At 42.8% G+C, this 115,343-nt stretch carries 128 protein-coding genes and 2 other annotated features (2 of these 130 cut by a window edge); of the genes, 107 read left to right on the forward strand and 21 right to left on the reverse strand.

Annotation, left to right across the window (positions count from 1 at the left end; all coding sequences use genetic code 11):
* Positions 1–205: the end of a molybdate ABC transporter substrate-binding protein gene (modA, locus tag GON05_RS03190; protein WP_397370942.1), read on the forward strand. It extends 668 nt beyond the left edge of the window; the window shows 205 of its 873 coding nt (coding positions 669–873); its start codon lies off the left edge, out of view; the stop codon is at positions 203–205.
* Positions 205–876, forward strand: coding sequence for a molybdate ABC transporter permease subunit (gene modB, locus GON05_RS03195; protein WP_157318050.1), 672 nt, complete (start codon positions 205–207; stop codon positions 874–876). The genes modA and modB overlap by 1 nt, the downstream gene beginning before the upstream one ends.
* A 65-nt stretch (positions 877–941) precedes the next feature.
* Here the strand turns inward: modB and GON05_RS03200 are convergent, their stop codons facing one another.
* Entirely contained in the window at positions 942–1,556 is a 615-nt protein-coding gene (locus GON05_RS03200) for a TetR/AcrR family transcriptional regulator (protein WP_157317783.1), read from the reverse strand.
* Between the two features lie 178 nt (positions 1,557–1,734).
* Between GON05_RS03200 and GON05_RS03205 the strand changes: the two genes are divergently transcribed.
* The 3 genes from GON05_RS03205 to GON05_RS03215 all read left to right on the forward strand — a co-directional run bounded on the left by GON05_RS03205 (position 1,735) and on the right by GON05_RS03215 (position 4,406).
* Entirely contained in the window at positions 1,735–2,904 is a 1,170-nt protein-coding gene (locus tag GON05_RS03205; protein ID WP_157317784.1) for a YhgE/Pip domain-containing protein, read from the forward strand.
* Between the two features lie 100 nt (positions 2,905–3,004).
* Positions 3,005–3,949, forward strand: coding sequence for an ATP-dependent DNA ligase (locus GON05_RS03210; protein WP_157318051.1), 945 nt, complete (start codon positions 3,005–3,007; stop codon positions 3,947–3,949).
* An 88-nt stretch (positions 3,950–4,037) separates the two neighbouring features.
* Positions 4,038–4,406 (forward strand): hypothetical protein, encoded by a 369-nt coding sequence (locus GON05_RS03215; protein ID WP_246238782.1) that lies wholly within the window; start codon positions 4,038–4,040, stop codon positions 4,404–4,406.
* A 50-nt stretch (positions 4,407–4,456) separates the two neighbouring features.
* Here the strand turns inward: GON05_RS03215 and ku are convergent, their stop codons facing one another.
* Positions 4,457–5,329 (reverse strand): non-homologous end joining protein Ku, encoded by an 873-nt coding sequence (ku, locus tag GON05_RS03220; protein WP_127453536.1) that lies wholly within the window; start codon positions 5,327–5,329, stop codon positions 4,457–4,459.
* 174 nt (positions 5,330–5,503) lie between these two features.
* Here ku and GON05_RS03225 point away from each other — a divergent pair, with 174 nt between their 5' ends.
* From GON05_RS03225 to GON05_RS03265, 9 genes are all read left to right on the forward strand, one after another.
* The gene (locus GON05_RS03225) at positions 5,504–5,689 is read left to right on the forward strand and encodes a hypothetical protein (RefSeq protein ID WP_127453534.1); all 186 of its coding nucleotides are present in this window, start codon (positions 5,504–5,506) and stop codon (positions 5,687–5,689) included.
* On the forward strand, positions 5,686–5,868 hold the full coding sequence (locus GON05_RS03230) for an H-type small acid-soluble spore protein (protein WP_127453533.1): 183 nt from the start codon (positions 5,686–5,688) through the stop codon (positions 5,866–5,868). Before GON05_RS03225 ends, GON05_RS03230 begins: the two co-directional genes overlap by 4 nt.
* 112 nt (positions 5,869–5,980) lie before the next feature.
* Positions 5,981–6,472 (forward strand): tRNA (adenosine(37)-N6)-threonylcarbamoyltransferase complex ATPase subunit type 1 TsaE, encoded by a 492-nt coding sequence (gene tsaE, locus GON05_RS03235; protein WP_157318052.1) that lies wholly within the window; start codon positions 5,981–5,983, stop codon positions 6,470–6,472.
* On the forward strand, positions 6,469–7,299 hold the full coding sequence (gene tsaB, locus GON05_RS03240; RefSeq protein WP_157317786.1) for a tRNA (adenosine(37)-N6)-threonylcarbamoyltransferase complex dimerization subunit type 1 TsaB: 831 nt from the start codon (positions 6,469–6,471) through the stop codon (positions 7,297–7,299). Before tsaE ends, tsaB begins: the two co-directional genes overlap by 4 nt.
* The gene (gene rimI / locus GON05_RS03245) at positions 7,299–7,805 is read left to right on the forward strand and encodes a ribosomal protein S18-alanine N-acetyltransferase (protein ID WP_157317787.1); all 507 of its coding nucleotides are present in this window, start codon (positions 7,299–7,301) and stop codon (positions 7,803–7,805) included. The genes tsaB and rimI overlap by 1 nt, the downstream gene beginning before the upstream one ends.
* A 30-nt stretch (positions 7,806–7,835) precedes the next feature.
* Positions 7,836–8,897 carry a tRNA (adenosine(37)-N6)-threonylcarbamoyltransferase complex transferase subunit TsaD gene (tsaD, locus tag GON05_RS03250; RefSeq protein WP_157318053.1) on the forward strand — a complete coding sequence of 354 codons (1,062 nt, stop codon included), beginning with the start codon at positions 7,836–7,838 and terminating at the stop codon, positions 8,895–8,897.
* Positions 8,898–8,971: 74 nt separating this feature from the next.
* Positions 8,972–9,222, forward strand: a binding site (T-box leader).
* A gap of 38 nt (positions 9,223–9,260) precedes the next feature.
* Positions 9,261–9,515 (forward strand) — a binding site (T-box leader).
* A 406-nt stretch (positions 9,516–9,921) separates the two neighbouring features.
* Positions 9,922–11,490: a 2-isopropylmalate synthase gene (locus GON05_RS03255; protein ID WP_157317788.1), complete on the forward strand. Its 1,569-nt coding sequence runs from the start codon at positions 9,922–9,924 to the stop codon at positions 11,488–11,490.
* A 162-nt stretch (positions 11,491–11,652) separates the two neighbouring features.
* Positions 11,653–11,859 carry a hypothetical protein gene (locus GON05_RS03260; RefSeq protein WP_157317789.1) on the forward strand — a complete coding sequence of 69 codons (207 nt, stop codon included), beginning with the start codon at positions 11,653–11,655 and terminating at the stop codon, positions 11,857–11,859.
* A complete protein-coding gene (locus GON05_RS03265) occupies positions 11,856–14,225 on the forward strand; it encodes a hypothetical protein (RefSeq protein WP_157317790.1) in 2,370 nt (789 codons plus the stop codon). Before GON05_RS03260 ends, GON05_RS03265 begins: the two co-directional genes overlap by 4 nt.
* Before the next feature lie 28 nt (positions 14,226–14,253).
* On the opposite strand, the gene GON05_RS03270 is transcribed toward GON05_RS03265, so the two are convergent.
* Positions 14,254–16,197: an ABC-F family ATP-binding cassette domain-containing protein gene (locus tag GON05_RS03270; RefSeq protein ID WP_157317791.1), complete on the reverse strand. Its 1,944-nt coding sequence runs from the start codon at positions 16,195–16,197 to the stop codon at positions 14,254–14,256.
* Positions 16,198–16,339: 142 nt separating this feature from the next.
* On the opposite strand from GON05_RS03270, the gene GON05_RS03275 reads away from it, so the two are divergent.
* The 9 genes from GON05_RS03275 to groL all read left to right on the forward strand — a co-directional run bounded on the left by GON05_RS03275 (position 16,340) and on the right by groL (position 23,592).
* On the forward strand, positions 16,340–17,173 hold the full coding sequence (locus tag GON05_RS03275) for an endonuclease/exonuclease/phosphatase family protein (RefSeq protein ID WP_157317792.1): 834 nt from the start codon (positions 16,340–16,342) through the stop codon (positions 17,171–17,173).
* Between the two features lie 63 nt (positions 17,174–17,236).
* Entirely contained in the window at positions 17,237–17,866 is a 630-nt protein-coding gene (locus tag GON05_RS03280; RefSeq protein WP_157317793.1) for a 5-formyltetrahydrofolate cyclo-ligase, read from the forward strand.
* A gap of 16 nt (positions 17,867–17,882) precedes the next feature.
* Complete coding sequence (gene moaC, locus GON05_RS03285) at positions 17,883–18,371, forward strand: cyclic pyranopterin monophosphate synthase MoaC (protein ID WP_258567637.1); 489 nt, start codon at positions 17,883–17,885, stop codon at positions 18,369–18,371.
* A 104-nt stretch (positions 18,372–18,475) separates the two neighbouring features.
* The gene (locus tag GON05_RS03290; RefSeq protein WP_056608535.1) at positions 18,476–18,967 is read left to right on the forward strand and encodes a MogA/MoaB family molybdenum cofactor biosynthesis protein; all 492 of its coding nucleotides are present in this window, start codon (positions 18,476–18,478) and stop codon (positions 18,965–18,967) included.
* Positions 18,964–19,977, forward strand: a complete 1,014-nt coding sequence (locus GON05_RS03295) for a molybdopterin-binding protein (RefSeq protein ID WP_157317795.1) — start codon at positions 18,964–18,966, stop codon at positions 19,975–19,977. The genes GON05_RS03290 and GON05_RS03295 overlap by 4 nt, the downstream gene beginning before the upstream one ends.
* A gap of 12 nt (positions 19,978–19,989) precedes the next feature.
* Positions 19,990–20,526, forward strand: coding sequence for a twin-arginine translocase TatA/TatE family subunit (locus GON05_RS39620; protein WP_157317796.1), 537 nt, complete (start codon positions 19,990–19,992; stop codon positions 20,524–20,526).
* Between the two features lie 72 nt (positions 20,527–20,598).
* Positions 20,599–21,357 (forward strand): twin-arginine translocase subunit TatC, encoded by a 759-nt coding sequence (gene tatC / locus GON05_RS03305; protein WP_157317797.1) that lies wholly within the window; start codon positions 20,599–20,601, stop codon positions 21,355–21,357.
* Positions 21,358–21,588: 231 nt separating this feature from the next.
* Positions 21,589–21,870: a co-chaperone GroES gene (gene groES, locus GON05_RS03310; protein ID WP_028553854.1), complete on the forward strand. Its 282-nt coding sequence runs from the start codon at positions 21,589–21,591 to the stop codon at positions 21,868–21,870.
* A 93-nt stretch (positions 21,871–21,963) separates the two neighbouring features.
* Positions 21,964–23,592: a chaperonin GroEL gene (gene groL / locus GON05_RS03315; RefSeq protein WP_127457281.1), complete on the forward strand. Its 1,629-nt coding sequence runs from the start codon at positions 21,964–21,966 to the stop codon at positions 23,590–23,592.
* 79 nt (positions 23,593–23,671) lie between these two features.
* Here the strand turns inward: groL and GON05_RS03320 are convergent, their stop codons facing one another.
* The 4 genes from GON05_RS03320 to GON05_RS03335 all read right to left on the reverse strand — a co-directional run bounded on the left by GON05_RS03320 (position 23,672) and on the right by GON05_RS03335 (position 26,371).
* Positions 23,672–24,892, reverse strand: coding sequence for a tyrosine-type recombinase/integrase (locus GON05_RS03320; protein ID WP_157317798.1), 1,221 nt, complete (start codon positions 24,890–24,892; stop codon positions 23,672–23,674).
* Between the two features lies 1 nt (position 24,893).
* Positions 24,894–25,289, reverse strand: a complete 396-nt coding sequence (locus GON05_RS03325; RefSeq protein ID WP_157317799.1) for a hypothetical protein — start codon at positions 25,287–25,289, stop codon at positions 24,894–24,896.
* Between the two features lie 2 nt (positions 25,290–25,291).
* Positions 25,292–25,885: an ImmA/IrrE family metallo-endopeptidase gene (locus tag GON05_RS03330; protein ID WP_157317800.1), complete on the reverse strand. Its 594-nt coding sequence runs from the start codon at positions 25,883–25,885 to the stop codon at positions 25,292–25,294.
* Positions 25,886–25,963: 78 nt separating this feature from the next.
* Positions 25,964–26,371 carry a helix-turn-helix domain-containing protein gene (locus GON05_RS03335; protein WP_397370952.1) on the reverse strand — a complete coding sequence of 136 codons (408 nt, stop codon included), beginning with the start codon at positions 26,369–26,371 and terminating at the stop codon, positions 25,964–25,966.
* Between the two features lie 169 nt (positions 26,372–26,540).
* Here GON05_RS03335 and GON05_RS03340 point away from each other — a divergent pair, with 169 nt between their 5' ends.
* The 45 genes from GON05_RS03340 (at position 26,541) to GON05_RS03560 (ending at position 58,390) form a co-directional block, all read left to right on the forward strand.
* Positions 26,541–26,777 (forward strand): helix-turn-helix transcriptional regulator, encoded by a 237-nt coding sequence (locus GON05_RS03340; protein WP_157317802.1) that lies wholly within the window; start codon positions 26,541–26,543, stop codon positions 26,775–26,777.
* A gap of 50 nt (positions 26,778–26,827) precedes the next feature.
* Positions 26,828–27,145, forward strand: a complete 318-nt coding sequence (locus tag GON05_RS03345; protein WP_157317803.1) for a DNA-binding protein — start codon at positions 26,828–26,830, stop codon at positions 27,143–27,145.
* A 161-nt stretch (positions 27,146–27,306) separates the two neighbouring features.
* Positions 27,307–27,570, forward strand: coding sequence for a helix-turn-helix domain-containing protein (locus GON05_RS03350; protein ID WP_246238783.1), 264 nt, complete (start codon positions 27,307–27,309; stop codon positions 27,568–27,570).
* Between the two features lie 16 nt (positions 27,571–27,586).
* Positions 27,587–27,841, forward strand: coding sequence for a hypothetical protein (locus GON05_RS03355; protein WP_157317804.1), 255 nt, complete (start codon positions 27,587–27,589; stop codon positions 27,839–27,841).
* Positions 27,842–27,866: 25 nt separating this feature from the next.
* The gene (locus GON05_RS03360; protein WP_157317805.1) at positions 27,867–28,151 is read left to right on the forward strand and encodes a hypothetical protein; all 285 of its coding nucleotides are present in this window, start codon (positions 27,867–27,869) and stop codon (positions 28,149–28,151) included.
* A 1-nt stretch (position 28,152) separates the two neighbouring features.
* Entirely contained in the window at positions 28,153–28,602 is a 450-nt protein-coding gene (locus tag GON05_RS03365) for a hypothetical protein (protein WP_157317806.1), read from the forward strand.
* An 83-nt stretch (positions 28,603–28,685) separates the two neighbouring features.
* Positions 28,686–29,690 carry a Lin1244/Lin1753 domain-containing protein gene (locus GON05_RS03370; RefSeq protein ID WP_157317807.1) on the forward strand — a complete coding sequence of 335 codons (1,005 nt, stop codon included), beginning with the start codon at positions 28,686–28,688 and terminating at the stop codon, positions 29,688–29,690.
* 56 nt (positions 29,691–29,746) lie between these two features.
* A complete protein-coding gene (locus GON05_RS03375) occupies positions 29,747–29,962 on the forward strand; it encodes a hypothetical protein (protein WP_157317808.1) in 216 nt (71 codons plus the stop codon).
* 27 nt (positions 29,963–29,989) lie between these two features.
* On the forward strand, positions 29,990–30,292 hold the full coding sequence (locus tag GON05_RS03380; protein ID WP_157317809.1) for a hypothetical protein: 303 nt from the start codon (positions 29,990–29,992) through the stop codon (positions 30,290–30,292).
* Entirely contained in the window at positions 30,292–30,576 is a 285-nt protein-coding gene (locus GON05_RS03385) for a hypothetical protein (protein WP_181646626.1), read from the forward strand. The genes GON05_RS03380 and GON05_RS03385 overlap by 1 nt, the downstream gene beginning before the upstream one ends.
* Position 30,577: 1 nt before the next feature.
* The gene (locus GON05_RS03390; protein ID WP_157317811.1) at positions 30,578–30,805 is read left to right on the forward strand and encodes a hypothetical protein; all 228 of its coding nucleotides are present in this window, start codon (positions 30,578–30,580) and stop codon (positions 30,803–30,805) included.
* An 89-nt stretch (positions 30,806–30,894) separates the two neighbouring features.
* A complete protein-coding gene (locus GON05_RS03395; protein ID WP_157317812.1) occupies positions 30,895–31,278 on the forward strand; it encodes a hypothetical protein in 384 nt (127 codons plus the stop codon).
* A 171-nt stretch (positions 31,279–31,449) separates the two neighbouring features.
* Positions 31,450–32,298, forward strand: coding sequence for a DUF4747 family protein (locus GON05_RS03400; RefSeq protein WP_157317813.1), 849 nt, complete (start codon positions 31,450–31,452; stop codon positions 32,296–32,298).
* Between the two features lie 76 nt (positions 32,299–32,374).
* The gene (locus tag GON05_RS03405; protein WP_157317814.1) at positions 32,375–32,842 is read left to right on the forward strand and encodes a hypothetical protein; all 468 of its coding nucleotides are present in this window, start codon (positions 32,375–32,377) and stop codon (positions 32,840–32,842) included.
* Between the two features lie 421 nt (positions 32,843–33,263).
* Positions 33,264–33,821 carry a tyrosine-type recombinase/integrase gene (locus GON05_RS03410; RefSeq protein ID WP_157317815.1) on the forward strand — a complete coding sequence of 186 codons (558 nt, stop codon included), beginning with the start codon at positions 33,264–33,266 and terminating at the stop codon, positions 33,819–33,821.
* Between the two features lie 146 nt (positions 33,822–33,967).
* Entirely contained in the window at positions 33,968–34,213 is a 246-nt protein-coding gene (locus GON05_RS03415; RefSeq protein ID WP_157317816.1) for a hypothetical protein, read from the forward strand.
* A 336-nt stretch (positions 34,214–34,549) separates the two neighbouring features.
* On the forward strand, positions 34,550–35,239 hold the full coding sequence (locus tag GON05_RS03420) for a DNA-methyltransferase (protein WP_181646627.1): 690 nt from the start codon (positions 34,550–34,552) through the stop codon (positions 35,237–35,239).
* Between the two features lie 40 nt (positions 35,240–35,279).
* Positions 35,280–35,813 (forward strand): type IV toxin-antitoxin system AbiEi family antitoxin domain-containing protein, encoded by a 534-nt coding sequence (locus GON05_RS03425; protein ID WP_157317818.1) that lies wholly within the window; start codon positions 35,280–35,282, stop codon positions 35,811–35,813.
* Positions 35,791–37,614 carry a phage terminase large subunit family protein gene (locus GON05_RS03430; protein WP_157318055.1) on the forward strand — a complete coding sequence of 608 codons (1,824 nt, stop codon included), beginning with the start codon at positions 35,791–35,793 and terminating at the stop codon, positions 37,612–37,614. The genes GON05_RS03425 and GON05_RS03430 overlap by 23 nt, the downstream gene beginning before the upstream one ends.
* 21 nt (positions 37,615–37,635) lie before the next feature.
* On the forward strand, positions 37,636–37,860 hold the full coding sequence (locus GON05_RS03435; protein ID WP_157317819.1) for a DUF6148 family protein: 225 nt from the start codon (positions 37,636–37,638) through the stop codon (positions 37,858–37,860).
* Positions 37,857–39,416: a phage portal protein gene (locus GON05_RS03440; protein ID WP_157317820.1), complete on the forward strand. Its 1,560-nt coding sequence runs from the start codon at positions 37,857–37,859 to the stop codon at positions 39,414–39,416. The genes GON05_RS03435 and GON05_RS03440 overlap by 4 nt, the downstream gene beginning before the upstream one ends.
* Positions 39,376–40,482 carry a head maturation protease, ClpP-related gene (locus GON05_RS03445; protein ID WP_157317821.1) on the forward strand — a complete coding sequence of 369 codons (1,107 nt, stop codon included), beginning with the start codon at positions 39,376–39,378 and terminating at the stop codon, positions 40,480–40,482. Before GON05_RS03440 ends, GON05_RS03445 begins: the two co-directional genes overlap by 41 nt.
* On the forward strand, positions 40,482–40,853 hold the full coding sequence (locus GON05_RS03450) for a head decoration protein (protein ID WP_157317822.1): 372 nt from the start codon (positions 40,482–40,484) through the stop codon (positions 40,851–40,853). The genes GON05_RS03445 and GON05_RS03450 overlap by 1 nt, the downstream gene beginning before the upstream one ends.
* 23 nt (positions 40,854–40,876) lie before the next feature.
* Positions 40,877–41,923, forward strand: coding sequence for a major capsid protein (locus GON05_RS03455; protein ID WP_157317823.1), 1,047 nt, complete (start codon positions 40,877–40,879; stop codon positions 41,921–41,923).
* Between the two features lie 14 nt (positions 41,924–41,937).
* Complete coding sequence (locus GON05_RS03460) at positions 41,938–42,234, forward strand: hypothetical protein (protein WP_157317824.1); 297 nt, start codon at positions 41,938–41,940, stop codon at positions 42,232–42,234.
* Positions 42,235–42,236: 2 nt separating this feature from the next.
* The gene (locus GON05_RS03465; RefSeq protein ID WP_157317825.1) at positions 42,237–42,554 is read left to right on the forward strand and encodes a hypothetical protein; all 318 of its coding nucleotides are present in this window, start codon (positions 42,237–42,239) and stop codon (positions 42,552–42,554) included.
* Positions 42,551–43,126, forward strand: a complete 576-nt coding sequence (locus tag GON05_RS03470; RefSeq protein WP_157317826.1) for a phage tail protein — start codon at positions 42,551–42,553, stop codon at positions 43,124–43,126. The genes GON05_RS03465 and GON05_RS03470 overlap by 4 nt, the downstream gene beginning before the upstream one ends.
* Before the next feature lie 35 nt (positions 43,127–43,161).
* A complete protein-coding gene (locus GON05_RS03475) occupies positions 43,162–43,563 on the forward strand; it encodes a hypothetical protein (protein ID WP_157317827.1) in 402 nt (133 codons plus the stop codon).
* On the forward strand, positions 43,560–43,826 hold the full coding sequence (locus GON05_RS03480) for a hypothetical protein (RefSeq protein ID WP_157317828.1): 267 nt from the start codon (positions 43,560–43,562) through the stop codon (positions 43,824–43,826). The genes GON05_RS03475 and GON05_RS03480 overlap by 4 nt, the downstream gene beginning before the upstream one ends.
* Positions 43,826–45,280, forward strand: a complete 1,455-nt coding sequence (locus tag GON05_RS03485; protein WP_157317829.1) for a phage tail sheath family protein — start codon at positions 43,826–43,828, stop codon at positions 45,278–45,280. Before GON05_RS03480 ends, GON05_RS03485 begins: the two co-directional genes overlap by 1 nt.
* Before the next feature lie 21 nt (positions 45,281–45,301).
* A complete protein-coding gene (locus tag GON05_RS03490; protein WP_157317830.1) occupies positions 45,302–45,820 on the forward strand; it encodes a phage major tail tube protein in 519 nt (172 codons plus the stop codon).
* Positions 45,821–45,838: 18 nt separating this feature from the next.
* Positions 45,839–46,156 (forward strand): phage tail assembly protein, encoded by a 318-nt coding sequence (locus GON05_RS03495; protein WP_157317831.1) that lies wholly within the window; start codon positions 45,839–45,841, stop codon positions 46,154–46,156.
* 164 nt (positions 46,157–46,320) lie between these two features.
* Positions 46,321–48,741, forward strand: a complete 2,421-nt coding sequence (locus tag GON05_RS03500) for a phage tail tape measure protein (protein WP_157317832.1) — start codon at positions 46,321–46,323, stop codon at positions 48,739–48,741.
* Positions 48,738–48,947: a tail protein X gene (locus GON05_RS03505; RefSeq protein WP_145656816.1), complete on the forward strand. Its 210-nt coding sequence runs from the start codon at positions 48,738–48,740 to the stop codon at positions 48,945–48,947. Before GON05_RS03500 ends, GON05_RS03505 begins: the two co-directional genes overlap by 4 nt.
* 23 nt (positions 48,948–48,970) lie before the next feature.
* On the forward strand, positions 48,971–49,969 hold the full coding sequence (locus GON05_RS03510; RefSeq protein ID WP_309492588.1) for a phage late control D family protein: 999 nt from the start codon (positions 48,971–48,973) through the stop codon (positions 49,967–49,969).
* A 4-nt stretch (positions 49,970–49,973) separates the two neighbouring features.
* Positions 49,974–50,375 carry a phage baseplate assembly protein V gene (locus tag GON05_RS03515; protein WP_157317834.1) on the forward strand — a complete coding sequence of 134 codons (402 nt, stop codon included), beginning with the start codon at positions 49,974–49,976 and terminating at the stop codon, positions 50,373–50,375.
* A complete protein-coding gene (locus tag GON05_RS03520) occupies positions 50,372–50,770 on the forward strand; it encodes a phage tail protein (RefSeq protein ID WP_157317835.1) in 399 nt (132 codons plus the stop codon). The genes GON05_RS03515 and GON05_RS03520 overlap by 4 nt, the downstream gene beginning before the upstream one ends.
* A complete protein-coding gene (locus GON05_RS03525; protein ID WP_157317836.1) occupies positions 50,767–51,090 on the forward strand; it encodes a GPW/gp25 family protein in 324 nt (107 codons plus the stop codon). The genes GON05_RS03520 and GON05_RS03525 overlap by 4 nt, the downstream gene beginning before the upstream one ends.
* On the forward strand, positions 51,087–52,211 hold the full coding sequence (locus GON05_RS03530; protein WP_157317837.1) for a baseplate assembly protein: 1,125 nt from the start codon (positions 51,087–51,089) through the stop codon (positions 52,209–52,211). Before GON05_RS03525 ends, GON05_RS03530 begins: the two co-directional genes overlap by 4 nt.
* On the forward strand, positions 52,204–52,767 hold the full coding sequence (locus tag GON05_RS03535) for a phage tail protein I (protein ID WP_157317838.1): 564 nt from the start codon (positions 52,204–52,206) through the stop codon (positions 52,765–52,767). Before GON05_RS03530 ends, GON05_RS03535 begins: the two co-directional genes overlap by 8 nt.
* Positions 52,768–53,517: a phage tail-collar fiber domain-containing protein gene (locus GON05_RS03540; protein ID WP_157317839.1), complete on the forward strand. Its 750-nt coding sequence runs from the start codon at positions 52,768–52,770 to the stop codon at positions 53,515–53,517.
* Between the two features lie 42 nt (positions 53,518–53,559).
* Complete coding sequence (locus tag GON05_RS03545; RefSeq protein ID WP_157317840.1) at positions 53,560–56,262, forward strand: DNRLRE domain-containing protein; 2,703 nt, start codon at positions 53,560–53,562, stop codon at positions 56,260–56,262.
* Positions 56,263–56,280: 18 nt separating this feature from the next.
* A complete protein-coding gene (locus tag GON05_RS03550) occupies positions 56,281–57,228 on the forward strand; it encodes a C1 family peptidase (protein WP_157317841.1) in 948 nt (315 codons plus the stop codon).
* Between the two features lie 35 nt (positions 57,229–57,263).
* Positions 57,264–57,722, forward strand: coding sequence for a phage holin family protein (locus GON05_RS03555; protein ID WP_145656807.1), 459 nt, complete (start codon positions 57,264–57,266; stop codon positions 57,720–57,722).
* Positions 57,719–58,390: a glucosaminidase domain-containing protein gene (locus GON05_RS03560; protein ID WP_157317842.1), complete on the forward strand. Its 672-nt coding sequence runs from the start codon at positions 57,719–57,721 to the stop codon at positions 58,388–58,390. The genes GON05_RS03555 and GON05_RS03560 overlap by 4 nt, the downstream gene beginning before the upstream one ends.
* A 45-nt stretch (positions 58,391–58,435) precedes the next feature.
* On the opposite strand, the gene GON05_RS39185 is transcribed toward GON05_RS03560, so the two are convergent.
* Positions 58,436–58,639 carry a hypothetical protein gene (locus GON05_RS39185; RefSeq protein ID WP_145656804.1) on the reverse strand — a complete coding sequence of 68 codons (204 nt, stop codon included), beginning with the start codon at positions 58,637–58,639 and terminating at the stop codon, positions 58,436–58,438.
* 16 nt (positions 58,640–58,655) lie between these two features.
* Positions 58,656–58,994, reverse strand: a complete 339-nt coding sequence (locus GON05_RS03570; RefSeq protein ID WP_157318056.1) for a YjgN family protein — start codon at positions 58,992–58,994, stop codon at positions 58,656–58,658.
* A 712-nt stretch (positions 58,995–59,706) separates the two neighbouring features.
* Here GON05_RS03570 and GON05_RS03575 point away from each other — a divergent pair.
* Positions 59,707–59,955: a GNAT family N-acetyltransferase gene (locus GON05_RS03575; RefSeq protein ID WP_157317843.1), complete on the forward strand. Its 249-nt coding sequence runs from the start codon at positions 59,707–59,709 to the stop codon at positions 59,953–59,955.
* A 388-nt stretch (positions 59,956–60,343) separates the two neighbouring features.
* On the opposite strand, the gene GON05_RS03580 is transcribed toward GON05_RS03575, so the two are convergent.
* From GON05_RS03580 to GON05_RS03590, 3 genes are all read right to left on the reverse strand, one after another.
* Entirely contained in the window at positions 60,344–60,574 is a 231-nt protein-coding gene (locus tag GON05_RS03580) for a cold-shock protein (RefSeq protein ID WP_127458669.1), read from the reverse strand.
* 62 nt (positions 60,575–60,636) lie between these two features.
* Positions 60,637–60,837: a cold-shock protein gene (locus GON05_RS03585; protein WP_157317844.1), complete on the reverse strand. Its 201-nt coding sequence runs from the start codon at positions 60,835–60,837 to the stop codon at positions 60,637–60,639.
* A 354-nt stretch (positions 60,838–61,191) separates the two neighbouring features.
* Entirely contained in the window at positions 61,192–62,196 is a 1,005-nt protein-coding gene (locus tag GON05_RS03590; protein WP_157317845.1) for a DUF3231 family protein, read from the reverse strand.
* Positions 62,197–62,839: 643 nt separating this feature from the next.
* On the opposite strand from GON05_RS03590, the gene GON05_RS03595 reads away from it, so the two are divergent.
* Entirely contained in the window at positions 62,840–63,358 is a 519-nt protein-coding gene (locus GON05_RS03595; protein ID WP_157317846.1) for a DUF3231 family protein, read from the forward strand.
* Positions 63,359–63,488: 130 nt separating this feature from the next.
* Here GON05_RS03595 and GON05_RS03600 read toward each other — a convergent pair whose 3' ends face one another.
* The 3 genes from GON05_RS03600 to GON05_RS03610 form a co-directional block, all read right to left on the reverse strand.
* Positions 63,489–64,043, reverse strand: a complete 555-nt coding sequence (locus GON05_RS03600) for a CBO0543 family protein (RefSeq protein ID WP_157317847.1) — start codon at positions 64,041–64,043, stop codon at positions 63,489–63,491.
* Positions 64,044–64,492: 449 nt separating this feature from the next.
* Positions 64,493–64,648 carry a hypothetical protein gene (locus GON05_RS03605; RefSeq protein ID WP_157317848.1) on the reverse strand — a complete coding sequence of 52 codons (156 nt, stop codon included), beginning with the start codon at positions 64,646–64,648 and terminating at the stop codon, positions 64,493–64,495.
* A gap of 12 nt (positions 64,649–64,660) precedes the next feature.
* Positions 64,661–65,503, reverse strand: a complete 843-nt coding sequence (locus GON05_RS03610; RefSeq protein WP_246238816.1) for an ATP-dependent DNA ligase — start codon at positions 65,501–65,503, stop codon at positions 64,661–64,663.
* 344 nt (positions 65,504–65,847) lie between these two features.
* Between GON05_RS03610 and GON05_RS03615 the strand changes: the two genes are divergently transcribed.
* The 6 genes from GON05_RS03615 (at position 65,848) to GON05_RS03640 (ending at position 70,075) form a co-directional block, all read left to right on the forward strand.
* Positions 65,848–66,216, forward strand: coding sequence for a YhjD family protein (locus tag GON05_RS03615; protein ID WP_157317850.1), 369 nt, complete (start codon positions 65,848–65,850; stop codon positions 66,214–66,216).
* Positions 66,217–66,222: 6 nt separating this feature from the next.
* Positions 66,223–67,494: a DNA polymerase IV gene (locus GON05_RS03620; RefSeq protein ID WP_181646647.1), complete on the forward strand. Its 1,272-nt coding sequence runs from the start codon at positions 66,223–66,225 to the stop codon at positions 67,492–67,494.
* Complete coding sequence (locus GON05_RS03625) at positions 67,491–67,892, forward strand: YolD-like family protein (protein WP_157317852.1); 402 nt, start codon at positions 67,491–67,493, stop codon at positions 67,890–67,892. Before GON05_RS03620 ends, GON05_RS03625 begins: the two co-directional genes overlap by 4 nt.
* A gap of 333 nt (positions 67,893–68,225) precedes the next feature.
* Positions 68,226–68,822, forward strand: a complete 597-nt coding sequence (locus tag GON05_RS03630; protein WP_157317853.1) for a hypothetical protein — start codon at positions 68,226–68,228, stop codon at positions 68,820–68,822.
* A complete protein-coding gene (locus tag GON05_RS03635) occupies positions 68,823–69,434 on the forward strand; it encodes a hypothetical protein (protein WP_157317854.1) in 612 nt (203 codons plus the stop codon). It begins immediately after the preceding gene.
* Complete coding sequence (locus GON05_RS03640; protein WP_157317855.1) at positions 69,434–70,075, forward strand: hypothetical protein; 642 nt, start codon at positions 69,434–69,436, stop codon at positions 70,073–70,075. The genes GON05_RS03635 and GON05_RS03640 overlap by 1 nt, the downstream gene beginning before the upstream one ends.
* 640 nt (positions 70,076–70,715) lie before the next feature.
* Here the strand turns inward: GON05_RS03640 and GON05_RS03645 are convergent.
* Entirely contained in the window at positions 70,716–74,954 is a 4,239-nt protein-coding gene (locus GON05_RS03645) for a GGDEF domain-containing protein (RefSeq protein ID WP_157317856.1), read from the reverse strand.
* Positions 74,955–75,303: 349 nt separating this feature from the next.
* On the opposite strand from GON05_RS03645, the gene GON05_RS03650 reads away from it, so the two are divergent.
* The 3 genes from GON05_RS03650 (at position 75,304) to GON05_RS03660 (ending at position 79,818) form a co-directional block, all read left to right on the forward strand.
* Entirely contained in the window at positions 75,304–75,492 is a 189-nt protein-coding gene (locus GON05_RS03650; RefSeq protein WP_157317857.1) for a hypothetical protein, read from the forward strand.
* A gap of 112 nt (positions 75,493–75,604) precedes the next feature.
* Positions 75,605–76,867 (forward strand): hypothetical protein, encoded by a 1,263-nt coding sequence (locus GON05_RS03655; RefSeq protein ID WP_157317858.1) that lies wholly within the window; start codon positions 75,605–75,607, stop codon positions 76,865–76,867.
* Complete coding sequence (locus GON05_RS03660; protein ID WP_157317859.1) at positions 76,864–79,818, forward strand: DEAD/DEAH box helicase; 2,955 nt, start codon at positions 76,864–76,866, stop codon at positions 79,816–79,818. The genes GON05_RS03655 and GON05_RS03660 overlap by 4 nt, the downstream gene beginning before the upstream one ends.
* Positions 79,819–79,868: 50 nt before the next feature.
* On the opposite strand, the gene GON05_RS03665 is transcribed toward GON05_RS03660, so the two are convergent.
* Positions 79,869–82,379, reverse strand: coding sequence for an O-antigen ligase family protein (locus GON05_RS03665; RefSeq protein WP_157317860.1), 2,511 nt, complete (start codon positions 82,377–82,379; stop codon positions 79,869–79,871).
* Positions 82,380–82,530: 151 nt separating this feature from the next.
* On the opposite strand from GON05_RS03665, the gene GON05_RS03670 reads away from it, so the two are divergent.
* The 22 genes from GON05_RS03670 (at position 82,531) to GON05_RS39625 (ending at position 106,336) form a co-directional block, all read left to right on the forward strand.
* A complete protein-coding gene (locus GON05_RS03670) occupies positions 82,531–83,355 on the forward strand; it encodes an ABC transporter permease (protein WP_157317861.1) in 825 nt (274 codons plus the stop codon).
* A complete protein-coding gene (locus GON05_RS03675; protein ID WP_157317862.1) occupies positions 83,345–84,586 on the forward strand; it encodes an ABC transporter ATP-binding protein in 1,242 nt (413 codons plus the stop codon). Before GON05_RS03670 ends, GON05_RS03675 begins: the two co-directional genes overlap by 11 nt.
* Before the next feature lie 5 nt (positions 84,587–84,591).
* Positions 84,592–85,287, forward strand: coding sequence for a class I SAM-dependent methyltransferase (locus GON05_RS03680; RefSeq protein WP_157317863.1), 696 nt, complete (start codon positions 84,592–84,594; stop codon positions 85,285–85,287).
* Between the two features lie 21 nt (positions 85,288–85,308).
* Positions 85,309–86,640 (forward strand): protein kinase, encoded by a 1,332-nt coding sequence (locus GON05_RS03685; RefSeq protein WP_181646628.1) that lies wholly within the window; start codon positions 85,309–85,311, stop codon positions 86,638–86,640.
* A gap of 202 nt (positions 86,641–86,842) precedes the next feature.
* The gene (locus GON05_RS39190) at positions 86,843–89,248 is read left to right on the forward strand and encodes a glycosyltransferase family 4 protein (protein WP_246238785.1); all 2,406 of its coding nucleotides are present in this window, start codon (positions 86,843–86,845) and stop codon (positions 89,246–89,248) included.
* A 17-nt stretch (positions 89,249–89,265) separates the two neighbouring features.
* The gene (gmd, locus tag GON05_RS03695) at positions 89,266–90,237 is read left to right on the forward strand and encodes a GDP-mannose 4,6-dehydratase (protein ID WP_157318058.1); all 972 of its coding nucleotides are present in this window, start codon (positions 89,266–89,268) and stop codon (positions 90,235–90,237) included.
* Positions 90,238–90,247: 10 nt separating this feature from the next.
* A complete protein-coding gene (locus tag GON05_RS03700) occupies positions 90,248–91,204 on the forward strand; it encodes a GDP-mannose 4,6-dehydratase (protein ID WP_157317865.1) in 957 nt (318 codons plus the stop codon).
* 5 nt (positions 91,205–91,209) lie between these two features.
* Complete coding sequence (locus GON05_RS03705; protein WP_157317866.1) at positions 91,210–92,580, forward strand: sugar phosphate nucleotidyltransferase; 1,371 nt, start codon at positions 91,210–91,212, stop codon at positions 92,578–92,580.
* Between the two features lie 51 nt (positions 92,581–92,631).
* Positions 92,632–94,059: an MBOAT family O-acyltransferase gene (locus tag GON05_RS03710; protein WP_157318059.1), complete on the forward strand. Its 1,428-nt coding sequence runs from the start codon at positions 92,632–92,634 to the stop codon at positions 94,057–94,059.
* 100 nt (positions 94,060–94,159) lie between these two features.
* The gene (locus GON05_RS03715; protein WP_157317867.1) at positions 94,160–95,881 is read left to right on the forward strand and encodes an alginate O-acetyltransferase AlgX-related protein; all 1,722 of its coding nucleotides are present in this window, start codon (positions 94,160–94,162) and stop codon (positions 95,879–95,881) included.
* A 53-nt stretch (positions 95,882–95,934) separates the two neighbouring features.
* Positions 95,935–98,115 carry a hypothetical protein gene (locus GON05_RS03720; RefSeq protein ID WP_157317868.1) on the forward strand — a complete coding sequence of 727 codons (2,181 nt, stop codon included), beginning with the start codon at positions 95,935–95,937 and terminating at the stop codon, positions 98,113–98,115.
* Between the two features lie 42 nt (positions 98,116–98,157).
* Positions 98,158–98,868: a glycosyltransferase family 2 protein gene (locus GON05_RS03725; RefSeq protein ID WP_157317869.1), complete on the forward strand. Its 711-nt coding sequence runs from the start codon at positions 98,158–98,160 to the stop codon at positions 98,866–98,868.
* Positions 98,869–98,871: 3 nt separating this feature from the next.
* A complete protein-coding gene (locus GON05_RS03730) occupies positions 98,872–99,276 on the forward strand; it encodes a DUF2304 domain-containing protein (RefSeq protein WP_157317870.1) in 405 nt (134 codons plus the stop codon).
* A complete protein-coding gene (locus tag GON05_RS03735; RefSeq protein WP_157317871.1) occupies positions 99,269–99,601 on the forward strand; it encodes a DMT family transporter in 333 nt (110 codons plus the stop codon). Before GON05_RS03730 ends, GON05_RS03735 begins: the two co-directional genes overlap by 8 nt.
* A gap of 18 nt (positions 99,602–99,619) precedes the next feature.
* Positions 99,620–100,363, forward strand: a complete 744-nt coding sequence (locus tag GON05_RS03740) for a sugar phosphate nucleotidyltransferase (RefSeq protein ID WP_157317872.1) — start codon at positions 99,620–99,622, stop codon at positions 100,361–100,363.
* A 14-nt stretch (positions 100,364–100,377) separates the two neighbouring features.
* Positions 100,378–100,923 carry a dTDP-4-dehydrorhamnose 3,5-epimerase gene (rfbC, locus tag GON05_RS03745; protein WP_157317873.1) on the forward strand — a complete coding sequence of 182 codons (546 nt, stop codon included), beginning with the start codon at positions 100,378–100,380 and terminating at the stop codon, positions 100,921–100,923.
* Positions 100,924–100,941: 18 nt separating this feature from the next.
* Positions 100,942–101,958: a dTDP-glucose 4,6-dehydratase gene (rfbB, locus tag GON05_RS03750; RefSeq protein WP_157317874.1), complete on the forward strand. Its 1,017-nt coding sequence runs from the start codon at positions 100,942–100,944 to the stop codon at positions 101,956–101,958.
* Positions 101,959–101,960: 2 nt separating this feature from the next.
* A complete protein-coding gene (gene rfbD, locus GON05_RS03755; RefSeq protein ID WP_157317875.1) occupies positions 101,961–102,818 on the forward strand; it encodes a dTDP-4-dehydrorhamnose reductase in 858 nt (285 codons plus the stop codon).
* A complete protein-coding gene (locus tag GON05_RS03760) occupies positions 102,805–103,755 on the forward strand; it encodes a glycosyltransferase family 2 protein (protein WP_157317876.1) in 951 nt (316 codons plus the stop codon). Before rfbD ends, GON05_RS03760 begins: the two co-directional genes overlap by 14 nt.
* A 93-nt stretch (positions 103,756–103,848) precedes the next feature.
* Complete coding sequence (locus GON05_RS03765) at positions 103,849–104,715, forward strand: glycosyltransferase family 2 protein (RefSeq protein WP_157317877.1); 867 nt, start codon at positions 103,849–103,851, stop codon at positions 104,713–104,715.
* A gap of 6 nt (positions 104,716–104,721) precedes the next feature.
* Positions 104,722–106,128 (forward strand): undecaprenyl-phosphate glucose phosphotransferase, encoded by a 1,407-nt coding sequence (locus tag GON05_RS03770; protein WP_157317878.1) that lies wholly within the window; start codon positions 104,722–104,724, stop codon positions 106,126–106,128.
* Between the two features lie 82 nt (positions 106,129–106,210).
* On the forward strand, positions 106,211–106,336 hold the full coding sequence (locus GON05_RS39625) for a hypothetical protein (protein ID WP_258567639.1): 126 nt from the start codon (positions 106,211–106,213) through the stop codon (positions 106,334–106,336).
* A 53-nt stretch (positions 106,337–106,389) separates the two neighbouring features.
* On the opposite strand, the gene GON05_RS03775 is transcribed toward GON05_RS39625, so the two are convergent.
* Positions 106,390–107,469, reverse strand: a complete 1,080-nt coding sequence (locus GON05_RS03775) for an acyltransferase family protein (RefSeq protein ID WP_157317879.1) — start codon at positions 107,467–107,469, stop codon at positions 106,390–106,392.
* A gap of 265 nt (positions 107,470–107,734) precedes the next feature.
* Here GON05_RS03775 and GON05_RS03780 point away from each other — a divergent pair, with 265 nt between their 5' ends.
* From GON05_RS03780 to GON05_RS03800, 5 genes are all read left to right on the forward strand, one after another.
* Positions 107,735–108,892 (forward strand): outer membrane lipoprotein-sorting protein, encoded by a 1,158-nt coding sequence (locus GON05_RS03780; protein ID WP_157317880.1) that lies wholly within the window; start codon positions 107,735–107,737, stop codon positions 108,890–108,892.
* Positions 108,893–109,300: 408 nt separating this feature from the next.
* Positions 109,301–110,473: an alanine racemase gene (alr, locus tag GON05_RS03785; RefSeq protein WP_181646629.1), complete on the forward strand. Its 1,173-nt coding sequence runs from the start codon at positions 109,301–109,303 to the stop codon at positions 110,471–110,473.
* Between the two features lie 217 nt (positions 110,474–110,690).
* The gene (locus GON05_RS03790) at positions 110,691–110,972 is read left to right on the forward strand and encodes a CopG family ribbon-helix-helix protein (RefSeq protein WP_028553892.1); all 282 of its coding nucleotides are present in this window, start codon (positions 110,691–110,693) and stop codon (positions 110,970–110,972) included.
* A 3-nt stretch (positions 110,973–110,975) separates the two neighbouring features.
* Complete coding sequence (locus GON05_RS03795) at positions 110,976–111,326, forward strand: type II toxin-antitoxin system PemK/MazF family toxin (protein ID WP_028553893.1); 351 nt, start codon at positions 110,976–110,978, stop codon at positions 111,324–111,326.
* Positions 111,327–111,435: 109 nt separating this feature from the next.
* Positions 111,436–113,739 carry a Tex family protein gene (locus tag GON05_RS03800; protein ID WP_157318062.1) on the forward strand — a complete coding sequence of 768 codons (2,304 nt, stop codon included), beginning with the start codon at positions 111,436–111,438 and terminating at the stop codon, positions 113,737–113,739.
* Between the two features lie 225 nt (positions 113,740–113,964).
* Here GON05_RS03800 and GON05_RS03805 read toward each other — a convergent pair whose 3' ends face one another.
* From GON05_RS03805 to GON05_RS03815, 3 genes are all read right to left on the reverse strand, one after another.
* Positions 113,965–114,291 (reverse strand): hypothetical protein, encoded by a 327-nt coding sequence (locus GON05_RS03805; RefSeq protein ID WP_157317881.1) that lies wholly within the window; start codon positions 114,289–114,291, stop codon positions 113,965–113,967.
* Between the two features lie 224 nt (positions 114,292–114,515).
* Positions 114,516–114,680 carry a cortex morphogenetic protein CmpA gene (cmpA, locus tag GON05_RS03810; RefSeq protein WP_090818813.1) on the reverse strand — a complete coding sequence of 55 codons (165 nt, stop codon included), beginning with the start codon at positions 114,678–114,680 and terminating at the stop codon, positions 114,516–114,518.
* 74 nt (positions 114,681–114,754) lie between these two features.
* Complete coding sequence (locus tag GON05_RS03815; protein ID WP_157317882.1) at positions 114,755–115,108, reverse strand: hydrolase/acyltransferase; 354 nt, start codon at positions 115,106–115,108, stop codon at positions 114,755–114,757.
* A 151-nt stretch (positions 115,109–115,259) separates the two neighbouring features.
* On the opposite strand from GON05_RS03815, the gene GON05_RS03820 reads away from it, so the two are divergent.
* Positions 115,260–115,343 carry the beginning of a SprT family protein gene (locus GON05_RS03820; RefSeq protein WP_127457251.1) on the forward strand. Its footprint extends 390 nt past the window's final position, so 84 of the gene's 474 nt are visible here — the first part of the coding sequence; it begins with the start codon at positions 115,260–115,262; the stop codon falls past the right edge of the window.

Below are 115,343 nucleotides of genomic sequence, written 5' to 3' on the forward strand. Positions count from 1 at the left end.
CGTCTACAAAACCGATGCGCTGACTTCACAAAAAGTGAAAGTTGCTCTAAGCGTAGACTCCAAAACTTACACGCCGATCGAATACCCGGCTGGTATTGTCAAAGCAACCAAACATAGCAAAGAAGCTGCGGATTTCTATGCTTACCTTCAAACCAAAGAAGCACAGGATGTCTTTGTGAAATACGGTTTCACGATTCCAAAATGATGGAACAAATCGCTTGGCGTGACTTCTTTGATCCCATCCTGCTTTCGCTGAAAGTAGCGGCGGTATCCAGTGTATTCGTTCTTATCCTTGGCGGCTTGGCGGCCTGGGGAATGTCGCGGCGAAGCTTCCGCGGGAAGTCCTTCGTCGAAACGGCGATTCTGCTGCCTCTGGTGCTGCCGCCGACCGTTGTTGGTTTTATCTTGCTGGTGGTTCTCGGCAAAAAGAGCTGGATCGGTGCAGGGATGGAGATGTTATTTAATCAGTCGATTATTTTTACATGGGGTGCTGCCGTCATCGCTTCGATTGTGGTCGCTTTTCCCCTTGTGTATCAAACGATGAAAACAGGCTTTGCCTCTGTTAGCAGAGACGTGGAGGATGCAGGAAGATCATCGGGAGCCAAGGAGTGGCAGGTGCTGCGTTATATCACGCTGCCACTTGCGTGGCGCTCGATAACGGCCGCATACATCCTTGGTTTTGCCCGGGGGTTGGGGGAGTTCGGTGCAACGCTCATGATTGCGGGCAACATCCCGCACAAGACGCAGACGCTGCCGACAGCGATTTATATCGCAGTGGAGTCGGGGAACCAGACCCTCGCGTGGTGCTGGGCAGGGGCGATTATTGTGATCTCCTTTGGGTTGGTTTTGTTCGTTAATCGCAAAAGTGTTAATTAAAGAAACTAAAGCGTGTTATTTCGTCAATTTTGCCGAAGTAATACGCTTTATTTTTTTATTTGCGGTTATTTCGTTGTTGGTGGGAGGAAACCTAGTGCTCGCAGCGGGCCATGGTACATGATATTACACATATATTTTGCTAGCTCAGCCGGGGTTTGCTGCCGGCCGTTTCGGATCCATTCCAGGATGAAGCCGAAGTGGGCGGAAGACACGTAGCCGATCAGGATGTCGGCTGGCACAAGCAAAATGTTGTGGGGCTGAGATTCAATCAGCTTGCGGTACATATGGGAGTGAATCGTTTCCTTCATCAAAATGGAGAAGGACAAATCCCCATTCTGGCCGAGCATGACCTCGAAGAAATCCGCCTGCGAGTCGAAATACTCATAGAGACGAATAAGCCCGTCGTACACTTTACCCTCTAAAGCTTGGTTAAACATATCCCTTGGCTCCAACTGTGCGACGATGCGCAGCAGCCCTTCATGGAATTCAGCTTTGATGTGTTCACGCAAATCCAGTACGTCTCTGTAGTGCAAATAAAACGTACCACGGTTAATATTCGCTTTGCGTGTCAGATCGCTGACGGTGATGGTCTCGAGCCCTTTTTCCTTAATAAGCGCCACTAAGGCGTCGCGAAGCGCTTGTTTCGTCTTCGTTTTCCTTCTGTCTATCTTTTCCAACATGTCCGAACGCCCCCGAAACAATGATTTTATAGCGATAATCAACAGTGTTTTCCGATGGTGTTCATTACACGACAGTTCCTTGAAACATTGCGCATTGATCGTTTATTAAACCTGATTATAATCAACAATGTGGTCATTATTCAACAGTCTGTTGATTATTAATTAGGAGGTTATTCCCATGTCTTTTTTCAAAATGAAGACTGCCCGTATAGGTTTCGTTGTCGTTTTCGTCGTCATCCTGGTCTTCGGGCTTGCTCTAATGGGTTCTGTGCTAAGTGCAAAACCGCAAGATTTGCCTGTGGCGCTCGTCATCCTCGATCAACCTGCTACACTGCCTGATGGCAACGCGTTAGCGGTTGGAGAGATGGTGAAAGAGAAGCTGAAGGGCATCGCAGAACTTCCGGTCAAATGGGTGGAGGTCAGCTCGGAAGCGGAGCTTGCGACCCAGCTTGACGAGCAGAAGGTGTACGGCGCATTGGTGCTCCCCGCAGACATAAGCTCGGGTGTCGCTTCGCTGCAGTCACCTTCTCCGAAGCCGGCGACTGTCCGTATCGTGCTGAACGAAGGGACTAACGCGCAGGCCGTCTCGGCTGTCCGAATGATTCTGCAGCAGGTAACGAATACGATAAGCTCGCAGCTGGCTGGGCAATTGCTTAGCCAAGTCGGACAGCATACACAGCAAATGCCTGTATCTGCGGCAAACGCACTTTTGCATCCGTTCCAATTGACGGAGCAAGTTGTACATCCCGCAGGCTCGAATAATGCAAATGGCAACGCGCCGAACCTGCTTGTGCAAATCATGTGGTTGGCCTGCATGGTGGCATCCGCCTTCCTGTTCGTCACCGCTCGGCAGCATGGCCAAAATAGACGCAGCCTAGCTGGCACGGTTGCCTCTCAGCTCACAGCTGGCGTGCTGCTCGTTACAGTTGCATCGGCGTTCTTGCTGTGGATGGCGCATGCCTGGTATGGCATGGCGATTGCACAGCCGGGGGCTACCTGGCTATACCTCTGGCTCATGGCAGTGGCATTCCTCCTCGTGCAGACGGCGCTGCTCAACTGGATCGGACTGCCGTCGATGCTGCTGCTCGTGCTCATCTTTTTCTTCTCGATGCCGGTTATCGGCATGCCGCAGGAGTTGCTACCGCAAGTAGCGGCCGATTGGCTGTACTCATGGACGCCTTTCCGCTATGCAGCTGTGGGCCTTCGCAGCATCATGTATTTCGATGGCAAAGGGGTGCTGAGCCAAAGCCTGTATGTGCTTGCCGGCATGGCTGCTGCTGGCCTGATCTTGGCCGCGCTAGCCGTGTTTAAGCCTCGCAAGGCGGCGCGTCCTTCGGTTGCGGCTTAAGCAACCCATTCAATTCCACCCACCAGCCTCAGGCTGATGGGTTTTTCTTTTTCAGGGATGGCAATAATAAGGAATACCGATGAAACAAGTGGAGGAATGTATGGAACTAACGCCTGTAATTCCTTTCGAGCCGATTAGCACAGAGGCATTGCCCGAGTCTGGCGATTGGGTGGCGCAAATCAAGTGGGATGGCGTCCGAATGCTGACTTATTTCGATGGCAACGAAGTCCGTCTCATCAACCGGAGATTAAACGATCGGACGATGCAATACCCGGAGATAGCTAATATTTCAACCTACTGCAAAGCCAAATCCGTTATTTTAGACGGGGAAATTATTGCGCTCAAAGACGGGAAACCATCCTTTCATGAAATCATGCGAAGAGACGGTGTAAGGAACTCCAAGAACATTCCGCAGCTCCTAAAAACCGTCCCCGTCGTTTATATGATTTTTGACATCCTGTTTCATGATGGACAATGGGTGGTCGATCAACCACTGCAACAACGGCAGCAGCTTTTATCAAAAGTCGTCTCGACGAGTGAAAGGATCCAGCTTGTTCCTAACCATTCCGATCCTGCCTCGTTATATACCGTGATGGAGCAGCATGACATGGAAGGGATTGTCCTGAAAGATTTAAACAGCAAATACCAACTTAACGGCAAAGATAAGCGATGGATGAAAAAGAAAATTATTCATGATCTTGTCGCTGTCGTAGGCGGGGTTACGAAGAGAGGGAACTTAGTAAATGCTGTTATGTTGGGGCTTTATGACGATGCCGGGCAGCTCTGGTACATAGGCCATGCAGGAACCGGAAGGCTGACGCAAAGCGATTGGAGATCGTTAACTGAAGTCACGGATAAAATGGTTTTGGAGAAAAGGCCGTTTATCAACACGCCTGAAAGGTCCAAAGAAGCCATCTGGATTCAGCCTCTCATTACGGTTAAAATCAATTATATGGCCTGGACGCGAGAAAGAAATTTACGCCAGCCAAGCATTCAAGCTATTGTTTCCGTATCGCCCGAGGAGTGCAGCTTTAAGCGAGTTTAGCCTCTTTAATTTCCACTTATTTACAATTAAATAAGTCCATTCCAAATCTTCCTTTCTAGCATCTACTAACGTATCAACTAGAAAGGAGATGATAGATTTGAAGAAAAGCTCCATGCAAATGATTCGTAAAGCAGAAATTAAGCTTGGTAGAAAATTCTCTAAGCGCAGCATCATTTTTAATGTAAAGAAGGCCGTTCGGGTAACGGAACTTGGTGACGGATTCGCACGTTTTCAATTCTCGGCTGTCACCGTTGCGCCTTTTAGCTTCCTGACTACCACAATTAACGGAAATGGTTACAATCTTATTAGCGGTTCTTGGATTTTTTCAGGTAATCAGCAAGGGTATTTGCTTGATAATTACTCTGCCGCTGAAGACAGATGGTATTTTACCGCCTGGAATCCTACAGCCGTTTCAAGAACAGTCACTTATGCTGTTATTGCCAAAGTAAAACCGTAATGAAAAAACCTGTTCGGTTACCAATTACCGGACAGGTTTTTTTGTGGTTTCTAAGTGACAGGTTCCTTCGCTTTTTTGGCGCGAGGTTTAGCTTTTGGTTTCTTTTCCTCCGTCACGGTCGCATCAGGCTCCAACGTCACTTTGCCGTCATCGGTGGACTTGGTGGCGTCAAGGCTCGCTTGCAGAGCAGCCATAAGGTCGATAACGCTCGTTTTTTGCAGGGCAGGCGCGGCTTGCACTTCTTCTCCCGCAATTTTGTGCTCGATCGCTTCCAGCAATCGTCCCCGATATTCATCTTTATATTTTTCCGGTTCAAAAGGAGAAGACAACTGGCTGATCAGCATTTTGGCCATGTCTAACTCACGCTCGTTCACGGTTACCTTCTCCGGCAAGTTGGGAACTTGCGAGATGGGACGAATTTCGTCGGGGTAGAAAATGGTTTCGAGCGCCAAGCAGTTCTCAATGACACGAATCGCGGCTAGGGAGCTTTTGGAGCGGATCGAAACTTTGGCGATACCGATTTTGCCGGTTTGGCGCATCGAATCGAGCAGCAAATTATAAGCGCCGGCACCCGTATCCCCAGGTCCTAAATAGTACGTTTTTTGAAAATAAACAGGGTCGATATCCGTCAAGTTGACGAAGTCCAAAATTTTGATCTCTTTATTCGCTTCTCCTGAGATCGTTTCCAATTCTTCCTTTTCAAAAAGGACGAAACGCCCTGGTTCATATTCATAACCTTTCGTAATTTCATCCCACTCTACTTCCTTGTCGCAAGTCTGGCATTTGCGAACATAAGCTAGCGGGGTTATGCAGGTTTTATGTATATATCGCATGGAGATGTCTTTATCTTCCGTAGCCGAAAACATTTTCACAGGCACATGTACAAGTCCGAAAGAGATAGCGCCTTTCCAAACCGTATGCATCGCTTGATTCCTCCCCAAATGAGCTTCATTGTACTAGTATTCTCTTGATTTCTTTCCTTTATACGGATGCAATTTGAGAGAATGGTTTGCTCCCGGAGTGGGTACGTTAATGATGCAAGTTTAATGCTAACTAGCTTGTCATAGGCAAAGCTAATGCTAAGGAGGGATTCACGGATGGCACAAGATTCAAATGCAACCCAAGATACAAGTAATCAGGGTCAAGAAGATCATTTTATGGATATTGACCGTATGATTAACGAGGGCTTGGGAGGCGGCAACGTCACCATGCATAACGGATTAATCGAGTCCACGTCAACGGATACGATGGATCATCCAGAATCCGTATTGGATGAGCCATGAACCTTCATCGCGCTCAGGAAATTTTAGCCGCTGATGAAAAGATTACGGTTGAACTTAACGGCGTTCCCGTCTGGATCGACAGTGTCGACTCCAGCAAAGCGCTCGCTAAAGTTCATGCCGAAGAAAACCCGGCCGATTCCCGATTAGTGACCGTTCAAGAGCTTGAAGAGGTTCACTGACGGAAATGGCAAGCCGACCCCGATGCGGGGCCGGCTTTTTTTTCATTTCAGGTTGCTGTCGCCTACTGGCGAAGTCTATAATAGGAGCAGCAAGCGCAATCGGAAGAAAGGGATGAGATCACTGGCTCAATCCACATTTACGTATTATTCCCAACATGAGGATGACACGGATCTACTTGGGAAATTGCTGGCAGCCTGTTTAATCCCCGGCTCCGTCCTAACGTTAGACGGTGATTTGGGTGCAGGCAAAACGAGATTTTCGCAAGGATTTGCAAGGGCGATAGGCATTCAAGAACACGTCAATTCCCCCACGTTTACAATTATTAAAGAATATGAGGGAGCTAAGCTTCCTTTCTACCATATGGATATGTACCGCATTTCCCAAGAGGAGGCGGACGAGCTGGGGCTGGAGGATTACTTCTATGGAACCGGCGTGACCTTGATTGAATGGTCAAGCCTGATTGAAGATCTTCTGCCGCAGGAGCGACTTGCCATTACGATATCCCTTCAAGGGGATCAAACCAGAGTGTTTCACCTGACTCCGCACGGAGATCCGTATGTGAGTTGGTGTGTGCAGATGAAGGAGAACGGACATTTACAATGACAGACCGGACCAATTATTCAGGACGATGCTTAGCCATCGATACCTCATCTTCAGCGATGACCGTTGCGATTCTAGAGAATGGAAAGATGCTGGGCGAGGTAAGTTCACATGCTGAACGGAATCACTCTATCGGATTGCTTCCTCACATCCAGGATTTACTGGCTTCACTGCAGCTGAAACCGAAGGATTTGCAATCTGTTGCAGTGGGACAAGGCCCCGGTTCGTACACAGGGGTGCGTATTGCTGTCTCCGTTGCCAAGACATTTGCCTGGTCGCTGGGACTTGATCTTATCGGCGTATCCAGTTTGGAAGCGATGGCGCTTGGTGGAGCGATGAAGCAGGAAGACAAGAGCAATAAAGGGCTCACGTGGGTCGTGCCGTTATTGGATGGAAGGCGCAAGCAGGCGTTCACTGCCGTTTACGCGTATTCGGGTGTTTCGCCAATGTCGGTGTCGGATCAAGTGGCGCTAGCTGCGGATTGGCATGAAGTGCTGCCGGATGGCATTCGAGTCATTGGACCTTGGCTTGCGCAGCTGCTCGAGCAGGCGGCAAGTGCTGAGCCTGAACAAGTGCCGCATAAGATCCTTTTTGTAGGCGAAACGGAGGGCTTCAGCGAAGAACTTGCACAATTTGCGCAAGATTGGCAAGGGAGCTTCGAGCAGCTTTCCTACGGGATCGAAGCCCAGTATATTGGCGCGCTGGCGTACCCTCGATTAGCGAAGGGTGAGAAGGCGGATGTGCACACGTTTGTGCCAAATTACACAAGACTGCCGGAAGCGGAAGCTAATTTATTGGCCGGCATCCAGGTGAAGAAGGGAGGGAATTGATGGTGGAACAACATCAACCGCAGACAACGGAAGAAACGTTGGTTTTTCGCTCCATGCAGATGGAAGATATTCCCTTTATTTGCGAAATTGAGCAAGAGGCCTTTACGACACCATGGACAAAAGGCGCTTTTGAAAATGAATTAACGAACAATCAGTTCGCTCATTATATGATCATGGATATCGGCGGCGAGGTCGCAGGATACGGCGGCATGTGGCTCATTATGGAAGAGGCGCATGTAACGAATATTGCTGTCCGAGACTCTTACAGAGGCCGTAAGCTCGGCGAGCGTCTTATGCGTGAGTTGATGAAAACAGCCGCTTTTCTCGGGGCGATTCGCATGACGCTTGAAGTGCGGGCATCGAACTACGTGGCGCAAAATTTGTATGAAAAAGTCGGCTTCCGCTCCGTTGGTGTACGCAGAGGTTACTATACCGATAATCGTGAAGATGCGGTCATTATGTGGGCGGATTTGCCTAAGAGAAGAAAGGATAGTCTCGGGGATTGAGGCTTTCGGCAGGTGAAGAATGTGAGTAAATTGGATCAACAACAACGAGAAGTTGCGGAAGCAAATGCAGATAAATCTAGTAAGCCCGTCTATATTTTGGCTATCGAAACAAGCTGTGATGAAACCTCTGTCGCGATTATCGAAAATGGTAAAATCATACGCTCGAATGTGATTTCGAGCCAGATTGAGACACATCAGCGTTTTGGCGGCGTTGTGCCTGAGGTGGCTTCCCGGAAGCACGTGGAGTCGATCACGTGGATGCTGGAGGAAGCCGTCGAAAAAGCCGGGGTATCGCTTCAGGAGCTATCAGCGATTGCCGTCACAGAGGGTCCCGGCTTGATCGGGGCTCTATTGGTTGGCGTCGTTGCAGGCAAGGCGCTTGCCTGCGCACTGGATTTGCCGCTCATCGGTGTCCACCATATTGCGGGACATATTTATGCGAATCAGCTCGTTCATGAGCTGGAATATCCGCTGATCTCCCTCGTCGTATCCGGCGGGCATACCGAGCTCGTGCTGCTTGAGGGGCCGGGCAAATTCCGCATCATTGGGCGAACACGCGATGACGCGGCTGGCGAAGCGTACGATAAAATCGCCAGAGCGATGGGGCTGCCCTACCCTGGCGGGCCCCATGTGGATCGGCTTGCCCAGGAAGCCGAATCCGAGATCAAGCTGCCGCGCTCGTGGCTCGAGGCAGATTCTTACGACTTCAGCTTCAGCGGTTTGAAATCCGCTGTGCTGAACGTCGTCAACCAAAGCAAAATGCGCGGCGAAGCCGTTCAAACCGCGCAAATCGCCAAAGGCTTCCAAGCATCCGTCATCGACGTGCTTGTCGAAAAAGCGGCGCGCGCCGTCCGCGAATACGGCGCTAAGCAGCTCCTGCTCGCGGGCGGAGTCGCCGCGAACAAAGGGCTGCGCAGCGCGCTGGCTGAGCGCTGCGGCCAGTTGGACGTGCCGCTGCTAGTGCCTCCGCACGCCCTATGTACGGACAACGCTGCGATGATAGGCGCAGCCGCTTTTCTGAAGTGGGACAAGCAGGAGTTCGACTCCATGGAGCTCAAAGCGGAGCCGCAGCTTAAGCTTGAAGAATGGTAGTCTGAAAAAAATAAATGTTCAGATAACGGTATTGACTTTGCCAAATGTGCATATTATAATCACAATCAATACTTTAAAACGCATCGAACGGGATTAGTACGGAACCTCAGTTTCGCTCAGAGAGCTGTGCGCTTGGTGAAAGCACAGACGAAACGTGACCAGAACTCGCCCGGGAGCGGTAAGGCTGATATGGATGCCAAGGATCCAGCACCCAAGTAGGTCTTGACGGTTGACCCCCGTGATCGGGTACATGAGTGGTTTCGAGTGTAACAGCTCGGATCAATTAGAGTGGTACCGCGGAAGGTTCAGACCTGTCGTCTCTTATTATAGAGATGGCAGGTCTTTTTGGTTTTCGAATATAGAACAAACGCAATGAACAAGAGTAGTAAGGGCTCACTTCTACGGTACAGAAAGCTGCGGGTTGATGCGACGCAGACCGTGAACGCCCCGAACTCGCTTGGAAGCGGTCATCCTGATCGGCAGTTTCACCTGCTGTTAGGGATGAACGGATGACCTCCGTGATCAGGTGACATAGCAGCCGCTATGTCTGAGGTGGGCTTCGTGATGCGGAGCCAACAAGAGTGGTACCGCGCTGGGTGAAGACCCGTCGTCTCTTATGTGGAGATGACGGGTCTTTTTGTCGTCTCCGTCTCCGGGACGGGGAGGGAACTTCAGGGTGCTATTTCGGCGTAAAAAGCCTCAAAAGCTTGGAGAGGGAACAGTGATCCGCTATTTCACCGTTTTTCGTGAAAATATGGCTCGCGGAGAGAGAATAAGGCCCTGTAGTTCCGCTTTGTGCGTGGAACCTTATCATTCCGTATGAATAGAGGAATGAGGTTCCTTTAAGAACAAGTGAGTTGCGATTTTTGGGGAATAGCAGCAATAGCGGCAACAGTAGCAGTATCAATAGCACCAACAACACAAAAAAACTAATCATCAAGCCGACAACCGGCAAGTATCAAGCACCACCAACAATAAAGCACAGCCAACAAAGATTGGCTCCAATTCAAGGAGGAATTGAACCATGGAAAATAACACAAACCGCCGCATTCGCATTTTTGATACGACACTTAGAGACGGAGAGCAAGCGCCAGGCGCTTCACTGTACCCGGAAGAAAAAATCCGCATCGCAAGACAGCTGGCGAAAATGGGCGTCGATACAATAGAGCCCGGCTTCCCTATATCGAGCCCTGGTGACTTTCATGCGGTGCAGCAAATTTCGCGTGAACTGCAAGGCGTAGAAATTTGCGGATTTGCCCGCGCGATGAAGGCCGATATTGATTCAGCGATCAAAGCTACACAAGACGCAGCGTCGCGCCGTATTCACATGTTCTTGTCCTCCTCGGACATCCACCTGGATTTCCAGCTTCGCAAATCCCGTCAGCAGGTCGTCGAGATGGCTCGATCCATGGTCGCATACGCGAAGCAGTTCGTGAACAATATTGAATTCTCACCGATGGATGCTACACGGACCGGGGATGAATTCCTGTTTGAAGTGCTGGAGGCAGTCATCGCAGAGGGTGCTACGATTCTGAACATTCCGGACACAGTCGGCTATGCGCTGCCGGAAGAATACGGGGCAATGTTCCGCAGAGTGCGCCAAAGTGTAAGAGGCGGCGATACGGTCGAGTACAGCGCGCATTGCCACAACGATCTGGGGCTTGCTGTAGCGAATAGCCTTGCGGCTATTGCAGCTGGGGTTACTCATGTTGAGGTAACGGTGAACGGGGTAGGAGAGCGTGCAGGAAACTGTTCCCTCGAAGAACTCGTGATGGCGATAGAGACACGCAAGCAAACGATGGGCGTGGAAACAGGCATTGTGTCCAGCGAGATTTTTAACACGTCCAAAATGGTCAGCCGTATCATGGGCTTCCCGATTGCTTACAACAAGCCGATTGTTGGAAGAAATGCCTTCCAGCACGAAGCGGGTATTCACCAGGACGGTTTGCTGAAAAACCGCAATACTTATGAAATTATGGACCCGGAAAAGCTGGGTATTCCACGCTCCATGATCATTCTTGGCAAGCATTCCGGAAGACATGCGCTGAAGCATCGCGTAGGCCAATTTGGCATTGAGCTTTCAGGAGAAGAACTAGATACACTGTACACCAAGTTCAAAGAAAAAGCCGATGAGCAGAAAATGGTGACGGATGATCAGCTTCTGGAGCTTGTTGGTTCAACGGTCGATGGGCAAATGGAGCCATTCACACTGACACATATGCAGGTCGTTTCCAGCAGTGATCGCAATCGTGTGGCTTCCGTCTCGGTTCGCAACAATCAAACAGGTGTTGAAAGTGTCTACTCAGGCACTGGCGAAGGTCCAATCGAGGCAATCGTGCAAAGCCTACGTCAAGCCATCCCGATGGATGTGGACTTCTCCGATCTGGAGCTGCATTCCTTGTCCACAGGTGAAAAAGCAACCGGCGAAGCCGAGGTCACGATTACGGTAGAGGGTCAAACCTATAAGAATACAGGTATCGACCAAGATGTGTTGGTAGCTGTTGCAAAAGCCTTTATCTCCGCGTGTAACCAAGCGATTCGCATGCAAGGTCATCCTGCAGCAGATTCTACGGAAGTGACGACAGCTTCTTAATGGGCTGTACTCACCCGAATTGTGAGAAAACTTAGTTATATACACGACTTGTGAACAAAGTTATGCACATGACATGTGGATAATGTGTATAACATCAAAAATTCCCCATAGATCAATGGTTATAAAGGCGGAATTTGTCGAATAACTTTTTCACAAGTTTTTGTGGATAATGTGGATAAGATTGTGGAAAACAGTAGAAAACCTTTAGGAGGGGCGGATTTCGCCCTTCTTTTTTTTGTGGATAACGCTGTGTATGCAGAAAATAGACGTTTGGAGCCTCATTTTAAATTTTCGGAACAATCAAGCAGTGGATACTTTCGCCTATGGATGAAAATGCTAAATGCAAAAACAGCAGGAGAATGTCCATGAAATTTAGAAAAATGGTCCGAACTGTGGGTATCTTAGGTTTTGTTTTGCAGTTGTCCACAATTTGGGGAACCGCAGCGGCTCATGAAGACACAACCATCCACAATGGTGACCGAAATGAAAGAACCGAAGGAGCTAAAAGTGCTAAACATGTGACCGTGGTTTCCATACCGGGCCTTTCTTTTCAGGAGCTTCGACCCGACCAACTGTCGGACTTGCCTTATTTTAAGGAAATGACAGAGTTAGGCGCAGTTGGCGCTATGAATATTCGTACGGCAAATCGCTCAATGCGGGATGTGTATGCCTCGTTAGGAGCAGGCGAACCTGCTGTAAGCAATGTGGAGGCTCTCGCATTTGAAGCGAAAGAGTCCAGACATGGTATACGTGTGTCAGACCTAATGAACCGATATACGGGTCTATTGGAAGGAGAGAAAACCGGACTTTTAAAGGAAGACTCCCTGATTGTTCCTGAGTTGGCCACACTCAAGCGGCTTAACAAGGAGCAAGCCTATGGCGTAGGGGCATTGGGAGACTTGCTGAAAACGTATGGCGTTCATCGTACCGTGCTAGGTAGCAGTGATTTGGGAAGGGGAATGCACCTGGAACAAAAGCAATTACGTCGCTTTGCTCCGCTTATGCTTATGGATTCTAATGGAATTGTGGATAAAGGAACACTTGGTGAGGAGGCGGCGATAGCTGCTGTGGATAGAGCAAGCGGTGTAAGTACCGATTATGCACATCTGATCTCGTTGTGGAAAAGTAGGCAGGGGCCAAGCATCACGCTAATTGAATTAGGTGATTTGTACAGATTGTATAATGAGAAAACGCATTACGATCAGGATCGGTTTAATGAGCTCAAAAAAAGGGTGCTGCGTGACATGGATCAATGGTTAGGGCAATTAATGGAGGCGATGCAGCCTGGCAAAGACAGTCTATGGTTGTTCTCGCCCGAGGTCAATGCGGAAGCAGCCAAAAGCAAATTGTACTTATCCCCAATTCTTCATTACGCAAAAGACGGTGGAGCAGGGATGCTTGTATCGGAATCTACCCGTAGGCAGGGGGTTGTGACTTCGCAAGATTTCACAAGTACGCTGCTGAACGAGTTCAAAATCCCGATTCCTATCGGGTTGATAGGGATCCCTATAGCTTCCACTGAGGTGAGCCACGCACTGGATCAGCTTGTGAAGGATCAAAGCAATATGCAGATGATTTATCGCAGCAGACCGTCGCTGCTGTACCCCTTTGCCACTTTTGAGATGATTGTCCTCCTGATTGCTTTGATCTATATTGTGTGGATAAAAAGAGGTGGGAGAAAAGAGGCAGTTCCTGCTCATGACGTTCTGCGGATCGTACTGCTGTCACTTTTGACTGCACCTGCCATAATGTTGTTACTGGGATGGGTCGCTGCGCCAGCAGTAAAGCAATTTGGGATCGATGGAGCCATCATCGTTCTTGTTTGCAGCTTCATTGTGGGGAGTTTGCTAATGGCCATGATTCTGTCAGCATACAGTGAAATAACAACGATGATTTGGCTAGGTGTAGGAAACGCAGCACTCATCATGCTGGACGCCTGTACAGGGGCGCACGCGATGAAATATTCCGTGCTCGGCTATGATCCGATGATCGGCGCACGCTACTACGGCATCGGCAACGAGTACATGGGCGTCCTGATCGGCGCCCTTGTACTCGGCGTAACGGCGGCTTTGCAGCGCCGTTATGCCGCTCGCGGCACGCGGGCTTCGCGCGCGGCGGCGCTCGCCGCCTGCGCGGCGTTCTTGCTCGTGACGGTGTGCCTGACGGCACCGTCACTTGGCGCGAACGCGGGCGGCGCCCTGAGCGCCGCGGTCGCCTTCGGCGTAGCCGGCGCGCAGTGCTTCGCCGGCGAACGCTGGCGCGAGCTGCGCCTAGGCAGGGCCTCGGCCCTGCTGGCGGCGCTGCTCGCGCTCGGAATTGGGGCGCTGTGGCTGCTCAACAGCGCCGATTCTCCCGCGGCGTTCGCGCGGGAGAGCCATGTCGGGCGCGCGTTCCACGCGCTGCGCGCCGGGCAGTTCGATCAGATTGGGCATCTGATCGTGCGGAAGCTGCGGATGAACGTGCACCTGCTTCGTGCATCCGTTTGGAGCAAAGTGCTCATCACGAGCCTCTTCGTGATGGCTGTGTTAGTGCTTCGCCCTCGCGGCCGCCTAAGCGTATGGCAGCACAAAAACCCGTACTGGATGTACGGGTTCTCTGCGAATATGATCGGAGCCATCGCAGCGCTGCTGCTGAATGACTCCGGCATTGTTGCTGCGGCGACGATGATTGTTTTCGTCGCCGTTCCATTGCTGCTGCTGCGCCTGCGGGAGCTGGCGGCCCAGCCGGACGCTTAACGTGCAGCAAATGTCATCCCGCAACCAATTAAGCGAGCAAAGTTTCCCACTCTTCATAACAAGCCGCAAGCGCGCTCTTCCGTTTGTCGACCTCGGCTGTTTTCTCCTGAACGAGGACGTAGTTGTTGTACACGTCCGGATCGGCAAGCTCCGCCTCTAAGGCGGAGACTTCGTCCTCCAAGCGAGCGATGTCGAGCTCAAGCTGCTCTAGCTTACGCTGGCGGCTGCGTTCTTCGCGCTTAGCCACCTTGTCCGCTTCATACCCGCCGCTGCTGACGGCGGGTTCATTTTTACCTACGCTGCTAGCGGATTTTTTCTCCGCTTCTTTGGCTAGTCGCTTCGCTTCCATTTCGGCAAGCTCCGCTTTTTTCTCCAAATAATCGTCGTAGTTGCCTAGATAAGCGGTGAGCCCGTCCTTTTGCAGATCGAGCATGCTCTCGGCCATTTTATTCAGGAAGTAGCGGTCATGGGAGATGAAAAGGAGGGTACCCTCATAATCCATCAACGCAGATTCCAGCACTTCTTTACTATATAGATCCAAATGGTTGGTAGGCTCATCGAGGATGAGCACATTTGCTTTTTGCAGCATGAGCTTGGCCAAAGCTACACGGGCCTTTTCGCCACCGCTTAAGGCAGAAACTTTCTTGAAGACTTCTTCTCCGCTGAACAAAAAGTTTCCGAGCACGGTGCGAATCCGGGCTTCCTCCAGATGCGGATAGGTGTTCCACACTTCCTCGAGCACGCTGTTGGAGGGAGTTAGGCCCGTCTGCTCTTGATCGTAATAGCCAATTGTGACGCCTGTTCCCCACTTGAAGGTGCCGGCATCTTGCTTGTGCTGACCGATTAATGTCTTGAGCAGCGTCGATTTGCCGACCCCGTTGGGGCCGATAAGAGCAGCAGTTTCCGAGCGGCGCAGCTGGAAGGAGACACCGTCGAGCAAACGATTTTTCCCATCATAGGAAAGTGCCAAACGATCGACCTGAAGGACTTCTTTACCGGATGTCTGCTCGATTTCAAAAGAAAACGAAGCGCGCTTCAAATCGCCCAAAGGCTTATCCAGACGATCCATTTTCTCGAGCTGCTTGCGGCGGCTTTGCGCTCTTTTGGTCGTAGAAGCACGCACGATGTTGCGCTGTACAAAGTCCTCCAGCTTCGCAATCTCTTCCTGCTGCTTTTCGAATTGTTTCATTTCAATTTCATAGTTGGCTTCTTTGATCTCGATAAAACGGGAATAGTTGCCCGTGTACCTCTTGGAAGCATGACGTTCAATTTCATAAATGGACGTAGCTAAAGCATCCAGGAAAAAGCGGTCATGGGATACGACCAGAATCGCACCCGGATAACCCCGCAGGTAGCCTTCCAACCAAGTCAGCGTCTGGATGTCCAAATGGTTCGTAGGCTCATCCAGCATGAGAAGATCGGGTTCTTCGAGCAGCATTTTCGCCAATGCCAATCTTGTTTTCTGGCCCCCGCTTAGCGTTTGAACAAGGGTGTCAGGAGAAAACTGGCCGAAGCCCATCCCGTGAAGGATCCCGCGGATTTTGGCTTCGATCTCATACCCGCCTTGCTCGCGGAAATACTCGGAGCGCCCTGCGTAACGATTCATCGTCGTTTCGTACTTTTTCTCATCCTCGATGAGGGAGGGGTCAGCCATCTGGGCTTCCAGCTCGCGCAGCTCTCTCTCTGTTTCCAACAAGGAACTGAAAACGCTGAGCAGCTCGTTCCAAATGGACTTGTCCGTTTGCAGACCGCTGTTTTGTTTTAAATAGCCGATTTTCGTTTCTTTCGCTTTGAAAAGATCGCCGCTGTCATAAGACATTTCGCCGGCAATAATCTGAAGCAAGGTTGACTTCCCGGCACCGTTGACGCCGACTAGACCAATACGTTCCTTGTCCTCGATTTGAAGCGTTATATTGGAGAGTACAGAACGTACCCCGTAGCTTTTGGAAATGTTAGAAACCTGTAATAACATCTTCTGCTGCCTCCTGCTAATTAATGAAAGAACTGTGCAAGGCGTGAACCGAACTGCCTATAATCCCATCAATTCACTAGTATACACCATGCGTGAGTGCGTCGTATGCTTAATTTTGCATAGAGCCTGAAGGGGATAGGGGATGGCGTACGTGTCTTTGCGGCTTGCCAGATGTATAGTTTTGTTTGCGCTGCTTGTTGTTGTGCTTGGGTCGCCAATCCAGGGCTGGGATAAAGGTTTATTATCCAATATTCCCGTTATGCCTGCCGCTAATATCGAAGCGCCTGCTTCCTTCACAGTTATGTCTTTTAATATGCACCACGGAGAAGGCATGGATGGTAAGGTAGATATCATTCGGATTGCCGAACTTCTGCGGCATGGAAATGCCGATATTATCGCTCTTCAAGAAGTAGACCGTTACCGCTTGCGCAGCGGATTCGTGGATCAGGCCCGAGAGATTTCCGAAATGCTCGGCATGCATATGGTTTATAGTCCTAGTCTAACCTATAAGGTAGGTCAATATGGCATGGCTCTTTTGAGTCGCTATCCGATTATCGACAGCAGTTGGGCGCTTCTTCCCGGAAATCTGGAAACGAGGAGCTTGCTAATGACGACGATACAGATTGGCTCCGAGCCCGTCCATGTTGCCACGACCCATTTGGGACTTTCCGAGGAGGATCGGCGGCTTCAGCTTACGCGCATATCGGAGCTTCTGGCAGATAAACAAGGCCCGCTTGTCGTTGCCGGTGATTTTAATATGGAAGAGGATGCCTTTCCAGTCAAAATGAACAGGATGTCGCTCATGGACGTCCCATTAAGCAAAGCCTCACAGGGCACTTTTGCAGGTTGTCAAAGGATCGATTATGTTTTTGCAAATGTGAAAAATAGCGGTTCCGCTTGGACGGTTCCGACGATATTTTCGGACCATTTTCCTGTTATAGCGCGGTTTATAATGGGGTCTGCAGCACGAGTATAGTTTTTTTCTTTGTTTATGTTAAAATGGGGGAAACCACTCCTTGTTAGGAAGGGCTGAGCCAGTATGAACATTCGTGAACGGAAAATTGAACTACGTAAGGATATGGAAGAACTACGCTCATCCATTACAGCAGAAGAACGGGAAGAGAAGCAGCAGCGCATTCATGAGCGAATGACGAAGCTTTGTTCAGATAGACTTCTTGGTGCTCAGCAGCAGGAGGCGTCCGTTCCCCCTACGATAATGACTTATATGCCATTCCGGTCGGAGCTGGACGTTGCTCCACTAATGGAATGGTGTTGGCAGCAGGGAATTCGTGTGCTTGTGCCGAAGGTTGTAGCAGATACGAAAACAATGAATTTGCATATCATACACGCCTACGACGATCTGGAGAGCGGTGCATGGGGCATTAGAGAGCCTCATTGCAATGTGCCGATCGAGCAAGATTTATCCACCATTTCGATGATCCTGGTGCCAGGGCTTGCCTTTGACATGGATTTCGGAAGGCTGGGGTATGGCGGCGGTTTTTATGACAGATTCATGCAGCTATTTGCTGCGCGGGGTCTGAAGAGACCTTTTGCGGTTGCTGCTGCCTTTGATAAGCAGTTGATTCCTGCAGTTCCCTCCTCCTGGCACGATTTCCGGGTGGATGGCATTGTCACCGAAAGCAAAATGGTTTTCAAAACAGAAACATAAAAGGGAGGTAAGTGATTTGCCCGATTCCTCTCCATTAACCCATTTTAACGAACAGGGACGAGCTCGCATGGTAGACATTTCCGACAAACCGGAGACGAAGCGAACAGCGACAGCCCGTTCGACTTTGCTTATGAAAAGCGAGACACTCTCCCTAATTAAGCAGGGTAAAATGAAAAAAGGCGACGTCCTCGCTGTCGCACAGGTGGCTGGCATCATGGCCGCGAAAAAAACGTCAGATTGGATTCCTATGTGCCACCCGATCGCTTTATCGGGCATAGATATTCAATTTGCCGATAATGGCAGCAACGAACTCTACATAGAAGCAACTGTTCGGACGACGGGACCGACAGGCGTGGAGATGGAGGCTTTAACCGCCGTATCCGCCGCTGCGTTAACCGTCTATGACATGTGCAAAGCCGCAGAGAAAGACATGATCATTAGCTCCACGATGCTAGTCACGAAAACAGGCGGTAAAAATGGGGATTTTCACAGACAAGATAGTTGATTGAGACGCGACTTAGACCACTAGGGTTTGCGCATAGATGAAGTCGACGATCATTCCGTAGTAGGGGTTATCTCATTCAGTTAACAAGGGAGAGGTGACGAAGGATGCACTGGAAAGTTGCGATTTTGACAGCCAGTGACCGCGGTTACCGAGGAGAACGAGAAGACACCAGCGCTCAGGTAATCCGCGAGCTCATTGAAGAAGAGATTCAAGGCGAGATCATCGAGTACCGTGTTGTACCGGACGAGATGGATGAAATTATGGCTTCATTAATAGAAATGACGGACTATTATCAGGCTGATCTGATTTTAACGACAGGCGGGACGGGGCTGGCGCCTCGCGATGTGACGCCGGAAGCAACGCTGAATGTCATTGACCGGGTTGCTCCGGGTTTTGCCGAAGCGATGCGGATGATTTCCATGCAGAAGACGAAGAAAGCGATGCTGTCCAGAGCGGTATCGGGTATTCGCGGCCGTACGCTGATTATTAATTTGCCAGGCAGTCCCAAAGGTGTGCAGGAGAATCTGATGGCGATCATCGATCAACTGCCGCATGCGCTGGGGATTTTGACAGGCAAAGAAGGTGACCACGGATGAGCAGACAGGAGTCCATGCTGCGCGAAGTGAAGGTGGAGGATGCTGTTGGGATGATCCTGCCGCATGATCTTACGCAGATTTTGCCGGGCGAGTTCAAAGGTCGTCTGTTCCGCAAAGGCCACCAGGTGACGGAGGCCGATATTCCTGCACTGCTCAGCATTGGCAAAGAGCATATTTACATGATGGAGCTGCAGCCGGGCTACCTGCATGAGGATGAAGCCGCGCAGCGGATGGCGAGAGCGATAGCGGGCGACGAGCTCATCCTCACGGAGCCGCATGAGGGCAAAGTGAACGTGAAATCGCCGATTCGCGGCTTAGTCCGAATCGATAAAGCTTTCGTCGACAGCGTGAACACGATCGACGAGGTTGTGATGTCGACCATCCGCAGCGGCGTGGTCGTGGAGGCAGGCGCTTCGCTGGTCGGCACGCGGGTGATCCCGCTGATTGTGGACGAAGCGAAGGTCGTGGAGGTCGAGCGGATTGCCGCCGCTCGCCGTGCGGAGGGCTTCACCTTGCTTGAGGTGAAGCCGTTTCGCAAGCTGCGCGTTGGCGTCGTGACGACGGGCAGCGAGGTGTTCAAGGGCCGAATCCAGGATAAATTCGGCCCGGTGGTGAAGGAGAAAGTCGCGCAGCTTGGCTCCGAGGTGGTAGACCAACGCTTCGCGCTCGACGATAGCGAAGCGATTGTTGGTGAGATCCACGCGCTGCTTGCGCAGAACGTGGATCTGGTTTTGGTCACGGGCGGCATGTCCGTGGACCCGGACGACCGCACGCCGGGCGCGATCAAGCAAGCCGGCGCCCGCGTGGTCAGCTACGGCACGCCGATGCTGCCGGGCTCGATGCTGATGATTGCCTATCTGGGCGATGTGCCGATCATGGGCTTGCCGGGTTGCGTGATGCATGACCCGTATACGTCCTTTGATGTTCTGCTGCCGCGGATTTGCGCAGGCGAGACGATTGTGCGCAGCGACATTACGGAGATGGGGTATGGTGGGTTTTATCAGTGTTAGGAGATGAAAGACATGTTCCAAAATATCGGTTTTACCGAGTTATTATTGATTGCGGTTGTTGCGTTAGTGTTGTTCGGGCCTAACAAACTGCCTGAGATTGGCCGTGTGCTGGGACGTACGTTCAGGGATTTCAAGAAGGGTGCTTACGAGCTCATGAACGATGAGCCGAAAGCGGCATCACCTGCACCTGCGGCGGTTCAGCAAGCTCCGCAGGCTAGCGCTGCTGCCGAGGAGCAAGCGCCAGCTGCTGTTGTCGCTTTCGCGAGCGGCTCGGCCTTGGATGAGGCTGATGTATCGCAAGCTCCAGCTGTTGTCGCTTTCGCGACGAGCGCACCAGCCTTGGATAAGGCTGACGCACCGTCTTCGGCGCCTGCAGCCGTGCAGCCTGCCGAGAAGGCAGCTGTGGCGTTTATCTCGAGCACGCCCGGGCCTGAGTTGACTGACTTGGCGGAGGATTCCTCCGCACATCGTGCGACATCTACGCCAGCAGCAACTGCAACGCCGGAGGCGACTGTTCAACCAAGTCATCCGCGCCGCTTACCGGACTAGTTCATTTTTCTTTTAAGCATAACAAGTGGTTCAGTCTTACAGGCTCGATTCACTAGATCAGGTTGGTGAAATATGTCAACGAACGAAGAAATGTCACTCGTGGAGCACCTTGGTGAGCTGCGTAAACGGATCATGTGGATATTAGTTGTGTTGGTTATCGGGATGGTGGCCGGTTTGATTTCCGCCAAACCTGTTATTCGATACCTCAAAAATATTCCACCGGCCGATACGATTAGCTGGAATGTTTTTTCTCCATGGGATGCTTTGCGATTATATATGAATTTTGGCTTAGCCGTAGGGATCCTTATTACCTTGCCGGTTACGCTTTATCATATATGGGCCTTTGTTAAACCGGGGCTGCGCGAGACGGAGCAGAAAGCTTCGATCATTTATATTCCTTATGCATTTGTGCTTTTTCTAGCAGGTCTTTCGTTCGGTTATTGGGTTGTTTTTCCAATGGCTTTTTACTTTACTTCTTCCATTAGCAAAAGTCTCGATATCACCGAGATGTATGGTGCGGCTGAATATTTTGCATTTATGTTCAATATTATTTTGCCATTGGCACTTGTGTTTGAGATGCCGATTGTCGTTATGTTTTTGACCAAAATCAGGCTTCTTAACCCGAAACGGTTACATAAATTCAGACGGTATGCCTACATGCTGCTCGTTATTTTAGCTACAGTCATTACGCCTCCGGATGCTATTTCGGCTATTCTCGTGGCTTTGCCGCTTATCGTTTTATATGAATTCAGCGTATTTATGTCGCGTTTTATTTACCGTAAACAGCTGCTGCAGGATGCAGAATGGGAACGGGAATTCGGTCCCAAATAAGAAAACAGTCTGTCACTTTTGTGCAGGCTGTTTTTCTTTGTGACAGGGAATATTTGTTTTTCATTTGGGTAGAATGAGGGGGGTGTTCGAAAGTACGAAAAATGTGTAAAAGGACTTGCAAATTACTCCCAGAATGAGTATCATAAGAGTTGTTGTTAGCACTAAACACATTCGAGTGCTAATAACCTTGAAACACACCATTACCAATTTTCTAAAGGAGGCTATTTTTCCATGATCAGACCGTTAGGTGATCGAGTTATCATTGAAGCCGTTGCGAAAGAGGAGACTACAGCAAGTGGTATCGTGCTGCCAGATACAGCGAAAGAAAAACCACAAGAAGGTAAAGTTGTAGCCGTAGGCGCAGGCGCGTTGAAAGATGGCGTTCGTGTTCCGCTTGAAGTAAGCGAAGGCGACCGCATCATTTTCTCCAAATACGCAGGAACTGAAGTGAAATACGAAGGCCGCGAACTGTTGATCTTGCGCGAAAGCGACATTCTCGCTGTATTAGCCTAATTTAGCAGGATATAGATCGGCATTACGTTTTACTTAGGTTTTCCGTTTTATTACTTACTATGTATCGTTTAAATAAGAGGAGGTTTCCTATTCATGGCAAAAGATATTAAGTTCAGTGAAGACGCACGCCGCGCGATGCTTCGCGGGGTAGATGCTTTGGCTAACGCTGTAAAAGTAACCCTAGGTCCAAAAGGCCGTAACGTTGTACTTGAGAAAAAATTCGGTAGCCCGTTGATCACGAATGACGGTGTAACGATCGCGAAAGAAATCGAGCTTGAAGATGCTTTCGAAAACATGGGAGCTCAACTTGTTAAAGAAGTTGCTACCAAAACAAACGATGTTGCCGGTGACGGTACAACAACAGCAACGGTTCTTGCTCAAGCTATGATCCGTGAAGGTCTGAAAAACGTTACTGCAGGCGCTAACCCAATGGTTATCCGCAAAGGTATCGAGAAAGCTGTTAAAGCGGCTGTGGAAGAGCTTCAATCCATCGCTAAGCCTATCGAAGGCAAACAATCCATCGCACAAGTTGCGGCAATCTCAGCTGCTGACGAAGAAGTAGGCGAGCTTATCGCTGAAGCTATGGAAAAAGTAGGTAAAGACGGCGTTATCACTGTTGAAGAATCCAAAGGATTCTTGACTGAGCTTGAAGTTGTAGAAGGTATGCAATTCGACCGTGGCTACACTTCCCCTTACATGATCACTGACACGGATAAAATGGAAGCTGTCCTTGACAACCCATACATCCTGATCACTGACAAAAAAATCTCGAACATCCAAGAAATCTTGCCTGTTCTTGAAAAAGTGGTTCAATCCGGTAAACAACTTCTGATCATCGCTGAAGATGTTGAAGGTGAAGCACAAGCAACGCTTGTTGTGAACAGACTTCGTGGAACATTCACTTGCGTAGCTGTTAAGGCTCCTGGTTTCGGTGACCGTCGTAAAGCTATGCTTGGCGATATCGCTGCTTTGACTGGTGGACAAGTGATCACAGAAGAGCTTGGTTTGGATCTGAAATCCACGCGTCCTGAGCAATTGGGTAGCGCGCGTCAAATCCGCGTAACCAAAGAAAACACAATCATCGTTGACGGTGCTGGCGACGCAAAAGACATCGCAGCACGCGTAACACAAATTCGTTCCCAACTGGAAGAAACAACTTCCGATTTCGATAAAGAAAAACTGCAAGAGCGTTTGGCTAAGCTTTCCGGCGGTGTAGCGGTAATCAAAGTTGGCGCAGCGACTGAAACAGAACTGAAAGAGCGCAAACTTCGCATTGAAGATGCTCTGAACGCGACTCGCGCAGCTGTTGAAGAAGGTATCGTTTCCGGTGGTGGTACAGCCCTCGTGAACGTATACAACGCAGTAGCGAAAGTAGTAGCTTCCGGCGACGAGCAAACAGGTGTTAACATCATCCTGCGCTCCCTGGAAGAGCCAGTTCGCACAATCGCAGCTAACGCTGGTCAAGAAGGCTCCGTAATTGTTGAGCGCTTGAAAAACGAAAAAGTAGGCATCGGCTACAACGCAGCATCCGGACAATGGGTAAACATGTTCGAAGCTGGTATCGTTGACCCTGCGAAAGTAACGCGTTCCGCACTTCAAAACGCAGCTTCCGTAGCAGCTATGTTCTTGACTACTGAAGCGGTTATCGCTGACAAACCAGAAAAAGACAAACCAGGCATGCCTGATATGGGCGGCATGGGTGGAATGGGCGGCATGATGTAAGTTGTTCGTCAGAACGCTTATAAATGCTATATTGACAGGCTCCCTTGGGAGCCTGTTTTATTTTTAAATCACATAAAAATCACATTTCTTGCAAACGAAGTGCACCAAGGATGTCTCCAAAATGGATTTTTATCTTCTCATCAGCATCTTTTCTCATTTTCTCTGTAACGTGAGTATAGATTTTCATCGTAGTTTCTGGATCATCATGGCCGACTCGGCGCATGATCGTTTTGAGGTCAACCTCAGCTTCTGATAGCATACTGATGTGGGTGTGCCGGAAGATGTGGGGGGTAGCTTTTTTGGTGATTTTTGTTTTCTTTAAAATACGTTCCATTCTATTGAGAATGGACTTTTGTATGTAGGGATACCCGTTATCCCGGCAAAACACAAAATGCTTATCATGGAAATCCTTGAAGTCCTGGCGATGCTTCATGTTGAACTTAGCCTGCTTCTTTTGATGTGCCTTTAATAGATTAAGGACACTTTCATCAATATTAAAGTTGCGAATTGACCCACTCGTTTTAGGCGGGGTAAGCTCATACTCTTTCATGTTATTTTGAGGATTATATAACGTCTTGGTAACCCGTATCTCGTTCGCCTCGAAATTAATGTCGCTCCATTTTAGCGCACATAGTTCTCCCGAACGCATACCTGAGAAAGCTAGTAGGTAAAAAATCTCTGTATCTTGGGGCAAGCCGTGTTCTCGTGCAGCGGCTAAAAACTCCTTCAACTCAATCCTCTCTAGGTACTTCTCTTCAATGGTGATATTCTCTATTTCTTCTACCGTAAGCATCTTTACAGGGATCACAGCGCCGGTGCACGGATTATCCTTACGTACTTTATTTTTAATGCTGTATTTAAAAATCATATTGGCTGTTGTATGAACACCTTCAATCGTGGTTCGAGCATACCCCTGATTATCAAGGTCATTAAGTATTTTTTGATAGGATTTATGAATTATTTTATCGACGTACGTCTTGGCAATATATCGATTAAGGATGTTTATTTCTTTTTCTCTTACTCGTACAGTGCTCTTCTTCACCTTTCCCTTAGCGTAAGTTTCCAGCCATTCAGCAGAAAGCTTATCAAATGGTTGATTCTTTAGTACAGTGCCTTCAGATCCAAACTCAAGCACCTTTTCCAGAGCCTCTTGAGCGCGTTTCTCAGCATCTTTCTTTGTATCTCCGCGCCTAGATATCTGATTTCTTTTGCCAGTAGCCGGATCCGTAGGGCCATCTATCACGCAGACCCATTTATAACCCTGTTTATTATTAGCACTGACCTTCGTGAAATAAGCCATATCAGAAATCATCCTCATCATATAGGAATTTCATAGGTGACTGCATTGCAGCTTCAATATCATGAACACGGATAATGAATTGCTCGATATCAACTAGTTCATATTTTGCTTTTGTTCGTTTCTTGTCTTTTGCCAGACGTTCAAGAACATGAGGGATATAGATACCGTATTTCTGTTCATATGGATGACGGAACATCTCGCCGGCCAATATTAGAACACTTGTAACATCCGGAAAGTCATCATCTGAAGTCATTTTTTTAAATGAAAACTCGACTGGTAAATAAATTGTCTCTTGGGTCCAATCGACTGCTCCACGTCCAAAGTAGATATACAGTCGAGTCGGAAGTAGGGTTCCATTTATTTCGTGTTCCTCGTAATACACTGAAAAGTTATACATAGTTAATTAAACTCCATTTCTTTTTTGCTACAAATGAATGCATCTAAAAGAGCTTGTACATCATTTTTAGTGACCTTAACCGACCTACTCCAATGTGAGTTTAGTTGGTGGTCTTGCTGACCAATATTAATTCGTCTTTTCACCTGATCAAGGCGAAATTTTACAAAGTCCTCTGGAAGCAAAAATTCTTCAGCCATTATCTTCACTAATAGGGAATGTGGTACATGTGAAAACTCAGATAACATGTAAAAAGGCATAGCAGCGTAGTACTGGAAATGATCAGCTTGCATCTCTTGAAATTCCTTGAGTAATTTTGGCAAGATATTTTGGTTCCCATAGTGCAACAGAAAGTGACCTAATTCATGAAAGAATTCCTTACGCCGCTCCTCAGGAGAAAGTCGGGCATCTATCACAATAAAATAAAAGCCATCATCACAATCAATGAAGGTTTTTCCCTCCCTATAAGAAATGTCGATCAGAAATAAATCAGCAATCATCTCAATTTCTAAGTTAAAGGGATATTGAATTCCTGCTTTTCGATAATGTTTGCAAATCAACTCCTCTAATGCAGTTGGTTTGTAATATGTAAGATCCAAGATGATACCTCCTAGTAATTGGGTGATGAGAGAATGTATGTTCGGTTTAATTTTATAAGAAAAGCCCAGAAACTGGGCTTATTTTTTGTGCTTTTCCAGCTGATCTTTTTTTCTCTTCCTTAGCATCTCAACATAAGCGTCAGCGGCAGCCTTTTCTTCTTCCGTCCAATCATCGCCACCACCTTGGTATGCTCTTAAATGACCGGAATTTCGCTCACCTTCGTTATTTGAGGATTTACCAGCTACTTCATTCCACTTTGCTGCTAATTCTTCCGGAGTTCGATAGTCTGATTTTCCAAGAATGTAATCACTAATCACACCAAAATAATCAGCCATTATCGAAAGAGTTTTAAAATCAGGTTCTCTCTTTCCGCTTTCATAATTCCCATATGCCTGTCTAGTAATACCCAGCAAGTCAGCCATATCTTGATGTGTCTTTTTTTTCTCTATTCGTAATTCAGCAAGTCTTTCATCAAAACTAGCCACATTAGTCATTCTCCCATCTAAAAGCGTTTCTACTGCAATTATAACGCAACTAATTGTTGCGAAAAAACATACGAAACAAAAAGTTGCTTAAATATATTGACAGCAACGAATTGTTGCGTATAATGAGAATTAAGAACGAAACAATTCGTTGCGTTGGAGGTGATAACACATGGTTAGAAAATATCTTGTAAATGCACGCGAGCTTCTTGAAATGAGTCATGAGCATGTAGCAAAAGCAGCTGAAATTAGCAGACAATATTATGGGATGATTGAAAATGGAACTAGAACTCCTGCTGTTCCATTAGCTAAGAAGATTGGTCAAATACTTAAAATTGATTGGACCCTTTTTTTTGAACATCAACGCAACGATTCGTTGCTAAACTCAAGCAAGGCATCAAGTGCATAGCTGGGACCAATTGTGATGAAGGGCAAATTAAATGAGTGGGAGGATTGTGCATGAATAACCCAGTGTTAAAAGTAGAAATCGACACAAGTCATCTCGAAAAAGTAATTGCGGAAGCAGTTGAGCAAGCAATTAAACGTCATTCGATGGTTAACTCCTTACCACCAATGCTCAGCAGAATACAATTATGTGAATTTCTCGGAATTAAAGAAACTAAAGCATCTGAATTAATGAATAGGCAGGACTTCCCTGTAATCCGAGAATTCGGGTACCCGAAGGTGCCTACACACTTATTGTTTAAGTGGATTGACGGCCACACAGAATGGATGCAAAAGAATGCTCAAAATAGTTGGTCAATTAAAGGCGCTTAGAAAAAATGCCCACCGCGAAGCACAGTGGGGATAGGTAGGGGTTGATTATGGTAGCCGACCGAATCAACCGAATATCCTCATATTACCTAAAATATCCCATATTAGCTGTTCCAATGTGGAACATAATTCACATATTCCATTTGAAAGGGTAGGGAAACGATATGAAATTTGATTCAATGAAGTTTGGTGCAATTATGCAAGCATGTAGAGAGAGAGCAGGCTTGAGTCAAGAACAATTGGCAGAGAAATTAAATCGCTCCAGGAGCTGCATAAGTAAATTAGAAAATGATCGCAAGGTGCCTGACGCACCAACCTTGCTTTCATGGGCTGATATCACTAATTCAAAAGACGTTGTTGTCGCTTTCTTTTGCGGGATGGATGGTCTTTCGATCATGCAGAATGTTATGGGGCTGGTAATCGGATAGGGAGGAGATTGTACATATGTTTATTACGATGCTTAAGAACACAGGGTTAAAGTCTGGCGTGGTATATGCAACTGGAATTATGAAGGCAAGAGAAGTCATTAGTATGGTAGCAGATTTCAGATCACAAGAAACGATTAGTGAAATGACACAACGAATTCTTAGGGAAAATAATGTTCCTGTAAATGAAGAAATAGCCACCGCGGCGAACGATGACTATTTCAAGATGATGCATTTAGAAACAAATGTCTACCAAAGTATACCTGATTTGTAACTAGAAGGCAAGGAGGAGCTTTCTCATGTTCACACACATGGATTTTTATAGAATTACTTTTGCATTAAATTCAGTTATTTACGAAAACAAAGCGATGTTTTCGCGCAGCCAAGAGCGGTTGAAGGATGCTACCGCGTTAGCAGACTCAGCGGGAATCGAAAGGGCTATGCGTTCTTTAATACGATGTGAAAAGAATATCGAGGAGAATATAGCACTATTATTCAAAACGGAAGCGATAAGACGGTGGGAAGAGGCCGAAAAGATATTGTTCCCTGAGCGGTTTGTTTCAAACACAAAGGAGGGCTCATAGAATGAAATTTAAGTTTCAATGGACTGATCGAAACGCATGCGTAGCTGAATTAGCGAAGTTCTGCTTGGAGCGCGAGGTTAAATTTGACCAAGCTATCAAAGGCGTCCTACTACATGACTACTGCACAAACATTTCTAGCATGACTCAAAAACACATGGCTGCTCTTAAGAAAGATGTCATGAAACGTGTGAAGGATACGAAGCTTGAGCTAAAGGCTCCAGAGATTGGCGATATTGTCCTTGTTGCGAAACTAATAGCGAACCCGCTATTGGGTGGCTATAGGCAAGATGGTAAGGAACTTGTAGAGGCTGTCGTGGTGAATATGAGAAGAATGTCTTCATGGATTCATTATAAGGTTAGACGTATTCAAGACGGTGAGATTCAAGAAGGAAACGGGCATATGATCAAAAGCATTGTAAGACGTGTTAGTGAAGCTCATAGTGCAGTTTAGCATTTTCTGGGCTAACAATGCTTTCCCTAAGCGAAATAGCAGGCATCGATAGGAACTCTTGTAAGAGAGGAGGTTGAAAAGCGTTGGCAAAAAAAAGTGTATCCTATTTTTCACATGACAGTAATGCTCGTCAGGATCCTAAGATATCCGAAATGCGTAGCGTTTATGGAGCTCAAGGGTATGGATGGTATTGGATTCTCATTGAATTGATGCGTGAGCAAAAAGACTATAAGTTGCAGCTGAGTTCAAAATACGCTTTTAATGCGTTCGCATCACAAATGGGATGCGATAGCGATACAGCAAAGCAGTTTATAGACGATTGTGTACGTGAATTTCATCTCTTTGAATCTGACGATCATAGTTTTTGGAGTAATTCATTACTGCAAAGAATGCTTGAAATGGAAGAAAAATCAGTAAAGGCTAAGAAATCCGCCGAAGCACGTTGGGGTAAGAAAGCCGCGCCAAATGAAGGTTTCGTAGATTCCTCGAACAAAATGCAAAGCGAAAGCGATGCGAACGCATCCAAAGAGGATGCTATAAAAGAAAAGAAATTAAAAGAAATTAAATTAAAAGAAATAAAAGATAGTAATGGTGATAATAGAGTGCAGGATTCTTTACAACTTGAGACTAGTAATCTAACAAAGCCCTTCGAAGAGAATCCAATAATACATAGTCCAACCAATGTGTTTGGCATTTATGAGCGCGAAATAGGAGAACTTTCGCAAATTGTTTGTCAGAAATTAATTTCCCTCGAAGAGGACTTTACCGAAATGTGGTTAAAGAAAGCCATAGAAGTTGCAGTCTTTGCAGGGGAGAAGAAAATGCGTTTCATTGAGGGTGTTCTCCGTAAATGGGAAAAGCTCAAAGTCGATGAACCATGGAATATAGAAATTGTGCCTGAAACAAATCTTCATAGGGCAAGGAGTTCGCCTCCAAGGCAGCATGGATTATCTAGGACCAAAATACAAGGGATTTTGCCTTCTTCAGTTCAAGATAATCGCTTATCAAATGAAGAGCTTGAAAAGGCTCGAGAGCAGGCAAGGAAGCTGGATGAAAGGCTTAATAACAATAAGGTCGTGGTTGGTTGATATTCATATTCAATCACTAGAACCTAAGAATAGAAATATGAGGTGACATATAAATTTTGGAAGAATATAACGAGAAAAATCAGGCAACTATTGATGATTATCTACGGGAGGCAGCACCATTGGAAGCTTTGGTAGTGCACATGGTTCCTTTACTTGATATGAAGGAAGGTGAAGAGAATGTGATACATATTAATGATCGAGCTTTTGTTATTTCACCTGCTACAGATGATGATATCGAACGAATTGGAAAAGGTTACTTTTGTCTGGATTAAGGAGATGAAAAGAGAGGGGAAATGTTTTTGAAAGTACTTATTTCATTTGAGAAAGACGATAATGGAAATTTTATTGTTAATTATAAAAAGCAGAAAATCATATGTCTACCCTTAGCATTTCAGCGCTTGACAGGTGTGAATTATAAAAGTGTCGTTGGCAATTTACATGTGGAATACAATTTACTATCTGAAATTGGCTTTATTAAAGAACCGGTAGTAAGTATTACGCATGAAAAATCGGTTGCTGATATGACTATTAATGAGATTTGCTCTTTTTTAGAACGTGAGGGGATACAAATTCATTCACCGAGCATACAAGAAAATGAGTAATGAGGGACTTGATAAGTATTCAGATCAACTCAAATGCAATAAAGCTTATTGAGAGCACGTTAAAGCCGATGATCGAATATAAGAAAAGAGATATCTCGAAAATGGTCATGAACGTAACGGCATCTTCCCCGTTAGCTCAGCAAGGATTTGTAGAAACAAAATATGGTGTGTTAGTCGTTGTTGCTAATGAGTGGCTTCAGAAAGGGAGTTCTTACATCATAGAAGCAACTAGTAAGGGTAGCGCATTCGGATGGATAACACGAAGAAAAGAAGGAGGTAATTGAAGTGCCAATTAGTGATAATGAGAAACTAAAAGCATATGACCAGTTAAATAGGTTTCTCGCTAAGTCCATGGAGACAAAACCAACCATAGACCAGGCAGAAGATGCGGTTAAATATTTGTTTAGAACGTACGGAGCTGAAAGCGAGGAAGAATTGTTAGAAAAAGCGGAACCAGAACTTATTGATTATTACAAAGAAATAAAAACAGAAATTATTAAAATTGCACAATAGAAAGAATCCTCTGCGTGTAACCTTGGACGGGCTCGCAGAGGATCAAGTTATTCTTACACCAATTATAGCATAAATGGGGTGTGTAGAATATGATGGTAGCCGAAAAAGTAGGGCAATTTAGCATGTTTCCAGAAGCGTCAAAAACAGATATAGCAAGAGTTAAAGTTCATCTAACAGAGTATAAAAAAATGATGAAGGCTTTAGCAGGATTTAAGAAAAATCCACCAACTACAGAGCAAAGCCTGATACTCCAGAAGAAATGGAGTCAAATTTGTCCATTGCTTGAAAGGGCAGTTGAACAAATCTTGGAGTATGACGTTAGAGAAGTAACTGAGTATCGTTTTATTAAAGGGAATTCTAGAGCAGCGACAATCTTACGTTTCAGCAGTTGGAATTACTGTGAAAAGACAATAGATCGGAAAATAAATGACGGAATTGTTAGTATAGCAAATACATTGCTATATATAGAGTGAAAGTAAGGAGACTAGGTCAAAAGATCTAAAATATCTTATCTGCAAACGAAAAATAGGAATAAAGTACGTATGTTCTGATTGAAACCATCTACATTATATGGGAACATGAGAATTATATGGATTTTCATGGGGACTCTTGTTCTTAAATAATAGTGGGTAGGTAAATAATTTATGAGAAGAAAATTTCTTGCAGCTAAAGTGAATATTAATAGTGCAATTTATAGCTCAAACGTTAATGAGTTGATTGAACTTTTACCAATTACAATTTTGAATTATCCTGAATGGAAGATCGGTAAGTCAAAATGGGTATGGAGGTTTAGTGAATTAGGCAAAAATGAAAAAGAGGAAATAGTTTTTGGAGATTTTATTAAAACTAGATATGAGAAGAAGCTTATCTATAATGCAGCTTCAGGAAAAACGGAATGGTTTGCTTTGCCGGAACCTTCCGCTTACAAAAGTTTTTTTGTATATAATTATGTATCGGAAATTTTGGTTTTTGAAGAGAATTCCAATGTTAGCCGCGAAGATTTCATCGAAGCCTTTGAGAATGTAATTTATAATGGCAATATGAATGTTGGGGCAATCTCGGTACAATTATTGTCTATTAAAGAGGTAATCAAAAGTGAAATAGCGAAAATGGAGTATCTAACAAAAATTGAATTTAATTTAATACATCCTAATCCTATTTCTGATGACACATATAAGGACCTGGATGATATTATAACTAAGGAGAAGGCTACAAAATTAAAGACTACATTGGAAAACCCAAATGGTTTGAATAAGGATGGGAAGTTTATTCAGAGTGGTATAGAAATGGTGTCGAAAGGCTATGGAGGCGTTAATGCATATGGATATTCTAGACAAAAAACTTACGGGACAAGGAAAGAAAAAAGGGTCCCGATGAAGTACAAGTCAAGAGACTCAGTTCAAATGACTCACGCTGATAAAGATATTTCACAGGCTGCTTTAACTTCAAAATTAAGGGATTTTGCTGTTGCTGTAAAAAATCTGCTTTTCTAAAGTGAGATGAAAGATATGTTTAGAAGAGAACGAGTTACAACAGATACTACAAGTTTTATATAGTTTACTTAGAATTGTGACTTTAAAGCCTTTCATACGTACGCTTACCTTTTATATTTCTCTGGTACTGTCTGTAGTATTTCTCTGGTTCTTTAAAAATGTTGCTGACTTTTCCGAATTGATTGACTACACATCTGATACCATCGCTTCAATCTCTGCAACTTTAATGGGAATCGTAATAGCAGGCTTAGCAATTCTTATCTCTTTAACTCAGGGAAAGCTTCTAACGATATTTTTACAAAAGAATATCTTACAGAAGTTTCTTTTTCCTTTTTGGGTCATGACATTTTTATGGGGAATCTCATCCTTAATTTGTATATTAATTAAATTACTGCAGTGGATGAGTCCAGTAATTCTATTGTACGTTTTTACAGTAGAAGTTTTTATTTTTGTGTACGCATTATTTGGTACTATCAGTTTAATGGGGCATGCAATCAGATTTGGTTTATATGTAGCTAAAGCGTCTGAAGTATCGGAGGAATAAATAAAATACTTAGTAACTAAGTAGGAATGTCTTTTTATATTTAAGAAATATGTCCATACCATGTCAAAAGCTTGTCGACAAAATGTCTTAATAAACGGGGTACAGTGGAATCACAAAGAGCTTAGTTAAGCTCAGGTGATACCTACTGTACCTTTATCATATGTAGGACTCGGCCATGCTGTGGGAGTCAGCTCCTTAGACGTTTAGCGTCAGGGGTGTGGTGTGAGGTGGGGTTAGATGCCCCAGCTCGTGAGAGCAAAACGAAGTGTGCATCTGAATCAGGTGCCCAGTTCCTTTTGTTCATACGGCTACCATGAACAAGAGAAGAATACTAGATTGCTTACTATATAGTCTGCAGACAGATTAGAGTCCCGGCGCTTCCGGCGGCTCTTTTTTTTATGGGGGAGGGAGATGTAGGTGAATGAACACTGTAGAACCCATACGTGATTTAGATATCGTCGCTAGAATCAAGTGGGACTTAAGAAAAAGTTCTCTACGCAATTACGCATTATTTATTCTTGGCATCAACACAGCTTTGAGAATTTCGGACATATTAAAACTTAAGGTTGGAGACTTGAAACAGAATGAACTATACATTCGTACGACCAAAACAGGTAAAGAAATCAATTTGCCTATCTCCGACTATTTGAGGCGTGAACTACGGCCCGTAATGAATGGTAGAGCAGATCATGAGTACTTGTTTCCTTCACGGCAAAGAAAGAAGATTGATGGGATTCAGAAGTCAATAGACCGTAGCGTAGCCTATCGGATCTTAAAGAAGGCTGGACGCAAATATGGTCTTCACCGTATTGGAACACATACTCTTCGAAAGACATTCGCTTACCATCACTACAAGGATAAAAAGAATGTCGCGGTTCTGATGGATTTGCTCGGTCATCAGGATGAATACATCACACTAAGATACATTGGAATCGCTCAAGATGATATCAATAAATCGGTCAAAGGATGGCATTTATAAGGCAGTACACCACATTTAGTCGATGATGCACTCAGTTTTTTGAACTGTAAAAATCATTGCTGGTTCAACGAAAAATCGTGTTGCGTGAGTACATCAAAATATAAGATATGGTGTACTCAAATGGAATTAAAAGGGAGTGTTAAACAATGAAATGGTTTAATCAAACGGGACATTGGTTCATGGCTCTCATCTCATTCGCATTAGTTGCACTCGACAGCTATGAGTTGGCAATCTTTGTAGTCTTGCATGCTATATTTCTCTTACTTATTGACATAAAAAGGGAGAAAGAAACCAAGCCAACGATGGTCGTCACCTCTAACATTGTTGATGAAGAGGTTGCCCGCAGACTCAGCACAGCACCGATCGGCAGGTCGAATATAAGCAAACATTAACTAGATTTTGGAAAATCAAAGGTACTCCTGGAGCCTTATAAAGGTGAGGGTGCGCGTGAGCCCAAAATCTACCTAGCGATAAAAAAATTTCGTTTTCTTCGCTTCGATATACATATCAACGTATAAAAATACATAACCCAAATGCCCACGTGGTGAAAGGGTTTTTTGTCTTATTTGAGGGCATTAGGAGGTGATTTAACGGAAAATTGATGCTTGTTGAAAACGAAACAAGCGAAATGAAAATTGATGCTAAAAAAGGGTATTCCGAGCCTTAAACAGCAAGACAACAAAAATAATTTGTGTAGGGGGCAAAATGACGAGAGAGGACCGACATCTATGTTTGAACGCAATCATATTTACAACGAAGACTGTATTTTAGGTATGAGAAACAGATTACCAGATGAATCAGTGGACATGATTCTGAGTGATCCGCCTTACCTTATTAACTATCATTCTCAACAAGATAGATTTGAAGGGATTCTGAACGATGGCGGAAATGACGGTGGGTTCATAACTGATTATTTTGAACAATGCTATCGGGTTCTTAAACCTAATTCGTCAGTTTTTATTTTCTGTTCTTGGCACAAAATAGATTTTTTCAAACAACAATTTGAGAAGTTTTTCACAATGAAAAATTTAATTGTTTGGGTCAAAAATGTTCATGGCGCCGGAGACACTAAAGGAAGTTTTGCTCCGAAGCATGAGCTACTCCTTTATGGACATAAGGGTCGATCACATCTTAGAGGGTACCGGTTATCAGATGTAATCCAGTATCCGAAAATACCTGGTTTAAGCCTTGTTCATCCTACTGAGAAACCAGTAGGAATGTTGGAAAAATTAATTACAGCAGGTAGCGACTCGGGGCATTTAATTCTAGACGGTTGCATGGGTTCCGGAGCTACTGCTTCTGCTTGTATTCGAACTAATCGTGATTATGTAGGGTGGGAACTTGATCCAAATCATTACGCTACTTGTATACACCGAACAAATAATTACCAAGAAACACTTTTCTTAGACGGAGAATAACAAAGCATTATTTATTAAACTACACAAAGGAGGGGATTATTTGAGCACAGAAGCGAAAGGTACCACATTTACAACTCACCAAATCGCGAATATTCTCGGATTGAGTCCCCGCCGTGTGCAGCAATTAGCCGAGGAAGGCGTTTTAATTCGAGCATCTAAAGGCAAATATTTAGCGGCAGAATCCGTTCAGAACTTCATTCGATCCCTGCAAACCAAAGAAGGGAAAGCCGAAGTTGATTTTTTTGAAGAACGCGCCAAGCACGAGAAAGCAAAACGGGAAAAAGCGGAGCTGCATTTGGCGGTCATGAAAGGAACGCTGCACCGCGCGGAAGATGTGGAATGGGTCATGGATGACATGATTGCCGCCTTCCGGACGAAAGTTCTCTCGCTGCCTTCTAAATTGGCTCCTCAATTGCTTGGGAAAACGAATCAAGGTGAAATTCTAGGTATGTTAACGCGAGAAGTCAGCGAAGCGCTAACCGAACTTTCTGATTATGATGGATTCTTATTCAATAATAAGAATGAGAACTTCATTGGTGAGGTGGATGCCGATGATGGACACGACAACCAGTGATTTCACCAAAACGTTTGGTTTTTTCAAGAAACTAGCCAAACGTGTCGCGCCGCCGCCGCCGCACACCATTTCTTCATGGGCGGATGCCTACCGCAAGCTTTCGGCGGAAGCGTCATCGGAACCAGGGCAATGGCGGACAGATCGCACGCCATATATGAGGGCGATCATGGATGCCTTTATTGATCCGAATTTGGAACAAGTGGTTGTCCAGTCCTCGGCACAGGTCGGGAAAACGGAACTGCTGCTTAATATCGTTGGCTATTATGTGGACTACGATCCTGCGCCAATGATGTTGATCCAGCCGACTGAAGGGCTAGCGGAAGCCTTTTCGAAAGATCGTCTTGCGCCGATGATTCGGGACACCGAGACACTGGCGGCAAAGATATCCGATGTGAAAAGCCGTGACGGCGAAAACACAATTTTGCACAAAAAGTATCCAGGGGGGCAGATTACGCTTGGTGGCGCGAATGCGCCTGCTTCCCTTGCTTCCCGTCCAATCCGCATTGTGCTTTGTGATGAGGTAGATCGTTATCCAGCGTCTGCCGGCACCGAGGGAGATCCCGTTTCTTTAGCAGTCAAACGGACCACAACCTTTTGGAACCGCAAAATTGCATTAGTCTCCACACCAACCATAAAAGGTGTTTCGCGGATTGAAGCCGCCTATATGGCAAGTACTATGGAACAATGGTGTTTGCCATGTCCAAGCTGCGGCGAACACCAACCGCTATCATGGGAACAGGTTCGTTTTGATGATGCCAGTTTAGCCTGTAAGTACTGCGGAGCCATTCACGGGGAGTTCGATTGGAAAGAAGGGACAGGGAAGTGGATTGCCCGTAAACCGGAATCCAAATCAAGAGGCTTTCACCTAAATGAGCTTGCTTCCCCGTGGAAACGTTGGAGCACGATCATTGAAGAGTTCAAGGAAGCTAAGAAAGATATCGAAACGCTGAAGGTTTGGATTAACACTTCGCTTGGAGAAACGTGGGAAGAGAAAGGCGAACAGCTAGAGGAAGATGACTTGCTAAATCGCCGTGAAGCCTACGACGCGTCTGTACCTGCTCATGTAAAGCTGCTAACGGCAGGCGTTGACGTGCAGAATGACCGACTAGAAATTGAGGTTGTCGGTTGGGGGAAAGGCAAAGAGAGTTGGGGTATTGAATACCGTATTCTGTATGGCGATCCCACAAAGCCGGATGTCTGGAAGGATCTTGATGATTATGTATCCAGAAGCTTTCACAAAAGCGATGGCAGTGGACTAATGGTTGCCTGCACCTGTATCGACTCTGGGAACGGAAACCACTCGACAGAGATTTATCGGTATTGTGTGAAACGTGAACACCGCCGCATATTCGCTATCAAAGGGCAAGGCGGACTTGGTATATCTTTTGTAGGGCGCATGTCGCGAACACCACGCGAGAAATGCGCTCTTTTTATTATCGGTGTCGATGCAGGGAAAGAAAACATCATGACGCGCCTTAAAAACAAATTTGAGGGCACAGACGGCTACTGCCATTTTCCAACCGATGCCACACGCGGTTATGGTGAGGAATACTTCCATGGGTTAACCAGTGAAAAGAAGGTTATTCGCTTCCACAAGGGCCGGCCTCGGATTGAGTGGATTAAAAAGAGCGGTGCCCGAAATGAACCGCTCGATGTTCGGAACTATGCAACAGCTGCCTTGGAAATCTTGAACCCCAATTTGGATAAGGAAATCCCAGTTGCTACTGCATCAAGTAAACCAAACACACAAACGGCAGCACCCCGAAAACGTGGCACGATTTCCAAAGGCATAGGCGGATAAGGAAAGGAGGTGAAAAGGACGATGGCAGTTACACAAGAACAAGCACAAACTCAGCTTGATGCCTGGATGGCTGCGTCACTCGCGGTTTCAACAGGTCAATCGTACAAAATTGGTTCAAGAGAACTGGTTAGAGCCAATATTTCTGAGATTCAAAAGCAAATTATCTTTTGGCAGAATCAAGTCAGCAAAGCGACAAGCGGACGCACAGGAGCACGGGTGATGGCAGCAGTTCCGCGTGACCGATGAAAATACTCGAGCGCATGATTGCATCCGTTGCGCCAAAGGTCGCACTTTCCCGTGCGGTTGCTAAGAAAAAACTAGATGTCCTGAACTCTGGGTATTCCCATCACGGCGCATCGACATCTAAAAAATCCATGATTGGATGGAATTTCGGTGGCGGTGGACCCGATGAGGACATCGTTTTAAACCTGTCCACCCTGCGGCAGCGTTCCCGTGATCTTTATATGGGAGGCGCTGCACTTGCGACAGGAGCCATTAAGACGGCGCGTACGAACATTATTGGTACCGGCCTGAAGCTAAAGCCTGCCATTGATGCCGAATTCTTGGGTCTATCTCCTGATGAGGCAGCCGATCTCAAACGAATTGTGGAACGCGAGTTTTTGCTATGGGCAGAGTCAGTGGAATGCGATGCCAGCAGGCGAGATAACTTTTACGAACTCCAACAATTAGCTTGCTTATCACAACTTATGAGCGGCGACTGTTTAGTGCTTCTGCCGATGGTAAAGCGTGCAGGCAATACCTATGACACACGAATCCGTTTGATTGAGGCAGATCGTTGCTGCGATCCCCCAAATAAAAACGGAAAAGATATTCTTGGTGGAGTTGAGGTTGACGAATATAATGGCGTTTCCGCTTATTGGTTTGTGAATCAGCATCCGCTTGGTAAGCAGGATAAAAAGAAAGAATGGGTGAGAGTTGAAGCCTTTGGCAAGCAGACGGGTCGGCGTAATGTACTTCACTTGATGGAGTCCGAGCGTCCCGAACAGCGACGAGGCGTTCCCATTTTAGCCCCTGTTATTGAATCGCTCAAACAACTTGGGCGTTATACGGAAGCTGAACTCATGGCGGCAGTCGTATCGGGCATGTTCACGGTTTTCATTGAATCGGAAACCTCTGATCAGCCGCTCGGTGTCATGATGGATCAAGAGATTGATCAAGGCGACCCCAATTCTTATGAACTTGGAAACGGAGCAATCGTCGGGCTTTCGCCTGGTGAAAAGATATCCATGGCAAACCCAGGTCGGCCCAATACCGCCTTTGACGGATTTGTTACGTCGATTCTGCGGCAGGTTGGCGCTGCGCTTGAAATCCCATATGAGTTGCTTGTAAAAAACTTTACGTCCTCGTACTCAGCGAGCCGCGCGGCATTACTGGAAGCGTGGAAAATGTTTCGGATGCGTAGATCTTGGGTCGCATCGGATTTTTGTCAGCCGGTATATGAAGAATGGTTTATTGAAGCCGTCGCAAAGGGGCGTATCCCTGCGCCTGGCTTTTTTGACGATCCATTGTATCGCAAAGCTTATCTCAAAGCGGAATGGCATGGACCATCTGCAGGGCAGCTTGATCCTCTGAAAGAGGCAACTGCCGCGAAAATGAGAGTGGAAGAAGGTTTCTCTACCCGTGAGCGTGAGACGGCTGAACTGACTGGCGGCGATTTTGAAATGAATCATCGTCAGCGCGTGCGTGAGGAAACCATGCGACGTGAAGGCGGCTTACTTATTGAAGGAGGTGAAAAGACAAATGACAATCAACAACAACTTTTGGACGATGACAACAAATAAAGCCAAGGACAGTGCTGAAATTTCCATTTACGGAACCATCGGCACAAGTTGGTGGGAAGAATCGGTATCAGCTGCACAGTTTGCCCGTGACCTTCGGGCGTTAGGGTCTGATGTCAAAGACATTACCGTTCGCATTAACTCAGCTGGCGGCAGTGTATTTGACGGACTTGCGATCCGGTCAACCCTAAAGAGCCATGCGGCGAACGTGCATGTGATCGTTGACGGCTTGGCTGCTTCCATTGCCTCTATTATTGCAATGGCAGGGGACAAGATTACGATGGCAGCCGGCTCGATGATGATGATTCATAACCCGATGAGCTCCATACAAATGGGGGACGCATCCGATTTTCGAGAAGCTGCTGATTTCCTAGACAAAGTACGAGATTCACTGGTGTCTGTCTATGCATCACGGACGAACATTTCAGAGAAAGACCTCATTGTCATGATGGATGCTGAAACGTGGATGTCTGCAGAGGAAGCACTCGATCAAGGTTTTATTGATGAAGTTGAGGCAGGCAGCACTGTTACTGCCATGATGCAAGGAACGGTGGCGATGGTCAACGGAGTGAGCATGAACTTTGAACGTTTCATCAATCCACCCCAATTGCCACAAGCCAAAAGCGAACCACGTTTATGGCCGGTATTAAACAACCAATCCCCAGGAGGTGCAAGTCCGTTGAATTTGGAAGAACTGAAAGCCCAACACCCCGCGCTATATACTGAGATTGCAAAAACAGGAGCGGCAGAAGAACGCCTGCGTATCCAAGCCCTTGATAAACTGGCCGCCCCAGGAACGGCCGATCTGGTTGCAAAAGCGAAGTATGAAACCTTCGAAACGGCAGCGAATACGGCACTAGCCATTATTGAACTGCAAAACCAACGTCGCCAACGAGCGGGTCAAGAACGCAACGAGGACGCTGACAGCTCTGGTGTCAACAAAGTAGAGTCCGCGCAAGGCGATGAGGAAGATTTGAACAGTGGGAATGACGATTCCAAGAAACAAATTGAGGCAAAAGGCAGCAAAATTGCAGGTGTAATCAATAAAATACGTGGAGGTGTTAAGTAATGGCAGAAAGTCTTATTCAAACGAATTCCGTTACCTTTGACAATCTAATTGCTGGCCATTCGGAGATCGTGACCGACGGCATTACCTTGAAAGCAGGACAAGCCTACTTAAAAGGGAGTGTAATCGGCTTAACAACAGCCACGCCGAAAGGATCACTGGTGGATTCCACCAAATCCGATGGCACGCAGACTCCTTATGGCATTCTAACCGAAGATGTAGACGCAACAACCGCTGATGCTCCAGGCGTTGTGTACGTACGCGGTGAGTTCAATGAATCTAAGTTGATCTTTGGTGGCACAGACACCATCGCTACACATAAAAAATCTCTTCGTAACGCCGGTATTATTACTCGTAAAACAAAAAAAGCGTAAGTAACTAAGGAGGAACAGCACTCATGGCAAAAAATATTTCGATTTATGATCCCCGCACGATGCTAGCTGCAATTGAAGCGATGATGCCCACGCGTACGTTTCTAAAAGATATGTTTTTCCCAAAACCAGAAACGTTCGTCACGGAAGCTGTTGACGTGGATTATTTCAAAGGGAAAAGAAAGATGGCTCCTTTTGTTTCCCCACGACTACCAGGACAAGTGATGGAACGTGAAGGATTCACAACGCAAACCTACAAACCTGCGCTGATTAAGCCAAAAACGGTTCTAACGGTTGGGGACTTGCAGACACGTTCCATGGGCGAAAACATCTATTCTGGAAAATCTCCAGATGACCGCGCCATTGAACTCTTAGCGAATGATCTCGAAAAACTAGACTCTGCGATCACGCGAAGGGAAGAGTGGCTTGCTGCTCAAATCCTTTTCACAGGAAAGGCTGATATGATCGGGGAAGGCGTCAGCCAGACCATTGACTTTAGTTTCACGAATAAAGTAGTTCTTACGGGGACGGATAAATGGAATGACCCTTCAAGTGATCCGATTGCTAAACTCGAAGCGCTTCGGTTAGAGGTCATTAAGACATCGGGTGTTACGCCTGATATTGCCGTTCTAGCTTCCGATGTTGTCCCTTTCTTCCGTAATAACCCGATTGTCCAAAAGCTGTATGACAATAGAGGATTCAATATCGGCCGTATCGATCCAAAGACACTACCAAATGGCGCGACCTACATTGGAACAATTGTATCGCTTGGTTTGGATCTCTATTCGTACGATGAGTGGTATTTGGATGATGAAACGGACCCGCAAAATCCCGTTGAGAAACCCATGGTACCGTCAGGAACAGTATTGATTGGCTCAACGCGAAGCCGTTCTTCCATGCTGTATGGGGCGATCACGCTTGCCGTTGATAACCAGTTTGTCACTTATGAGGGTCCTCGCATTCCAGACTCTTGGATGCAAAAAGACCCTGCAGCCCGATTTGCCCAATTGCACAGCCGCCCACTTCCTGTGCCACACGAAGTGAATTCCTGGTATATTGCCAAAGTATTTTAAGGAAGGGTGATCTTATGAGCATTATTAGCACATGGCACGTTTCACATAATGGCATTATGTACCCAGCAGGTGTTCCGATTACGGATCTTCCACAAGAAGAGCAAGATCGCTTAGTGGAAGATGGTCTTGCCCGTTACACGGATGAGGAAGAAACCGATTCGAAAAGCACGTTTTTGACGCTTGAGGCATTTACGAACCTTAAAGCTAGTCAACAAAAAGAACAGTTGGTTCTTATTGAGCTAACACCAGGCGCAAATGAGCAAGAACGCATTGATCAATACGCAGCTTGGCTTGAGCAGCAGGACCTTTAAAGATGACAGTGCCCAAATTAAAGGATTACTTTGCCATTGATGTGAGCACCTTCTTAAATCCAGATGAATTCGCTCAAGTATTTAATATCGATGGTGTTGATATTTGGGCTGTTCAGGATATCGATTCAACCAACAAACACCCCTTTGGCTACGCTGATGGGGTTTCGTTATTTCAAATGGCGCTCTACGTTGATAGCACTGAAATCGGGTATAAACCGACTCAAGGTCAAGTCATGATGATAAATGATGAGCGCTACACACTTGAAAGCATCATCGAAGAGGAAGGCCTGTATGTGCTCAAGTTAGAGGCGAACCGATGATTGAGTTTAGCGGTGGCGCACAGGAACTTCGAATGGCAGGGCGCAACTTGCAATCAATTCAGCGCCTGATCCCAAAAGCGTACTCAGCTGCACTAGGTCGGGTATCGCAACGCGTTCGAACTGAAGGCAGCCGGCAAGTGCGCGAAAAGTATCACATCAAAACCAAAGATGTTAACAATAAGGTCCGCGTTAAGCGCCAAACGGGAGCAAACGCCAGTGTTGAACTGAGATGGTCAGGCGGAAACACGCCGATCATTAAGTTTCGCACAACTCCAAGCAAAGTACCTGATAAACGACCTCGTGTGTTAAAAGCTGCTATTAAGAAAAGCGGACTTAAGCCAATTCGAGGTGCATTCGTTGCCAAGGTTGGGCGTGGGGGCCATGTTGGTGTCTTTAAACGCGTTGGCAAAAAGCGGTTTCCGATTCAAGAGGTATTTGGCCCCGCCGTTCCCGTGCTTCTCAACGAGCATGGCATTGTGGAGCATTTAAAACAGGTCGCGCACGATACGATGGAAGACCGGCTCAATCATGAAATCTTACGGGCACTCGAAAAGGCAGGCGAACGACGATAACGACAATTTTACTTCTTCGAGCAATCAAGTCTTTCTTGGAACTTATTTTAAAGGATCGAGTCAGCGGAACACCGCAGGTACATATCGGCTACCTTCCTCAGAAAACAGCAGCCAATGCCCAGAATGGCGACTTCCATTATGTCATTGTCAGAGCTTTAAAAGGGAGCGATGAGGACGAGAAGGGATGCGGTACAACCGTCAAACTTCTTTTTGGCACGCAATCAACGGATGACGATGGATTCATGGATGTTTTAAATGTCATGGAAGATGTCCGCATTGCACTGCTGAAGAAACGGTTGCTTGATCATCGCTATGAAATGCAACTCCCTTATCAATGGCAGCTCTTTGAAGAACAGCCATCGCCTGAATGGATTGGCGAAGCCATGACAACGTGGACACTACCTACGATTTTTCGAGAGGAGATTCCCGATCTATGAGTACAAAAGCAAAAAAGAAGCCCATCACGGCAACCGGCGATTCACTCATTTATGTCGGCCCTACCATTGAACACGGGCGATTATCGCAGTATACCATCCTTAAGAACGGTATCCCTACACATGTACAGGATTTAGTCAGCGGCAATGCTGACATTGCACAACTTATCGTGCCGGTACAGCATTTAACGAGCACCAAACAGGCTGTGCAAAAACAAGGCACGCCTGAAAACGCCGCTTATGCGCGGTTAATTAAAGGAGTCTGATGACAGTGGAAAGACATGGCATCTACACAACCGAAATCCCAACCTCCATTTTATCACCTGCAGCAACGAATCCAACACTTGTCGTTATTGTCGGTACGGCTCCCGTTCATTTAAGCACACGAGCTACGCCTCCAGTCAACGAACCTATTCTTTGCTCTTCTTTTCAAGAAGCGAAAGATGCGTTTGGTTACAGTGAAGACTTCGAATCCTATACGTTATGCGAATTTATGGATGCTTTCTATCGGCTATATGGTCAATCGGCAGCTGTTTTTATTAACGTACTGGATCCTGCTACCCACAAAACGGTAGTCGCACCTGCAGACACAGCTATTTCATCGGGAGTCGCCGTGATCAATGTAGAAGGTGTCTTGAAAAGCAGCGTCATCGTTAAATCGGGTGACGGTGCAACCACCCATATTTTAGGCACTGACTACACGACTGGTTATGACACTGCCGGCCATCTTGTTGTAACTGCCAAATCAGGCGGAGCCATCGCTGGCAATGTAGCCACGTTGAAAATTGGCTATACCAAACTAACATCCGCTGCTGTAGATGAAGCCGATATTATCGGCGGTTTGGATGGTGTGACAGGAAAAGCAGCAGGGCTTGAACTGATTCAGCAAATTTTCCCACGATTTAGCTTGGTTCCTAACTTGATTATCGCGCCAGGATTCTCGCATGAACCCACCGTTGCCGCCATCATGGAAAGCAAGGCATCTCTAATTAACGGTCATTTTTTTGCACAGGCGATTGTAGATTTGCCAACAGAGGACATCGACCTTTACTCGGAGGCTCCTGATTGGAAAGAAGAAAATCATTATACGTCCAAACGACAATTTCCTGTATACCCCAAAATTACATACAGCAAGAAGACGTATCATTTCTCCACACATCTTGCTGCTGTGCTTTGTGCAACAGATGCTAAAAATCGTGGCGTGCCGTTCAAATCTCCTTCGAATCAGCTTTTAAAAGCCGATGGAGCCGTGCAAAAAGGCAGGGCTGATTTATTCCTTGGACCGGATCAAGCCGCTTTCCTAAATGCAAAAGGAATCATAACAGCCCTTAATTTTATTGGAGGATGGAAGGTTTGGGGAAATCGCACCGGCATGTATCCAAGTGATACAGACCCAATCAATACGTTCATCCCAATTCGGCGCATGTTCGACTGGATTGCTAACACAGTCGTCCTCACGTATTGGTCAAAAGTAGACGATACTACCGATCAACGCCTGGTTCAAACCGTTACAGACAGTATCAACGTCTGGTTTAATGGCCTTCAGTCATCGGGTGCCATTTTAGGCGGGCGTGTTGAGTTTCTGAAATCAGAAAACTCTTCAAATGACCTTATGAACGGCAAACTTACCTTTCATATCTTTGTAACACCGCCATCTCCAGCGCAAGAAATTGACTTCCTTATTGAATATGATCCGCAGTATTTGGGTTCCATTTCGTAATTAAGAAAGCGAGGAATATACATGAAGCAAATTCCTGAAAAAGTCACTGGTTACTCTGTTTATCACGAAGGAAGCACATTCCTCGGGGTGGCCGATGTCACTCTTCCTAGCCTGGAGTCTCTATCTGAGACGATCAAAGGGGCAGGCATCGCCGGCGAAGTAGATTCCCCGACCATTGGGCATTTTAGTAGCATGACCTGCACGCTGAACTGGCGGACCATTGACCCTACAGCCATTCGATTGGCAGCGCCTAAAGCCCATGCGCTCGATTTTAGGGCTTCACAGCAGACGTATGACACCCAAACGGGTGCTTATCTTCCGATTGGCGCGAAGGTATCTGTACGAGCCATTCCTAAAAAATTCGATTTTGGAAAGCTAGAGTCCGGCGCAACAACAGATAGTTCGAGCGAATTCGAAGTTATCTACCTGAAAGCAACCGTTGACGGAAAAACTGTGGTGGAAATTGATAAATATAATTACATTTGCATCATCGATGGTGTCGATTACCTTGCTGCTATTCGCCAACAACTAGCACTATAACAAAGGAGACGAATTCACATGAAAGAAAATGAAACTGTAAATGAGGACATCGTGTTCACCTTGAGTAAACCAGTTGTCAGTGGAGATCAAACCATCACCTCGGTTGTGTTAGATTTCGAATCTCTAACTGGCGATGATCTTCTCGCTATTGAAAGGCAATACAATGCGTTATCCGCAAGAACAAGAGATGTAGCGCCGGTCAAAGAAACATCCAAGCAATTTCTTTCCTTTGTCGTCGCAAAAGCAGCAGGGCTGCAAGTCGAAGACCTTCAGCGGTTTTCCGCCAAAGATTTTGCCAAGTTAACATTGAGAGCACAAAATTTTTTGCTCGGATAGGCTTCAAGGATCGGGAATGGAGACAACTGTTGATGGGCGCAGTTGTCTCTCTTTCTATGTCTACCCACACACCAACCGTTCATTGGTTGGCTGTGCCCCTTCTTGAAGTCATGGACTGGATTCGAGCAACAAACGAGCTCTTAGCGAAGCGAGGTGAAAAATAGTTGTCAAGAGAGTATGAAATTGCTTTCCGACTCGGCGCACAACTTCAATCGACTTTTTCCCAATCCTTTACGCAAGCAAACAACTCCATTGCTGAACTTGAAAAACGTATGCAGAAGCTTGAGCAAACGAGCAGCCATAGTTCTTCCAAAAAAGGTGGCGGTTTAGGCGGTGCTTTTGGGGGAATTGGACTTGCTGCTGTAGGTGCAACGGCGGCCATAGGTACGGCGGCGCTTGTGGCAGGAGGAGCCGCTTTTTCAATGGCTGAAAATTATCAGGTCGCCATGGCGCATCTGCAACAAAGCACAGGCGCTTCTGCAGAGCAAATGGGTGAGTTCAAGGACGTTGCAACTTCGATGTATAACATGAATTTGGGCGAGTCGTGGGACGATCTATCGGACGCGATTAGCAAAACGAGTTCAATTACAAAACTGCATGGCAAAGAACTTCAAGAAACAACAACAAAAGCGCTCTACATGCGAGATGTATTCGGGCAAGATATCCCCGAAACTTTAAAAGCTAGTGATACCATGATGCGAAACTTTGGCATTAGCAGTGATCAAGCTTTCAATCTCCTTGCTTCAGGTGCTCAAAAGGGATTAGATAAATCGGGCGAATTACTGGACTCTGCCAACGAATATGCACCCCAGTTTAAAGCACTCGGCTTCTCTGCAGACGAAATGTTCGATACGTTCAGTTCAGGGCTTGATGCCGGTGCATTTAATCTGGATAAAGTCGGTGATGCCGTCAAAGAATTCAACATTCGCGCCAAAGACGGTTCCAAAACTTCGGCGCAGGCGTTCCAAGCACTGGGGCTAAATGCTGAAAAAATGACGCAAACCTTTGCCAAAGGCGGACCCGAAGCTAAGAAATCATTTACGGAAGTGCTGAATTTAATCTCAAACGTCGAAGATCCAGTAAAACGAAATGCCATTGGCGTGTCGCTGCTTGGTACCCAATTTGAGGATCTAGAAGTTAAGGTTATTTCTGCTATGGGGAATACGCAAAAACAGTTTGATAGCACCAAAGATACGATGGGTGAAATCGCCAAGGTAAAATATACCTCTCTGGGAGGAGCAATTAGAGGAATTGGCAGGCAGTTCGAAACCTCTCTTGTCATTCCGTTATCCGATAAACTACTGCCAGTCATGCAAAACATTAGCAACTCGATGTTTGATGTCATGCCAGCTATCAAGAGTTCTCTGGGACAAGTCGGCTCTTTCATCGGTGCCGCCACTAGCGAAATTGCCGCCGATGCTGCTTGGATTTGGGAAAATGGATTTGATAAAGAGATGGAAGGAGTCACGATCAATTACGCGAAAGCACTTGGCCTTAATGACAGCCAGGCAGAAGTTATTGCCTCAAGCATTGCAAATGTCTTTCACAAATTAGGTGATCTTCGGGACAAGTTCCTCACACTGTGGAGTGAAGTCCTTCCTTACATTCAACCCATTTTTAGTTCAGTCGGCAGCATCATGGCCCAGCTCATACCGATCATGGGGGAAATTATGAGCACCATGGTTACGATGGCAAGTAAAATCTATAGTGCTCTAATACCCGTGGCTACCTATTTACTCGGAAAGTTTATGCCTATATTCGCAAACATTGCTTCGTTTATCGCTACCATGGTCGTCCCAAGCATTGCACAAGCAATACATGCCATCATGCCGCATATTCTTTCGCTTACGGATAAATTAACGTCAGCCTTCACCACAGTTTGGAACATTATTCGGCCCATTATTGACGCTCTGGTGGCTGTCTTTAATTACGCTTTTCCCACGATAAAGAGCACCGTAGTGAATGCCATACAAGCCATTTCTGGGGCCATTGGTGGCATTTTCGATATGTTAGGTGGAGTTATCGACTTTGTTACTGGTGTTTTCACGGGAGATTGGGGTAAAGCGTGGCTTGGGGTCAGAGAGATTTTCGGTGGCATTTTCAGCACACTAGGTTCTCTCTTGGCGTTCCCGATCAATAACATCATCGATGCCATAAATCGCGTGATTCAAGGGATGAACAACATTAAATTCGATCTTCCAGAGTGGCTCGGCGGTGGATCTTTTGACCTTAATATACCTGAACTTTCTAAGATTGGCGGGTACGCGGACGGCGGGGTAGTTAATAGCCCGGAACTTGCTTGGGTCGGCGAGGGTGGGGATTCAGAGGTGATCGTTCCCATTAACAATTCAGAACGTTCCCGTAGTCTCTGGCAAACAGCAGGCTCGATGCTCGGCATGACTCCTTCTACGCAGGGTAGCCAAGGCGAAGGCAGCAACATTTCCGTCACCTATGCACCTGTCAATAATTTCTATGGAAATGTGGATCGCGCGCAAGTCGAAGCTGCTCAATCCGACAATAACGATGATTTACAAAAACGCCTGCATGCATTGCAACGGCAGCAAAGGAGGGTGGCATTCGGTTGAGTACGTATATCACGCAATCCGGTGACACATGGGATGTCATTGCTTATAAAGTGTATAAAAAAGAATCACTGATGACATCCCTCCTCGCTGCCAATCCTGATCATGCCAGCACCGTGGTATTCTCGTCTAATGTAAAAATTGAAGTCCCCGATATGCCAGTAAACAGCGCTTCAAGCTTGCCCCCATGGAAAAGGGGGAGATCCTAATCAGTACTGAAGAAGCGAGACGGGTGGAATTCGTAATATCCTACAACGGTGCAGATATCTCAGCATCCCTTAAAGATTTTTTGCTTGATGCTAGTTATACGGACGCATCCGGTCAGCTGGATGATCTTCAAATTACGTTAGAAGATTCACGGGGATTGTGGCAAAACGACTGGATGCCGGCGGAAGGGGACACCATTGAAGCAGCCATTAAGACGATGAATTGGAACGCATCTAATGAAATGGCCACACTGGATTTAGGAACATTTGAAGTGGATGGCATTGACTTTTCGGGTCCGCCCGACATCATTCGAATCAAGGCTATTTCACTTCCAATCGGGACAACTGTAAGACGAGAAAAACGCTCCAAGGCATGGGAGAAGGTAAAATTAACGACAATCGCTGCGGACATTGCAGCGAAGGCCGGTCTTACTCTTTTATTCGAGGGGAAGCACAATCAAGTTTATGATCGTATCGAACAAACCGAACAAAGCGACCTTGCTTTCCTCCAGGATATTGCAGTAAAAGAGGGACTTGCCCTTAAAATCTCGGGTGGCAGTCTTATTTTGTTTGATGAATCCGAATACGAAGCAGCTCCGACTTCGTTGGACATTCGTCGCGGTAAAGATATCTCTTCGTATTCATTTTCATGGAGTACATCCGATGCTGCTTATACATCGTGCAAAGTCGTCTACCACGATGCTAAAAAGGGTATCAACATTCAAGCGACGTTCACACCGCCTAACGCACCTGAAGCCGGTCCTGTATTAATCGTTAATGAAAGTGTAGACTCCCAAGCTGAAGCGCTTCGATTAGCTGAAAAAAAATTGAGAGAAGAAAATAAAAACTATGGCAAAGGTAGTCTTTCAATGCCTGGGAACACAAACCTAGCAACGGGACTTACAGTAAACGTGGTCGGGTGGGGACGATTTGACGGAAAATACATCATAGAAAATGCCAAACATTCGCTGGGCAGCGGCGGCTATAAAACAGATATTGAAATTAGAAAAGTGTTAGGGTGGTGATAGCATGATTAGAGCTGGCAATGTTTCGTCTGTTAATCCTCAAAACGGGACAGTTCGAGTCGCTTTCCCCGATAACAGCAATATGTTGAGCGGCGAGTTGCCTGTGATGATATCCAAATCCAAGTGGGCAAAAACAGCAGAGATGCCCTCCGTTGGCGATCCTGTTTTATGTTTATTTTTGAGCAACGGCATCCAAAATGGTTTTTGCCTTGGCTCTTTTTATAATGATTTAGAAACACCTCCACCAGAATCTGATTCAAAACGGGGAGTTTTTTTTGAAGATGGCAGCTATGCCTTTTATGATCGACAGACAGGCTCCATGCATGTCAAAGCCACTAACGGGCTGATTATTGAAGGTAATGTAACGGTGAATGGCACACTGACGTATGGAGGCGGAGGATCATGATTGGCGCATTAGGTCCCGTGGTGTTTGTAGCTTCTGCCGAAACCCTCCGAACGTTCAGTGACTTTACCCGATCTTCTGCAGGGCGATGGGCTAAACATGATGTGTTCATGCAAAAGCCTAAAACTCAGTTCTTAGGTCCAGGACTGGATACGATCTCGTTCACCATGCAATTCAACGCTTCGCTTGGCATTAATCCACGCAAAGAGTTAGATAAATTGGTAGAACTAGAACGGTCAGGGACAGCCATGGCGCTCACTATTGGCGGCAAAGGATTAGGGGTAGGCTTATGGATTATCACAACACTCTCACAAACGTGGGGCAGCATAGATAACGAAGGCAACGTGCTCACCGCATCGGCAAATCTATCACTTGAAGAATATGTGGTGAGTACATGATTGAAATTAACTTAGCAGCAAACGCCCCTATTGATCTTGGCGCAAAAGGTACGGATGAAATTATCCAGAACATCCGAACGATTGTTACAACCATAAAAGGCTCTGTACCACTCGATAGAGAGTTTGGTGTAGAGCCTTCTTTTATGGACCAGCCTATGCATCTCGCAAAACCGCTATTTACGGCTGAAATTATTATGCAAATTCGTAAATATGAACCTCGCGTTGAGGTCGTGCAAGTCTTGTTTCAGGAAGATGCACAAGCTGGCCGGTTAATTCCTATTATCCGAATTACTCCAAAGGAAGGAGGAACGTCTCTATGAGTTTGGTCAATCTCCCAGAACTCGATCTTGTCAGTGCCGATACGACCCAAACAACGGATGACCTGATTGCCATGTTTGAGGCATTAGACGGAAAACCCCTTTATCCAGGCGATCCGAGGAGGCTCTTCTTCAATACCATTGCTTCACTTCTTGTACAGCAGCGAGCACTCATTAACAAAGTATCGAGAATGAACTATCTTCGGTATGCAAGCGGCACCGCTCTTGATGAAATGGGCGCTTTCACAGAAACCAACCGGCTGCCAGCATCCAAAGCAAAAACAACGATTCGTTTTCAACTTTCAGCTCTGCAGCTATCCGCCATTATTATTCCTTCAGGCACACGCATAAGTACAGAAGGAAATCCAAAAATGTACTTTGCAACAAATGAAACGGTGGAGATTCCGTCGGGTTCACTAACGATTGATGTCGCTTCTTCCTGTGTTGAGCCTGGTATTCTGGGGAATGGTTATCTATCTGGCCAAGTGAAACAAATCGTAGACCCAATTCCTTTTGTGGTGTCTGCCGTAAATATAACGACCAGTGCCGGTGGAGCAGATATTGAGGATAACGATCCATATCGCAATCGGATTCGCGAAGCGCCTGAATCCTTCTCGGTTGCTGGATCAGAAGGAGCTTATAAATTTTGGGCAAAGACAGCAAGCCCCTCCATTATTGACGTGAGTGTGACCTCACCGTCTAATGCCGTTGTTCTCATCATTCCCCTGCTTGAAGGCGGAACGATTCCAAATGAAGATATGTTGACTGCCGTATCTAACGCCTGCAGTTCTAAAAAAGTAAGACCTTTAACCGATCATGTAACCGTCGAAGCACCTACAATATCAAATTATGATATTACGTTTACGTATTGGGTCAGCCGTGATCGTGTCGCTGAAATTACGACGATTCAAACAGCTGTGACAGCTGCCGTTAGCGATTATGTGTTGTGGCAAAAATCCAAATTAGGTCGCGATGTCAATCCTTCCGAACTCATTCGGAGAGTGATGATTGCAGGAGCACATCGCGTTGATATCGGAAGTCCATCGTTTACGGCAGTAGGCGAAACGCAAATTGCCGTCGCTGATCACATCGATGTTTCCTACGGGGGGCTAGCAGATGATTGAGTTACAAAGCAGCAGCCTTTTAGATTTGTTACCTGAAAATTTGCGATCTGACTCCACGTTATCAGCAGCAGCTAAAGCCATCGACCAAGAACTGCAGAGCATTACTGCTTCCATTCACAAACTTTCTTACTTTGATCGATTCGATACCTTAACCGATGAGGAAGTCAATGAATTAGCTTGGCAGTTTCACGTTGATTTCTATGATCCAACCCTTCCCATTGAGCAGCGACGGGAATTAATCAAGAAAAGCTTTGCCTGGCATAAACGTAAAGGCACAGCATCCGCTGTTGAAGAGTTGGTGACAACCATATTCGGAGACGGGAAGGTCGAGGAATGGTATGAGTATGGTGGAGATCCTTTTTACTTCAAAGTCATAACAAACAATCCAACAGCAACCAATGAACAGGCCGAAAAGTTTTTAGAGGCTCTTAATTCCGTTAAAAACATTAGATCCAGGCTAGATGCCATTCAAGTATCCATAGCCGACTCGATGAACCTTTACTTTGGCGGCGTGGTCCATATCGGCGATTTCATCACATTAAGGCAGGTGACGTAAATGTCAGCATTTGGCGGTTTACAGATAACGAACAAAGGAAGAGCTTTGCAAGCGAAAGCTCAGATCGGAACCACCATTCACTATAATCGGATTGCCATCGGTGATGGCAGCTTAAGCGGTCAAGTCATCGCGGAATTGAATGCGTTAGTGCATGAGAAAAAATCGTTAACCATAACGAAGTTAAAAACACTCATTGGCGGACTTGCCGCTGTCGGTGCTCCATTGTCTAATCAGGATATTACAACTGGTTTCTATTTCCGCGAAATCGGCGTTTTCGCGCAAGATCCTGATATTGGAGAGATTCTATATTGTTATGGTAACGCAGGGCAGACGGCAGATTACATACCTGCAGGCGGTGCGGAAGATATCCTTGAGCGCGAAATCGATGTCATTACGATAGTCGGAAACAATGCCAATGTTTCAGCTTCCATTAACCAATCTCTTGTTTATGCCACGCTGCAGGATCTTGCTGGAAAGGCACCAATTGATTCGCCCGTTTTTATAAACAAACCCAAAGTGCCGACTGCTCCTGCAGGTACTAATACAGATCAGGCAGCTTCTACAGCTTTTGTAAAACAAGAAATACAAGCCATTCCACCTGTGGATTTATCTGCTTTAGCACCTAAGAACAATCCCATTTTCACAGGCACAGGCATCACGCTTCCTGCCGATCCAACGGCACCCATGCACGCTGTAACATTACAATTATTACTCGCTAAATTCGAACAAGCTACGCGGTACGCTCCTTAATTGGGGCGTTTTTGGTGTTTCTTTTAGAAAGGAGGTAGAGCAATGCCTACGCTAACGCTAACGGCAACGAAAGATTCATATATAGCAAGTGGTTCACCTGCTACGAACTACGGAAGTTCTGGAAGTATGAGTGTCTCTTATAGCGGGTATCAAGAATATCCAATTATGACTTTTGATTTTTCTCAACTTCCTGCAAATGCTTTTGTAACTTCTGCAACTTTGAAACTGTATGCAGTATCAAATCCAAGCAACAGGGGCGTTGGAACATCAACTCCTTTCAGCGTTAATACAATTACAGACTTTACTGAATCAACCGTAAACTACAATAGCTTCGGCGGCAGCGGATATTATTCAGGATTGGTAGACAGTTTATCTACAAGTCAAAACGTACCTCTCGTAGCTTCGGGTAACTGGATGAATTTGGACGTAAGTAGTTTAGTTAAAAGCCGAATTGGATTCGCAGGCTTCATGCTGTCTTATTATGTAAACGGTGTTCCTTATCAACAAGGATTCGCTTCACGGAATTATAGTGGAGGAATTTCGTTTGCTCCGCAACTTGTGATCGAGTACTCTATTGGATCACTTGTTACGATCAATGTTCCAATCATTTGTGATTACACGCAAAATGAGGCAAGTCAAATCGAATATCCGTACAACGCTACCATTAACGTAGGTTCTCAATATGTTAAGTCGAATGAAGGCGACACCTATAAATTCATGATGCTTTATTGGAATCCGAATGCACTTCGTTCCGATGCACAGGTAAAGGGTGCGAACTTTATGGCGAGGACAACTTACGCGAGCACACTTTCAAGCGTGGCAGTATGGTCATTCCCATTCGGACAAGGTGCAACAGAAGATAATCCGTATAAGATGACAGTTATGGGGAGCTATATTTCTGGTGCTGGATGGGGAGCGTTAACAGGAGAGACATGGTTTTCTTATCCATTAACGAAGGTATTTTTAGGAAGTAGGCAAGCGGGCGGAACCAGTTATGGAGTGTACTTGAGAAATGAAATATCGGGAGCTAATGGTGTATGGTTAATTTCTGAAATTTACTCTCGTAACAGTTCATATCCTCCGTACATTGCAGTACAAGCAGTTATTCCTAATCAAGCTCCAAATGCTCCGCAAAATCCTTATGTTGCTGCTGCCGCAAGTGCTGACGGGACGTATTATTACATCAATACAAGAACTCCGACAGTAGGGTGGACGTTTAATGATCCAGACGCAGGAGATTCTCAAAGCCAGTATCTTGTTCAAGTTGTTGATAATGCTTATTCTTATGTCGTTTGGGATTCTGGATGGCGTGTAGGTTCTGCAAACACTTTCCAAATTCCTGCAGGTGCTATTGGCGCTGACGGAACTTATTGGATTCGTATTCAAGTAAAAGATGCAGCAGGCATGGTTAATATAGCAAACGGATCTGGTGGAGGAGATTCAAATTTCTCTCATGTTCGTCTTGTTATTGATACGCAATCACCTTATGCTCCATCTTTGACCATTGGAGCAGTAACGGGAACAACAATTGCAACCACATATTCATTATTTAATGATCCTGCTCCGAGTGCTGGAGTTATGCCGAGTGGCTTATTTGTAGTAGTAGATGACGATGTAGGTAATCGAGTAGCTACTCATCAACCTGCGGTTGGATCTACATCATTCACAATTCCAGGTTTGACGCCCAATACAAGGTATTGGGTATGGGTGACGTATCTTGATGCTGCAGGAAATTGGAGTCCCGGAAGTACGAAATATCCGGTCATTACTGATACGCGCGCACCTGATACTCCAACCCAAACAAACGGCATACTCTATGCCACTTCTAACGGCGTTTCTTGGTCTTCCTTCAGTGACGGGCCTGTATCTTCCGGGCTGCTGCTTACTACGCTGTACTTACAGGTGTTTGCCGGCAACGCTTGGCGTAACGTCGCCGGGTTCCCGGCAAGCGTTACGGGATTATCGTATAACTTCACTGGGTTAACGCCCAGCACTATGTACCGTTGGGGCGTTACTTATACCGACTATGCCCAAAACGAAAGCTCATTGAACTTTACACCATTCACGACGAATAGTTATGCGGTAACAACGATTGAGAATGTGGTAGCCGGCGGCAAAGTGTACAATGATCGACCTAAGATTCGAATGAAGGTTATTGATGCTAATGATGCGAGTCTCTTAGATCTTGAGTTCCAACGATCACCAATTCCGACATTCACATCACCTACAGCCGTTACCATGTCGGGAACGCCTCAATCTTTTAACGTTACTGCACCGTTCGCGAGTGGCTCTCTAGTAACGCACACACCTACTAATACACTGCCAAATGGAATAGCGTATATTCGAGCTCGTGCTTACGATAGCAAGGATTGGGGAGCGTGGAGTGCAGTCACAAACATTACCATAGAAACGCCAACCTATCCGACTACTCTTGCAGTAGATCACACGACGATTAGCAAACGAACGATTGATGATATCCGAAACAAGGTGAACACAGTACGGCAGGCCCGTGGATTGGCTGTCATTATCTGGACAGATTCAACTATTAAGGATTGGACGAACGGCACAGGAAGTACAAATATTAGAGCGATTCATCTGATCGAGATCAGACAGGCGATTAATGACATTTATGTTTCTCTGGGTGTAGCTGCACCAACATGGGGTGTAGATCCAATCATAGATATAACAGTAAAACGCAAGGGGCAGCATTGGATTGATTTACGAAACGCAATAGCAGCTGCCTAATTAAAAGGAGGAACATCTATGCAAAAAAGGTACAGTTTGAAACCAGATCCGATTGATCCGCGCGACTTTCTTTTTAAACCAATGAAAGCAACAGCAGTAGTTAGTCTTCCAGATAAAGTTGACCTTCGTCAGAACTTATCACCGATTGTCGATCAACTGAGCCTTGGGAGTTGCACATCTAACGCGATTGTAAGCGGACTAAGAGAATATCAATTAATCAAAGACGGCAGGCCACTAACTAGGCTCAGCCGTCTTTTTCATTACTGGAAAGAGCGCGAGATAGAGGGGACGATCAATGAAGATTCTGGGGCTTACATTCGAGATGGAATGAAAGTACTGCAGCAGGTTGGATGTTCTCCAGAATCACTATGGCCTTATATTGAATCCAAGTTTCGTGACCAACCTTCTGAAGAAGCAACCGCCCGCGCAGGAGAGTTCAAGATTGCCGAATATCACCGTGTTATTTCGTATGATGATATGCTTGCAGCACTCGCCCAAGAGCAGCCGGTTGTCCTTGGGATTAGCATTTATAACAGCTTCGAGAGTTCAACCGTTCGTAACACGGGAATGATCCCTGTTCCAGACACAACAAAGGAAACATTCCTCGGTGGGCATGCAATTCTTGCTTGTGGCTATCAGACATTCAGTGATGGAATTCAATACGTCTTAGTTCGAAATAGTTGGGGAACAGCTTGGGGGCAATTCGGCTATGGTTGGATTCCGAAAAGTTTCTTCACTCAAGGATTTGTAACTGATATGTGGACGGGTACAGCAGAGATTAATCCTGAAAAGATGACGTTTAAAGAAGCTTTAGACATCCTCATCAAAGAGAAACAGATTTTAAATGGTTATGATTATTGGGTGAATTTTGAAACAAGACTTCATGCCGGTACTTTGACCTATGACGACTATCAATTTGTTCCATTAGTTTTTCAAAAATTCGCGGCATATCTAAAAAATAACTAATCGTTCTCAACCAGGGAATAGGAAGAAGGTCTTTTATGGATATTCGATATCTTAGCACGTATTTGTTTACTGCTGCTGCAGGAGCTACAAGCAAGGAAATGACGTTTGGAGGAATATTTGCAACCATTGCCACTTTCGCAGTTACTTCTCTTGGAGGATGGGATGTTTCGATCCGGCTTTTAGCTTATCTAATGATTGCTGACTATGTAACAGGTTTTTTAGGGGCATGGAAACAAAAGAAAGTGAATAGCGACGTGATGTTATGGGGGGGAGTCCGCAAGGGTATTGTTATCCTCGTCATCATTTTGGCTTATCAACTTGATCAAATGATGGGCGGACAAGCCCCTATATTTCGAACACTCGCCATTTACTATTATGCAGGTCGTGAAGGGCTATCCCTCGTTGAAAATTTCGGAGTTCTCGGGGTCCCATGGCCTCCAGCTATTCAAAATGCACTTGAACAGTTAAAACAGAAAGGTGAGGGGACAAAATGACCGCTCAAGATATTTCCTATTGGTGGGGAAGAGCAAAGGAAGCCAGCCTTCAAGTAAACTGGCTTCCTACAGTGATACTTGCACAGTGGCAATTGGAAACAGGGCACTTCCAAAGTTTTAATTTCATAAATAATAATAACATCGCAGGTCAAACATGGCAGAGTTACATGCCATTGTCCATGAAGGGCACACCTCGTCCTTCGGCAGAGGGTGGCTTCTATATTCGTTACGACGACCCCGTAATTGGTTATGTCGATTTCATCCAAAAAAACGGCAGGTATGCCAATGTCAAGATTTTCGAAACAGAACAGGGACAAATTAATGAAATTGCCGCACGCGGATGGGCTGCAGATACCGAATACGCCGAAAAGCTAATGAACAGGCTTCTGAGCAATAGATTACAAGGCTTTATATTAGAGGAGGACGATGAAATGTTAAAGGAAGAAGTCGAAGTTTTAAAGGGACAAATTCAAACGTTGTTAAATACAGCCGATGCACATATTGAAAAGATTAACACATTAGAGAAACAAAATAACATGCCCGTTCCTGATTGGGCAAAGGATGCGGTTGAAGCTGCTGTAAGATGTAACTTAATCGATACGCCCGATGGGCGGAGTCATGATTTTTATAGCCTGCTCACTGTCTTTCATCGAAAAGGACTCATTTAACAAATCGAGCCCTCTTTCCCTGATTAAAGGGATTGAGGGCTTTTTTTATTTAAACAATTTTTTAATTAAGCTAAAAATATCAAACGTTGTTCGGTTATATACCTTGTTGTATGCAGCTTTCTTTGGGTTTCTAAGCCATCCGTAACCACGCGGCATTTTTATGCCCAATCGATGAACGACCTGTCTCTTCAGGCTTGTTCGCGCAGCAATTCGTTTCTTTAGACTAGGCGTTCGTAATCCAAATTTCAAAGGATCAACCCCTTTATTATCTAAACGTTGTATGCTTCGTCTTCCACTTCTCTAAAGCAATAAAAAGCCAAAAGCTATAAATGCCAAGCGTAATAAAAGGCAGTAACCACCATTTAATCCAATTCCCGAACAAACCCATTGCAGTACCGTTAAATTGAAGCCTTCTGCCGTTCACAACGGTATGTTCAATTTTCCATTTATAAATCATGGTCAAACTCCAAGGGTAGCAAATTCCAAACGTTATCAGTGTTACCAAAGAACCTAAGATGCTCCAACCTATGTACTGAAGAAGTCCGCCATCGAAATAGGAATTTAGTTCTATTCGTTCATTTTGTTGCCCCGCATTCACATTCATTACAACACTCACGACGATCCGCCTACCCTTAGAAATATTCTCCATCGGTTGGAGTATTTGCTAAATATTTTGTCGTAATTTAGTTTAACAGGTCTATGTATTTTTTACCATACAAAATGATACCTAGCATTACTACAGAGGTACATCTGTACAAAATTCGATATTTTGTGAATAAGTTTCGAAAACTCTTCCTCAAATTTGCTCAAATTTCCCCTTGAGCGCTGATTTCATCCCCGTGAAACATTTGATTTTTGTGTACATTAATCAAAATTAAAAACTCTCGTTTACTTCAATTATCATCGATTTCCTACCGCTATCCATTATGAGCAATGTATTAAATAATTTACCATAAGATGCCATTAAGCTAACGGGCAGGATACTCCAATATGAGTTAAAATATAGTGTGAAGGTCAGACTTTTGGCAGGAGGGAATTCCGATGAATAGGTGGGTCGGTGCGGCAGCTATTTGTGTCAATTCTGATAGACAATTACTTATGGTACTTCAAGGTAAACCAGACTTATCAATATAATGCCAGGTGATGTGATTTATTTCTGGGTGAACCAAATTTCCGACGGCTCTTTCGATACCCTGTATACGAATATTATGATTGAATATTTAAATTAAAGCTGCATTGAAATTAATATTTATAAAAAAGGGGCAGAACCAATAGTAACATTGGTTCTGCCCTAAAAAGGTTATATTCCAGCAAAGATGCTGAATTTATTGACTTGTGGCTTCCATTGCTGGTATCAAGGAGAACGATCTAGAGCTGAAATCGGATTTGAACTAGCAAAAGGATATTGGGGAAAAGCAATAAAACAAGAAGCATTGGAGCCTGTAATAGATTTTGGTTTCACACAAATGGGCTTAGTCATAATTGAAGCAACTGTTGTTCGAAAACTTAATTTTGTAAGAGATAGTGAATCAAGAGAAAAACTAGTTTATTATTACTTGCTATAAGAACTTGGGGATCACGCTAACTGGGATTTCTGACCTTCGATTCGAAAAGGCTATATAAAGGAGGCAACCAAACAAAAGGCATCCCCCCCAAACAGTGAAGAAGAATGAAGAAAAAACGCAGGAAACCATTATCAACCACGAACTCTTTTTAATTGTCCTTGCAGGTCGAGTGTAAGAAGTCATTTCTTTAATTATGATATACCATCCCTTTCATTACTTGTGTCATTCTTTAAATTGCTTAAATTGGCTGCATTAGTCTGCAAACCCTGTTTGGAATAAAAATTAATAATGTCATCAATAGTAGAAAATGCGACATTAACGTTCGAATTAGGTGTACTTATGTTGATAGAAAACCGCTTTTCTGATGTAGTAACATCTTTATTTTATATTATGAGATTAGTCTGCCTTTATGAAGAGACTTCTTATTTTTATTGGAGTTAGAAATGATAGGGAGCATTTTTAAGCTACTAATCATAGGAGAAAGGCACTGATGGCAAGTTGGGATGAACTCAAACGAAAAATTGTCCCGAATCCACCCCTTACAATTTTCGTTATTACATTCCCAGACTTTGGTGTTTTCCTGAACGAGATCCTCTAGCGATTTTCTTCGAAAATACATAGTTTTCTCCTCCTTAGATAAAAAACTGCCCTTAACACTTGTTAAGGACAGTTCACTGTGAATTACAGTTTTATAACATTTTCGGCTTGAGGACCGCGGTTGCCTTGAGCTACATTAAATTCAACGCGTTGTCCTTCGTCCAACGATTTGAATCCATCCCCTTGAATTGCGGAGAAATGAACGAATACGTCATTTCCGCCCTCCATTTCAATAAATCCAAAACCTTTCTCTGCGTTAAACCATTTCACTGTTCCTGTTTCCATAATAAAATTACCTCCAAATTGTTATTAACATGCTTTTTTAAACAAAAAAAATCACACATTGAAAAAGGTACCATTACACAAATGATCACTTTTTCAATATGTGAGTTTATGTTAGAGCTGTTTATAACCCAATCTTAGCACATAAAAGTGTGATAAGCAAATTTATATTATTTCTCCTTTACCTATATGACAAATGTCCGGCGAACGTTCGTTCAATATAAAATACAATGGGAGGCTGCCTGCACGATTGGCGGCCTTCACTCACCTAACGGGCAGATTAGCGCAAGAAAAATACCGAAAAGCCCTCTTTTGAACATCTACAAAGAGGGCTTTTCCTAGTAATAAGCTGGATAGCTATTGGTCTTTAGCAATTTCTTTTCTGTTTGGTGCAATTGGAGGTTGTTCTAACCATTTATTTTTTACCATTAGATCAAACCATTTTTTTGATACTGTTAGGTCTTTGAGAATTATTCTTTCGTAATCAAGAATTAAATCAGACCTCATAGAACCCGCTAGTCCTAATCCATGATATGATTGAGCAGTTATAAACAAAAAACCAGTGTGATACATGATGAGTTTATCTGAAAACGGCGAATCTGTAGATTCGGTTATTTCAGTTTCCGATGACATTGGTACAGGTAAATTATCATCTTTTAGTTTTTTACTTAGTAATTGAATTTGGTCATTTGACGTTTCAACTGCATCTGTTAGAAATTCCCTTATTTCCTTGGATCCAGCAATTTGACTAAATGCAATTCCAAGTGTTTTTGCCATTATACTTTTCTTTAGGTTTAAGGAAATATTACCAATTTCTATGGCAGAAAGAGGACGTTTATCTCCCCAATAACCATCGAGATATTTTTTGCTGTCAATAAACTCTGGGTTTGCACGCGGGAAAAAATACGGGTCTCTTTGAAAATGCCCTTTTTCAAGTAATAAATCAACGGTACGATGGTACATATTTTTTCCATCCGTCAAACAGGAGTCAAAGAAATCCCTTAAATCTTTTCTAACTGATGTAGTAAGCGAAAATACGTGACCGTTTAAACCATGAATTGTCATAAGATACAAATAATCCAAACAAAAAACATCCGAAAATAATCTTTTTTTATTGGGGTTGATATCTGCATCTGTAAACCCTATGGGCAATGGAAATCCATCATTAAGAATAAAAGTAGAAACCTGCTTCATTTGATTCTCAGTTATTTTTATTGCATCGACAAAAACCTCTCTAATGGATGTATCTTCTATAATGGTAAGCAAATATTTATTCACACAATTTACCATTGTGCCATTTACATATTGCCCCCATAAAACTCCAATTTCCGTCGATGTTAGTTTTAATTCAGTTTTATTCATAGCTCTGTCACCTCTGAAAATTAGATTGTCCAATTAGAAAGGATTTATAACTTTTGTTTTTCGACAGAAATTCTTAAACAAAAAGAAACAAAAAGTGTGAATTCAACATACAAAAAACTACTCTATTGTTCCGAGTGGCTGTTTGTGTTTATATGCCGATGTGAAACTATGGTCAAATCTTACTTTGTGCTTAGATCTACAACGGTGAACCATTTTACAGATAGCAGATAGAAGTAAGGATCATTACGCTAACGGGAAACGTTAGTTGAATAAATGTAACACAAGAATGAAATCTTAATTTAACATTAATGAATCAAGCCTATTAATAAAACCACCCTTTTAAAATAATGATGACTCACAGCGCGTTGCTGTGGGTCACTCTTTTTATTCATTGAAGTGGTTGAATTATTCGGTTTATCATGAATATACACTAATAACCAACGACATAATAACCTCCAGAGGTGAACGTCATGAGATGCATCTATTGTGATAACGTACAGCAATTAAAAGGCAAAAAACATAAGTGCTTCATTTGTACCATCACAAAACCCCGTTAACAGATTAGTCAAAGTACTTCACTTCAGCATTTAATTACTTTTTCGAGTCAACACCGAGAATAATCTAATTTAAAGGAGTTGCAACAATGGGTATCTTATCTGGTAATCAAAAGGATGAACCATTACATTATGGGGAGATCTATGATTTGTGGCAGTTCTCAATGACGGCCAAAGGCTGTGTTTCTGCCAACCGAGCATATCAGTATCATGTTGGTGATAATGACCTTAAGAAAATACTTGGCGACATCATTAACCAAGCTGAGCTTGAAATAAGTGAGTGCGATACTATATTAATAAATAATGGTATCGTGCCTTCCCCTTCTTTACCTGAAAGACCTGAAACTAAGTTAGAAGATATTCCTGTTGGTGTAAAGTTCTCCGATCAAGAAATCGCTTCTATGGTTGGCGCTGATACCTCCCTTAGCTTAGTTGCATGTAGTCAAATTATGAGTAAGGCAACACGAGAAGACATTGGGGCCCTATTTGCTAAATATCACGCAACCAAAACAGCAATTGGATTGAAAATCCTAAAAGTTAGTAAAGAAAAAGGTTGGTTGATCCCTCCTCCGCTTCAAATTAAGAGACCAGAGCTTGTAGAAGCTTAATTATTGTATAGTCAAAATCGTGGACGTGGCATCCTGCATGTTACGCTAAGCAGAACTATAGTTTAATCACGACATTAAGGCAGCTGATTGTGCTCAGCTGCCTTTTTGAATGCACAAATACAGTACGCTATTAAGTCAATTCTTTAAATTTATTTCTTCTGCTGAAGTAATGAGCAAGCAAATAAATGATGAATTGAATTGGGGCTGAGTAGCTAAATTTCCAAATTTGCGGCTCATAAATCTTAAGCCATGTGAAAAATGGTTCTGCGACGTACGAAGTAAGAAGTGCAAAAAATATTGCTTTAAGGTAAGGATTAGTTTTAGGTTTTATTTGTATAAGAAACATTACCGAAACTGGCATTAGAGTTATATCCCATGGAAAATAAGTTGGAAGTACTGGAATAACATTAAACCTATAATGCCAGAATCCTAACTGATCCCCAAGAATGTCAAGAATGAGTGAGATAACCATAACGAAATATCCAGCGTATAGAATTCGGTCAGTACTATGTTTATCACGTAAGAAAATCCAAACTATCCAAGGAAAAATGGATAAGAATAAGCCGAACCACCATAAACCTGAAAAGAGAACGTAGGTTTGCCAGATTTCTACTCTTTCATGAATCAATGTTTGAATTTGATTAACATTAGCGTCAATAAGTTCAATAATTTGTTTTTTTTCCATGAACTAACACCCCTTAACGGAGTTATTATTTTCAGAGTAGGGATCTTGTTATACATAATGAAATGATAAAACGAAATTGAATTTTGGCTTGGGATTAAGCTAACGGATAACGTTAGTTCAAAGTAAGGGAGCAGATGCCGCGGCAACTGCCCTTTTTGTTTAACGGGAACGTCTGTTAGACACGGATTTGATACTTGTTGGAATAAGCGAAAGCCTGGGGCACCCCCAGGCTTAACTTTTATTCTATAACATTGGTGCAATACCTAAATACCTTCGACATAACTTCTCTTTCGTAATCATTTTTTACATAAAAGCAGTGACGTTTCCAGTCTAGAAGCCGCAGGGCTCCATCAATATCTCCAGCCATTGCATCATTAAAAGCCCTCTCAACCTGTTCCAATGAAGGGATTCTTTGATGTTTTCTGTGAAATCCAATAATTCTCGACAATTCAGTACTCTTGAACTTCATCAATTAAAAAATATGCCTCCATGTTTGTATCGAAAACAACGATGCGGCTATTTACATCATAATCCATATCATTCACTTCTAAATGACTTAGTGTTTTCTCTTCGCCTGTCTCTGTATGCTTAACTCGGTATTCCATAAGTGTCATCCCCTAAACAATAAACTCCTCAAAGACTGGAAGTCGCATGATTCCAGATTTATACCAATCCCTATATTTAACTCTACAGCGTACTACAGGCTTTATAAAGACGTAATCTTTGCTCTCACCACTTTTAAAAGAATGAAACACAGGCATCATTGATTCACGAGCAGACTTACTTATTCCAAGCTCCATGGTGCCAATACTGCGGACAGACTCACCCTCTTGATAGCTAAGAAGCCAAGAATGTTCTTTCTTGCTGTATCCGGTTATGTATACCTCTGCCGTTTGGTAGTTAATAACCTTCTGCCATGACCAGGAGCGTACTCCTTTTTCATATTTCGAGTCTTTTTTCTTAATGACAATACCTTCAAGACCATGCTGACATACGATTTTAAAAAAGTCCCTTGCACTGCCTTTAATTGGCCGAACAATTCTATATTGTTCCGTCTCCATAAGTGTCTCTTCAAGTAGTTGCTTACGTCGAACTAATGGCAACCCAGTCACGTCCACGCCTTGATGATACAAGATGTCAAAAGCCATAAATACGACTGGTTTACGCTTTTTATTGGATCGGAGACCTGCATTTGTTGCTTCGAAGTCCGCCCGCCCTTGTTCATCAAGGACAACAATTTCTCCATCGAGAATAGTTCCTTTAGGAATCGGTGGATTGTGTAGTTCAGGATATTTTACTGTTGCATTCGTGTTCTTTGTGTATAGTTTAAACACATCCATATTTGATACAATCAACCGAATACCATCCCATTTCAATTCGGCGAAAGTAGAATCATTATCAAACGGTTCGTTGTTTTTGGCATATTGGAGAAGCATTGGAGGAATAAACATTTTCTTCATCACCCATAATAATGGTACACCTTAGAGCTATCTATGACTAATGGGATTTGAAGGAAGCAAGGAGCATTAGAATGAAGAAATTAATTACCCCTAGTTCATTTGTTTGTTTGAGTATAGCAACTGCAATCACATTTCCAGTGTACTACGTCCTTAAAGGTAGATGAAGTACTCATGAGTTCGGAGAGTATTACTTTGCCAATAGAACCCATTTAGTAAATAAGTAAATCCCCACTGCTTAAATGGCTTTGGGGATTTTTGAGTTCCTAAAAATAACTTGCATAGCGAATACGTGTTCGGTATATAATATAAAATACAAACAAATGTTCTTATTTTGAGGTGATTAAATGAGTGTCATGACAAGTGTAGAGACCGAAGAAGATGTTCAATTAATCAAAGAATTTACATTGTTTCCTATTTTACTTGATATGCTGGCAAGGGATTCGGAAGAGCTTAGGGTTCACAAAGATAAAATTATATATGGTCATATTCTGTTTTATTTAAAAGAAGTTGAGGACGCAATTTATCCTGAAATACAAAATATTAAGAGTGCAATGAAAGAGCGTGACATCAGAGTGTTAAAAACTTCAACCACAGCTTTAGGCATTAATGTTGAATATAAAGTTCGCGGATACGTCCACCATTTTACAATGTTACGCAGTTTGATTAAGGCTGAACTCATGACAACATTAATGAGAATGCGGAGGTCGTTGTAAATGGTATTGAGAGAAAAAAGTGATCGTACGATCTATCTCTCGGATTGCCAATCTTTTTACGCTAGCGTCGAAAAAGCTTCTCATCCGGGCTTAGAAAATCTCCCGGTTGTGGTGGCTGGAGATCCAGCTAGAAGATCAGGAATTATTTTGGCTGCTTGCCCAATAGCCAAGAGCTTTGGAATTAGTACAGCGCAGAGGCTTGGAGAAGCACTACAGTTATGTCCGAATGTGATTGTAATGCGGCCGCACATGCAACGCTATATTGATGTATCACTTGCGATTACGGATATTTACAAGGAGTACACAGACCTTGTGGAAGTATTTTCGATTGATGAGCAGTTTCTGGACGTGACAGGCTCGCTCAATCATTTTCGCTGTAATCCAGAAGAACTGGCTGTCATGATTCAAAAGAAGGTCGCGGCATCAATGAACATACGTATTCGTGTTGGCATCGGTCCTACTAAAATCCTTGCTAAACAAGCAACGGACAACTTCGCAAAGAAAAACCTGAATGGCATTTTTACACTTGGTAAAGAAGATGTAGAACGTGTCTTATGGCCTTTAAGTGTAGATAAGATGTACGGAGTTGGGTCGCGCATGACGAGGCATTTTGTTAATCTTGGCATGACCACAATTGGTCACGTTGCAAGGACGCCATTGCATGTACTCAAACAGAAGTTTCGTGCACGATTTGGTAAACAGACAGACATTCAAGCGGAGGTTATGTGGCGTACAGCTAATGGTCTCGATGATAGTCCAGTCACGCCAGGAACGTTCAATGTAGCTCCGAAATCAATTGGTCACGGAATGACCTTGCCAAGAGATTATACGACGGCAGAAGAAGTAGATATTGTTCTACTGGAATTAACGGAAGAAGTTTGCCGCGATGCGCGGAAGAAGGGTTACACGAGTGGAACCATTCATGTATTCTGTATGTGCTCGCCGTATGATGCCCCTACCGGATTTAGTCAGCAGCGAAAAATGCCTTTTGCAACGAACAATACACTAAAAGTATTTGGATCAGTTCGTGAGATATTTCATCGTAATTGGAATGGTCACCCGGTACGTAAAGTTGGTGTCACGCTAGGGTCTCTTGATGATGAGGAAGTCACACAGCTGGACCTCTTCGAGGACGTGACGAAGCTGCGTAAGCTGGATAGCGTATTGGATGGCATCAAAGATCGGTTCGGTAACACGGCAATTATTAGGGCTTCAAGTTTAATGAAAGCCGGACTCGCAGCAGACAGAGCAGGCAAAATTGGAGGTCACTATAAATGAGTAAAAAATTAGAACTTAACGGACTTTGGGAGTCTAGTCGGATGATGCTTCCGCAGCATAAGGAAGCCGCGCTAAGAAGTCGAAAAGAAAATCAACGCATGTCAAGACCTATACGAGATGAGCAAGAAATTCAAAATATTTCAGCAGTGCTGAGCTTGTCGCAGATGTATAAAAAACCAGTTGTACTAACATTATATGAAGAATTTAAAACTCGATCAGTTACTGGCATCGTAGCACGCAGTAAGCATGGTGAATTTCGATTAGACATAGTGGAGACTTCTAGCGGAGCAGGGGATTGGGAATGGGTTGCCTATAGAGATGTTCTTAAAGCCGAATTATGCGATGAATGGACAGAAGATCTAAATAATGAAGTAATGATAAAAGTTAGAAGAAAATAAAGTTGTAAACAAAAAAATATACTATTAGCTTAGGAGAATAAGGGAGTTGGCCATTAAGCTAATAGGCAGGTTTACGTAGCATATTCATGTATTCACGGGAATTCCCTAAACGAGTAACTGCGAACGGCTACATATCTACTTATTAAATGTGTGGCTAGTGTGAATTTCCGGTAACCCCAAGGGAAGCTAAAGTCTCCCTTGGTTTTTGCATTGCTCTTTTTGTTTTAATTGTGTAATTATGTAAAGAAAGCATTACATCTATTACCGAAATCTGGTATATTGAAGTTTATATTTTACAAAGATTTCCTCATACCAGCATTTTGGAGGTTAAATATGAACATTGAAGTAATAATGCATTACTTAGAAGCAACCAAACATTTTATGTCCGAAAAAAAAATTAGGTTTATAGTCGGTAAAGTTAACACAGGTATTCAGATAACCATAACACCTAACGAAGCTGCTAAACATGGCGTAGATCTTGCACTGTTACAGCAACTTTTGCCCCTATTTTTCCAAATTGCTACATCAAAAATGAGTGGTGATATAGATTCTGGGCTAAGCATCGCTTCTGAACAGTTTTCAGAAATTGAACCTAGTCATTTAATTGGATTGGTTTATGAAGCAATTGTAACAGATGAATTTAAAAGACAATACTTCCATAGGATCACTGCTATTGGCCCAATACTAGATTCACTAGAGGCTCAGTACATAATTAAACCGAGTCAAAATAAAGAAGTATCTCCAGATGTACCTTCACTCAATTTTACAATAAATAGTAGAGGAGCAACTCGACCAGAAGATAGTTTTTCGACAACTTTAGATATGTCGGTCGATGATGTAGAACTTCTCTATAATTTTTTTAAATCCCTACGTAACAGTATTAGGAAGCAAACACAAGATACTTTTTACTACATAGAGGAGAGTGAATGAATGACTCTCTTAGCGGTTAAAAATAGTCCTTATAAAGAGGTAATTACAAATAATCACCTGCATATGCTAAATAATAAACCTACACGATCTAGTCAGCATAGAGCAAAAGGTAAACAAATAACTGCTGGATTATGTATTATTGGTACTTTAGTAGGCTCTGGGATTCAATATGACAATTACATTACCGAGATAGGAACAAATATTAAAAAAGTTGTAATAATGAAAAGCACTCCAACAAAAGCAGATCAAACTCTTACATTGGAAGTAGCTAATAAGCGCAATCCCTCGCAAGCGGCTCTTTATTTTGAAGACAGTGTTTTAATATCCCCAAAGATGGAGTATACTGGTGAGAGTAACAGCACTGCTTATTCTACGGAGGAGGATATCCCAATGAGACAAACAAAGTCCCGGGTTGTGAAAGCTTCCATTCATAAAAGCGGCTATGTTCGTCACGTGTTTGATGTAGATGTAATCAATGACGATTATGTTGACGTTGATGCTGAACTCATTTCACCTCCTTCGAAAATTAAAAAAGTCGCTGTAAAGAAAGTGTTTAATGGATACAAACCTCACGTATTCAAATTAGATGTTGAAGAAGAGGTGTCCATTTAATGAGTAATTGGTATGAATTAGTTGATTCTTCAGACTACTCGCTCCTTCAAGGAGACATTCTTTTTAATGTTAGCGTGTATTTTTTAGATCCTGATGTTACTTTTACAGAAGATACGAAGCTGGAAGAACTGGAATTATACATAGAAGAACGTGATGTCATAGTTATGACTCAGTCGTGTGACATACAAAAAGCTTTGAACCCGGTGGATAGAAAGGGGAACCCTTTACCGCCAGAATTAAATACTCAAATATTGCTTTGTCCAATTGGAGATCTAAGTCAATTCAAATTAGACAAAGCAAAAAGCATTAGAGATAATAAAGTCAACACAGTGTATTTAATAAATAAATTTGATGATGGATCTATTTATGACTATTTAGTAGTAGATCTCTCCAGTTATTATACTTTGCCACTAGGACACATAATTAATTTTTTAAAAACAAGTGGATCTAAACGTCCTAGATTGTATAATCCATATCGAGAGGAATTATCGCAAAAATTTGCTCTTACATTCATGAGAGTAGGTACTGATGACAGTACTAAAATTAAAGACGATGAACTAGATGAAGGAATAAAACGGGCAGTTGCAAAGGCTCGCGAAGAGCTGGCACAAAGACAGGAAGAAGAACCACAAGGAGCGTAGCACCTTGGGTTCTTTTTTTGCACTTCCAATTCCCTTGTGCTTTATAAATAGAGGTCTGGCTTGTTGTTATAAATCACAAAAAAATCACAAAAGCTCCGCTTTGCTATGAATCGATATGAACATTAAAACTCGAAATCAGGGTATCTTCCTAACAAACAAACAGTTTACGAGGTTCTGCGTACGACTATAAATCCAGCTATTAAATGGGCGGCATGATGTAATTGGCTGAAAAGCCTATTGCTTCATAGCTAGCTCGAAGAGGCTCCTCAGATTTATCTGAGGAGCCTCTTTTTTTATGATCGCAGTGTCGATCATTTCTTTACGGACACAGTGGCCGCTATTTTGGCATTTCGGCTGCTTTTCAGGAGCTAACGGACAGGAGAGACGTTATTCGCTAATAATTGGAGCGGAAATGGGTATTTCAAGTCCAATAGCGGCGCCTCAGTCCGTTAAATGTTAAATTGAGCCAAAAATTGGCGAATAGCGGCATCTCAGTCCGTTAGCCTCATCGTAACCAAGCCGCTCCGTCCTGCACCGCGTCTCACTGCACCCTACGGTTCCGCCCAGTAACGTGCCTCACCGCAACACCGCAGTCCCTGCATCGCAATCCCTGCACAGCAATCCCCGCATCACCACCCGCTCACAACTCCCAAGCCGCAATCACCTTGTTCTTCCCGGTGCGCTTCGCCGTAATCTCAGCGGTATCCGCCTGCTCAATAAGCTGCTCAATAGAGCTAGGCTGGCACAGCTCCAAGGAAGAAACACCGACACTGACGGTGATCGTGTACGGACGCCCGTAGGCGAATTCTTTTTCAATTTCGCCACGCAGTTGATGGGCAATCTTGAGGGCTTCTTTGCCGTCCGTTTTCGGTAAAATAAGAATAAGCTCCTCGCCGCCGTATCGGCCGGCAATGTCGCTTTTTCTTAAATTGAACCGGAAAATATCTGCGATCTCGCGCAGCACCCTGTCCCCTTCCGGATGGCCGAATTCGTTGACTCTCCGGAAATTATCGACATCGATCATGATGACGGAGAGGTCCAGCTGATAACGGCTGGCAAGCTCAAATTCTTCTCGCAGCTTCTCCATGAAATAACCCCGCAGGTAGAAGCCGGTCAAGTTATCAATCACCATTTCACGATGCAGAAGCACGTTGATGATATGCGGTTTGATGAAGGACAGGAAGTGCTCCATATGCTGCTGCTTGGTTTTGGTCATGCCATCGACATGAACTTGCAAGGTGATCGCCTGATCGCCACGCTGAAACAGGGTGAAGACGAGCACGCAGTGATCTTCGCTTCGCGTTTGGTAGGCAACCAATTCGTCATGATCACGCAATCCCGAGGCGGTGACGAAAACTTTTTGCTTATAATGCAGCAGCTTGTACGTAATTGAAAGTTGAATGACCGGGAAATAGTCGAATAAAGCCTTGGTCAGTCTTTGCATGGTTGTTGACAGATCCAGCGTTTCCGTTATTTGTTCGCTTAGTTCAATAATAATTTGCAAATCCAAGGAAAGAAGCAGCCATTGTTCGCGGTCGGCCATCATTTTCTGCACATAATCATCCTGCAAAATAGCCGGAGACGCTGGCGCATACGAAGGGGCAATCGCTTGTTCCATGCAGGCTGTCAGATACGGGCGCCACGTTTCCTTTTGAATCATCTGATAGCCGTTTAGTGCGCGCCGCAAATACAGCATGGCAGGTTGAATGTCGCCTTCGACCATCGACCTCTCCGCTGAAAGCCTGTAATAATCAGGCCAAAAGACATCATAGGCGTATTGTTTCAAGTAGGTTTCAAATTTGTCAAACCAGTGGTCTACTTGTTCTCTTTCCGAATGCAGTTTGAGCAGAAGAGTAATCATTTCCCGATAAGCCCAGCCGGCATAAAGACCAGCGTTATTTTTAGCAATAAACTGCTCAAAAAGCTGGCAAGCACACAAGGTGTTACCTAATCCTGTTTGATGCAGCGCTTCAAGAAAAACAGAATGATTTTCATTCTCAAGAAAGTCGGGAACGTGAACCGGTAGCTGCTGACGAAAGGCGGCGTAGCCCTGATAAACGGCCAGCAATGACTGGCCCCAATCGGTAATTTGCTGCTCAATAAGACTCGTCTCCAACTGGTGGAATAACGCCCATTCCTCCCACTCCAGAGCGAATAAGAGTTGATTGGTCAAATAATTTTCGGCCAAATCCTTGCGACGCAGCTTGTCGACCTGTAGAACGCGTTCTTTATGATACAAATAACTGGCGATATCGCCTTGGTTCAAAGAGAGTTCCATCGCATTCAGATGGCCAACTTGCTCCTTAATCGTATATCCTGAGCGCTTGGCGCCCTCAATTCCACGATAGACATACGTATTGATGATTTTATTGTTGCTTTGATACGAATAAACGTCATAAAGACGCAGCATCAAATCCGTATGCGGTGAGGAATCCAGTAACGGTTCAAGTTTTGCAGCAATCGATAAGGCCCATTCTTCCATTTCGGGAAAATGGATCAACATATTGATCGTATAGTAATTCGTAATTTCCGCAAAATGCCGAAGAGCAAGCGAATGACGTTTGGGATAAGCGACTTCGATATAGAACTTATGCAAGGTATGCATTTCTTCATCCTGCAGCGGAAAGCAAAGATTACTCGTATTGAGCAAAAATGCGGCCCGTACTCGATCCGTAAGCAGCTGCTTCTCATCAAAAATGAAAGGGAAAAGCTCCTCGCGCAGTTGATAAACATCTACATTATTTTGAATGATGCGAATAGACAACCAACTAAAACGGTCTGAAATGGTTCCTGTTCGTTCATAGACGGTTAAAGCCAACTGTTCGGATAGTGCGAACTGGTTGAGCAGATGATACATGCGGCTAAGCAGTCGATCCAGGAAAACAAGATACGGCCTTTCCAACTTTTCATATAAATATTTGATGCGCTCTAAGATTTCGGCCTTTTGGCTGTAAGAGAGCAAGGTGCGAATTTGTCTGTAATATTTGATAAGCAAATAGTATTCGACCTTGTATTCTCCTGCTTGGCATGACAGCGTGATCAACTGAGGCAATGCGAATGGACGATACCTGTATAGATATTTCAGTGCTGTTTGGTAATAGGACGCAAGTTTGTCCTCAGGCAGCTGTTGCAGGACCAGACCAATAATTTCATTCGAAATAAAAAGACTGTCATTGCGGCTAACATGCATAAGGCCGAGCTCTGCAAGCCTGGTCACCGAAAGTAGAATATTACCTGCATCCAGTCGATTTGCGGTAAAGAGGGAGGCAGCATGGACCGGCATAGGCAGGCAGCATAGCAGCCTCATAAGCTCTAAGTCTTTTACATCCAGAACAGCGATACGCTTTGCAATTAGGCGAAGAGGATTCAATTGCTCATAATCCAAATGAAAACGGGTCGTTGGTTTCCAACCGTTTCGGGTAATCTGAATGCTGTGAGACTGAGCGAGCTCCTCCAAAATAATGCGGCAGTGGCTTGCGTTAATTCTATATTCGTATAGCCAGTTTTTTAGCTGGTCGATTAAAGCTTCGTCTGCTCGTCCAAACTGAGAAGCGAGCAACTGCTCATAGATGGCAGGGTCTGCATGATGCATGTTAAGGACTTGGAAAGGCACTTCTGTGAAATGGGCAGGAATACGGCTTCCGCTGAAAATGAAGTTCAGGCAATTCATCTCATGGCCATGCTCTCTCCAGAAGTTCAGCAGAATCAGCTGGGAATCTTCATCAAAGTGCTCGCAGTTCTCAAACGTGAACACAAAGTTTTGAATGGGAAAAAGCGGAATAACCGACATGAAAAACTGATGCAGCCACTCTGTCAGCAGATACAGGATGTCGTCGCCTTCATAGTGCTTTTTGAGCAGTTGGTCAAATTTCCGCGCCAAGTTCCGCAGCATCGTAATGGACTCCGGCAGAATATCGTAAGCTCTGTGCAGCGTTCTAGAGACCACTTCACGCAAGGTGGAATAAGGCAGTTCTTGCGAGATGATTTTGAAATAATATCCCTTTTCAATGACTTCATTAATGTGCTGAGCGTACAAATCGAAACGAATAGCCTCATCTTCGCAGATGAGACCTAACAGTCGATATTCATTGGATTTCAAAAAATCACGAAAACGCTCCTGCTGGTCATGTGTAATGGGAGAAGCGGCTGGGTGCAGCAATTTTGAGCTGTTTTGGATATCTGTAGCAGGTTGCGGCTCCGCTGGAAGATGCAAATAATCAAGCAACGATGCAGCTATCTCGTCAACGAATAAAAAGGATTCAGGCTTCGCATAAAGCCGTTCAGAAAGAGGCTGCAAAGCCGCAGGTACAAGGCCGTTGTACATCGACTCCAGCAGCAGATGGATAGATTCAAAATCAGCAACGCGTGATAAAAGAAACCTTCGCGCATAGCGTGGAAACAAGCTGTATGGATAGTCCGTCAGCAAGTGATTGATGAACTCAATGGCTGAGGGGAATGGTTGGACATCAACTAGAATGGCTAGTGTTTTTGGATGGAAAAATAGCATGTCCGGCGAAAGAAAGCCCATATAAAACTGTTTATTGTGTAGAATTGAAAGCGCTTTACAAAGGGGAATAAGAAGCTTCGCTTTGGTTTCATCGCTTAACTGTTCATGGTGCAATTGCGAAAAGGGCACAAAACCATCCGGTAAAGCAGGCAGCTGCACAATCAGATCTCCGTCCGTGAGCTTCCAACTTGTCGGTTGACGGAATAAGTCGCCTTGAGCTGCGTCCGCCCAGGAGAGTAAGCGGCTCTCGATTTGTTTATAAGGGAAGTAAGACCATAACTTATGATTAAAATGCATTTCTGCATAGTCAAAGGTGTGAGAGTAAGTTAGATGTCGAGTTTCCGAGAAATTTCTATAAGTTGTAGTATTCATCTTACTCCCTCTCCTTCTAAAGTATAGGGTTTGTGTATGTAGGGGATGGGGATGTTTCCATCGAATAGGTCTGATTTCTCAATTGTAACAAAAATAAGCGCCAAATGGGAGATGGAAATGGCGAAAACGCCAGAGAGCCTGTCATTTTTTGTTCTGATTGGACATCTACCTGCTTGGCTTGCAGAAATTGAGCCCAATTACTGGAAAACTAGGCATTGGTACATTCCTTGGACTAGGCATAGACGTATACTATCTCAAACCTAAAGAGGAGTTGACTTAATCAATGGCTTATCAACCGAATCAAACTAGCCAAGGAAAACAATTTCAGTGTCCCCCAGCTGACCCTATAATGACAAGTCCAGAAAGAATTGTTAGAGACTTCTATCACCCGCAAAAGGTTCAAGTTATTCACCCGATTCAAATCGTAAATAGACATCATTGTGTGCCAGTTTATGAGCATGTGTGTACGTATGAAGAGACAGATGAGTATTGCGGTACTCACCCGCATCCGCATCAAGGCATGCTGCGCGACAAATAAAGATGATGCCCTAGTCTGAATCTGCGAAGATTCCAGCTAGGGTTTTTTTATCGATGGACGCTTTTTCCTGTATAATGAATAGATAGCTTTTTTGAGCGAGGGAGGGTCGGGCATGCACGAACTAGATGCTAAACCACAAATTGATTTAACGGCCCGGGGTCCGGTAAGCACTCCGAAGGAGACAGGAACGTGTGCGGAATGGATCCTTTATTTTGAAAAGCAATATGCGAATGCCAAAGTATATAACGCTTTTAGCGTCGAGGAATTATATATGCGGGCGTGGGGGCAGCTCAATCAGTTTGCGGATGATTGGGAGCTAACGATCAGGGGTATCTATGATATTCAAGTTGTTCTGTATCTAACCCAGCTATGCGATGCTTTGGCGGATGCGAAGTCAGGCATGTATGACTTTTTTTATAATGCAGGTTACTTTTTTTCTAAAATTACGAAGCACAGCCAGGGACAACTGACCACTGTTTTGCGTAGCATCGATATGGAGCATGCCCAGGAAAGGTACTCAGAGCATTTGAAAGAGCTTGCCGGTTATGTGGCTGTACAGGTTTCTAAGGAATCGAGGGAAGCCAGAGGCAAATGGTTTGAGATTAGTAAACTGCTGTGGTCTGGATTGTTGTATGAAAAGGAGCTTATAGCGGACGAGCTTGTAAGGTTGCGGAAGATTGCAGGAGATGGAGGAAGAAGTCAAACGGAGCGTGAAACGGCAGTTATGGCGTTAGCGCATTTCGATATGTTGTCCGGTGAGGACGAAAATGCATGGGATCGCGTCCTGACGGGGACTGAGGTGATTGAGCCGGGGGATTGGTTTGGTTATCTGAGAACTTTTGTTAAGGAGGGACAGCGAGATCGATTATTAAAATGGCTCAGATGGTTAGGTCCTGCAATTCGTAAGGAAGTGACGTATGAGGCTGCTGAGTATTTTGATTTGTGGGAGGAAGCGGCAGCGGGCATTGGCATAGATGAAGAGTACAGGAGAGCCATGGTGGAGCAGCTTCCTGGCAGTTATCGGCATTACGCTCGCTTCTTGCTGGGGAAAGAGGAGTACCGGGCATGGGCAGATTTGATGCTTTGCTTAAGCATATCTCCCCTCGATATTGACTCTAATCAGTTGAAAATGGTTGAGAAAGCCGATGTTCACGCGCTGCTGCCGCTGTATCATTATGCCATAGACGAAATTCTCCAGGTTAAAAATCGCGAATCGTATAAACAAGGCGTCAAGCTCCTCAAAAAGCTGGCCGCTGCCTACAAAAAGCTGAAACAAACGCCTAGATTTGAAGCGTATTTGGTGCAGCTTATTAAACAGTATTCGCGATACCGCGCGTTTCAAGAGGAGTTACGGAAAGGGAAGCTACTGCTATGATCAGCTTGTCACAGGTACATATTCGCGTGCAAAAGCTCCCTACAGGGAGTTTTGCCTTCTATGGAGAGACAGAACAGGCCAACGAGGTTCCCGGCTACGCGCTGCGAAAGCTGCTATTTGCTTGGCATGAGGGGTCTTTTTACGGCACGCAGCTTGAATGCATTCGAACGGGGTACGGCGAGGCCCTGGTCTTGACACCTTATATGGCCTTGGACTATTTGGCTAATCCGGGTACATTATTGCATGGGAAATTATCCTGGGATGCGGATGTGCTTTTGATGAAAAAAGGGGCTGCCCTATTTAGTGAGGCGCTAGCTGCCGGGTGGTACATGCCGTCTTTTCGGCATTGGCTTCAAGGCGGTATGGGGTGGAAGCCGCAGCTGCCGGGTGCGAAGCTGGGAGAACTTGAACAGCTATATAAGGGGCGGCAGGATGAAAGCTTCTGGCATGACTGGTTCCATGCGGCAGCCTTGGACATGATGAAAGAATCGCCTGATTCGGAGATCGGCATGGCATGGAGGCGGTTATCGGAGGGGAATGCCCTTTTGAGAGAGGGTCCATCCTCCGAGGTAGACTGGATGCAGGAGGAGGATTGGCTACTGGCCATCGGTTGGAAACAGGACGGTAAACCTTACCGAATCTGTGTACAGCTCGTAGAGCCATATGCGGAAACGTATGTAGATGGCACAACGACTGCCAAAGATAACGGAGCGGACTGGCGGTTAAGATTCATCGCGCAGGATCGTCAGGATGCTAATCATTTCGTGGAATTCAGCACGGCGGGGACTATTTTGGTGGGGAGAGTTCCTGCGGCATGGCAGGATGGCATGGATGCCAGTATCCAGGATCAAACGAATCGGGTGCTGCGTATTTTGCCACAGCTTGAAAGTGAGTTTCAGAAGGGGAAAATCGTAGAGCAGTTATCGGACGATCAGGCCTGGGAGTTTCTTACGGAATCAAGCTTGCTGCTCGCTGCTGCTGGCATCTCGGTTTTCCTGCCTTCGTGGTGGGGAGAACTCAGCCGTACGCGGCCTCAGCTGCGAGCGAAAGTGCGTAGCTCTGTGGGCACTTCGCGCAGGCCGATGTTTGGCATGGACCACATCATCCAGTTCGACTGGCGAGTGGCTTTGGGCGGTGTCGATCTATCTGAGGAAGAATTCCACCAGATTGCCGAGCAGAAAAAAAGGCTGATCTATATTCGCGGCAGATGGGTACAGCTGAATCCTGCGGATTTAGAGCAGATGAAAGCGGCGATGCGGCAGAGAGAGAAGCGCAAGGGATTCTCCCTTCGGGACGTTCTGGAGATGCAGCTTACGGACGAGCCTTCGCAACCTGCTTCTTCCACCATGGAGCCGAAGGAAGAGTTCAAGATCAATATTGAACTAAACGGGTCTTTAAAAACCTTGCTTAGGAAGCTTAATCAGCGTGTATCGCTGCCTTTTGTTCAGATTGAAGGCTTGGAGGCTGATCTTAGGCCCTATCAGGAAGAAGGGGTGTCGTGGCTCCTTTTTCTGCGGGGAATTGGTCTTGGCGGGTGCCTGGCGGATGATATGGGGCTTGGGAAGACGGTGCAGTTTATTGCTTATTTGTTGGCTGTGAAGGGGGAGTTACAACCTATTTCGAATACGGCTCCGTCCTTGCTCATTTGTCCAACCTCCGTACTTGGCAATTGGCAAAAGGAGCTTGAGCGCTTCGGGCCGTCTCTCAATATTCATCTCCATTACGGTGCGCAGCGCGCAAAGGGTGAGGCATTCGAAGCTTCTATAGCAGGCGCCGATCTTGTGATAACCTCTTACAACATCGCTTTGTTGGATGAAGAGGAATTAGCGAGCATGACTTGGAATACGCTATGTTTGGACGAAGCACAAAATATCAAAAACGCCTATACCAAGCAATCCCAAGCCATTCGTGGTCTGGATGCCCGCCACCGAATCGCGTTGACAGGTACGCCGCTTGAGAATCGGTTGACCGAGCTTTGGTCGATTTTTGATTTTATTAATCCAGGGTATCTCGGTACATTGCGCCATTTCAACCATCATTACGTGGGCCCTATTGAAAAAAGCACTGACGGCGCGCCGGGACTTACTTCACGCGTTCAGCGCTTGATCCGCCCTTTCTTGTTAAGGCGAGTCAAAAAGGATCCGGCCATTCAGCTGAGCTTGCCCGAGAAAGTGGAGTCCAAAGCTTATGTAGCTTTGACCCCCGAGCAGGGAGCACTCTACGAAAACGTCGTGCAAACGTTAATGGAGAGAATCGACAGTCTCTCCGTAATGGAAAAGAAAGGGCTTATTCTGGCTTCATTGACGAAGTTGAAGCAGATTTGCGATCATCCTTCCTTGTTTTTGAAGGAAGGAGATCGTGCGGGGGCGGGGGTAGCCCCCGGGAGAGGTGTGCGCTCAGCGAAGCTGGAGCGCCTGCTTGAAATGATCGACGAACTAAGAAGCGAAGGAGGAGGCTGCCTCATCTTCACCCAGTTCGTCGAGATGGGCCACCTCCTGCAGCGCGTGATCGCGCAGGAGCGGGGGGAGCCCGTGCAGTTTTTGCACGGGGCCGTGGCGAAGGCGAAGCGCGATGAGATGATCGCGCGCTTCCAGGACGACGCACTCCCGGAGGTGGAGCGCTGCAGGATCTTCATCCTCTCGCTGAAAGCAGGAGGAACAGGTTTAAACCTCACCGCGGCGAACCATGTTTTCCACTACGACCGCTGGTGGAATCCCGCCGTGGAAAACCAGGCCACGGACCGCGCCTTTCGCATCGGCCAGAGCCGCGATGTGCAGGTGCACAAGTTCATCACGCTGGGCACGCTCGAAGAGCGTATCGATGAGATGATCGAACGCAAAAAAGGTCTCAGCGATCAAATCGTCGGCACCGGCGAGAGCTGGGTCACCGAGATGTCGACGAGTGAGCTGCGGGAGCTGTTCGCACTTCGGCGGGAGTGGGTGGAGAAATAATGGATACAAAAAAAGAAGCACCACATGTGAATGTGAGGCTTCTTTTTTTATTATTTTGGAAAGCTTGCAGTAACAATCGCTTCAATGTTTTGCTTCTCAGCAGGATCTTTTGCAATTAATTTATCCTGAAGGGCTTGATCGTTCTTGCCTTGCTTCTGTAAAGCAGCCAAATACCATCGGATCAGAGTACGGTTCGGTTGGTCATCGAGATTATCTGTTATATAAGGTTGAATCGTTGAAGATGAACCAACGTAATCTCCACGCATATAGCTGATCTGACCGACATTCAATGCCATATTTGGTGTTACGGCAAATGGACGACCTTGCGCCTGCTCTTTAGGCAGGTTTTTCAGGGAATCAACACGAGCTAGAACTTCTTTGTAAGTAGCAAGAGCATCATCAAGTCTTTTATTGTATTCCTGCGTATTGTTCTTTGCACTTGCTTGATTCGCAAGATCGATATTTAGCGTTATACTTTTTTCGTACATCTCCGTGTACCAAGGGTAATTTATAATCTGAGAATTCGACCAGTTTAGCGCCTCTTCGTGCTTGCCTTTTATCAGAAGCATATTAAGCTGTTGCATCGCCACCGCGCGGTTATGCGGTTCTTTTTTCAACAGCTGATTCATTAGATCTTGGGCTTGATTGAAAAAAGGCTCCGCTTTTGTTGGATCTTCTTTCTGCACTTGATTGTAGACTTGAAGCAGAATTCCGATTCTGCTGACTTGGCCGGTTAGCAAATAATCAGGATGTGCAGGGTGTAAAGAGATTGCTTTGTCTAATGGTTTAATAATTTGATTGTAATCTTGGCTAGTTTTGATAACCGCAAGCGTTTCTTTATAAGAACCATTTGCCGAGAGTAGCTGAACCGAGATGTAGAACATCACTAGCGACAAGATAGCCAGCAGCGCCGGAAATGATTTGTGGATCACAGCAGAATCGTTTTTAAAACGAAGCGGTGCTGAAGACGTGTTACTAAGCAGTCCGCCAAGAGCAAGGAACAGAACAGCGCCCAAGTACACATAACTCAAATCGAAGTCAATCATACTGTGGACCAAAAGTGAAATCGTTACAATGAAAAATAGGAAATGCAGATCTCGTTTTTCCTGCGAATTTTTAATGTAGCTTCGTATATAGAACACCATGACTGCAATTACGAAGCCTACGAAAGCAAGGAATCCAAGCGCTCCGGTCTCGACCAGATATTGAAGGACGAAGTTATGAGCCTGACGGCTTGTGTATGGATTATTTTGATACTTCTCATATAAAGAAGCCCAAGCTCCACCACCGGCACCAATGATCGGATAATCCGTCCAAAGCTTTACAGCGTCTTTGTAGAACGTTCCGCGTTCTAGAACACTGTGCTGTTGGAAGTTAATATTTTCAATCCGAGTTTTTACATTGTCAGGAAGAATGTTTTTGAAGCCTGTATCACTTAGGATTAGAATGGCACCTAGAACACCAACAACGATAGCCGCTACCGGAAGAATGAAAGTGGCATATTTTTTTGCATCAAAACGAGCGGTAATTCGCTCTAACCATGGAGCTACGAAGAGCTGTATAACGATAGCAACCACAGTGAAAACTACAGAAGCAATGAGCAGAATTGACCAGCCGTGCCATGATTCAGAAGCACTAGGCTGCTTTTGTAAGCCAATTCCGATATCCGTTACTTTTTGAAGAATCAAGATAGACGTTAGGAAAGCTAGTCCGAACTGAAGGAGAGCAAGAATCTGTCTGCTGATCGAAAAGAAGAACAACATGATCAAGAAAACAACCGGAATAACCACGATAGCACCGCGGGACAGCGTCAACCAGAAAGAAACAAGGATTGGCACCAACAGGAATGCATGCGGCAGAACCGTTTGCCACTTGCGAGACTTCACTATGAAGAACAACGCTCCAAGTGACAAAGTAATCAAGAAAGCCGCGTATGTATTCGCGTATTGGAAAACGGAAGTCAGACGCAAACCGTTCGAGTCCGTCATGATCGCATCGCGGTATAAATTCGGTGAATCCATAAAGGCAAACCAACTAACCAAGCGAGCTGCAAAGCTTCCATTACCCAGCCAGTACAAAAGTCCGAATAAAACAATGAAATATCCCGATATCATCAATAAACTTGCAACTATCGACACACCAAGCTTGTTTTTTGTCAGAAATACACCTAAAATGAAGAAGGTTGCATACAGCATTTGGATATAGACCATATTGGTTGCCAAATAGTGTGAGGCCGAGTTCGACAAAGAAATGACATAAGTAAGAGGCATAATGAGTACTAGAATCGTTAATACATCTTTCCGATCCTTAAGCTTGAAAACAAAGAAAGCCAGGATTGCAATCAGCAGCATAATGATGGAGGACCACACCGAAGCCGAGTAGATCGAGCGCTCGAAATCATACGTCCCTCCGTTAAACAACGCCCGCTGAAACGGCGCCCAGAACATGAATAAGCCCGTAAACACAATTAAAATCCAAAAGATAACAGAGCTCTTCTCTGTCGTTATCGTACCATTCGCTTTTGCACGCGACGCCGCGTAGGCATTCTTACTTGCACTCATGAGAAAATAGTCTCCTTCTTCGCTAAAGTTCGACTTCATTTTAGCATAGATGGAAGGGAGTTTCCAAATGGAGAGCCTTTTTTTATTAAATTATTAGCGAGTCTTTATAAAAAATATGAATTAGAACTTTTATACACTAGGTGGTTAACAAATGCAGCAGAAAAAATACAAGTTTGATATATTTAGTATTTTTAGTACATTGTGGGCACATTATGAATTAATAAAACAATTTACCAAAAGAGAGATAGCTTCACGATATAAGGGTTCCTTATTAGGTATAGTTTGGTCACTAATTACACCTATAATAATGCTATTTATTTATACATTTGTATTTAGTGAAATATTTAAATCGCGATGGACAGTAGATAATGATAATAAGCTACAATTCGCACTAATTGTATATTGTGGACTTATAATATTCAATATATTTGCAGAGGTAACAACTAGGGCTCCATCACTTATATTAAATAATCCAAACTATGTAAAGAAAGTAATATTTCCGTTAGAAATCCTACCTGTTGTAAGCATGCTTTCTGCATTATTTCAAGGAAGCATTAGTTACATAATTTTAATAATAGGAATATTAATTAATCAAGGAACAATTAGTATTTCCCTGATATTGTTACCAATCTTAATAATACCTTTTTTACTATTTTTGGTAGGCATTACTTGGATATTAGCTGCTTTTGGAGTTTATTTTCGTGACATTGGTCAAATTATTGGATTGGCTATTCAAGGAATTATGCTTCTTACTCCTATTTTTTATCCAATATCTGTAGTTCCAGATAAGTACTTGATGATTTATCATTTGAACCCTTTAGTATACATAGTTGAGGATACTCGAAAAGTTTTAATTTGGGGACAGTTTCCAAGTTGGTATTCTCTTAGTTTAAGCTTTTTAATTGGATTCGTTTTTTTTGTAATTGGTTATAATTTCTTTAAAAGAACCAAGGGAGGGTTCTCTGATGTTATCTAATGGGAATGTAATCACAATTGATGACGTGAGTAAAACTTATAAAGTATATAATTCTCCCAAAGATCGATTTATGCAAAATATATTCCGAAAAAATAAGTATTATAATGAGTTTCATGCCTTGAAAAACATTTCATTTTCTGTTGAAAAAGGTGAGATGTTAGGAATAATTGGCCGGAATGGATCTGGGAAGAGCACTTTACTTCAACTCATTGCTGGTACATTGTTACCAACAGAAGGGTCTATTAATGTTAATGGTCGTATAGCTGCATTATTGGAACTAGGTAGCGGCTTTAATCCCGAATTTACTGGGAAAGAAAATGTGATCTTAAACGCATCTATTTTAGGTTTAACTAAAGATGAAATTTCTGAGAAATATGACGATATTGTAGCTTTTTCAGAAATTGGTGATTTTATTGAACAGCCTGTTAAAACATATTCAAGTGGAATGTTCGTTCGTTTAGCTTTTTCAGTAGCTATTCATATTAAGCCTGAGATACTAATAGTTGATGAAGCTTTAACAGTTGGTGATGTGTTTTTTCAGAGAAAGTGCTTTTCAAAAATCAGTGAGTTGAATGAAGATGGATGTACCTTGATTTATGTTACCCATGAATTGGCAACACTTAAACAAGTAGTGAACAGGGTTATTTTGCTAGAAAATGGAGAACTTAAATTTGATGGGGAACCCGTAAGCGCAGTAAACAAATTTTATAAAAGCGTTTATGGTGCGAGTAGTGTTGAAAAAAAAATATTAGAACCGAGCGTTGAAAAGGCAAATGAGTTTCTCCCAATGAATGATCGTGAAAGATATGGAAATCAGGACGTAATTATAGAAGGAGTAAAAGTTGCGAATTACAAAGCATTTATTTGGTCAGGAGACCCATTTGAGGTTACTGTAAGTATTAATTGTATAAGATCAATATCACAACCAGTATTCGGGTTTAGAGTAAAAACGATTTCAGGATTAGATGTATTTGCTTTTAATACCAGGGATGATGGTATACAGATTCAGGACTTAGATGAAGAACAAAAATATTTGCTTAAGATTTCAGTTAATAATTTAAATTTAGTTGCAGGTGAATATTTTATGTCTTTTGCAATAGGCATCCAAGATAGGGACGAGTACATCCCAGTTGATCACCGTATAGATGCAATAAATATAAAGGTTATTCAAAATAATAAAGCTACTGGAATTATAAGCTTAAATCCGGAAATTTCAGTGACAAAGGAATAATAATTATGAGCTATCAGCCATTGGATTGGGATATAATTTCATTGTTGCAGATGAAAAAAGATAAAATAGATACGATTAGTTTATTTAATTCGATGAATTTATCAAACATTGAAAGATTTACCTTTGATAGATCAATTGCTATTTCACAATTTCTTTTGGACAAGGGCCTGAAGAGATCAAGCGTTCTGGATTTAGGTTCGAGTGGTGGTGTTTTCGCTCTTACTTTTAAAATAATACTAGATGCTCATGTTACGGCTATCGATGACGATAGATATATATTAATTCAAGGAGAAACAGAAAGCTCTAGTATTAAAATGATGAAGAATAGACTAAAAAGACTGAATATACAAGGGATTATCCCTATTAATACCTCAATTGAGGAGTATATTGGTAATTTGCCGCCAATACCACTGTATGATTCTGTATTGTTATTAAATATATTGCATCATTTTTATACTGGATATGGTCAAGGAAGTAGCTATGGTCAAATGGATTTCGAGGAAACAAGCCAACTACTCCGTAAAATTGGAGCAATTACGTCAAAATATTTATTCTTTGAAATTAATTCGTCCGTTATTAAAGATTACGAACAATACTTAACAGATATTATGTATATATGTAATTTCAGAAAACTTGAATATGTAACAAGATCTGTGGCTACTGATGGAAGTCTAAGAGCCATTTGGTGCTTCATAAAGTAAGTTAGGATGGTGTTCATAAGAATGAATTTTAATCTACCGATGATGATAAACAAAAAGCTTGAGTATAATGTTAATTCCGAAAGAGTCTATTGTTCAGATACTTGTCTTTATAAAACAAAAGAATATTTAGCCTTTCATTTGTCTGGATTAGGTGGAAGTAGTAATCATCTCGATTTGCCACTAATTACAGTGCAAAATACATTTGTAAAGAAAAAAAATAATTCAAAAAGAAAATGTAATCATCTTACATATAACTATGAAATACTTCCCAATACTCAGTTTGAGATATTTGAAAATTTAAGATCCGATCCAATCCCTGGTCTTTTATATATTCAAGACCAATGTTCTTGTTCTTATGAAACAGAATATTTTAGCGGAGACCTTGCTTACTGTGAATCTTTACCTATAACTGAATACTATCTTAGAAATTTTCATTGTAAAGAAGATTGGAATAATGAATCTCTTATAGAATTTGTTTGTCAAACTTCTAGAGTATTGGTAGAGCTTCAAAAAAGAAGTCTAATTCACGGAGATGTTGCTGCACATAATTTTTTGATTAATGATAGAAATGAAATAAAGCTTATTGATTTGGACAATTTTTATTTCGGCAATGACGAAATGATAGTTCAAGAAATTTGCGCTTATGTGTTATATACTGTTTTCCCAATTATGTTATCTTTCAAAGAATTCTCAAGTGCTGAAATTGTTGTTTCAAATTTCTTTGATGCATTGTTTAATAATAGTAACGTAAGAAACAACTGGCCAGAGGTATTGATATCGTTTATTGATAAAAATGATGGTGATAATATTTCTGATTTTAATAAATATTCAATTATAATGCGAGCATATTTATATAATTTAAAAATCCTTAAAGAGAATTATCAAAATAATGTTTCACTTTCAAATAGAACACAGCAATTACAAACAGAATTGTTAGAAGCAATCCGTGTGAAAAATAATTATAGTCAGGAGTTAACAGAAACTCACAACAAGCAATTAAATGAAATAAATATTTACGTCAATTCACTTGAGACTCAATATAAAGAAAGTTCGACATATGCTAAGACTTTAGAAGAACAAGTGGCAGAGATGAAAAAATATATATTGTCACTAGAAACAAATTTAACTGAGACAAGATTCCATGCAAAAAAGTTAGAAGAACAAAACATCCATTTAGATCTTGAGTTGTCTGAAAAAAATATCAAGAATTCTGAACAAATTAAAACGTTAAATGAATGGAATAAGATAATAATTGAACAAAAAGCAAGCATAGATGAATTGAAAAAAACAGTTGAGGAAGAACAAGCAAAAATAGAGGAGTTAAACAAAAGAAAAAGAAAGTACCTTTTTTAACGTAACAAAATAAATCTGCAAAGGGTGTATTTTTATCAAAACGGCAGTTTTTACAATAGTATCAAAAAATTATATTGCATTTGCAAGAACATTAATAGAATCTGTAAAAAAACATCATCCAGAATGGGAGCCATTTGTTTTACTAGTTGATGAGATAGATAATAAAATTAACCCGGAATTTGAACAATTTAGTCTCATATCTATGAATGAAATAAATTTACCTGACTTTAATAAATTTATATTTAGATACACAATATTAGAGTTAAATACTGCTGTTAAACCATGGATGTTCTCTTGGTTATTTAATGAAAAAAATTATGATCACGTTTTTTATATTGACCCAGATATTTATTTGTATGACAGGTTAGCAGAGGTAGAGGAGGCGCTAATTGAAGGGAACCTGATGGTATTAACGCCTCACTTAACTGGCTTCTTAAATGATGATAAAAAGCCAAGTGAACAAAATATATTACAAGCAGGAACATATAATCTAGGTTTTTTAGCCGTATCGAAACAAAAGGAAACTAATATTTTTCTGAATTGGTGGAAGAGTAAATTAGAATTCGATTGTACAGTTGATATTGCAAATGGTTTATTCGTTGATCAAAAATGGATGGATCTTGTTCCTGGCTTTTTTCCAAGAGTTAAAATATTGCATCACCCCGGGTATAATGTTGCATATTGGAACTTAAACCATAGAAATGTTAAGTATATTAATGATTCATATCATGTTAACGAAGAAAGACTCGTTTTTTTTCATTTTAGTGGTGTAAATCCATCCAATCCTTCTTCTTTATCAAAACATCAGGATCGACTTACTTTAAAAAATATAGGTGATGCCGCGGCACTAGTTAAAAGATATGCCGATGATGTACTTAAGAACGATCATGAAAATACAAAGATGATGAAATATTATTATGCAAATTTTAGTGATGGAATATCCATTAATGATTTTGTTAGAATTTCATATAGGAACAATGAAGAAATTCAAAAACACTGTGGCCAAAACCCATTCATACAATCAGGGTATTTTTTAACAACTCAAGCTAGGTTTGAAGATAGATCAAGTAAGTTACCTCTAATTACACATATCATGTATTCGTTGTGGCTTTCTAGAAAAGATTTACAAAGTGTATTTTCAGATATATGGAATAAAGATCGAATGATGTTTTGTCAATGGTTCGTAGATAGCGCACAAAGAGAGTATAATTTTACGGAAGCTTATACAGAACCTGTTCTAAAATCTCTTGTCCAATTAGACAGTAGAACAGTAATAACAGAAAAAGAAGTTCAGCCAATTATTACAAATAATACTAAGGCATATGTTTCTCGTAAATTATATCATACGGCTCTTAGATTAAAGCCTCTAATTTTAAAAGTTGCACCAAAATCAAGCAAAAATAAGCTTAAGATGATAAAAGAAAAATTACAAAAAAACGCTTATTCTGCATCCACAATTGTAAGTACTGAATCGGCTCCTGCTAAGGTTGAAAGCCCGCAATTTATACAGGGGATTAATTTGATAGGATATTCGCGTTCTCAAACAGGTGTGGGTGAATCATGTCGCTTGGCCGCGCGGGCTCTAGATAATTATGGTTTACCTTTTGGAGTTCTGAATTATAATGTTGGAAATCCTGCTAGCAATACTGATATAACTTGGATTAATAAAGAAATAGAAAAGCCCATTTATAATGTCAATATCCTACATATTAACGCCGACCAGATCCCAATAGCTTTTGACTATTTAGGCAATGAAGTTTTCTCAGGGAAATATAATATTGGTTATTGGCACTGGGAGTTACCAGACTTCCCTGATGAATGGAAAAGTAGTTTTCAATATTTAAATGAAATTTGGGTTCCTTCTCGATTTATTATGGATTCAGTGTCAAAAAAATCACCAATTCCTGTAGTTAGAATCCCTCATGGTATTCAAGTTACAATACAAGAGCAAATTAGCAGAGAAGAATTTAACTTACCTTCTAATACATTCTTATTTTTAACAATGTACGATGTATATTCTTTTCAGGAACGAAAAAATCCGAATGCAGTCATTGAAGCATTTAAAAAGAGTTTCAGCGGTGATAATATTTCTGCAGGTTTAGTTATTAAAGTAAATCATTCTTCAAATAACCAAGATGAAGTTCAACAGTTACAAGAGTTAATTAAAGGGTACGATAATATTTATCTAGTTGCTGAAACAATGTCACGAGACAGAGTAAACTCCCTCATAAATTGTTGTGACTGTTTCATATCGTTACATCGTTCCGAAGGTTTTGGACTGGGCTTAGCAGAAGCAATGTATCTAGGTAAAGCTGTTATTGGAACAAATTGGTCGGCGAATACTGATTTTATGACTGAAAAAAATTCATGTGTAGTTGATTATAAATTAGTTCAACTAGGTCAGGATTATGGGCCATATAAATCATATCAGCACTGGGCAGATCCTGATATTGATCATGCTTCATATTTTATGAAAAAGTTGGTTGGAGACGAGAACTTCTATCGTGATATTTCTAAAAAAGGTGAATTTACAATAAAAACGGAGTTCTCTCCAAAAGCGGTTGGTAAACAAGTAAAAGAAAGATTACAGCATTTAGGATTATATTAAAAGATGGGGTGTCATTTTTGAAAAGCGCATTAATTACAGGTATAACAGGACAAGATGGTGCATATTTAGCTCAGCTATTGCTAAATAAAGGATATAAAGTGTATGGTTTTATTGCAAGAAGAAGTACAGATACACAATGGAGATTGCAATATTTAGGGATACAAAATGAAGTTCAATTAATTGAAGGAGATCTCACAGATCTCTCCTCGATAATGAGAGCCATTCAAATTGCGAATCCACAAGAAGTATATAACTTAGCAGCACAAAGTTTTGTTGGAACTTCATGGGAACAACCAATCACAACAGCTCAAATAACAGGAGTAGGGGTTCTAAATGTACTTGAAGCTATTAGGTTAATTGATTCATCTATTAAATTTTATCAAGCTTCTACCAGTGAGATGTTTGGTTTGATTCAAGAACCGATGCAATCTGAAAAAACTCCTTTTTATCCAAGAAGCCCTTATGGAGTAGCTAAACTTTATGGTCATTGGATTACTGTTAATTACCGCGAGAGTTTTAATATTTTTGGATGTAGCGGTATTTTATTCAATCATGAGTCGCCATTGCGTGGTATTGAATTCGTGACTAGAAAAGTAACTGATGCAGTGGCAAGAATTAAATTAGGAAAACAAAAGGAACTCCGCCTAGGGAATATTGATGCACAAAGGGATTGGGGTTTCGCAGGGGATTATGTTGATGCTATGTGGAGAATGCTTCAACAAGAACTACCTGATGATTATGTTATTGCAACAGGCAAAACAACAACTGTAAGAGATATGTGCAAAATCGCTTTTACATTTGTAGGTCTTAATTACGAAAATCATGTGGTAATTGATCCAAAATTTTACCGGCCTGCCGAAGTTGATATTTTATTGGGTAATCCTGGAAAAGCCAAGGAGCACTTGAATTGGGAGCCTGAAACAAATCTTGAAAATTTAATTCATATGATGGTTGAGGCCGATTTAATTCGAGTAAGAAAAGAAAGCTAAGGAGTTTTTAATGAGAGTACTAATAACGGGATCAGGTGGTTTTGTTGGGTCTCATTTAACACAAAAATTGTTAGATGAGGGATATGAGGTTATAGCAGGATCAACCGTTTTGACTGAAAAAAAATCAAAATCTAATTTGAAGAAAGTATACCTGAATGTAAATGATAAAGATTCAATAGAAGAAGTATTGAGAAAATATAATCCAGAAGGAATCATTAATCTAGCAGCGCAGTCTTCAGTGGCAAAAAGTTGGGAAATTCCAGAAGAAACTCTTTTAGTGAATGTACTTGGGACCCTAAACATAATAAATTCAATGTGTAAGAATACACCATATGCAAAGTTTATTAATATTGGTTCAAGTGAAGAGTATGGATTAACAGCAAAAAATGGTGAATATTTAACTGAAATTATGCCATGTTTACCACAAAATCCATATGCTACTAGTAAGTTGTCAGCAGGCCAACTTGCTTTACAGAGTGCAAAAAAACATGGATTAAATATTCTACATGTTAGAGCTTTTAATCATTTTGGACCTGGACAAAGATTGGGATTTGTTGTAAGTGATTTCGCTTCCCAAATTGTGAATATTGAAAAAGGTAAGTCCCCTTCAGTAATAAATGTTGGGGATTTAAGTGCTCAAAGAGATTTTCTTTATATAAAAGATCTAGTGAATGCGTATACTCTGCTTCTTGAATCTAAGAAATTAGATCTGGGTATAGTTAACGTCTGTTCAGGAGTACCCCGAAAGATTGAGGACATACTCAAGTATATGATTACCCAATCAAAACGAGAAATTACTGTTAACTTGGATTCTACTAAACTTAGACCTTCAGATGTACCATTTTTTGTAGGCTCAAATGGAAAAATTAAGGAGACGGTCGAGTGGGAATCGACAGTTGAGTTTAATGATGGACTTGAATTAACGATTGAATGGTGGCGTCAAAATCTTCTGTACGAAAAAGGATGATGAATTTGAAGTTAATATTATTATCAGGGGGATCTGGCAAAAGATTATGGCCTTTATCAAATGACTCGCGTTCCAAACAATTTCTTAAGTTGCTAAAAAATGAGCGGAATATGGAAGAATCGATGATTCAGCGAGTTTGGAAGCAATTAAAGAAAGTTGATTTAGATAAAAGAACAATAATCACAACCAATAAATCTCAATATGATATGATTTTAAATCAGTTAGATGAAGAGATTAACATTGTAATAGAACCTAATAGAAGAGATACTTTTCCAGCTATTGCGTTAGCTGCGACATATCTATTCTCAGAACAAAATTCTGATTTGAATGAAGTAGTCTGTGTGCTACCAGTAGATCCATTTGTGGAGGATCACTTTTTCGATAAGATTAAAGATTTTGAACAAGTACTAACCACATCAGGTGCTGATATAGCATTAATTGGGGTTCAACCAACAAATCCTTCTGAAAGTTATGGTTATATTGTCCCAGCAAGAAATGAAAGTGTTAATAGTAATTATGTGCGTGTTAGTCATTTTAAGGAAAAACCAACAACTGAAGAAGCAAAAAATTTAATCTCAATGCAGCAAGCTTTTTGGAATTGCGGTGTTTTTGGTTTCAAACTAGGCTATTTGATAAATGTCCTTAGAAATAATGAACTGCCTACAAACTATATGGAATTATTGGAGAGTTATAGCAAATTACCGAAAATAAGTTTTGACTATAAAGTTGTTGAAAATGCAACGAAAATAGTAATGGTACCATATAAAGGCTATTGGAAAGATTTAGGTACTTGGGATACATTAACTGGAGAAATGTCGACTGATGTACTTGGGAAGGGGATTATTAGCGAAGATTCCCAAAATTCTAATATTATTAGCGAACTAGATATCCCAGTTGCGATCTTAGGAGTATCAAATATTGTGGTTGCTGTTAGTTCTGACGGGATTTTGGTTAGTGATAAGAATAAAAGTCCAATGATAAAAAGTTTAGTAACTTCAATTGAAAATAGACCTATGTATGAAGAAAGAAGATGGGGGTGGTATAGAGTACTTGATTATACAAAACAAGATAATAAAGAATCAGAAATATTGACAAGAAGAATATGCATCAAAGAAGGAAAAAACCTTAGTTATCAATATCATTTAAGACGATCTGAAACTTGGAATTTTATTAGTGGCAAAGGCGAGGTCGTTTTAGATGGAAAACGCTTATTTGTTAATTCGGGGGATGTAATTAAAATAAATAGTGGAATGAAACATGCCTTAAAAGCAATCACAGAATTAGAGTTTATAGAAGTTCAAATAGGCACTGAATTAATTAACGAGGATATAATTAGAATAAACAATAACTGGGAAGATATTTTGTCAGAAATTTAAAGAATTAAAATTAAGGGATTTTTTATCTAATTTAAAATTAGGGTGACAATAATGGTATTTAGTAGTCCAATTTTTATTTTTCTATTTTTACCTTTAGTTCTATTATTATATTTTCTTATAAGAGTTCAGCTGCGGAACATTTTACTGTTGTTAGTTAGTTTGTTTTTTTATGCATGGGGTGAACCAAGAGCCGTAATTTTAATGGTTTTTTCAATATTACTGAATTATTGTTTTGCAATATTAATTGAACAAAATAATAAAAAAATAAAGCTAAGTAAAATATTATTAGCTGTTGCAATCGTTATTAATTTATCATTTTTAGTATATTATAAGTATATTAATTTTATCTTAGATAATCTTAATAATTTATTAGCAATTTTTAATACACAGCCAATTGTAGTAAATGAAATATCTTTACCTATTGGAATCTCATTTTTCACCTTTCATGTAATCTCTTACATTGTTGATGCGTATAAAGGAAAAATTCCAGTTCAGAAAAATCCTCTTTTACTTGGATTATATGTATCTTTCTTTCCACAACTTGTTGCTGGCCCGATAGTACGTTATCATGATATTGCAAATCAACTTACTGATAGGACCATTGATATAAATGGAGTTGCTTACGGTTCGAAGAGATTTATAATAGGACTAGGGAAAAAAGTATTAATTTCTAATCCTCTCGCATTAGTCGCTGATCAAATCTTTGCGTTAAATAATGGTGAACTATCGACACCAATTGCCTGGTTAGGTATTATTTGTTATACACTTCAAATTTATTTCGATTTCTCAGGATATTCTGATATGGCTATAGGACTAGGAAGGATCTTTGGATTTAAATTCTTAGAGAATTTTAATTATCCATATATTTCATCTTCTATTCAAGAATTTTGGAGAAGGTGGCATATTTCTCTTTCCACGTGGTTCAGGGATTATTTATATATTCCTTTAGGTGGAAACAGGGTAGGGAAAATTAGGTTTTATGCTAATTTATTGATTGTATGGCTTGCTACAGGTATTTGGCATGGTGCTAGTTGGAATTTTATTGTTTGGGGTTTATTTCACGGTTTCTTTATAATTATTGAGCGTTTACCCAGAATAAAAAGAATTCTTGACTTACTATGGAGGCCATTTAAACATTCATATACACTTCTAATCGTGATTATAGGTTGGGTTTTCTTTAGATCTGAAAATCTAAGCTTTGCATTACAATATCTTAAAATGATGTTTATTGGGCATTCATCGGGAAAAATACACTTAAGTGTAATAACATACCTAAATAACGAAGTTTTCTTAGCTTTATTTATTGGAATAACAGCTTCTACTCCGATTATATTAAAACTTAATAATTTTACAAAATCCAAAGCGACTAACTATGGAATTTATGTAATTAAGTTAGTTGGTTTGGTTTCAATATTCATATTAACGGTTATGTCATTAGCTAGTAATACTTATAACCCTTTTATTTATTTCAGATTTTAAAACTAAATATTGTAATTCGAGTAAAGTTTTATTAGCTAAATTCATTTTGTTCATATTCTGCTGATTAACCCGTTAACTTAAAAAAGTTAGGATTGAGAGAATGTCTAAACGACTTATATTAATTTTATGTTCACTTTTTCTCATGTTTTTTTTCTTCATTAGCTTAAATATAAGTGGAAAGATTACATCAAATGAAAAAATAAATTTACTGGCTGAAATTAAGACCTCAACCGATGATACATACCAGTTATTCTACGATACTGGCAAAGGTTATAATGAGTCTGATTCAATTCCATATTTTGTTTCAGGATCTTCTGAGTTTCAACAGATTAAATTTATACTACCTGTAGCTGATATTGTAAGTTTAAGATTGGATTTTGGTTCTAAAATTTCTGAAATTCAGATCAAAGCAATATACCTTCAAAATGCTAGGAATAAAACAAATATTACTGATGAATTTGATTTGAAACATGATATTGGTTCTTATTCTACTAATAATGGATTAATTACATTTACTTCAATTGGTACAGATCCATTTATTAATACTAAAGATATTTCTAAAAGTTTTTATAGTTTAAAAAATAAAAGTAGTATATATATATTAAATATAGTGATATCCCTCTTTTTTACAATTGTGTTTTTTTTCCTTCTGAAAACTAATTCTATTCATATTGCTAATCTTATTAATTTTTTGAAAAATAACCTCCAATCAACCATATTAATTGTTACATTCATTTTGTTGATATTTATTCCTCTTTTTAGCAATATTCTGCCAAAGAAACAATTAGTTTCTAATAATGAAAATAGAGTCCTTGCATCTAAGCCCGAGCTCACATTTAAAAATATTAATACATTTCCAAAAGAATTTGAAAAATATTTTAATGATAATTTTGCAATGCGTAATCAATTATTAACACTTAATAATTATATTAAAGTAAAAACACTTCAAATTTCCCCGAATCCTTTAGTTGTTCTTGGTAAAAATGATTGGTTATTTTATACAGGAGATAATGCGCCAGAATCTATGGATGATTATCGAGGAATTGTTCGTTTTACAGACAGTGAATTAAACACAATTAAGAGTAATCTTGAAACGAGAAAAAAATGGTTAAATCAAAAAGGTATTACTTACTTATTGTGTATTGCACCAAATAAGCAGACGATATATCCAGAATATTTACCAAATAATATTAGAAAAATTAATGATGAAACAAGAATGGATCAGCTCATTAATTATTTGGAAAAAAATTCAAATATTGATGTGTTAGATTTAAGAAAAACGTTATTTGAAAATAAGTCAGGTGATATGCTTTACTATAAAACTGACACTCATTGGAATGAATATGGAGCTTATTATGGTTATCAGGAAATAATGAAAAGTTTAAATTCTATTTATCCCAATTTGAAGCCTATACCTATATCAAGCTTCTCAATAGATAAGAGTTCTGGTTTAGGAGGAGATATTTCAAATATGTTAGGTATGAAAGCTGAGTATGTGGATAGTTATATTCATTTACAACCTAAATTTAATACTCATGTAACCGATTTAAAAGTTGATAATAATATGTACCCAAATCCAGAGCAACTAGTCACAAAACAAATAAATGATGAAAAACTACCCAAATTGATAATGTTCAGAGATTCTTTTTCTACTTCCATGATTCCGTTGCTATCGTTGCATTTTAATAAGAGTATATATATATGGGATCATAAGTTTAATGGCAATATTATTGAAAGGGAAAAACCGAATATTGTAATTGATGAAACAGTAGAAAGATTACTTCCAACCTTATTACTTCCAAATTCAATTGAAGTAAAATAACTTTGGAAATAAATTTTCAAAACAATCAATTGAAACTTGAGGGAGAACAATAGATGACAAGAGATCTGAATAACCGCATTAATTTTTTTATAATAGTAGGGATATTTTTAGTGAGTGTGATTATCAGGTTTTATTTAAGTCAATTAACCGCAGCTCCCATTGTTTTTGGTGACGAATTACTTTGGAGTAAATTAGCTGAATCCTTTCATAATCAATTGAATACAGATTTCAGAGGAAACTATTTCATTACTCAAAATATACTATACCCAATAATAATATCAGTTGCATACTTTTTTAATGATTCTTCTATGATTTACTTAACTATTAAGTTGATAAATTGCTTTTTAATGTCTGCGGTTGTTTTTCCTATTTTTTTACTTTCAAGACGTATATTTGATAATAGATGGTTAGTTTTCTTTTTAGTAATTATTTCAGTTTCTATACCGGAGATGTTTCAAACAGCACTTATTATGCAAGAATCCCTTTTTTATCTTATTATTGTTGTAACAATTTACTTTATTTTCATTGAATTTGAAAACCCATCTAATTTCTCAACAACCACTTGGAATCTATTCATATCATTTTTATTGTTTTTATGTTATTTTACCAAGGCAATAGGTCTAGCATTATTTTTAAGTTATTTACTTTATACAATACTAAGTTATTTTATATTTAAGCGTAATAAATTAAAGGAAGTTGCCTTAAAGGTTTTGTATATTTCTATTAGCTTTGCTTCTTATTACTATTTGACTAAGCTTTCAATTGAATTTGTTAATGGATTTCCAGATATAAGTGATCTATATATGCAAAAGTTTCATTTTCAGTTCAATATTGATTTTTTATTGAAAGCTGCATCTGGATTAGTACTAATCTCCTTTTACACCATTATAGCGTTTATGATTCTGCCAGTGATTGTCTCAATTTCTAGTATATCAAAACAACACTCGGCCATTAACCAATTAAGTATTTTTATATTATTGAGTACTATAATATCAATTGTCATTATGGATTTTATGATATTTGTGCTTGAAACATCGAGTATTTATGAGATAAGAGTTCATATTCGATATTTGTTTGTTTATTTTATCTTCTACTTAATCGCTTGTGCCTACCAGTTATATAATAAAAATGAAAATTTAGTAAACCTATTCTTTATTGTACTAAGTGTACTTTTTGCAGCATTATCATCTTTTATTCTAGAGAAATATAAGCTTGTAAATGCTATGCTATATGTTGATGCTATGATGCTCTCTTATTTTAATCTTTATTATAAATATGACGTTTTCAAATTACTATTTAACATTGGAATCATAATAAGCCTTACTATATTTGTTTATTGGCAGATAAAAAGGAAATTTCGACAAACTTTAATTTTTACTCTTGCATCCGTTTTTATTATTTCATTAATAGGTAATTTTACTATGTATTCGTTATATTCTTCGAATTATAAAAACATTGGGAGTGGTTTTGGTAGTAATGAGCTCAGAAAAGAAATTAATTCTATCTCTAATTTCTTAAATGAAAAGAATAAGGAAAAGAGTGTTAAAGTATTACTCATGCCACGTACTGAAGCAAAAATGGATGGTGGGGATGGTTTTCGAATTGATAGTCTAGAAAGCATGCTTAATGTGAATTACAGCTTTCTGCCTTTTTTAGAGGGGCTCAATGCTCCGTTTACAGACGGGGTGTTCAATCTTGAAAATTTTTATCCGTTCGGCTACAAATATACTAACTCTCCTAAAGTTCCAATTGGGAAAATTGACTACGTAATTACAACTGTAGAAAATGTGATCTTTGAACACTTAAATCTTGTATCCATTGATGGTGTTGGTAAATTTTACAGAGTATATAAAGTCGATAACGAGAATGGGACATTCGCAGTTGCTCAAATGATAATAAATAGACACGTGGATTTATGGAATGACGGTATTGTTAAAATTCGGATTTATTCAAATAAGCAACAAATTAATGTAGATCTTAATTTAAATGCAACAGATAATCCGACTAACCCAACAATTAAAATTAGTGATAGCACTGGTCATTTAGAATCTACAATAGTAAAAAAAACGGGTAGCATTTATAGTTTTGAAGCAAATAAGAACCAACAGGATCAGTTTTTTGAAATTTCAATTGAAAGTAATGATTCATTCGTGCCCAAAACGATAATACCTAATTCGGTCGATACAAGAGAACTTTCATTCAGATTACTCGATGTTGAAATAAAGAAGGATTAAGATATAATAGTCAAAATTTGCAGAATTGGAGGGAGATATATTTTGAGGACACTAATTATAATTCCTGCTTATAATGAAGAGAAAAACATTGGAGATTTACTTCACAAAATTTTAGAAACTGAATTAGATAATTTCGATATTCTTGTAATAAACGATAAGTCTTTGGATAGTACTTCAGAGATATGTTCACATTTCAATGTTAAAGTGATAGACCTTCCGTGTAATTTAGGTATTGGTGGGGCCGTTCAGACAGGATATAAATATGCACGAAAATATGGTTATCAAATTGCGATACAAGTTGACGGGGATGGACAACATGACCCAAACTATTTGAAAACAATTATTGAGTTATTGCAAAGTAAAAAGGCAGACATGATTATTGGGTCAAGGTATATAGAAAAGCAAGGATTTCAATCGAGTGTTTTAAGAAGGGTGGGTATAAGATACTTCAGTAAATTAATTAAGTTGTTAATTAAGGAGAAAATTACAGACCCAACTTCAGGTTATAGGGGGTGTAATTCGAATGTAATTGAAATATTGTCACAGTATTATCCATCCGATTACCCAGAACCTGAGTCAATTGTCTATTTAAAGAGAAATGGATTCAAGATTATGGAGATTCCAGTTAAAATGAATGAAAGATTAGGCGGAGTCTCCTCAATTCGATCTTTCAGAACATTATATTATATGATTAAGGTTTCATTGGCTATAATTATTGATGTTTTAAGAAAATCTCCTCAAAAGGAGTTCTAAGAAATGATTTCATTTAAGCTTCAGCTATTTTTAATAGTATTTTGTTTTATATGTTTCATGATGTTTTTAAATCTGATAATCAAATTTAAATTAGATCTAAAGTATTCATTATTATGGTTTTTACTTATAATAATCACAATTAGTTTGGCAGTCTTTCCAAATTTGGCAGAACAGGTTGCTCATTTTATAGGTATTGAAACTCCAGTTAATGCTATCTTCCTCTTTGGGATACTTCTAACACTTATCATTATGTTTAGCCTTACTCGTACCTTATCAAATCATCAGAGTAAAATAAAAGAGATTTCTCAAGAACTTGGTGTTTTAAAACTTGAGGTACTTGAATTAAAAAATCAACAACTTAAGACTAATTATCATCTTAATAATGAAAAGGTTAATGAAAATGAATAATATATTACTTCTTGCTCTTAATATAATTTTTCTAGTGTCAGGACAAACTTTGTGGAAAATGGCATCCTTAGGGATCAGTGGGAGTTTCTTGAGAATATTTTATACACCATATTTTTTAGCAGGTGGCATTTTGTATGTATTAGCTACGGGGATTTGGGTATATCTTTTGTCTAAATTGCCATTGAGTTATTTATATCCTTTGCAAAGTTTGGCATATGTATTAGGAACAATTATTGCTTGTGTAATTTTCAAAGAAGTTATTCCAGTAACAAGGTGGCTTGGCGTTTGTGTTATTATATTTGGAGCTTACTTAATTGCAAAATGATTATTTGGAGGAATAAAAATGAAAGGTATCATTCTGGCTGGAGGAACAGGCTCACGTCTGTTTCCATTAACAAAAGTAACAAACAAACACTTACTCCCTGTAGGTAAGTACCCGATGATTTTCCATTCAGTAGCTAAGCTCAAACAAGCAGACATCAACGACATTCTAATCGTTACTGGTAAAGATCATATGGGTGACGTAGTGAATCTTCTTGGCAGTGGGCGCGAAATGGGAGTAACCTTCACTTACAAAGTTCAGGATGAGGCTGGTGGCATTGCTCAAGCTCTAGATCTAGCTGAACATTTCGTTGGGGATGACCAAATGGTCGTGATTCTCGGAGATAATGTATTTGAAGAGAGCATCGTTCCATTTGTAAATAATTTTAGGGCTCAACGTAACGGTGCTAAAATTCTTATTCAAGAAGTTCAAGATCCTCAAAGATATGGGGTTCCTGAGCTAAATGGAGATAAAATTGTCTCAATTGAGGAAAAGCCAAAACGCCCAAAAAGTAATTTTGCAGTAACAGGAATCTATATGTATGATAGTTCCGTGTTTGGTATTGTTAAGACACTTAAGCCATCTGGCCGTGGTGAACTCGAAATTACTGATGTTAATAACGCATACATTGAAAAGAATGAACTGACTTATGATATCCTTCAAGGATGGTGGACGGATGCTGGCACACATGCCTCTTTAGCTAAAGCAAATGAATTGGCTAAAGACATGCTTTTTGGCGAAGAATTTGGGAAACTTAAATTATAAGAGGTGTTCATATCATGCAAGTCATAACTACTAAACTTGAAGGACTATACATTGTCGAGCCCGATGTCCATGGAGATAATCGTGGCTTTTTTATGGAAAGCTATAGCAGTCGAAAATTTGCTGAGCATGGAATTGATTTTCCATTTGTTCAAGATAACCATTCACTATCCGTTGAAACAGGCGTTGTACGTGGACTTCACTACCAGTTAAATCCTAAAGCGCAAACAAAGCTTGTTCGAGTAGCATCGGGAGCGATTTATGATGTTGCGGTGGACATTCGTAAAAACTCATCTACTTACGGGCAGTGGGTTGGGGTCATTCTAAGCGAAGACAACAAGCGACAACTACTTGTCCCACAAGGATTTGCACACGGTTTCTGTACGATTGTTCCGAATACCCAAGTGCTGTATAAAGTGGACGAGTACTATTCCCCAGAACATGACAGGGGTATACTTTGGAGCGATCCAGCGCTTGGCATTGATTGGCCTACATCTAAACCAATCCTTTCTGATAAAGATCAAAAACATCCGCTGCTTAAAGATGCGGAAATTAATTTTTAAGATAGGAGCCTTTCACAGATGAAAATACTCGTAACCGGCGGAGCTGGGTTCATCGGCAGCAACTTCGTTCATTATATGCTGGAACGTTATCCTAGCTATCAAATTATTAACTTGGATGCATTAACTTACGCAGGAAATCTTGAAAATCTCAGATCCATCCAAGAAAACAGCAATTATTCTTTCGTAAAAGGTGATATCACAGACTCGACGCTTATGAATAGCCTATTCGAACAAGGAGTAGATACTGTCGTTCATTTCGCCGCGGAATCACATGTGGATCGGAGTATCTTAGAGCCAGATGTTTTCGTGAAAACAAACGTTCTCGGCACGCAAGTGTTGCTTGAGGCGGCACGGAAATATGATGTTAAAAAATTCGTCCATGTTTCCACAGATGAAGTTTACGGTACTCTTGGAGAAACAGGTCTTTTCACTGAAGAAACCCCTCTAGCTCCAAACAGCCCATACTCAGCTAGTAAAGCAGGATCAGATCTTCTAGTTAGATCTTATCATGAGACTTTTGGTCTTCCTGTGAACATTACCCGTTGTTCTAATAACTATGGGCCTTATCAATTCCCAGAAAAGTTAATTCCATTAATGATTGCGAACGCTCTGAATGATAAATCTCTTCCTGTTTATGGAGACGGACTTAACATCCGTGACTGGTTGTATGTCGAGGATCATTGCAGCGCGATTGATTTAGTTTTACATAAAGGAATTAATGGCGAGGTTTATAATATTGGCGGAAATAATGAGAGAACAAATATTCAAATCGTGCAGACGATTCTTCGTGAACTGGGGAAACCAGAGTCATTAATTCAGTACGTTAAAGATCGTCCTGGACATGATCGCCGATACGGTATAGATGCAACTAAGATTACAAAAGAGCTAGGCTGGGAGCCTAAACATAATTTTGAGACTGGCATTCATGAAACGATTCGTTGGTACTTGGATTATCAGGACTGGTGGAAAAGAATTCAGACTGGTGAATACCAACAATATTTCGCCCAGCAATACGGCGAGCGCCTAGGAGTTTAGAGATGAAGATCTTAGTGACAGGGGCGAATGGACAACTAGGGCAGGATATCGTTAAAATTTTGGGCAGTAACCATGAGATATATGGTTTTGGAAGAGAGCAGCTTGATATTACGAACGAGTATCAATGTCTTGAAGTGTTAGAATCCCTTAAGCCGGATGTTGTCATTCATAGCGCTGCATACACAGCTGTTGATCTAGCTGAAACGGAAGAAGACAAGGCTTATGAAATTAATGCATTTGGGACAAGGAATCTTGCCGTTGCTACTGAAAAAGTAGGAGCGAAGCTTTGCTATATAAGCACAGATTATGTTTTTGATGGGACTGGTACAACGCCATATAGAGAATATGACAATACGAATCCTCAAAGTATTTATGGGAAGTCCAAAAGAGCTGGGGAACTCCTCGTTCAAACGCTTTCTACGAAATACTTTATCGTCAGGACATCGTGGGTATATGGTTTGTATGGAGCGAATTTTGTGAAAACCATGCTTAAACTAGCTCAGGATCGCGACAGTTTGAAGGTTGTAAATGATCAGTTCGGATCACCAACGTATACGGTTGATCTTGCAAATTTCTTGGAGCAGCTAGTTCGAACTGAGCTTTATGGCATTTATCATGCTTCAAACACTGGAGTTTGTTCGTGGTTTGATTTTGCTAGCGCGATTTTTGAGGAAAGCGGTAAGAAGATAAATGTAATGCCATGTTCTACAGAAGAGTTTCCCCGACCTGCACCAAGACCGCGTTTCTCGGCGATGGAGCATATGGCCATTCGGGCAAATGGATTTGAAGATTTGAGACCATGGCGTGAGGGGCTTCAAGCTTTTTTAGAGGAACTTGGAGTGAGTAATGTACACCGCTAGTATCCATATAGTGACCTACAATAGCTCTGAATACATCGACGACTGCTTAAATGCAGTCATCATGCAATCCTACCCAATAAATCAAATCATTATTATTGATAATGCTTCAAAAGACAACACGCTTGAGAAGTTACAAAAGTGGTCGGATAGAATTCATCTTGTTATAAACACTAAAAACAACGGCTTCGCCGGCGGACACAATCAAGCATTAAGAATGACAGAGACGGACTTTTGCTTGATTTTGAATCCAGACGTAGTCCTTGATAAAGATTATGTTCTTAAGACAATTGAAGCATTAGAGAACACACCTCAGGCGGGAAGTGCCACAGGGAAACTGCTCTTCAAAGCCGATCCAAAGCACATTGACAGCACGGGCCTTATCATCAACAAAGCTCGTAGAGCATTTGACCGCGGCGCACATGAGACAAGCGATCTCTTTCAGCTACCTGAGGAAGTGTTCGGCGTCTCAGGCGCCGCGGCCATGTACTCTCGCAAGATGATCAACGACATTAGTTTAGATAGCGAGTTTTTTGATGAAGACTTCTTTGCGTATAAAGAAGATGTAGATGTCGCATGGCGAGCACAACTGCTCGGTTGGAAGGCTCTGTACGAGCCATCTGCAATCGCGTATCACGAACGAGGTTGGAAAGAGGGCGGTAGGAGCAGTAAGCCGCTTTTTGTCAGGAGACTGTCCTACATTAACCGTTATAAAATGATGGTAAAAAACGATACGGTTCCAGCGATGCTCAAGCACATTGTTCCACTTTTCATATACGAATGCCTCAGCTTGGCTTACTCTCTATTAAGGGAACCAAGGCTGCTAGGAGCATGGGCTGACTTCTTTCGCAACTATTCGGATCTCCGTAAGAAGAGACAATCAATACGCAGTAAGCAAAAAGTATCAGCAAACGAACTAATTAAGTGGTTCAGATCATAAGATTAGCACAAGCTAGTCTTATTTTTTTAGGCTAATTTTAATATTCGCATGTTATAATAGGGGTAATGAAATTAAGACAAGTGAGGTTTCCCCTTGGATTTATCAATTATTATCGTTAATTACAAAACACATGACCTAACCCTAGCCTGTATAAAGTCAGTATTTTCGTCAGCTACAGCTTACACTTATGAGATTATTTTAATCGACAATGCCTCGAATGATGGCATCATAAAGTCCGTTAACGAAAAGTATCCCCAGGTCACCAGTATCGCAAATAAAGACAATGTAGGCTTCTCAAGAGCCAACAATCAAGGTATTCGCAAATCAAAAGGGAGATACGTGCTGCTCCTGAACTCTGATACCATCGTCCAACAAGACACGCTTGATACGATGCTGCGTTTCATGGACGAGAACCCAATCGTAGGAGCCAGTGGATGCAAAATCGTACTGCCAGACGGTTCGCTCGACAAAGCCTGTAAGCGAGGCTTCCCGACACCGTCAGCGTCCTTTTACTATGCCTTCGGCTTTTCGAAGCTATTCCCGAAAATTCCACGCTTCAATCAATACCAGCTGGGCTACTTGAATCCAGACGAGGAATACGGTATCGATTCCCTTGTAGGTGCCTTCATGTTAATACGCCGCGAGGCGATTGATCAGGTCGGAATGCTGGATGAGGAATTTTTTATGTATGGTGAGGATATAGATTGGTGTTATAGAATTAAAGAGGCGGGCTGGGTCAATTATTATTACCCTAAGACGCAAATCATTCATTACAAAGGCGCAAGCAGCCGAAGGAAGCCTTATAAAATTATCTATGAATTCCATCGTGCGATGATTTTATTTCATAACAAACACTACCGTCAGAAGTACTCCTGGCTGACCAATATGGCGGTTTACATAGGTGTAGGTCTGAAGTTTGGTCTGTCTTTAGCAAGAAATAAATTAAAACCAACGAGGTGATTTACATTGATTCGACAGAGTCAAGGTTTTTTGACCCAACTTTACGCGCTGGCCGACTTCATATGTATTCAGCTCGTATTTTTACTTTCCTGGTGGCTGAAATTTAAAAGCGGTTGGATCCACTTTGATTCTCCACTGCCAATTAAGCATTATTTGATGTGGAGTGTCAGCTATGCGTTAATTGCGATTTTCATAAGTTATATGATTAATTTTTATACCCCAAAAAGAAAGAAGCAGTTTTCATTTGAGGTATTTAAAATAATTCAAGTCCATATTTTTAGCTTGTTACTGCTCTTAAGTCTTTTGTTTATTTTAAAAGAAGTAGACGTTTCGCGTTCTTATCTATTGCTTTTCTTAGTTAACAATATCCTAGCTATTAGCTTTTACCGCTATATGATCAAAATCTCGCTGAAGCGAGTCCGGCAAAAGGGCTATAATAAGCAATTCATCCTTATTCTTGGAGCGGGTTCGCTTGGTAGACAGTTTTACACGAAACTCAGACAGCATCCGGAGCTAGGCTACGAGGTTGTTGGGTTCCTTGATGATTATCAAGAAAAGCACGAAATTCCTTACCAGAATTATAAGCCGATTATTGGCAAAATTGATGATCTAGAGTCCATCTTGAATGATACTATAGTCGATGAGGTTATTATTGCTCTTCCATTAGATGCCCATCGTAAATTCGGTCATATCATCAATGTTTGCGAGAAAATTGGTGTCAAAACGCTAATCATTCCGGATTTTTATGACTTCTTACCATCACGCCCTTATTTCGATAATTTTGCGGAGATGCCGCTCATTAATGTGCGGGATATCCCTCTGGATGAGTTCCGAAATCGGCTGTTCAAGCGGGTTTTTGATATCATTTTTGCTAGCGTAGCTATTGTCATTACTGCACCGGTCATGGTTGCATCGGTCATTGCGATTAAATTAACTTCTCCAGGGCCGATTATTTTCAAGCAAGAGCGTGTTGGACTGAATCGCAGGAATTTTATGATGTATAAGTTTCGCAGCATGAATGTGTTGCCCGAAAGTGCTTCTAATACGGAGTGGACGGTTGAAAATGACCCGCGGCGCACAAAGGTTGGAACTTTTCTGCGGAAAACAAGTTTGGATGAGCTGCCTCAGTTTTTCAATGTGCTTTTTGGTCATATGAGTGTTGTCGGTCCAAGGCCGGAACGTCCTTATTTCGTGGAACAATTTAAGGAAGAGGTTCCGAAATATATGGTGAAGCATCATATTCGACCAGGTATTACGGGTTGGGCGCAGAGCAATGGTTTGCGTGGAGACACATCGATTGAAGAGCGTATCAAACACGACATTTTTTATATTGAAAATTGGACTTTTTTATTTGATATTAAAATTATTTGGCGAACGATTATTAATGGCTTTATCAATAAAAATGCATATTAATTAATTTTTTCACCTCAACCGCATGATTCGTCAACATCTTCCCCATACTAAGCATATACTTAGTGTGCGGGGAGGTTTTTTTATGATCGATCATGATGACGCTTACCAAGATGAACGCGTTTCAATTGGCAAAGGTTTGATTGTTGGCGTGGTGTTCGGTTCCCTGATCTGGGCAGGTATTATTGCCGGTATTGTGTATATTTGGTGATGATAAATAAAAGAAGACTGCTAAGGCTTAAAGCCTTAGGCAGTCTTTTTGTTTTAGGAGACAGGTTTTGAAGAGCGGGAAGGACTTACTTTTATGACGTCGCGAAGTCCAGCGACAAGCGGTTTCTCAGCTAACCTGTACGCCATTTGACATAGCGGGACTACACATATAACAATTATTACGTTTGTAAGTAGAGGACCCAAATAATCGACCAGATGAGTAGCTACACTTAGTTTCATTAATATGGAGATAAAAATCAGATGGGTTAGTAAAATCGTGTAAGACGCATCCCCTAGTTTGCTGAGGGAAAGAACCCACCTTGGCAGCTGAATCCGTTCAGGTACGGAGGAAGCGCCTAGCAGCACAAATATGGCCGGAATAACGTATAACAGGTAACTATGAAAAGGAGCAAATTGATATTTGTTATTGATCCATATCAGTAAAAATCCAAACATTCCGATCGCAATTAACCATTTGTAATGTTTACTTCTATGCTGCTCCGCCCATTTGGCCAATAAACAACCAGCCATGAATTCCAGGTTCACATCGCTGAAGAGAAAGTTTAAATAGAAATGACGGTCGATATCAGCGCTTATTAACGGTACGCGCAAAAAATGGCATAAAGTTAAGGCAATCCAAATTGAAGCGAAAATAACTGCTGGCTTTTTCCCTACAGAGAGAAGGAGGCTGAAAGCCAAGTAAAACAGCACAAAGTAGCTTAATGACCAAGCCACCGGCAGTATGGGGCCATGTGCTTGAGGGAGCAGCAGGAATGATTTAATAATGGTATCTTTATCAGTCTCAAAGCCGTATCCAAAACTCGGAACAAAAAAATAGACAGGCAGCACAACAAGTGTGATTAGCCAGTAGAAGGGATAGATACGAATAAGACGTTTAGTTAAGTAGGGGAGTACGGGCATTTGAGTCCCTATTTTGTGACCATATGTACGAAAGAGCAGGAACCCGGTTAATAGGAAAAAGAAGTCTACGCCGCCTGATCTCCCGATCGAGCTGATCCCTAATAAGTCGTATTGATAATACTTGAAAGACATGGCTGACGTATGGAAAAGCAGCACAAAAAATGCTGCCGCTCCTCTTGAGGCTTGAAGAGTGATTTTTTGGTTGTTATTCAAAGGTAATTCCTCCGGTTCATGAATGAATCTTCAATAGATCATTATGCCAGATGACTGTGAAGAAACTATGTCTGGAACCTGAAGGGTTGCTGAATTTTAATTGAGCTGAATAGGGGGATTCATTTATAAGATTAGACGAATCCGGAGCTAGTCTTATTTTTTTTGCCTAAATGGGTCCAAGCCGGTAGCTTGGCTGCATAATCGGCCAAGTCCCCTCATATGCATGTACTATGTTGATGTTAATCATGAGTGAGGGGATGATCGAATGCGCCGGGTCACATGGATGGTAGCAGTGGTGATGTGCTTAGCATTGGTTCTCGCGGGATGCGGGATAGGCAAGAAAGATGCAGGATCTATCGTAAAGGATTTGGATCATGTGATCAGCAAAGCGGATAGCTATCAGGCTTCTGGCAGTATGATTTTGCACACAGGGTCTCAGCCGCAGGAGTACCAGGTGGAGGTGGCGTTTTCGCCGGAACATTTCTACCGGATTTCTCTAACGAATGCATCGAAAGATGTGACGCAAATTGTGCTGCGTAATGAAGAGGGCGTGTTTGTTTTAACGCCGCATCTGAAGAAAAGCTTCCGTTTCCAAAGCGATTGGCCGGAGAACCAAGGACAGGTTTACTTGTTCCAATCTCTAGCTAGAAGTATTATTGCGGACAAGGATCGCCAGTTTACAACGGACAATGATGCTTATGTGTTCGATGTGGCGGCGAATTATCAGAATGAGCAGCTGTCCCGCCAGAAAATTTGGCTGAATAAAAAGACGCTGGCACCTACGCAGGTTCAAGTGTCGGATGCGAACCAAAATGTGATGGTGCAGGTGAATTTCACGAAGTTCGAATTCGATGCGAAGTTTGATAAGGATTTCTTCCAAATGGAGCGCAACATGACGAGCTGGAACATGCAGACATTGCCGACAATGTCCGATGTTAAGGTGACGGATGCCGATCATCCGGCAGCAGGTGTGACGGACAAAGACTTGACCGCAACAGGCGGCCAATCGGATCAATCTCAACCGACAACGTCGACAGGGACAAAAACGGATGCAACGAAGTCAAATGCCGCGGCAAGCAAACCGCAAAGTATCGGTATTATTGAGCCGAGCTATCTGCCTAAGGATGTCGTGAAACAAGACATTACGGATATGAAACTGGGTGAAGACGCGGCTGTTCTTTTGAGATACAAAGGGAAGTACAACTTTAGTATGGTCGAGGTTAGACCTCAGGCCAAGTCGGTATCTTTGCAGCCAGGTGATATTGTGGATCTCGGCTTCACGATCGGCGTTCTCACAGGGGAAGATAAGAAAACTCTCACTTGGACGAATGACGGCGTAGAGTTCAGATTAACGACGGGCGATTTGCCGACGAATGAAATGATTAAAGTGGCGATGGCAACGGAAGGCCAATCCGGTAAGTAACTAACCAAAGATCTGCTCTTAGGAGCAGGTCTTTCTTTTTGGCTTCTCGGTCTTTTATCAGAGAAATTTAATGTGGCAAAGTGTGCCAATGGGGGATTGAATACAATGGAAGATCATACTTTTTAGAAAAGAACTGAATGGGCTGCAAATGTACGAGGGGAGTAGCATTGAGCCGATTTCCTTTTGGAGACGGCGATGCGAACAGACATGCTCATAAAAAGCGTCGTTTGGATATGACGCGATTTCGCCTTATTTAAGGCTAAAGGACGGTTGACAGTGTTTCGTGACTCGGTTTAACATAGGTTTATCGGTCCTAACGGGTTCGGAATTATTGGAGGGGGAGTCCTGCTGCTCGTAAGGAGCGGGCCTTCCCTTGTCCTTTGCATTTGGAAAAAGAGGTGAACGCTGGTGGATGCTTTTTATCGTCCCACGTGGGTTGAAATTTCGTTAGATGCACTGCGAAGCAACATTGAAGGTTTTCAGAAGATACTGCCGGCAGGAATGAAGCAGATGGCAGTTGTTAAAGCGGATGCGTACGGACACGGGGCTGTGGAAGTATCCAAAGAGGCTTTAGCCGCAGGTGTGGATTACTTGGGTGTAGCGTTTTTTGATGAAGCGCTGGAGCTAAGAAATGCAGGAATAACCGCACCTATTCTGGTGCTTGGCTACACGCCTCCAGAGGGAGTCGAGCGGGCACGAGAGCTTGATGTTACGATAGCGGTCTATAGTCATGATGTCCTCAAGGAGCTGCAAGCGCAGCAGCATAAGAAGAAGCTGAAAATCCACATCAAGCTTGATACCGGCATGGGTCGTCTTGGTTTGCATACGGAAGCGGATGCAATTCCTTTCATTGAGCAAGCGTTGACGCTGCCGAATGTGGAAGTTGAAGGATTGTTTACTCATTACGCGAATGCGGATGAAGTGGATAAAAGCTATACGCTGGAGCAGTACCGCCGTTTTGAGCGGATTGTGAGCTATTTTACGGATAAAGGTGTAACGTTTCCATATATACACGCGGGCAACAGCGCAGCAGCTATTGATTTGCCTGGTCTCACTTATTCGATGGTACGTTTGGGTATCTCGATGTATGGCCTATATCCTTCCGGGGATGTGGATCAAACCAAAATTGCGTTAAAACCGGTGCTTAGTCTCAAAACAGGCATCGTCCATCTCAAAACATTGCCGTCAGACTCCGGGATTAGCTATGGAACGATCTATCATACGAAAGGCGAAGAGCAGATCGGAACGCTGCCAATCGGGTATGCGGATGGGTATTCACGGATGCTTTCGGGTAAGGCAGAAGTTTTGGTTCGCGGCAAAAGGGTGCAGGTGGTCGGTCGAATTTGTATGGACCAATGCATGATCAACGTGTCTGACGTCGAAGGTGTCCAGTCTCTCGATGAGGTTGTGCTGATCGGGGAGCAGGACGGAGAACGAATTACGGCTGAAGATATTGCAGATCAGCTAGGTACGGTTAATTATGAAGTCATTTGTATGATTTCACATCGGGTCGCACGTGTGTATGTGCGCGGCGGCGAACGAGTGGATGCCATTAATCCGCTAATGCGTCATCGTTACTAAATTGGGTTTCATTCTAACTCGGATGAATTTACCATTTAAAAATGTTCCTTCCTTTGGAGGAATTTAGAGTAGGCTATCGAATACGTAGTGTAGAATCTTATATCCATAGGTGTAACATATTTGATATACTGGTTGCATATATCTATTGTATAATTTGGTTTTCAATTTGACATACTGGTAATATTGTCTTTGTATCGTTTCTTGGGGGTGCGAGAGTGTGAGTAATGCGCATAATACGAAAAGGATCATGATTAGCTTGCCTGACAATCTGTTGCAAGAAGTGGACGGCATTGTCGAGAAGGAGAACTCCAATCGCAGCGAATTTATTCGCCAGGCAATGAAGCTGTATTTAATTGAACGCAAAAAGCGCAGTCTACGCGAATCCATGCAGCGTGGGTATATGGAGATGGCGAAAATTAATCTCAGCATGGCATCTGAAGCTTTTCAAGCGGAGGAAGAAGCGGACGGTACGCTTGATCGCTTAGTAAGCGGGGTGTAAGAAGTGATTGTGAAACGTGGCGATGTTTTTTTCGCAGATCTTTCGCCGGTAGTAGGATCGGAGCAGGGAGGAGTTCGTCCTGTTCTCGTGATCCAAAATGATATCGGCAACCGCTTTAGCCCAACTGTGATTGTTGCAGCGATTACCGCTCAAATCCAGAAGGCGAAGCTGCCCACGCATGTGGAAATCGACGCGGAGACGCATGGTTTCGACCGAGATTCGGTCATTCTGCTTGAGCAGATCAGAACGATTGACAAGCAACGGCTAACGGACAAAATTACGCATTTGGATGAAGAAACGATGCGAAAGGTTGACGACGCTTTGCAAATTAGCGTGGGACTGATAGAATTTTGAATAGGATCAGGAACGGACGGGGGGAAGTGGTTCCCTCGTTTTTTGGTTTGCATACATACTTGAATCTAAGTAGAAGTGGGGAATGACTGTGACAATATTGGAAACGATGATGAACAAATGGTTCCACGCAGCCGGCGAAGCATCCGGAAATACAGGTGTGAAAACGGAAGAAGAGCAGGCGGGAAGCAAGGGTGCAAAGAACAAATACGAGGAAGAGCCGAAGGAAAAGGTCGTCCTTTCTGAAGAGAAGAAAGCGGAGATCCAAGAGCGAATCTTGAAACAGATCTCCGCTGAGCTCCAGCTGCCCGCAGGTAAAGTAAAAACGACGATGGGGCTGCTGGATGAGGGGAATACGATTCCTTTTATCGCTCGGTACCGGAAAGAAATGACGGGCGAGCTAGACGAAAACCAGCTGCGGGACATCGAGGAGCGTCTGCAGTACTTGCGCAACCTCGAGGATCGCAAGCTGGAGGTCGTGCGTTTGATCGACGAGCAGGGGAAGCTGACGGATGAGCTGCGCAAATCGATTGAAGGCGCTGCAAAGCTGCAAGAAATCGAAGATTTGTACAGGCCGTATCGTCAAAAGCGGAAGACGAGAGCCAGCGTAGCCAAAGAGCGTGGCTTAGAACCGCTAGCGGATTGGATCTGGAAGCAGCCTAGAAACGGCTCGCTCGAACAAGAAGCCGAGCGTTACGTAAACGTGGACAAGCAGGTTGCAAGCGCGGCTGACGCGATCCAGGGCGCGATGGACATCTTGGCGGAGAACATTGCGGACGATGCCAAGATTAGAGCCTGGGTACGCAGATACACGCAGGATCAAGGGGTCTTACATACAGAGGCAAAAGATGCAAAAGCTGAGTCCGTTTATGAGATGTACTACGCCTATCAGGAGCCGGTGAAGCGTCTCCCGCCACACCGTATTCTTGCCATTAATCGTGGAGAACGCGAGGAAATTCTCAAGGTTAATTTGGTTGTTACAGTAGATAAAATTCATGATTATATCGCTAGGCAGATTATCAAAGGGCAATCCGTTGTACAAGATGTACTTCGTGCGGTTGTCGAAGATGCTTATAAGCGTCTTATCGCACCGTCCATCGAGCGCGAAGTGCGCGGAGAGATGACAGAGATGGGCGAGGAGCAAGCGATTAAGATTTTCGCAGAAAATCTGCGTAATCTGCTGCTCCAAGCGCCCGTCAAAGGGCACGTGGTGCTCGGTGTCGATCCCGCTTACCGGACAGGCTGCAAGCTGGCCGTCATCGACGACACCGGGAAAATGCTTGAAATCGCCGTGACGTACCCGACACCTCCCAATAATAAGGTGGCGGAAGCGAAGGCGAAGTTCAAGCAATTGATCAGCAAGCACGGCGTCGAGCTGATCGTCATTGGGAATGGAACGGCTTCCCGTGAAACGGAGCAGTTTGTTGCGGAGCTGATTGGCGAGATCAAGGAGCAGAAGCTCAAGTACTTGATCGTCAGCGAAGCGGGGGCGAGCGTGTACTCCGCGTCGAAGCTGGCGCAGACGGAGTTCCCTGACCTCGACGTCGCCGAGCGCAGCGCGATCTCGATCGCGCGGAGGCTGCAGGACCCGCTCGCGGAGCTTGTAAAGATCGAGCCGAAGGCCATCGGCGTCGGGCAGTACCAGCATGACGTTTCGCAGAAACGTCTGGATGAGAACTTGAAGGCCGTCGTAGAATCGGCCGTTAACCATGTCGGCGTGGACCTGAACACGGCGTCTCCGTCTTTGCTCTCGTACGTGTCGGGCGTCAACGCGACGTTGGCCAAAAACATCGTCAAGTATCGCGAGGAGAACGGCAAGTTCGGCTCCCGACAGGAGCTGTCGAAGGTTCCGCGCCTTGGCGCGAAAACCTTCGAGCAGTGTGTCGGGTTCATGCGGATTCCCGGCGGCGGGAACCCGCTGGACAACACCCCGATCCATCCGGAGTCTTACGACGTCGTGGATCGGTTGTTCAAGGAGCTGCGCCTGGAACTGGCGCAGCTGGGCTCGCAGCAGCTTCTGTCGCTGCTGCAAACGCTGGAGCCAGAGGAGATGGCTCCGAAGCTGGGCGTGGGTGTCCCGACGCTGCGGGACATCTTAGACAGCCTGCAGCGTCCTGGGCGGGATCCGCGGGAAGAAGTGCCCGCGCCGATCTTCCGCACAGACGTGCTGCAGCTGGAGGACCTTGTGCCGGGCATGGAATTGACCGGCACGGTACGCAATGTCATCGATTTCGGCGCTTTCGTCGATATCGGCATCAAGAACGATGGGCTGGTGCACATCTCCCAGCTCAAGAACGGCTTCGTGAAACATCCGATGGATGTTGTTTCTGTTGGAGACATTGTTCAAGTGTGGGTGCTGAACGTGGATCAGAAAAAGGGCCGCGTCGGCTTGACCATGAAAAAACCGCAGCAATAAGCAAATAGATAGCAGTTGGCGGCGATAAGCTGCCGGCTGCTTTTTTACATCATCCTTTCTTATTGGCTTCATTTTGCTTCTTCCGCATCACCCTCACTTATTGGCTTCATCCTTTCGCTTCTTCCGCATCATCTTTTCGCTTCTTCCGCATCATCCTTTCTCTTTTACGCTTCATCCTTCTCTTTCGTCCACATCATCCTCTCCAACAAAATTTGAGAGAAAATCTCATTCCGAAGTTTGCCCCACCTCCTTCACAAAATAAACGATTGCCTGCTGCGGGCCAACGACCGCCGTAAGCACATCCTCACGCGCTAAACAGGTCAGCCACCCGGCAGCTATGCGAAAAGGAACATTACATTCGGCCGCGATGTCCTGGATATGGATTTGGCCATTACGGCGCTTCGCAACCTGGAGAATAGCTTGCTTCCTTAACTCCCACAGATCGGGTGTAGAAGGGGCGGGGATGTTATGTACAGAATAAGATGACCTTCTTTCATGCAGCAGATATACGTTGTCTCCTTGACCTTTTTTCACTCTTCGACGTAAAACCATGATTGATCGACCCCTTTATACATATTTAGACAACAAAAAACACACCGACCAGCAGAACTTCTGCTGGGTCAAGTGTGCTTCACTCAACGGACTATTACATTTATTTACAGTATAGTGGGCTCATTTCAAATATGCAACATATTTTTCATTTAATCTTGCTGCTTCTATGTACCGGTTACGGCAAAAAAGCCAGCACCTGTCTCAAACAAGTACTAGCCCTTTTATCAAAATTTACGTTTGCCCGGTCCGTCCGTCGATTGGGTGTCAGGCCACTCCTCTTGTGAGCGGCGGGTGCGGTAAAAGTACCAGCTATCATTCAGCAATCGGATTTGTCTGCGGTTTTTGTTCTGGAAGGCCCGCATTAATTGATTACAGAGCCATTGCGGCATATGCCCATCCCCTTCTTCGCCATGTACTTATAGCATATGAAGGAGAAGGGAGTAGGGTGCAGGTCCTTTTGACATTAATCTTCAAATTCCTCTTCGTACCACTGTTCCAGCTGCGCTTGAAGCGCGCGGATTTCAGTTAGCAGCGAGATCAGCGGATAGGATTTCTCCTGGATGCCGGCAAAGGATTTTTCCAAACGATTAATATACTCTAATCCTTGAATGAGCGTATACGTCGTTCCGATTAATTCCAAGTCGTCACATTCTGCAATTACTCGCGGGAGCTGAGGGACATCATCGGCAGTCAGTTTATCCAATTCCTTGTGCAATCTTTGATTCAAAGCGGTAAGTTGATAAGAATAGGAAGATGGCATGGCAACAAATTCTACTTGCTGGTCGAGCTTTAGAATGGCATATCGCATTTGTGGCATTCGATTGGTCAAATCCTCTCTGTATAAAGCTTTCGTTCTTTCTTTTCTACTTGACAGTATAGCCGTACATACGGTACAAATTCAAGTGAGAACTTGTCTAAGATGAGCTTGCGAAGAAAGTTTTTAATGAAAAATCTAAGGAGCGTAGGGGATGGAGGATCGGGAACTTCAGGAGTGGATTGAGCAGATTTCTTTGGCATCGTTTGGAAGGCCGTTTGTTCATCAGGCGCGCTTT

This window comes from Paenibacillus anseongensis, assembly GCF_009757995.1.
In the GTDB taxonomy this organism is placed as follows: Bacteria; Bacillota; Bacilli; order Paenibacillales; family NBRC-103111; genus Paenibacillus_E; species Paenibacillus_E chondroitinus.

Excerpts from the sequence above, each read along its gene's own strand:
- rfbB (WP_157317874.1), top strand. The coding sequence starts at position 100,942 with ATGAAAATACTCGTAACCGGCGGAGCTGGGTTCATCGGCAGCAACTTC.
- GON05_RS03395 (WP_157317812.1), top strand. The coding sequence starts at position 30,895 with ATGATGGTAGCCGAAAAAGTAGGGCAATTTAGCATGTTTCCAGAAGCG.
- GON05_RS03685 (WP_181646628.1), top strand. The coding sequence starts at position 85,309 with ATGAATTTTAATCTACCGATGATGATAAACAAAAAGCTTGAGTATAAT.
- GON05_RS03385 (WP_181646626.1), top strand. The coding sequence starts at position 30,292 with ATGAGGGACTTGATAAGTATTCAGATCAACTCAAATGCAATAAAGCTT.
- GON05_RS03710 (WP_157318059.1), top strand. The coding sequence starts at position 92,632 with ATGGTATTTAGTAGTCCAATTTTTATTTTTCTATTTTTACCTTTAGTT.
- rfbC (WP_157317873.1), top strand. The coding sequence starts at position 100,378 with ATGCAAGTCATAACTACTAAACTTGAAGGACTATACATTGTCGAGCCC.
- GON05_RS03485 (WP_157317829.1), top strand. The coding sequence starts at position 43,826 with ATGACAGTGGAAAGACATGGCATCTACACAACCGAAATCCCAACCTCC.
- tatC (WP_157317797.1), top strand. The coding sequence starts at position 20,599 with ATGTCAACGAACGAAGAAATGTCACTCGTGGAGCACCTTGGTGAGCTG.
- GON05_RS03255 (WP_157317788.1), top strand. The coding sequence starts at position 9,922 with ATGGAAAATAACACAAACCGCCGCATTCGCATTTTTGATACGACACTT.
- GON05_RS03720 (WP_157317868.1), top strand. The coding sequence starts at position 95,935 with ATGACAAGAGATCTGAATAACCGCATTAATTTTTTTATAATAGTAGGG.
- GON05_RS03420 (WP_181646627.1), top strand. The coding sequence starts at position 34,550 with ATGTTTGAACGCAATCATATTTACAACGAAGACTGTATTTTAGGTATG.
- GON05_RS03345 (WP_157317803.1), top strand. The coding sequence starts at position 26,828 with ATGAATAACCCAGTGTTAAAAGTAGAAATCGACACAAGTCATCTCGAA.
- GON05_RS03560 (WP_157317842.1), top strand. The coding sequence starts at position 57,719 with ATGACCGCTCAAGATATTTCCTATTGGTGGGGAAGAGCAAAGGAAGCC.
- GON05_RS03760 (WP_157317876.1), top strand. The coding sequence starts at position 102,805 with ATGTACACCGCTAGTATCCATATAGTGACCTACAATAGCTCTGAATAC.
- GON05_RS03640 (WP_157317855.1), top strand. The coding sequence starts at position 69,434 with ATGAGTAATTGGTATGAATTAGTTGATTCTTCAGACTACTCGCTCCTT.
- GON05_RS03700 (WP_157317865.1), top strand. The coding sequence starts at position 90,248 with ATGAGAGTACTAATAACGGGATCAGGTGGTTTTGTTGGGTCTCATTTA.
- GON05_RS03360 (WP_157317805.1), top strand. The coding sequence starts at position 27,867 with ATGTTCACACACATGGATTTTTATAGAATTACTTTTGCATTAAATTCA.
- GON05_RS03520 (WP_157317835.1), top strand. The coding sequence starts at position 50,372 with ATGATTGGCGCATTAGGTCCCGTGGTGTTTGTAGCTTCTGCCGAAACC.
- GON05_RS03580 (WP_127458669.1), bottom strand. The coding sequence starts at position 60,574 with ATGTATTTTCGAAGAAAATCGCTAGAGGATCTCGTTCAGGAAAACACC.
- GON05_RS03680 (WP_157317863.1), top strand. The coding sequence starts at position 84,592 with ATGAGCTATCAGCCATTGGATTGGGATATAATTTCATTGTTGCAGATG.
- GON05_RS03625 (WP_157317852.1), top strand. The coding sequence starts at position 67,491 with ATGAGTAAAAAATTAGAACTTAACGGACTTTGGGAGTCTAGTCGGATG.
- GON05_RS03590 (WP_157317845.1), bottom strand. The coding sequence starts at position 62,196 with ATGAATAAAACTGAATTAAAACTAACATCGACGGAAATTGGAGTTTTA.
- modB (WP_157318050.1), top strand. The coding sequence starts at position 205 with ATGGAACAAATCGCTTGGCGTGACTTCTTTGATCCCATCCTGCTTTCG.
- tsaB (WP_157317786.1), top strand. The coding sequence starts at position 6,469 with ATGACAGACCGGACCAATTATTCAGGACGATGCTTAGCCATCGATACC.
- GON05_RS03615 (WP_157317850.1), top strand. The coding sequence starts at position 65,848 with ATGAGTGTCATGACAAGTGTAGAGACCGAAGAAGATGTTCAATTAATC.
- GON05_RS03715 (WP_157317867.1), top strand. The coding sequence starts at position 94,160 with ATGTCTAAACGACTTATATTAATTTTATGTTCACTTTTTCTCATGTTT.
- GON05_RS03355 (WP_157317804.1), top strand. The coding sequence starts at position 27,587 with ATGTTTATTACGATGCTTAAGAACACAGGGTTAAAGTCTGGCGTGGTA.
- GON05_RS03410 (WP_157317815.1), top strand. The coding sequence starts at position 33,264 with ATGAACACTGTAGAACCCATACGTGATTTAGATATCGTCGCTAGAATC.
- GON05_RS03515 (WP_157317834.1), top strand. The coding sequence starts at position 49,974 with ATGATTAGAGCTGGCAATGTTTCGTCTGTTAATCCTCAAAACGGGACA.
- GON05_RS03595 (WP_157317846.1), top strand. The coding sequence starts at position 62,840 with ATGGGTATCTTATCTGGTAATCAAAAGGATGAACCATTACATTATGGG.
- GON05_RS03570 (WP_157318056.1), bottom strand. The coding sequence starts at position 58,994 with ATGAATGTGAATGCGGGGCAACAAAATGAACGAATAGAACTAAATTCC.
- GON05_RS03800 (WP_157318062.1), top strand. The coding sequence starts at position 111,436 with ATGAACAAATGGTTCCACGCAGCCGGCGAAGCATCCGGAAATACAGGT.
- GON05_RS03555 (WP_145656807.1), top strand. The coding sequence starts at position 57,264 with ATGGATATTCGATATCTTAGCACGTATTTGTTTACTGCTGCTGCAGGA.
- GON05_RS03780 (WP_157317880.1), top strand. The coding sequence starts at position 107,735 with ATGCGCCGGGTCACATGGATGGTAGCAGTGGTGATGTGCTTAGCATTG.
- tsaE (WP_157318052.1), top strand. The coding sequence starts at position 5,981 with ATGAGATCACTGGCTCAATCCACATTTACGTATTATTCCCAACATGAG.
- GON05_RS03415 (WP_157317816.1), top strand. The coding sequence starts at position 33,968 with ATGAAATGGTTTAATCAAACGGGACATTGGTTCATGGCTCTCATCTCA.
- GON05_RS03605 (WP_157317848.1), bottom strand. The coding sequence starts at position 64,648 with ATGGAATACCGAGTTAAGCATACAGAGACAGGCGAAGAGAAAACACTA.
- GON05_RS03435 (WP_157317819.1), top strand. The coding sequence starts at position 37,636 with ATGGCAGTTACACAAGAACAAGCACAAACTCAGCTTGATGCCTGGATG.
- GON05_RS03630 (WP_157317853.1), top strand. The coding sequence starts at position 68,226 with ATGAACATTGAAGTAATAATGCATTACTTAGAAGCAACCAAACATTTT.
- GON05_RS03210 (WP_157318051.1), top strand. The coding sequence starts at position 3,005 with ATGGAACTAACGCCTGTAATTCCTTTCGAGCCGATTAGCACAGAGGCA.
- GON05_RS03295 (WP_157317795.1), top strand. The coding sequence starts at position 18,964 with ATGAGCAGACAGGAGTCCATGCTGCGCGAAGTGAAGGTGGAGGATGCT.
- GON05_RS03470 (WP_157317826.1), top strand. The coding sequence starts at position 42,551 with ATGATTGAGTTTAGCGGTGGCGCACAGGAACTTCGAATGGCAGGGCGC.
- GON05_RS03530 (WP_157317837.1), top strand. The coding sequence starts at position 51,087 with ATGAGTTTGGTCAATCTCCCAGAACTCGATCTTGTCAGTGCCGATACG.
- GON05_RS39620 (WP_157317796.1), top strand. The coding sequence starts at position 19,990 with ATGTTCCAAAATATCGGTTTTACCGAGTTATTATTGATTGCGGTTGTT.
- GON05_RS03575 (WP_157317843.1), top strand. The coding sequence starts at position 59,707 with ATGCTGAATTTATTGACTTGTGGCTTCCATTGCTGGTATCAAGGAGAA.
- GON05_RS03815 (WP_157317882.1), bottom strand. The coding sequence starts at position 115,108 with ATGCCACAAATGCGATATGCCATTCTAAAGCTCGACCAGCAAGTAGAA.
- GON05_RS03610 (WP_246238816.1), bottom strand. The coding sequence starts at position 65,503 with ATGAAGAAAATGTTTATTCCTCCAATGCTTCTCCAATATGCCAAAAAC.
- GON05_RS03490 (WP_157317830.1), top strand. The coding sequence starts at position 45,302 with ATGAAGCAAATTCCTGAAAAAGTCACTGGTTACTCTGTTTATCACGAA.
- GON05_RS03320 (WP_157317798.1), bottom strand. The coding sequence starts at position 24,892 with ATGGCTTATTTCACGAAGGTCAGTGCTAATAATAAACAGGGTTATAAA.
- GON05_RS03535 (WP_157317838.1), top strand. The coding sequence starts at position 52,204 with ATGATTGAGTTACAAAGCAGCAGCCTTTTAGATTTGTTACCTGAAAAT.
- GON05_RS03455 (WP_157317823.1), top strand. The coding sequence starts at position 40,877 with ATGGCAAAAAATATTTCGATTTATGATCCCCGCACGATGCTAGCTGCA.
- GON05_RS03480 (WP_157317828.1), top strand. The coding sequence starts at position 43,560 with ATGAGTACAAAAGCAAAAAAGAAGCCCATCACGGCAACCGGCGATTCA.
- GON05_RS03730 (WP_157317870.1), top strand. The coding sequence starts at position 98,872 with ATGATTTCATTTAAGCTTCAGCTATTTTTAATAGTATTTTGTTTTATA.
- GON05_RS03670 (WP_157317861.1), top strand. The coding sequence starts at position 82,531 with ATGCAGCAGAAAAAATACAAGTTTGATATATTTAGTATTTTTAGTACA.
- GON05_RS03645 (WP_157317856.1), bottom strand. The coding sequence starts at position 74,954 with ATGAATACTACAACTTATAGAAATTTCTCGGAAACTCGACATCTAACT.
- GON05_RS03655 (WP_157317858.1), top strand. The coding sequence starts at position 75,605 with ATGCACGAACTAGATGCTAAACCACAAATTGATTTAACGGCCCGGGGT.
- GON05_RS03805 (WP_157317881.1), bottom strand. The coding sequence starts at position 114,291 with ATGGTTTTACGTCGAAGAGTGAAAAAAGGTCAAGGAGACAACGTATAT.
- GON05_RS03465 (WP_157317825.1), top strand. The coding sequence starts at position 42,237 with ATGACAGTGCCCAAATTAAAGGATTACTTTGCCATTGATGTGAGCACC.
- GON05_RS03660 (WP_157317859.1), top strand. The coding sequence starts at position 76,864 with ATGATCAGCTTGTCACAGGTACATATTCGCGTGCAAAAGCTCCCTACA.
- ku (WP_127453536.1), bottom strand. The coding sequence starts at position 5,329 with ATGCATACGGTTTGGAAAGGCGCTATCTCTTTCGGACTTGTACATGTG.
- GON05_RS03340 (WP_157317802.1), top strand. The coding sequence starts at position 26,541 with ATGGTTAGAAAATATCTTGTAAATGCACGCGAGCTTCTTGAAATGAGT.
- GON05_RS03270 (WP_157317791.1), bottom strand. The coding sequence starts at position 16,197 with ATGTTATTACAGGTTTCTAACATTTCCAAAAGCTACGGGGTACGTTCT.
- GON05_RS03600 (WP_157317847.1), bottom strand. The coding sequence starts at position 64,043 with ATGGAAAAAAAACAAATTATTGAACTTATTGACGCTAATGTTAATCAA.
- GON05_RS03365 (WP_157317806.1), top strand. The coding sequence starts at position 28,153 with ATGAAATTTAAGTTTCAATGGACTGATCGAAACGCATGCGTAGCTGAA.
- rimI (WP_157317787.1), top strand. The coding sequence starts at position 7,299 with ATGGTGGAACAACATCAACCGCAGACAACGGAAGAAACGTTGGTTTTT.
- GON05_RS03540 (WP_157317839.1), top strand. The coding sequence starts at position 52,768 with ATGTCAGCATTTGGCGGTTTACAGATAACGAACAAAGGAAGAGCTTTG.
- GON05_RS03665 (WP_157317860.1), bottom strand. The coding sequence starts at position 82,379 with ATGAGTGCAAGTAAGAATGCCTACGCGGCGTCGCGTGCAAAAGCGAAT.
- GON05_RS03280 (WP_157317793.1), top strand. The coding sequence starts at position 17,237 with ATGAACATTCGTGAACGGAAAATTGAACTACGTAAGGATATGGAAGAA.
- GON05_RS03290 (WP_056608535.1), top strand. The coding sequence starts at position 18,476 with ATGCACTGGAAAGTTGCGATTTTGACAGCCAGTGACCGCGGTTACCGA.
- GON05_RS03585 (WP_157317844.1), bottom strand. The coding sequence starts at position 60,837 with ATGGAAACAGGAACAGTGAAATGGTTTAACGCAGAGAAAGGTTTTGGA.
- GON05_RS03430 (WP_157318055.1), top strand. The coding sequence starts at position 35,791 with ATGATGGACACGACAACCAGTGATTTCACCAAAACGTTTGGTTTTTTC.
- GON05_RS39190 (WP_246238785.1), top strand. The coding sequence starts at position 86,843 with ATGAATGAAATAAATTTACCTGACTTTAATAAATTTATATTTAGATAC.
- GON05_RS03635 (WP_157317854.1), top strand. The coding sequence starts at position 68,823 with ATGACTCTCTTAGCGGTTAAAAATAGTCCTTATAAAGAGGTAATTACA.
- GON05_RS03650 (WP_157317857.1), top strand. The coding sequence starts at position 75,304 with ATGACAAGTCCAGAAAGAATTGTTAGAGACTTCTATCACCCGCAAAAG.
- GON05_RS03460 (WP_157317824.1), top strand. The coding sequence starts at position 41,938 with ATGAGCATTATTAGCACATGGCACGTTTCACATAATGGCATTATGTAC.
- GON05_RS03205 (WP_157317784.1), top strand. The coding sequence starts at position 1,735 with ATGTCTTTTTTCAAAATGAAGACTGCCCGTATAGGTTTCGTTGTCGTT.
- GON05_RS03265 (WP_157317790.1), top strand. The coding sequence starts at position 11,856 with ATGAAATTTAGAAAAATGGTCCGAACTGTGGGTATCTTAGGTTTTGTT.
- GON05_RS03445 (WP_157317821.1), top strand. The coding sequence starts at position 39,376 with ATGACAATCAACAACAACTTTTGGACGATGACAACAAATAAAGCCAAG.
- GON05_RS39625 (WP_258567639.1), top strand. The coding sequence starts at position 106,211 with ATGATCGATCATGATGACGCTTACCAAGATGAACGCGTTTCAATTGGC.
- cmpA (WP_090818813.1), bottom strand. The coding sequence starts at position 114,680 with ATGCCGCAATGGCTCTGTAATCAATTAATGCGGGCCTTCCAGAACAAA.
- GON05_RS03440 (WP_157317820.1), top strand. The coding sequence starts at position 37,857 with ATGAAAATACTCGAGCGCATGATTGCATCCGTTGCGCCAAAGGTCGCA.
- GON05_RS03450 (WP_157317822.1), top strand. The coding sequence starts at position 40,482 with ATGGCAGAAAGTCTTATTCAAACGAATTCCGTTACCTTTGACAATCTA.
- GON05_RS03225 (WP_127453534.1), top strand. The coding sequence starts at position 5,504 with ATGGCACAAGATTCAAATGCAACCCAAGATACAAGTAATCAGGGTCAA.
- GON05_RS03550 (WP_157317841.1), top strand. The coding sequence starts at position 56,281 with ATGCAAAAAAGGTACAGTTTGAAACCAGATCCGATTGATCCGCGCGAC.
- GON05_RS03200 (WP_157317783.1), bottom strand. The coding sequence starts at position 1,556 with ATGTTGGAAAAGATAGACAGAAGGAAAACGAAGACGAAACAAGCGCTT.
- GON05_RS03525 (WP_157317836.1), top strand. The coding sequence starts at position 50,767 with ATGATTGAAATTAACTTAGCAGCAAACGCCCCTATTGATCTTGGCGCA.
- GON05_RS03740 (WP_157317872.1), top strand. The coding sequence starts at position 99,620 with ATGAAAGGTATCATTCTGGCTGGAGGAACAGGCTCACGTCTGTTTCCA.
- GON05_RS03215 (WP_246238782.1), top strand. The coding sequence starts at position 4,038 with ATGATAGATTTGAAGAAAAGCTCCATGCAAATGATTCGTAAAGCAGAA.
- GON05_RS03675 (WP_157317862.1), top strand. The coding sequence starts at position 83,345 with ATGTTATCTAATGGGAATGTAATCACAATTGATGACGTGAGTAAAACT.
- GON05_RS03400 (WP_157317813.1), top strand. The coding sequence starts at position 31,450 with ATGAGAAGAAAATTTCTTGCAGCTAAAGTGAATATTAATAGTGCAATT.
- GON05_RS03230 (WP_127453533.1), top strand. The coding sequence starts at position 5,686 with ATGAACCTTCATCGCGCTCAGGAAATTTTAGCCGCTGATGAAAAGATT.
- groL (WP_127457281.1), top strand. The coding sequence starts at position 21,964 with ATGGCAAAAGATATTAAGTTCAGTGAAGACGCACGCCGCGCGATGCTT.
- GON05_RS03350 (WP_246238783.1), top strand. The coding sequence starts at position 27,307 with ATGAAATTTGATTCAATGAAGTTTGGTGCAATTATGCAAGCATGTAGA.
- GON05_RS03735 (WP_157317871.1), top strand. The coding sequence starts at position 99,269 with ATGAATAATATATTACTTCTTGCTCTTAATATAATTTTTCTAGTGTCA.
- GON05_RS03495 (WP_157317831.1), top strand. The coding sequence starts at position 45,839 with ATGAAAGAAAATGAAACTGTAAATGAGGACATCGTGTTCACCTTGAGT.
- rfbD (WP_157317875.1), top strand. The coding sequence starts at position 101,961 with ATGAAGATCTTAGTGACAGGGGCGAATGGACAACTAGGGCAGGATATC.
- GON05_RS03545 (WP_157317840.1), top strand. The coding sequence starts at position 53,560 with ATGCCTACGCTAACGCTAACGGCAACGAAAGATTCATATATAGCAAGT.
- groES (WP_028553854.1), top strand. The coding sequence starts at position 21,589 with ATGATCAGACCGTTAGGTGATCGAGTTATCATTGAAGCCGTTGCGAAA.
- GON05_RS03275 (WP_157317792.1), top strand. The coding sequence starts at position 16,340 with ATGGCGTACGTGTCTTTGCGGCTTGCCAGATGTATAGTTTTGTTTGCG.
- GON05_RS03325 (WP_157317799.1), bottom strand. The coding sequence starts at position 25,289 with ATGTATAACTTTTCAGTGTATTACGAGGAACACGAAATAAATGGAACC.